This is a genomic window from Thalassoroseus pseudoceratinae (assembly GCF_011634775.1).
In the GTDB taxonomy this organism is placed as follows: Bacteria; Planctomycetota; Planctomycetia; order Planctomycetales; family Planctomycetaceae; genus Thalassoroseus; species Thalassoroseus pseudoceratinae.
The window spans coordinates 749,730-865,072 of sequence record NZ_JAALXT010000003.1 but is presented as its reverse complement, the minus strand read 5'-3'; the positions used below and the strand labels follow the sequence as shown (position 1 = coordinate 865,072).

At 54.6% G+C, this 115,343-nt stretch carries 80 protein-coding genes, 1 tRNA gene and 1 pseudogene (1 of these 82 only partly in view); 32 read left to right on the top strand and 50 right to left on the bottom strand.

Features of this window, described 5'->3' with window-relative positions; translation table 11 throughout:
• The 4 genes from G6R38_RS13370 to G6R38_RS13355 all read right to left on the bottom strand — a co-directional run.
• Positions 1-938 carry the 5' portion of a PstA family ABC transporter permease gene (locus G6R38_RS13370; RefSeq protein WP_166825992.1) on the bottom strand. Its footprint begins 268 nt before the window's first position, so the window shows 938 of its 1,206 coding nt (coding positions 1-938); it begins with the start codon at positions 936-938; the stop codon falls past the left edge of the window.
• Positions 935-1,888, bottom strand: coding sequence for a phosphate ABC transporter permease subunit PstC (pstC, locus tag G6R38_RS13365; RefSeq protein WP_166825989.1), 954 nt, complete (start codon positions 1,886-1,888; stop codon positions 935-937). Before pstC ends, G6R38_RS13370 begins: the two co-directional genes overlap by 4 nt.
• A 113-nt stretch (positions 1,889-2,001) precedes the next feature.
• Positions 2,002-3,069 carry a PstS family phosphate ABC transporter substrate-binding protein gene (locus G6R38_RS13360; RefSeq protein ID WP_166825984.1) on the bottom strand — a complete coding sequence of 356 codons (1,068 nt, stop codon included), beginning with the start codon at positions 3,067-3,069 and terminating at the stop codon, positions 2,002-2,004.
• A 120-nt stretch (positions 3,070-3,189) separates the two neighbouring features.
• A complete protein-coding gene (locus G6R38_RS13355) occupies positions 3,190-4,470 on the bottom strand; it encodes a lactate racemase domain-containing protein (RefSeq protein WP_166825979.1) in 1,281 nt (426 codons plus the stop codon).
• A 113-nt stretch (positions 4,471-4,583) separates the two neighbouring features.
• Here G6R38_RS13355 and arfB point away from each other — a divergent pair, with 113 nt between their 5' ends.
• Positions 4,584-5,039: an alternative ribosome rescue aminoacyl-tRNA hydrolase ArfB gene (gene arfB, locus G6R38_RS13350; RefSeq protein WP_166825976.1), complete on the top strand. Its 456-nt coding sequence runs from the start codon at positions 4,584-4,586 to the stop codon at positions 5,037-5,039.
• A 143-nt stretch (positions 5,040-5,182) separates the two neighbouring features.
• On the top strand, positions 5,183-6,625 hold the full coding sequence (locus tag G6R38_RS13345; RefSeq protein ID WP_166825973.1) for a flagellar hook basal-body protein: 1,443 nt from the start codon (positions 5,183-5,185) through the stop codon (positions 6,623-6,625).
• A 5-nt stretch (positions 6,626-6,630) separates the two neighbouring features.
• Here the strand turns inward: G6R38_RS13345 and G6R38_RS13340 are convergent, their stop codons facing one another.
• Positions 6,631-7,263, bottom strand: a complete 633-nt coding sequence (locus tag G6R38_RS13340) for a hypothetical protein (RefSeq protein ID WP_166825970.1) — start codon at positions 7,261-7,263, stop codon at positions 6,631-6,633.
• A 159-nt stretch (positions 7,264-7,422) separates the two neighbouring features.
• On the opposite strand from G6R38_RS13340, the gene G6R38_RS13335 reads away from it, so the two are divergent.
• Both G6R38_RS13335 and G6R38_RS13330 read left to right on the top strand, forming a co-directional pair.
• Positions 7,423-10,026: a DUF1559 family PulG-like putative transporter gene (locus tag G6R38_RS13335; RefSeq protein ID WP_166825967.1), complete on the top strand. Its 2,604-nt coding sequence runs from the start codon at positions 7,423-7,425 to the stop codon at positions 10,024-10,026.
• Entirely contained in the window at positions 10,023-10,430 is a 408-nt protein-coding gene (locus G6R38_RS13330) for a VanZ family protein (protein ID WP_166825964.1), read from the top strand. Before G6R38_RS13335 ends, G6R38_RS13330 begins: the two co-directional genes overlap by 4 nt.
• Before the next feature lie 15 nt (positions 10,431-10,445).
• Here the strand turns inward: G6R38_RS13330 and G6R38_RS13325 are convergent, their stop codons facing one another.
• The 4 genes from G6R38_RS13325 to G6R38_RS13310 all read right to left on the bottom strand — a co-directional run bounded on the left by G6R38_RS13325 (position 10,446) and on the right by G6R38_RS13310 (position 13,972).
• A complete protein-coding gene (locus G6R38_RS13325) occupies positions 10,446-10,832 on the bottom strand; it encodes a VOC family protein (RefSeq protein ID WP_166825961.1) in 387 nt (128 codons plus the stop codon).
• 15 nt (positions 10,833-10,847) lie between these two features.
• Positions 10,848-11,525, bottom strand: coding sequence for a tRNA (guanosine(46)-N7)-methyltransferase TrmB (gene trmB / locus G6R38_RS13320; protein ID WP_240928188.1), 678 nt, complete (start codon positions 11,523-11,525; stop codon positions 10,848-10,850).
• 23 nt (positions 11,526-11,548) lie between these two features.
• Positions 11,549-12,739, bottom strand: a complete 1,191-nt coding sequence (locus tag G6R38_RS13315) for an outer membrane protein assembly factor BamB family protein (RefSeq protein WP_166825957.1) — start codon at positions 12,737-12,739, stop codon at positions 11,549-11,551.
• A 90-nt stretch (positions 12,740-12,829) separates the two neighbouring features.
• Complete coding sequence (locus G6R38_RS13310; protein ID WP_166825954.1) at positions 12,830-13,972, bottom strand: HEAT repeat domain-containing protein; 1,143 nt, start codon at positions 13,970-13,972, stop codon at positions 12,830-12,832.
• 230 nt (positions 13,973-14,202) lie between these two features.
• Between G6R38_RS13310 and G6R38_RS13305 the strand changes: the two genes are divergently transcribed.
• Complete coding sequence (locus G6R38_RS13305) at positions 14,203-15,621, top strand: GntP family permease (protein ID WP_166825951.1); 1,419 nt, start codon at positions 14,203-14,205, stop codon at positions 15,619-15,621.
• Positions 15,622-15,704: 83 nt separating this feature from the next.
• Here G6R38_RS13305 and G6R38_RS13300 read toward each other — a convergent pair whose 3' ends face one another.
• On the bottom strand, positions 15,705-17,015 hold the full coding sequence (locus G6R38_RS13300; RefSeq protein WP_166825948.1) for a Trx7/PDZ domain-containing (seleno)protein: 1,311 nt from the start codon (positions 17,013-17,015) through the stop codon (positions 15,705-15,707).
• Positions 17,016-17,277: 262 nt separating this feature from the next.
• Between G6R38_RS13300 and G6R38_RS13295 the strand changes: the two genes are divergently transcribed.
• Complete coding sequence (locus tag G6R38_RS13295; protein ID WP_166825945.1) at positions 17,278-18,069, top strand: hypothetical protein; 792 nt, start codon at positions 17,278-17,280, stop codon at positions 18,067-18,069.
• Positions 18,070-18,098: 29 nt separating this feature from the next.
• On the opposite strand, the gene G6R38_RS28445 is transcribed toward G6R38_RS13295, so the two are convergent.
• Complete coding sequence (locus G6R38_RS28445; protein WP_390881398.1) at positions 18,099-18,155, bottom strand: zinc finger domain-containing protein; 57 nt, start codon at positions 18,153-18,155, stop codon at positions 18,099-18,101.
• A 218-nt stretch (positions 18,156-18,373) separates the two neighbouring features.
• Between G6R38_RS28445 and G6R38_RS13290 the strand changes: the two genes are divergently transcribed.
• From G6R38_RS13290 to G6R38_RS13270, 5 genes are all read left to right on the top strand, one after another.
• The gene (locus G6R38_RS13290; protein ID WP_166825942.1) at positions 18,374-18,685 is read left to right on the top strand and encodes a co-chaperone GroES; all 312 of its coding nucleotides are present in this window, start codon (positions 18,374-18,376) and stop codon (positions 18,683-18,685) included.
• A gap of 84 nt (positions 18,686-18,769) precedes the next feature.
• Entirely contained in the window at positions 18,770-20,389 is a 1,620-nt protein-coding gene (gene groL, locus G6R38_RS13285; protein ID WP_166825939.1) for a chaperonin GroEL, read from the top strand.
• A 231-nt stretch (positions 20,390-20,620) separates the two neighbouring features.
• Entirely contained in the window at positions 20,621-21,157 is a 537-nt protein-coding gene (gene infC, locus G6R38_RS13280; protein WP_315852353.1) for a translation initiation factor IF-3, read from the top strand.
• Between the two features lie 255 nt (positions 21,158-21,412).
• Entirely contained in the window at positions 21,413-24,307 is a 2,895-nt protein-coding gene (locus tag G6R38_RS13275) for a secretin N-terminal domain-containing protein (protein WP_166825937.1), read from the top strand.
• A 224-nt stretch (positions 24,308-24,531) separates the two neighbouring features.
• Positions 24,532-26,055: a trypsin-like peptidase domain-containing protein gene (locus G6R38_RS13270; RefSeq protein ID WP_206028569.1), complete on the top strand. Its 1,524-nt coding sequence runs from the start codon at positions 24,532-24,534 to the stop codon at positions 26,053-26,055.
• A gap of 89 nt (positions 26,056-26,144) precedes the next feature.
• Here G6R38_RS13270 and G6R38_RS28250 read toward each other — a convergent pair whose 3' ends face one another.
• From G6R38_RS28250 to G6R38_RS13250, 4 genes are all read right to left on the bottom strand, one after another.
• On the bottom strand, positions 26,145-30,917 hold the full coding sequence (locus G6R38_RS28250; RefSeq protein ID WP_166825933.1) for a hypothetical protein: 4,773 nt from the start codon (positions 30,915-30,917) through the stop codon (positions 26,145-26,147).
• A gap of 303 nt (positions 30,918-31,220) precedes the next feature.
• Entirely contained in the window at positions 31,221-32,366 is a 1,146-nt protein-coding gene (locus G6R38_RS13260) for a carboxylate-amine ligase (RefSeq protein WP_166825931.1), read from the bottom strand.
• An 84-nt stretch (positions 32,367-32,450) separates the two neighbouring features.
• Positions 32,451-33,710 (bottom strand): amidohydrolase, encoded by a 1,260-nt coding sequence (locus tag G6R38_RS13255; RefSeq protein ID WP_166825927.1) that lies wholly within the window; start codon positions 33,708-33,710, stop codon positions 32,451-32,453.
• Between the two features lie 84 nt (positions 33,711-33,794).
• A complete protein-coding gene (locus G6R38_RS13250) occupies positions 33,795-36,266 on the bottom strand; it encodes a DNA gyrase/topoisomerase IV subunit A (protein ID WP_166825923.1) in 2,472 nt (823 codons plus the stop codon).
• A gap of 236 nt (positions 36,267-36,502) precedes the next feature.
• Between G6R38_RS13250 and G6R38_RS13245 the strand changes: the two genes are divergently transcribed.
• The 3 genes from G6R38_RS13245 to G6R38_RS13235 all read left to right on the top strand — a co-directional run bounded on the left by G6R38_RS13245 (position 36,503) and on the right by G6R38_RS13235 (position 39,577).
• On the top strand, positions 36,503-37,066 hold the full coding sequence (locus G6R38_RS13245) for a hypothetical protein (RefSeq protein ID WP_166825920.1): 564 nt from the start codon (positions 36,503-36,505) through the stop codon (positions 37,064-37,066).
• A gap of 121 nt (positions 37,067-37,187) precedes the next feature.
• Complete coding sequence (locus G6R38_RS13240) at positions 37,188-38,639, top strand: hypothetical protein (RefSeq protein ID WP_166825917.1); 1,452 nt, start codon at positions 37,188-37,190, stop codon at positions 38,637-38,639.
• 203 nt (positions 38,640-38,842) lie between these two features.
• Entirely contained in the window at positions 38,843-39,577 is a 735-nt protein-coding gene (locus G6R38_RS13235) for a hypothetical protein (protein WP_166825914.1), read from the top strand.
• A gap of 203 nt (positions 39,578-39,780) precedes the next feature.
• Here G6R38_RS13235 and G6R38_RS13230 read toward each other — a convergent pair whose 3' ends face one another.
• From G6R38_RS13230 to G6R38_RS13175, 12 genes are all read right to left on the bottom strand, one after another.
• Positions 39,781-41,100 (bottom strand): sulfatase family protein, encoded by a 1,320-nt coding sequence (locus tag G6R38_RS13230; protein WP_166825911.1) that lies wholly within the window; start codon positions 41,098-41,100, stop codon positions 39,781-39,783.
• A 193-nt stretch (positions 41,101-41,293) separates the two neighbouring features.
• Complete coding sequence (locus tag G6R38_RS13225) at positions 41,294-42,730, bottom strand: sulfatase (protein ID WP_166825906.1); 1,437 nt, start codon at positions 42,728-42,730, stop codon at positions 41,294-41,296.
• 284 nt (positions 42,731-43,014) lie between these two features.
• A complete protein-coding gene (locus G6R38_RS13220; RefSeq protein ID WP_166825902.1) occupies positions 43,015-46,452 on the bottom strand; it encodes an outer membrane protein assembly factor BamB family protein in 3,438 nt (1,145 codons plus the stop codon).
• 54 nt (positions 46,453-46,506) lie between these two features.
• Positions 46,507-47,172: an ExbD/TolR family protein gene (locus G6R38_RS13215; protein WP_166825899.1), complete on the bottom strand. Its 666-nt coding sequence runs from the start codon at positions 47,170-47,172 to the stop codon at positions 46,507-46,509.
• A gap of 48 nt (positions 47,173-47,220) precedes the next feature.
• On the bottom strand, positions 47,221-47,679 hold the full coding sequence (locus G6R38_RS13210) for an ExbD/TolR family protein (RefSeq protein ID WP_166825896.1): 459 nt from the start codon (positions 47,677-47,679) through the stop codon (positions 47,221-47,223).
• 4 nt (positions 47,680-47,683) lie between these two features.
• Positions 47,684-48,346: a MotA/TolQ/ExbB proton channel family protein gene (locus G6R38_RS13205; RefSeq protein WP_166825893.1), complete on the bottom strand. Its 663-nt coding sequence runs from the start codon at positions 48,344-48,346 to the stop codon at positions 47,684-47,686.
• A gap of 45 nt (positions 48,347-48,391) precedes the next feature.
• Positions 48,392-49,318: a hypothetical protein gene (locus G6R38_RS13200; protein ID WP_166825890.1), complete on the bottom strand. Its 927-nt coding sequence runs from the start codon at positions 49,316-49,318 to the stop codon at positions 48,392-48,394.
• A 214-nt stretch (positions 49,319-49,532) separates the two neighbouring features.
• Entirely contained in the window at positions 49,533-50,447 is a 915-nt protein-coding gene (locus tag G6R38_RS13195) for a DUF1559 domain-containing protein (RefSeq protein ID WP_166825888.1), read from the bottom strand.
• Between the two features lie 166 nt (positions 50,448-50,613).
• Complete coding sequence (locus G6R38_RS13190; RefSeq protein WP_166825885.1) at positions 50,614-51,234, bottom strand: hypothetical protein; 621 nt, start codon at positions 51,232-51,234, stop codon at positions 50,614-50,616.
• 15 nt (positions 51,235-51,249) lie between these two features.
• Positions 51,250-52,494, bottom strand: coding sequence for a CinA family nicotinamide mononucleotide deamidase-related protein (locus G6R38_RS13185; protein WP_166825882.1), 1,245 nt, complete (start codon positions 52,492-52,494; stop codon positions 51,250-51,252).
• Between the two features lie 55 nt (positions 52,495-52,549).
• A complete protein-coding gene (locus tag G6R38_RS13180; protein WP_166825879.1) occupies positions 52,550-53,320 on the bottom strand; it encodes a VIT1/CCC1 transporter family protein in 771 nt (256 codons plus the stop codon).
• Positions 53,317-54,981: a formylmethanofuran dehydrogenase subunit A gene (locus G6R38_RS13175; protein WP_166825875.1), complete on the bottom strand. Its 1,665-nt coding sequence runs from the start codon at positions 54,979-54,981 to the stop codon at positions 53,317-53,319. The genes G6R38_RS13180 and G6R38_RS13175 overlap by 4 nt, the downstream gene beginning before the upstream one ends.
• Before the next feature lie 197 nt (positions 54,982-55,178).
• Between G6R38_RS13175 and G6R38_RS13170 the strand changes: the two genes are divergently transcribed.
• The 8 genes from G6R38_RS13170 (at position 55,179) to G6R38_RS13135 (ending at position 64,210) form a co-directional block, all read left to right on the top strand.
• A complete protein-coding gene (locus G6R38_RS13170) occupies positions 55,179-56,225 on the top strand; it encodes a redoxin family protein (RefSeq protein WP_166825872.1) in 1,047 nt (348 codons plus the stop codon).
• A gap of 428 nt (positions 56,226-56,653) precedes the next feature.
• Positions 56,654-57,892, top strand: coding sequence for a DUF58 domain-containing protein (locus G6R38_RS13165; RefSeq protein ID WP_166825868.1), 1,239 nt, complete (start codon positions 56,654-56,656; stop codon positions 57,890-57,892).
• Positions 57,885-60,296 carry a transglutaminase-like domain-containing protein gene (locus G6R38_RS13160; RefSeq protein ID WP_166825863.1) on the top strand — a complete coding sequence of 804 codons (2,412 nt, stop codon included), beginning with the start codon at positions 57,885-57,887 and terminating at the stop codon, positions 60,294-60,296. The genes G6R38_RS13165 and G6R38_RS13160 overlap by 8 nt, the downstream gene beginning before the upstream one ends.
• Before the next feature lie 25 nt (positions 60,297-60,321).
• Positions 60,322-61,290, top strand: coding sequence for an AAA family ATPase (locus G6R38_RS13155; protein WP_166825860.1), 969 nt, complete (start codon positions 60,322-60,324; stop codon positions 61,288-61,290).
• Between the two features lie 23 nt (positions 61,291-61,313).
• On the top strand, positions 61,314-61,802 hold the full coding sequence (locus G6R38_RS13150) for a MerC domain-containing protein (protein ID WP_166825857.1): 489 nt from the start codon (positions 61,314-61,316) through the stop codon (positions 61,800-61,802).
• Positions 61,799-62,260, top strand: coding sequence for a hypothetical protein (locus G6R38_RS13145; protein WP_166825854.1), 462 nt, complete (start codon positions 61,799-61,801; stop codon positions 62,258-62,260). Before G6R38_RS13150 ends, G6R38_RS13145 begins: the two co-directional genes overlap by 4 nt.
• Positions 62,260-63,801 carry a permease gene (locus tag G6R38_RS13140; RefSeq protein ID WP_240928186.1) on the top strand — a complete coding sequence of 514 codons (1,542 nt, stop codon included), beginning with the start codon at positions 62,260-62,262 and terminating at the stop codon, positions 63,799-63,801. Before G6R38_RS13145 ends, G6R38_RS13140 begins: the two co-directional genes overlap by 1 nt.
• A complete protein-coding gene (locus G6R38_RS13135; RefSeq protein ID WP_166825851.1) occupies positions 63,794-64,210 on the top strand; it encodes a Fur family transcriptional regulator in 417 nt (138 codons plus the stop codon). The genes G6R38_RS13140 and G6R38_RS13135 overlap by 8 nt, the downstream gene beginning before the upstream one ends.
• Before the next feature lie 365 nt (positions 64,211-64,575).
• On the opposite strand, the gene G6R38_RS13130 is transcribed toward G6R38_RS13135, so the two are convergent.
• Both G6R38_RS13130 and G6R38_RS13125 read right to left on the bottom strand, forming a co-directional pair.
• Entirely contained in the window at positions 64,576-65,292 is a 717-nt protein-coding gene (locus G6R38_RS13130) for an ABC transporter ATP-binding protein (RefSeq protein ID WP_166825849.1), read from the bottom strand.
• 21 nt (positions 65,293-65,313) lie between these two features.
• Complete coding sequence (locus tag G6R38_RS13125; protein WP_166825846.1) at positions 65,314-66,705, bottom strand: hypothetical protein; 1,392 nt, start codon at positions 66,703-66,705, stop codon at positions 65,314-65,316.
• A gap of 144 nt (positions 66,706-66,849) precedes the next feature.
• On the opposite strand from G6R38_RS13125, the gene G6R38_RS13120 reads away from it, so the two are divergent.
• Both G6R38_RS13120 and G6R38_RS13115 read left to right on the top strand, forming a co-directional pair.
• Positions 66,850-69,774 carry a DUF3526 domain-containing protein gene (locus G6R38_RS13120; RefSeq protein WP_166825843.1) on the top strand — a complete coding sequence of 975 codons (2,925 nt, stop codon included), beginning with the start codon at positions 66,850-66,852 and terminating at the stop codon, positions 69,772-69,774.
• A 127-nt stretch (positions 69,775-69,901) separates the two neighbouring features.
• The gene (locus tag G6R38_RS13115) at positions 69,902-70,885 is read left to right on the top strand and encodes a DUF1559 domain-containing protein (RefSeq protein WP_166825840.1); all 984 of its coding nucleotides are present in this window, start codon (positions 69,902-69,904) and stop codon (positions 70,883-70,885) included.
• A 1,298-nt stretch (positions 70,886-72,183) separates the two neighbouring features.
• On the opposite strand, the gene G6R38_RS13110 is transcribed toward G6R38_RS13115, so the two are convergent.
• Positions 72,184-77,898 (bottom strand): choice-of-anchor M domain-containing protein, encoded by a 5,715-nt coding sequence (locus G6R38_RS13110; RefSeq protein ID WP_166825837.1) that lies wholly within the window; start codon positions 77,896-77,898, stop codon positions 72,184-72,186.
• A gap of 142 nt (positions 77,899-78,040) precedes the next feature.
• Complete coding sequence (locus G6R38_RS13105) at positions 78,041-78,751, bottom strand: prepilin-type N-terminal cleavage/methylation domain-containing protein (protein WP_390881397.1); 711 nt, start codon at positions 78,749-78,751, stop codon at positions 78,041-78,043.
• 352 nt (positions 78,752-79,103) lie between these two features.
• Here G6R38_RS13105 and G6R38_RS13100 point away from each other — a divergent pair, with 352 nt between their 5' ends.
• The gene (locus tag G6R38_RS13100) at positions 79,104-79,400 is read left to right on the top strand and encodes a hypothetical protein (protein WP_166825831.1); all 297 of its coding nucleotides are present in this window, start codon (positions 79,104-79,106) and stop codon (positions 79,398-79,400) included.
• 216 nt (positions 79,401-79,616) lie between these two features.
• Here the strand turns inward: G6R38_RS13100 and G6R38_RS13095 are convergent, their stop codons facing one another.
• Complete coding sequence (locus tag G6R38_RS13095) at positions 79,617-80,852, bottom strand: Gfo/Idh/MocA family protein (protein WP_166825827.1); 1,236 nt, start codon at positions 80,850-80,852, stop codon at positions 79,617-79,619.
• A gap of 122 nt (positions 80,853-80,974) precedes the next feature.
• Between G6R38_RS13095 and G6R38_RS28025 the strand changes: the two genes are divergently transcribed.
• Positions 80,975-81,361: a hypothetical protein gene (locus tag G6R38_RS28025; protein ID WP_240928185.1), complete on the top strand. Its 387-nt coding sequence runs from the start codon at positions 80,975-80,977 to the stop codon at positions 81,359-81,361.
• A 9-nt stretch (positions 81,362-81,370) separates the two neighbouring features.
• On the opposite strand, the pseudogene G6R38_RS28440 reads toward G6R38_RS28025, so the two are convergent.
• A pseudogene (locus G6R38_RS28440) lies at positions 81,371-81,490 on the bottom strand (hypothetical protein); the annotation flags it as partial.
• A gap of 768 nt (positions 81,491-82,258) precedes the next feature.
• Positions 82,259-83,320, bottom strand: coding sequence for a sodium:calcium antiporter (locus G6R38_RS13085; protein ID WP_206028567.1), 1,062 nt, complete (start codon positions 83,318-83,320; stop codon positions 82,259-82,261).
• Positions 83,321-83,883: 563 nt separating this feature from the next.
• On the opposite strand from G6R38_RS13085, the gene G6R38_RS13080 reads away from it, so the two are divergent.
• Together G6R38_RS13080 and G6R38_RS13075 are read left to right on the top strand one after the other, a co-directional pair.
• Positions 83,884-84,819, top strand: coding sequence for a cytochrome c oxidase assembly protein (locus tag G6R38_RS13080; protein ID WP_166825817.1), 936 nt, complete (start codon positions 83,884-83,886; stop codon positions 84,817-84,819).
• Between the two features lie 7 nt (positions 84,820-84,826).
• Complete coding sequence (locus G6R38_RS13075) at positions 84,827-85,642, top strand: hypothetical protein (protein WP_166825814.1); 816 nt, start codon at positions 84,827-84,829, stop codon at positions 85,640-85,642.
• Positions 85,643-85,804: 162 nt separating this feature from the next.
• Here G6R38_RS13075 and G6R38_RS13070 read toward each other — a convergent pair whose 3' ends face one another.
• The 9 genes from G6R38_RS13070 to G6R38_RS13030 all read right to left on the bottom strand — a co-directional run bounded on the left by G6R38_RS13070 (position 85,805) and on the right by G6R38_RS13030 (position 94,016).
• Positions 85,805-86,677: a c-type cytochrome gene (locus G6R38_RS13070; RefSeq protein ID WP_166825809.1), complete on the bottom strand. Its 873-nt coding sequence runs from the start codon at positions 86,675-86,677 to the stop codon at positions 85,805-85,807.
• Positions 86,674-87,090, bottom strand: a complete 417-nt coding sequence (locus G6R38_RS13065) for a c-type cytochrome (protein ID WP_166825806.1) — start codon at positions 87,088-87,090, stop codon at positions 86,674-86,676. Before G6R38_RS13065 ends, G6R38_RS13070 begins: the two co-directional genes overlap by 4 nt.
• Positions 87,091-87,435: 345 nt before the next feature.
• Entirely contained in the window at positions 87,436-88,050 is a 615-nt protein-coding gene (locus tag G6R38_RS13060) for a cytochrome c oxidase subunit 3 (protein ID WP_166825803.1), read from the bottom strand.
• A complete protein-coding gene (gene ctaD, locus G6R38_RS13055; RefSeq protein ID WP_166825800.1) occupies positions 88,050-90,041 on the bottom strand; it encodes a cytochrome c oxidase subunit I in 1,992 nt (663 codons plus the stop codon). Before ctaD ends, G6R38_RS13060 begins: the two co-directional genes overlap by 1 nt.
• Positions 89,933-90,949, bottom strand: a complete 1,017-nt coding sequence (gene coxB, locus G6R38_RS13050; protein WP_166825797.1) for a cytochrome c oxidase subunit II — start codon at positions 90,947-90,949, stop codon at positions 89,933-89,935. The genes ctaD and coxB overlap by 109 nt, the downstream gene beginning before the upstream one ends.
• A gap of 314 nt (positions 90,950-91,263) precedes the next feature.
• Positions 91,264-92,256 carry a plastocyanin/azurin family copper-binding protein gene (locus G6R38_RS13045; RefSeq protein ID WP_166825793.1) on the bottom strand — a complete coding sequence of 331 codons (993 nt, stop codon included), beginning with the start codon at positions 92,254-92,256 and terminating at the stop codon, positions 91,264-91,266.
• Between the two features lie 71 nt (positions 92,257-92,327).
• Complete coding sequence (locus G6R38_RS13040) at positions 92,328-92,504, bottom strand: hypothetical protein (RefSeq protein WP_166825790.1); 177 nt, start codon at positions 92,502-92,504, stop codon at positions 92,328-92,330.
• Between the two features lie 76 nt (positions 92,505-92,580).
• Entirely contained in the window at positions 92,581-92,847 is a 267-nt protein-coding gene (locus tag G6R38_RS13035; protein ID WP_166825787.1) for a hypothetical protein, read from the bottom strand.
• 581 nt (positions 92,848-93,428) lie between these two features.
• Entirely contained in the window at positions 93,429-94,016 is a 588-nt protein-coding gene (locus tag G6R38_RS13030) for a superoxide dismutase family protein (RefSeq protein WP_166825783.1), read from the bottom strand.
• Between the two features lie 1,047 nt (positions 94,017-95,063).
• On the opposite strand from G6R38_RS13030, the gene G6R38_RS13025 reads away from it, so the two are divergent.
• The gene (locus tag G6R38_RS13025) at positions 95,064-96,842 is read left to right on the top strand and encodes a thiamine pyrophosphate-requiring protein (protein ID WP_166825779.1); all 1,779 of its coding nucleotides are present in this window, start codon (positions 95,064-95,066) and stop codon (positions 96,840-96,842) included.
• 15 nt (positions 96,843-96,857) lie between these two features.
• Here G6R38_RS13025 and G6R38_RS13020 read toward each other — a convergent pair whose 3' ends face one another.
• The 3 genes from G6R38_RS13020 to G6R38_RS13010 form a co-directional block, all read right to left on the bottom strand.
• On the bottom strand, positions 96,858-97,256 hold the full coding sequence (locus G6R38_RS13020; protein WP_166824225.1) for a transposase: 399 nt from the start codon (positions 97,254-97,256) through the stop codon (positions 96,858-96,860).
• Entirely contained in the window at positions 97,250-97,693 is a 444-nt protein-coding gene (locus G6R38_RS13015; RefSeq protein WP_166825774.1) for a transposase, read from the bottom strand. The genes G6R38_RS13020 and G6R38_RS13015 overlap by 7 nt, the downstream gene beginning before the upstream one ends.
• Before the next feature lie 252 nt (positions 97,694-97,945).
• Entirely contained in the window at positions 97,946-99,514 is a 1,569-nt protein-coding gene (locus tag G6R38_RS13010) for a vitamin K epoxide reductase family protein (protein WP_206028565.1), read from the bottom strand.
• 611 nt (positions 99,515-100,125) lie between these two features.
• On the opposite strand from G6R38_RS13010, the gene G6R38_RS13005 reads away from it, so the two are divergent.
• Both G6R38_RS13005 and G6R38_RS28245 read left to right on the top strand, forming a co-directional pair.
• Positions 100,126-100,338: a hypothetical protein gene (locus G6R38_RS13005; RefSeq protein WP_166825771.1), complete on the top strand. Its 213-nt coding sequence runs from the start codon at positions 100,126-100,128 to the stop codon at positions 100,336-100,338.
• A 274-nt stretch (positions 100,339-100,612) separates the two neighbouring features.
• The gene (locus G6R38_RS28245; RefSeq protein WP_261345381.1) at positions 100,613-100,744 is read left to right on the top strand and encodes a hypothetical protein; all 132 of its coding nucleotides are present in this window, start codon (positions 100,613-100,615) and stop codon (positions 100,742-100,744) included.
• A gap of 568 nt (positions 100,745-101,312) precedes the next feature.
• Here G6R38_RS28245 and G6R38_RS13000 read toward each other — a convergent pair.
• Positions 101,313-101,400: transfer RNA gene (locus G6R38_RS13000), tRNA-Ser, on the bottom strand.
• A gap of 313 nt (positions 101,401-101,713) precedes the next feature.
• Here G6R38_RS13000 and G6R38_RS12995 point away from each other — a divergent pair.
• Positions 101,714-104,278 carry an alpha/beta hydrolase-fold protein gene (locus G6R38_RS12995; RefSeq protein ID WP_166825768.1) on the top strand — a complete coding sequence of 855 codons (2,565 nt, stop codon included), beginning with the start codon at positions 101,714-101,716 and terminating at the stop codon, positions 104,276-104,278.
• Here G6R38_RS12995 and G6R38_RS12990 read toward each other — a convergent pair.
• From G6R38_RS12990 to G6R38_RS12980, 3 genes are all read right to left on the bottom strand, one after another.
• Entirely contained in the window at positions 104,251-109,371 is a 5,121-nt protein-coding gene (locus G6R38_RS12990) for a protein kinase domain-containing protein (RefSeq protein WP_166825765.1), read from the bottom strand. The two genes, G6R38_RS12995 and G6R38_RS12990, sit on opposite strands and share 28 nt — an antisense overlap.
• 74 nt (positions 109,372-109,445) lie before the next feature.
• The gene (locus G6R38_RS12985) at positions 109,446-111,665 is read right to left on the bottom strand and encodes an Ig-like domain-containing protein (RefSeq protein WP_166825762.1); all 2,220 of its coding nucleotides are present in this window, start codon (positions 111,663-111,665) and stop codon (positions 109,446-109,448) included.
• 371 nt (positions 111,666-112,036) lie between these two features.
• A complete protein-coding gene (locus G6R38_RS12980) occupies positions 112,037-115,231 on the bottom strand; it encodes a HEAT repeat domain-containing protein (RefSeq protein ID WP_166825759.1) in 3,195 nt (1,064 codons plus the stop codon).
• Positions 115,232-115,343 lie beyond the last annotated feature (112 nt).

Sequence of the window (115,343 nt, the reverse complement as noted above, 5' to 3'; positions counted from 1 at the left end):
GTCATGATACCAGGAATCGCCGCGGGCAGGGTCACATTTCGGATCGTTTGCCAACGCGTCGCCCCAAGACCAAAAGCACCTTCCCGCAAGGAAAACGGCACCGAACGAAGCGCTTCCTGCGAAGCCGTAATCAAAATTGGCAGCACCACCAACATCAGGGTTAACCCGATCGCCAACACGCTGCGACCAAATGGCAATCGGAAATGGTACCAACTCGTTTCGGTCTGAAGCCCCCCGGTTTCGCCGATCCTCAGTGTTCTGGCAGCCAACTTCGGATCATCGGGCCAATTCGCGTCAGCTGCAATCACGTTTAATCTGACGCGTCGGCCACTTCCGGTGTATGCCAACATTCCGGTTTCCAGTTCCGGTGAATCTTGGGCCGAACTGGCAACGGGAATCCGCACAATTCGTGGTTCTTCGTTCAAAAACTGATAGTAGTGAGTCGCGCCAACTTCAAACGCTGGTTGATCCAAACTTCCAGCGAGACCAAACAGATTGACGAATGCCGTCAAACCGAGAATCCCGTACACAACTGACGGCACACCAGCCAAATTCGTGATGTTCAACTGAATGAAGCTTCGAAGATTCCGAAAGAACGGGGACCGTGGTTGGTATTCTTCCAGAAAGATCGCCGTCGCGACTCCCAAAGGCAATGTGCATATGGCACACACGCCGCACACAAGCAAAGTTCCCACCAAACCGGTCGCCACACCCGTTTCCGTGGGCTTCATGCTGGCTGGCGACGTAAGAAAGTCCCAGTCAAGGAAGTGCATGCCCTGAGCGAAAATCGCTCCCAGCAAGACCAGCAGGATTAGCACGGATGCCCCTGCCACGACCGTGCAGAAATACACGAACAACCGGTTCTTCCACTGTCGGACAGTGGTCGAGCGAAGAGAATCTTGGCGTTTCTGAGGATCCGAGAGAATCGCAGGTGTCATCGGTATTCCTCCCGGAACCGTCGCCGAATCAACTGACCGAGCACGGTCAGGGCAAATGTAATGATGAACAATGTCCCGGCGACCGCGTAAAGCGAATAGTACGCTGCTCCCGTGTGCTCAATATCCCCTTTGGCTGCCCGCACCATGAATCCCGTCATCGTTTCAATTTGGTCACGTGGGTCGAACGTCACTTGGGGAAGCTGTCCGGCGGCCAACGCCACGATCATCGTTTCACCCATCGCCCGAGCGAACGCGAGCAACGTGGCTGAGATCAATCCGGACAACGCCGCAGGTAATACGACACGCACGGAGACATCGAGTTTCGTCCCCCCCAAACCGTAGGCTCCTTCTCGCAAACTACGAGGGACGGATTGCAATGCGTCTTCGGTCAGTGATGTCACAATGGGCAGACAAAGAATCCCAACTGCAATTCCGGCACTAGCGGCGTTGAACCCGTTGAATGATGGGTCAATCTTCTGCAGGATCATTGGTGTGATAAACGTCAGTGCGAAGAAACCATACACCACGGTGGGAATGCCGGCGAGGACTTCGAGCGTTGGTTTCAGAACCGAACGAAGTTTTCGCGGGGCGTATTCGCTGAGGTAAATCGCGGTCACCAGTCCGAGTGGCAACGCAACCGCCATCGCGATGAGCGTCACCAACAACGAACCGCAAATGAGCGGCCAAATGCCGTAGTTGTCGTCTGAGCCAATCAAAACCGGCCACTTGGCGGTGAAGAAGAACTCGCTCACCGTGACTTCGGGCATTCGGAAGAAATGCACGCTCTGCGCGAAGAGAATCCCAATGATGGCGACCGTTGTGAGAACGGAAAATGCGGCCGCCCCCACCAACCCGGTCAAGACACCGGTTTCACGCCATCGCCGGGCCTGACGTGCCCGCAGAATTGCCGGCTGATATTCTGCTTTTCGGAGCGGTACTTCGTAAGCCATCGAGCCAATCGTACGTCACATAGAGTCACATCGGTCGGAAAAAGAGTTCGAGAGTGGCAACACTCAAAGACGCATGCCACTCTCAAATTCAAACTCAGCAAGCGACCGATCCGTTAGTCGAGTTCGGTGACCAGATTCTCTTCTTGATAGATATCCGTCACCGAACCTTTGCGTTTTTCGCCAGCTTCGGTCAAGTAGTGTGTCCCCACCTTTTTGCCGTTCACGTGCTTCGTCGCGGATTCATAAACCGTTTTTGGAAGTGGCACATAGAAGACTTCTTTTGCCATCTCGGCAGCGTGATCGAGGTAGAATTTGACGAACAACTTAACTTCCGGACGATCCATCGACGCCTTTTTGACGTAGATGAACAGCGGACGACTAAACGGAGCGTATTCACCGCTTTCAATAGTGGCGGCTGATGGCAACACGGCTTCTTTCGTTTCCGGATTCACCACAGCGAGGGCTTTGAGTGAGTCTTCGTTGTTGAAGTAGTAGGAAGCCCCAAAGAATCCAATCGCCGATTTATTGCCTTTCACGCCGTTAACGAGGGTGTTGTCATCGGCACTGGGTGAGAAGTCGCTTCGCATTTTGGCATCTTCGAGAACAACCTCATTAAAGTAGTCAAATGTTCCTGACTCAGTTCCGGGAGCGTAGATTTTCAGTTCTTCGTCCGGCCAATCTTCGTTGACGTCCTTCCATGTCTTCGGTGCGGTCTCAGCACTGAAGATGGTCTTGAGTTGTTCCACGGTGATTTCGTCAGCCCAATCGTTCTGCGTATTGACGACGATCGTTAACCCGTCATACGCCACTGGAATCTCAATGAACTCAACGTTGTTTTCCTGGCAGAGTTTGAATTCCGATTCCTTGATCGGACGAGAAGCGTTCGAGACATCCGTTTCGCCAGCGGAGAAACGTTTGAAACCATCCCCCGTTCCGGTGATGCTCAACTTGATGTTGACGTTCTTGTATTCTTTGTTGAACTGCTCTTTGGCAACACCACTGATCGGGGCAACGGTGCTGGAGCCATCAATGGTGATTTCACCTTTGAGAGCTTCGCCGATCGCGCTGGCGTCACCGTTTTCTTCATCAGTTTGATTGCTACCGCCACAACCAATCGCGAGCAGAACCAATGTTGTGCCGAGCAATTTACCGGCCCAGTTGAGCGTGTTCGGGAGTTTCATCGCTGTTTTTCCGTGTGGTGTAGGATTTTAACCAGTGTTCGGGGCGACTGGTTCTTCTTTGACTTCAGTTCGACGATCGACAGACTATCGGTTGCCGAAGATTATTCAATGGACGAATTGTTAAGATTTGATGAGCTTTTCGGCCGACACGGGCTCAAGATTTCCGGCGGCGTCGAATCGCATTGGTGTCGGTCTGTCAATCAACTCCAGATCGTCACGATTCAAAAGTTCATCCGCGTAGGCTTCGCTGACCCAAACATTCTCGAGGTGCAAGGTATCGTAAATCCGCATGACTTTTGCCTCATGCGGTTCGACAAGTCCGATGGTTTGCAACGCGTGTTCGAGCGTCTCGCGTTCGGTTTCCCAAGCCAACGGGACCATCGCCGCGGTTGGATGCCCACCGGTGATCGCGTTGATCCGGGTGATATTCCAGTCCACACGAGACAACGCTCTCTGACTGGCAAATTCGGCGATTCCAATTCCAGTCCCGTTGCCGTGCGTACCGTCCGACAAGTCTCGAACGAAAATCCGCTTGATTCGCGTGTCATCGCCTTCGGTCGCGGCGTGGTCGTTGAACTTTCGGCCCACGATATTCGTGTCCATGCCAGTTCCAGAGATATCTTTGCCAATCCGTTCCACAATCAGCAAATCCGCCTCACGGAAAGGAAGTTGAGGCATCCATTCACGAGCCAACTTCAGAAGCTCGATCTCACGAGTCAGAAAGTCGTCGGGAGCGACGGCCTCCAGTCGGCCGGTTTCGTCGAATGCATTCTCAACGATCGCCAATCCGCCGATGACGCCACACTTTTCCAATACGACATCCGAGACTGACTGAATAATCTCCATAAAACTGTAGGCTTGGATCGCCCGATGGTAAATCTTCGCTCCCTCGTGCTTGCCGAGACCAATCAGCATCATCTTGTGCAATCCGGACTCGATCTCACCTACGAATCCGGTATGGGGTTTGATCCGTCCGCAGATGAAGACATGATCGGCTTCGTAGGCGTGGCGATCAAAATGAACGGGAATGCCTTGCGGCGTCCGATCGACAATCACGGTCTCCATCGAGGCACGGATTTCCGTCCCCAAAAAATCCTCGGTGATGCCGTAACCTGTTAGAATTGAGGTTTGCCCAGCGACTGTTCCTCCGCCATGGCTTCCCATCGCGGGAACAATGAAGGGTTTCGCACCGAGATTTTGAAAATGTCGAACAATGGTCCGCAATATGCAGTCGATATTGGCGATTCCTCGACTACCGGCTGGAATCGCGACCGTCTGTCCCGGCGATATAACCCGTGAAAGACCGAGGGTTTGAAGTTGCCGATCAGTCTCTGCCTCCACGTTATCCACCCGAGTTGCGGTGAATTTTTGGCGGACTTGTCGCATAGAAGGGAATAACATACGCCACCATGGAGTGAGAACGGCCACGTTCAGTTTAGATGGGACCAACACCGATCGCTACTCCGTCGGCGTATTGTTTCCGAATGCGTTGCCACAGAGAAAGAAAATCAGCCATGCCTCGTCACAGCCACACACGCGACGATCCTGCCGTCATTGTTCGGCCGGGTCTCGAAATCCCGACCTCGGAATTCGAACTGAATTACGTCCGGAGTTCCGGCCCCGGCGGTCAGAACGTCAACAAAGTGAACACCAAAGTGCAACTGCGTTGGCCAGTCAGTGAATCGGAAAGTCTGCCGGAACGTATCCGCGAGCGTTTCGTGCAACAATGGCGGTCTCGGATGACCAACGACGGTGAACTCATCATTGCGAGCGAACGGTATCGTGATCAAGCGAGAAATGTCGGCGACTGCTACGACAAACTCAGCGAGATGATCGACGGCGTCGTCGATCCCCCGAAGAAACGGAAACGAACCCGACCCTCCCGCGGCGCGAAAGAGCGGCGACTCAAGGCGAAGAAACAACGGTCGCAACGCAAATCACTTCGGCAAAACCCAAAGCTGTCAGACTGACTGCGACATCATCAAGAGACGGTGTCAGCCAGAGGAGATAGGACGGCACCCGGTTCATCCTCGACTGATCTTGCCCAAACCACCCGATTCCCACTATCTTCCGATCATTGCACCGAACGATGATTCTCAGGCGGGGAATTTTGATGGCGATGACACGGATGATGCATCGGATTGGCTACGCAATGACGGCGATTGCCGGCTTCGCAGCCGCGGTTTTCATCAACCATCGAGCGGACTTGTCGCAACCGACGGTCACCGAGTTGGTCGCGACCGAAGCGGCAGTTGCCCAGGCGATTGAGGTACCTGCGAACCAAGAGGAACTTCCCGAAGTCGAGGACGTTGCCCTAACGTCGGAGGCTCGCTGGGAGACGGTTGCCAGTTCTCAGTCGGGCTCGATCGTCATGGCTCAGGCGTCGCCTTCGTTTCCAGCTCCACGATTGGCTCCCACGCCGATTCCACCGGAACACTTGGTTCCGCCACCACATGGTGAGCCAAAGACGATCGACCAGCCCTCGCCGTTCGACGAACTCCTTCAGCAGGAAATCGATGAACCAACGTCCGCCGAGCTAGAAGTTTGGCGATCAGAATTAAAAGACTTGCCCATCGACGCTGCACGGGAGATCTTGAAACTGCGGCGGTCGATCGATTTCTCTCCCGCCGCTCCGAAGGACAACGCTGATCTCCCCTTCCCGTCGTCCCCGCCCCCCGATCCATTGTTCCTGCCGGAACCGCCGCGAAGCTTATCTAGCGTGACCCAAGCGGCACCGTTGGAATCGGCCAATGTCATCGAAAAGAGTCTGCACGACTTGCGTCTTGCTCATCGTGTCGTCGCGAACAATATCGCCAATTCGCTCACCCCCGGTTTCAAACGTCTGGAGTTGATCTGGCGAGATGCCGCCTACCAGTCACCGTCGGCCAATGTCTACCTCGGAGCCGGAAGCTCGTTGACGGAAACCCGAGTCGATTTTTCCAACGGGGAACTCGAGAAATCGTCCTCACCTTGGAACGTGGCGATCGAGGGAGCGGGATGGTTTCAAGTGCAATATGGCGAGGAAATTTGCGTCACACGCAGCGGTCGATTTTCGATCCACGATGGTCTATTGGGCGTGCGGATTGGCAGTGCGTTTTGGCATCTGGAACCCCGCGTGCACGTCCCAAGTGATGACGTTGAACTCGTCATTCAGCCCGACGGAACCGTGCACGCAAGTGGAAACACGCCGGAAGAAACTTCATCCGCTTTCGGTCGAATCCAGTTGGTATCCGTTCCTACCGATTCACTGACTCCATTGGGACAATCGCTGTATGTGTCTAACACCGCTCGGCCAATTGTGGCAGGCGATTCTGTGACGGATACGGTGGGGCAACTCCGCCAAGGATTTCGTGAACGCTCCAATGTCGACTTCCAAACGGAGATTGACGGACTCAAACGCTTAGAAACACATATTCAACGGTTGCAACAGATCGTGAATGGCCTCGCCGCCAATGACGATCCGCTCAACTTGTCTCGCGCTCAGCATTCGCGAAAGACGGACAAACCACGTCCCGCATCCCACACTGATTCGCTGCCGCCTGCGATCGCCGAATGATGAGGTTACTCGTCTTCATCGTTTGGCATACGTGGCGTTAGCGTGATGTCCAAACCGATGAACGTTGTCCCAATTTCCCACTCGTCGCGGTTCCAGTCCGTGATGACCCGTTTGGCTTCGAGCCGGTCAAGCATTTGCTCGGTATACATCGGAACTTTGTCTTCGAATTCTTGGAGGAAGTTGAGTTTTCGCCCCAGCAAATTCAGCATGCCGCTGATGGCCCCGCCGCCGTTTTTGTTGATCAACTCCTTCCCCTCGGGCGAACCGGCGTCTGGTCCTTTGAAAGTGAGCGAAAACGACCGGGCCGTCTTTCCCACATTGGCGAAGATTCCGTCCCCCAAGCCGATGTAGTCCACATGCATGATCCGCACGGCACCGTCGTAGATTCGGGCCCCTTTGTAGATGTCGTCGAGATCGGTCTCGATGAAGTCCGACTTCAACGCCAAGTTGATCGCCTTATTGAGATTCTGCATCGCCTTTTTCTCGCCGAGTTCCACTGGCGAGATGGATAATTCCAGGTCGGCGATCCCACCGGCTTTCCGAGCCGTCACTGTCCCATCGCTTCCCGCAGGAACGGAGATCGCGAAATCGACGTCGTCCACGGACTCCGAACTATCCTGCGATTTTCGCTTAGGCATGGTCATTCCTCTATCTCTGCGAGTCAGTCAACGGGATGGGATTTTGCTGAAACAAAGTTTCATCGGATTGTACCACCGCACGAAAAATTCGCTATCATCGGCGACGTTGGAAATCCCTCTTCACCTGACGCATTCGCACGCAAGGACGGAGCATCGAACATGACGGGTCAACAAACACGAATCGCCTGGGCATTCCTCGCGGTGGCACTCATCGGATTGATCTGGAGTAGCACCGCCCCGTTTGCCCAGCAAACACAATCGTCCGATCGGCAAGAAGTTGCTGAGCCAGTTTCGCCGGAGACTCTCATCCCACAAGGCTCGGTCTTATTTGCTCAATGTGACGGCAGTGCGGCCCACCAGGACGTTCTAAAAGCCACCGCAGCTTACCGTGCCTTCGAAAAATCGGGGCTGTTGCCAACCGTGCGAAAAGCCGTTGTTGATGTGCTTCTCAGTGCAGGCCCGGCAGCTGGTCCGGTGCTGCGATCGCTTCGACAAGTGGAGCAGAACGGTTTGTCGTTTGGGGTTTCGCTTCCCAAACCCGGCCAACCACCGATTCCCAGTTTAACGATTGTCCTCCATCAAGCCGCCGACTTGGAGCGGTTAATCGGCCCGGCGATTCAGGGAGTCGCCGCTCAAGAGGGCATCGAATTTACGACACAAGAGATCGCCGGGCAGAAAGTCACGTCCGGCATCATTCCTGTGCCTGGCACACCGGGCGTTGAACTGGGTTGGTGGACGAAGGGAACACACCTTGTCATTGCTGCGGGTTTCGACGCCGTCCGACAAACCGCCGCTGTTTCCTCAGGCAACGCCGAGAATTTGCAATCTCATCCGTTGTGGAAGAAATTCGGCCGACGTCCGGAAACTTTCACCCGCACGAACTTGATGTGGTTCGAAGTCGACAAAGTGTTTCAGATGTTTTCCGGTTTCCCAATTCCGGAATCTGCTCCTGATAACAACGGTCAACCGCGTCGGGTCGGTGATTTGCTCGCGGTACTTGGTTTGGATGGTCTGGGGGCGATCGTTGTGCAATCGGGAATCGATGGTGAAGCCGTCTGGTCAGACCGGTTCATTGAGTATCGCGGACAGCCACGCGGATTGTTTGCATTGGGCCAAACGAAGGGCAAACTCACGCTTAGTGACATTCCCAAGCTGCCGGCCAATGTGACTCGCTTTCAAGCGGGTACGGCCGATTGGTCTGCGATGGCCGACGCGTCGACCAGAATGACGCGTGATCTGATCGAGTTCCTTCCAGACGAACCGAGACAGCAGTTCGAAGAATTCATCGAACAAGCCACCGATGGAATCGAATTCGATGTTCGACGTGACTTCCTCGATGGCCTAGGAGACAAGAGTTGCTTCTACCTTGACGACAACCAAGCGGCATTCAGCCAGGCATACACGTTCGCGTTTTCCTTGGAGAATCGTAAGACGGTTCAAACGGGCTTGCGAAAAATGCTCCGCGCGATCGCGGCGAGAATCCCCAACGGCGTGATGCGGCTGCGAGAAACCAAAGTCCGCGGCTACGAGATTATCGAAGTGACGATTGGTCTCACCCCCGGACAAGACTCGCCGCTAATGGCCTTCGCTGTGGGAGAAGATTGGCTCGTGGGTGGGAATCTCCCGCAAGCGGTGGAAGCGTTTTTATTGCGTCAGGAGGGAAAACTTCCCAGCTGGTCCGCGACGGACTTCCCTCCCCAGACAACGAAAAATCTTCCGAAAGAATTCGATGGGATGGTCGGTTTAGACGTGCGACCGGCATACCAAATTATAGCGAGCTTGCTGCCACCGGTGACCGGATTTATCAAGCTCGGGCTGCGAGAATCGGGGATGTTTCCGCGTGACGTGGAAATCCCGTTGGATGTCGTCGACCTGCCGCCCGCCGAACTCGTGGTTCACTCGCTATTCCCGACAATGACGACCGTCGAAAAAGTCGAGGGGGGCTACCGACAACTTTCCCGCGGAGCCGCCACCGACCCGACCGGTGTCGCGATTATCGGCGGCACCGCTGTCGGAATCGCGGTCTTGCTACCGGCTATCCAAGCAGCAAGAAACGCAGCGCGATTAGCGCAGTCGAGAAACAACCTTCAGAACCTTTCTCTGGCGACAATGAACTACGCCTCCACACATGATGAAGAACTGCCCCGTGGGACTTTGCCCAATGACGAACTTAGACCCACTCAACGGATGAGCTGGATCGTCAGCATTTTAACGTTTCTCGACCAAGAGGCCGTCTTCCGGAGTCTCAAACAGAAGGAAGCCTGGGACTCGGATGCCAACAAACCGTTCTCGGAAGTCCAGATCCCAACCTTGATCAACCCCGCCGCTAGCCCAACGGACGTGGTCGCACCCACGCATTACGTCGGAATTACCGGCTACGGCAAAGACTGCGAAACGCTTCCCGCTGGTCATGCACGGGCGGGGGTCTTTGGGTACGACCGCAAGGTTTCCTTGGATGACATCAGCACTGGCGACGGTACAAGCCAGACCTTGATGATCTCTGAAGCCAGCGAACCGTTCGGACCGTGGTCAGCGGGCGGGTCGGCGACGATTCGTGGGTTCAAGAAACAACCGTACGTGGATGGTCCTGACGGAATTGGCTCGCAGTTTGACCTCGTCTTCAATGCGGCATTCGCCGATGGCAGCGTGCAGGCATTGTCAAAAAGCATCGACCCAACCGTGCTCGAAGCCATGAGCACATATCAAGGAAACGACCCGGTCGACATGAATGAAATTCGACTTCTTCCACCCGAAAAACGATGAGCGAGACTAAGAAAACCCCGGACGCCATAGCGAAAAGTTATTGGCGTCCGGGGTGGCTGAAATGGGTCGTGCTGATCTACTGGATCGGTGTGTTCTCGCTCACGCACGTGCCGATGCCGGATACCCCCAGTTCTATCCCGCACGCCGACAAAATTGCCCACTTCGCGTTTTACACCGGGCTGTCATTTTTATTGGCAGCATGGCTTTCGGTCGGCGGTACAACTTCAGTGTTGAAGGTGTTTTTCGTTTGTGTGTCCTACGCCGCATTTGATGAACTTACGCAAATACCCATCCCCACCCGTTCCGGAGACTGGCGAGATTGGATTGCCGACGCGGTCGGAGCGATCGTCGGAATCGTGGCGTGGTCGTTCCTTAAGAAACGGTGGTTCAAACAATCCCGGTGAGACGACAGCACCGTTTCAGATCATGGATTTTCCACGGCGAACCAACTGAATTGGCACGCCCCAGGGGTCACGCAGCATCGACACTTCGTCTCCGCCACCGACGTCTTGCGGTTCGCGATACACCGACGCACCAGCATCTGCCAACCGCTTGGTATCGGCGGTGACATCATTCGACAGAAACGCCAGATGGAAGGCGAACGGATCGAGCCCGGCGTAGTCGGGCATGTCGGCATCCGGGTTGCGATAGATTTCGATCATCACGGTACCGCTGTCATCCGCCAGAAAGTGACCGTACGGCGGTTCCACTTGCTTTCGTTGGACGGTCAAACCGAGATGCGACACGTACCAACGGCCCATTTCGTTCGGTTCGGGAACGTTCAACGCCAGGTGTTCGAGTTTCATTATGATCGGCCTTCGTTATTCGTTGCTGACCAGTTGCCATTGGGCACGGTAAATGGGCAATCCGGCTTTCCGTTTTTTTCGTTCGTAGCTTGTGCGGTAATCCATATCGTGCTCGGGTGACTTTTCGACCGGCGTCGGCAAGTTCTGGAAACGAGTATCGTGATCGACGAGCGATGTGATCACGCCGAAATACTCTTCGACATCGGTCCAAGAATGCAGGAATCCGTTGGGCTTCAGCACCCGCACCGCCAAGTCGAGAAACTTGTCATTGAACACTCGCCGCGAGCGGTGTTTCCGTTTCCACCAGGGATCCGGAAAGTAAACGTGCACCGCATCAACAGAATGTGCTGGCACGTACTTCCGGAAGAAGGTTTCGACATCTCCGCCGACGATTCGGGCGTTGGGCTGCTCCCGTTTCTTCAAACGTTTCGCACCGCGACGCGCTTCCCGATAGTCGATTTCAACTCCGACATAGTTCACATCGGGATTGGCTTCGCTTGCGGTCACAACGAACAAACCGCGACCGCAACCGACATCAATCTCGACCGGGTTTTCGTTCTGGAAAACCGTCGGCCAACAGAGCGGATAATCGTAGTCGTAGAGCGTATGGAACCAGGGACTCAGATCCTCGCTCGGCGGTTGTTGCTGAGCAATCGCGGCACCCTCGTTTTGACTTTCTTCAGAGTTCGACAATTCTAATCACCAACTGTTTGAAACTATTTGATCTTCCAAAGATGCTCGTCACTTCGCACGAACACCGCATTCTGACTGATCGCGGGAGATGCGAGAAACGTTGCATCAAATTTCTTCTCAGAGACGACTTTGCCTCGTTTTTCACCAGGTTCGACAATTTGAGCATCACCGCGTTCGCCAAAGAAATACAGTTTGCCATCGGCCGCCACGGGAGTGGAGCTGAATGGTCCGCGGAGACGAAGTTGCCATTCCCGTTTGCCGGTTTCGATGTTTGCGCAAGTCAGTGCGCCACTCCGATTGACCGTGTAAATCCGCCCCTGATAGACGAGCGGACTTGGCGTGGACGGTGACAACCCACCTTCTTGCCAAGTGATCTCCGGAGCCGAACTAGCCGCAATTGGCCGCAGAGCTGTGATGCCGTTCGAGGGGACGTAGATGATGTCAGCAGAGACGACGGACGACGGAATCGTCGATGCCCCGTCCGTGTACTGCCAGACGGTCTCCCCTGTTTTCGGCTCGACTGCGGTCAATCCTTCTGAGGACTGTAATAAGACCAATGGCTTATCGGAGTCGGCCGCGTAGACGCAGGGGGAAGTCCAGTTGGCTTTCCGAGGACGGGCAATCTTCCATCGCTCTTCACCAGTTGTGGCATCGACGCCGACCGCGAACGCCTCGGCATCGCTTTCCACCTGGCAAACCACGGTGCCAGCCACGACAACTGGCGAAGACGACATCCCGAGGCTATTGCTCGCATTCGGGTAGTCGTAGGTCAAACCGCGATACCAAAGCAAGTTGCCTTCGAGATCCAAAGCGATCAGATCGTTGCTGGAAAAGAACGCATAGATGTGTTCGCCATCGCTGCACGGTGTTGGTGTGGCGTTGCACATCTTCTTGTGACTGCCCGTGCGACCGGTTGCCCAGAACTTGCGTTCCCAAAGTTGGTCGCCGGATTCTTGATCGAAACATAGCACGTGCAACTTGTCTTGTTGTGGTCCGCTACTGGCGGTCACGAAGACTTTCTCCCCCACCACAATTGGGCCGGACAAGCCTCGTCCCGGCAAGTCGACTTCCCAAGCGGATTCCTCAAGAGACGCGGGAGCCTTAGAGTCCTCCGCAACACCGTCGCCATCATTACCACGAAACTGCCGCCAATCGGCCTGAGCAATGGTCGCCGACCCAAGAACCAAGAGAGTCAATAATGTATGAAGTCGCATGGAGTTTTTCCTTTGCGGAAGTTTGCACTGATTGAGAGAACGAAGACAAAACGATTGAGTCAGCCCATTCTTGCGAGAGATCGACGGTCGTTATTGGGTATTCGACGACGGCAGAATCGCGCTACCGGCTCCATCGCTGACGCGGATTTGGAACTGATAGTTCTGTGCCCAGTCTTGCGTTTGTTCGTTCTGGCAAACCTTGAGAAGAATCACATTTCGACCGGCTTTGAAATTGGCTGGTACACGATATTGGTCCATGCGAGTGCTGCGATGGTATTCCTCGCGTGCGAATAGCTCTTCGCCGTTGACCCACAATTTCCAGGCGTTCGGCGTCCCGAGGCGAAGTTGTACGGTCTGAGGCGCATCGGATTGGAACTCCGTCACCGCGTAAATGCACGACCCTTTCCAATTCGTTAGGTCCTTGCGAATGTCGACGATGCCATAATCATCATCCGTAGACACGGCCTGCCATTTCACGGTCGGTTTGTCGTATTGCAAGTCGTATTCGGTGGGGTACTCAGCGTCGATATCAACTTGCTTTTCCGGTGGGTAGACCACATTGAATCCGTCGCCGCCTCGGTTCTCGAACGGCCCGACCACATTCCACTTCGTGAGAAACCCGAAGTGCTGTTGCAGATTGACGTCCACACCGAACTCTTTCAACGGTCCAACAATTTCCTCGACTTGATCACGATCGACAGCCCCGGAAAGCGCTTCTTGGTAAACTGTTTTCGCCTGTTCAGCGGATTTCTTGGGGTCGATCTCTTTCGCATCATTGATGCGAGCGGCGACCGAGATTCGGCGAAGCTCAGCACTTGGGTCTTGCAAAAATTCCGGAACGAGATCTTTCGCCGTTTCCGTGTCGACTCGCGCGACCAAGTCGTAGGCGAGACTCCGTGCCTGCGGGTTGTTTCGCTTGTTCTCGATGAACTCAACCAGCTTGGCTGTCGGCAGTGGTTGATCGTTCTTGATGGCTTTGTCGGCGATGGTTTCGACCGCACTACGGAGATAATTCGTCGCCAAGGGATTCGCGTCTTCAAACGCTTCGAGAATCGTTGGAATGACGGCTGGTTCTTGGTCGGCCAATTCGCGGAGTGCCTGCGACGCCGTAACGTTTCCGACCCCTTGCTTTTGCACGTTGCGAATTTGTTTCAAAAGCGTTGCGGTTTCGGCAGCGGAGACAACCGAACCGATGGCTAGCACGAAAATCGCCGCCAGACTCAATCTTTGCATGACTCTTCCAATTTACTCGGGGGGGCACGATCTCTACGTCGAGGCTTCGCATGGATTGTGAGGCATCACGCTTGAACCGTCGCATTCTATCAATCGCCTCTCCTAGTTTGAACTCTACCGCTGCGCTTGCGATCGGATAGTGTCTATGCGATGCTCGCACGCCCTTTCGCATGGATCGGGGCATTTCTCACACGCATTTCATCGACGAACTACACCTTGGAGCGTTTCCCATGTCTATTCCTCCGCTCGTCATCCTGGCGATCGGCATTGCCGTCGTTCTGGGCATGATTATTTGGCTGCGAATCAATGCCTTCCTCGCGTTACTGACCGCTGCAGTCACAGTGAGTTTGCTCGCTTGCATCAACCACCCCGAAGACTTTCCCGATTCCATCAGTCGCGTGGCGGAGGCTTTCGGGGGAGCGGCGGCAAACATTGGAATTGTCATTGGACTTGCTGCGGTCATCGGTCAATGCATGATGGACAGCGGAGCGGCGGACCGCATCGTGCGGGCATTTCTTCGGTTGCTTGGTGAGAAACGATCGCCATGGGCGTTGATGGGAAGTGGCTACGTGCTGGCGGTTCCCGTCTTCTTCGACACAGTTTTCTATCTGCTCGTTCCATTGGCTCGGTCGTTCTACAAACGGACGGGTAAGAACTACTTGCTGTGTATTCTGGCTATTGCTGCGGGTGGAGCGATTACTCACACGCTCGTCCCGCCGACCCCCGGACCATTGGTAATGGCAACCACATTGGGCGTCGATCTTGGTTTGATGATCGGCGTGGGAGCACTTGTCGCGTTACCGGCTGCGGTCATGGGCATCGCGTTCTCGCGTTGGCTGGACCGGCGAATGGACATTCCACTGCGAACACTCAGCGACGTCGAAGAACAAGAACCATTGCCTGACGAGCGATTGCCAGGGCTTTTTGTCTCGCTTCTTCCGGTGGTGCTGCCGGTGATTCTTATTGCCTGTCACACAATTGCCTCGACCTTGGCCAAGCCGAGTATTGCGTTGGCGGAGGCGAATGGAACTGACCCGGTCGGTTTCTGGTTCAACGCGACCTTTTACACTTCCGTTTTCGGAAATCCGAACTTCGCGCTTTTGGTCTCGACGGCCATTGCCATGTTGCTTGTGCTGAAAACACGCAAACCCTCACGAGACGAATTTGCCAAGTTGGTCGAAGTGGCTTTGATGAGCGCGGGCGTGATTATTCTGATCACCGCAGCAGGGGCCTCGTTCGGTGCAATGTTGAAAGCCGCGCAAATCGGGCCAGCCATTCAAGACCTGTTCGGCGGGTCAGACTCCGGAAGTTACGGGCTGTTGTTTCTCGGCTTCGGACTAGCCGCGTTGCTGAAAGTCGCTCAGGGTTCGAGTACGGCAGCGATGATTGTCGGTTCGAGCATGCTCGCCGCGATCGTGAGTGACACCGCATTGCCGTTTAATGCCGTCTACATCGCCACCTCGATCGGTGCGGGGTCGTTGATTGGCTCCTGGATGAACGACAGCGGGTTTTGGATCTTTGCGAAAATGGGCGGACTGACCGAGACGGAAGCGCTCAAGAGTTGGACCCCGTTGCTACTCGTCCTCGGCTTCACCAGCATGGCCATGACGCTGCTTCTCGCATCCGTCCTGCCACTCGCCGGAATGTAGGCTCAAAGCACAACTGCGTTCGTCTCAACAGAAAAAGCGTGTGCCACGAGTCAAAGGTGGCACACGCTTTTCCGTTTGACGGATTACTCAACCAGCGGGATTCTGATTTCCTTCTTTTTCCCATTACGAAGCACAGTGATCGGCAGAATGTCGCCGGGTTTTCGGTTCAGTTTCAGCCAGACTTGGAACTCCAAAGGCGAACGTTTGTTGGGCTCACCTTCGATTTCGGTGATCACATCGCCCACACGCAAACCTGCTGCAAATGCTTTCTTACCGCCATCGCGACTCTTGTTGATCCAACGGGCTTCAAGCGGAACCACGTCGTCTGCCAGACGTAGCCGGCGTTTTTTGGCGCCAGCGACTTCCGGCAGCCAGACGTTCAAGCGTGGCGGCAGCGAGTACAACGAACCTCGCCAAGAGATATCGTTTTTCTTCCAACCAGCTTTCAACGAGACGACGGTCTCGTTGTCGTCAGTGGTTTGAATCGCGACTTTCGTATCCTTGTTGGGTTTGTTGTGCAGCACCCATTGCATGTCGGCGATGGACGTAATGGCTTGGCCGTCCATGTGCGTGATGCTCTCCCCTTCTTTGAGGCCAGCCTTCGCCGCCGGAGAGTCCGCGATGACTTTGCCAATTTTCCGACCATCTTTGGCATCGATTTCGATCCCCAATTGATCCGGCAACGGCCAGCGCCACAGCATTTCATGCGAATACTGGCCCGTCGAAATCGCGTGAAAGTGTTCCGCGTCGTGAATGTTGTGGCAGTGGATGCAATTGTTCCGAGCCGTCTCCCCTCGATACCGTTCTTTCTGCGGCAGTCCAGGCATCTCGAGGGCGGTTTTGTAGGGCTTCTTTTCGCCCAGTTTCCCAACAAGTTCATCGCGATTGGCTGGGTAATTCTTGTGCAACTCCAGCACGCGTCGCATTGTGGTCTTTAATCCGACGAGCGAATTGTAAGCGTCGGCACCGGCGGCACTTTGAGTTCCGTACCGAGCATAGACCGTCCCGTCCGCATTGATGAACATCGCGGCCCAGTTGAGGTCGTAGTCGAACTGGAATTGCGAGAGGTCCACGCCCTTCATTTCCACCTGACGCACGGGAATGAACGCCGTCCGTGCCAGTTCCTCGACTTGTTCATTCCCGGCCGCGACTTCTGCATCGAATGCTTCACAGTCTTTGCAGGGTACACAGCGAAACGTTACGAAAAGCGGTTTGTTTTCACGCCGAGCGATCTCACGGGCTTTCGTCAAGTCGTTGTACACCCACCAGTCTTCCCCAGTTGCATGGGTATCTTTAATGGCGTCTTTGAGTTTTGCGGGATTGTCGGCGGCATCGACAAATCCAACCAGCGAACCGAATACACAGCAAATCGATAATATCAGCGGATGTTTCATGAGTACCAACCTTGAAGGGAATTGCAATTCGAACCGTCGTGAATGTTGCAGACGGTCCAGCCAGCGTTTGAAGATATACCTTGTCCATTTCCAATTGAGAATGCAATTCGATTTCTGGCAGGTCTTCTTTCCGATCGCTTGTCTGGCCGGCGACCAATAGCATGTTGCCAACGAAAACGACTCGCGGCGACGTGCAACGAGAACAATCCGCATTTTCGCCCTTGCCCTCGCGAACAGTCGATTGGTTGCCGATGTGGAAAATATGGCAGTACGATTTTGCATTCTATGGATTCTGATCATCTCGGGGTGCGGTGAGCAATCACTAGACTACACCGAAGTCAAACGCATCGATGAGCCAGTTTCGACCGAGGAACTGAAGTCGATCCTCGACATTGCGCGGAACCTACCGGAGGAGCGGCTGCCGAAACTGCCGGCCATCTACACCGATCCACCAACCTGGCCAGCCGAACGCACGTTGTCCGTGAAAGAATTGGTAGCCGAGGAACTTGAAACAATCCGACGCCACAGCGACATCGAGCAAATTGCGGAAGCGATCGGGTACAACCCCCGGTTAGATGCCCTGCTCCGCAAAGAACGCATGACCCGTGAACAATTCGTGGGGCTATTCGTCACGATCGGCGTCGCTATGAGTCGTTCGGCAATTGTGGACGAGCCGAACTATGAAGACCTCATCCGCAAAGGTCGGGCCGCTTTACGTTCACTCAAGGATGACCAGACGTCGTTCGCCACCTACTCGGAAGACCAGCAGTACTTCATCACGCAGCAGGCAAAATGGCTGACTCGGATCGATCGTGCCGAGAAACTCATCCAAGTTCCGCCCGAGAATGTGCAACTTGTCCAAGAACACAGCGATTTGCTGACCCCCATTTTCCCGATCGAACTCCAAAGCGACCCCTTGCGAGCGGTGATTAATCCAAGCGAGGAAATGGGCACGCCTTTTGAGGACATACCGAATTCCAACTTCGATCAGCGGATCGAGTGGTCGCAGGACAAAGCGATTCTCGGCAGCGATCGCCCGTTGACGCGTGAGTGAAGTGCTTACGCTAAGGCGGCGTGATTTGGTCAGGCGTATCCAGCGATTCCCTCGTCACGGATCTCTTGCCAGCACCTCTGACAAATTGACAGGCATCAATCATCGTTCTCGTCGATGACGGACACCCTGTCAGACGGAGATCCGCCGGCGGGATCCCGTAAACTGTTAAGCAGCATTGTATTACAACAACAATGCGATTCGGGCACGCCGTTCGCAGTGTGGGCCTCCGGTGGCGTTGTAGCGTGATTGCCGTCACCATCACTGGATCGAAGAATTGACAACGACAAGAAAAGGAGAGGTGTCGATGGCCAAGGCGTCATCCGCGACAAAAATCAAACTGGTGCCGCTAGGGGAGCGGGTTGTCGTCAAGCGAGCCGAAGCGGAAGAAACAACGGCAGGCGGAATTGTGCTGCCCGAATCCGCGAAGGACAAACCCCAACGTGGGGAAGTCGTCGCAGTCGGCGAAGGGTACACGAAAAGCGATGGCACGAAAGTCGCTTTGACCGTCAAAGAAGGTGACAAAGTCATCTTCAGTTCGTATGCAGGCGAAGAGATCGAAGTCGGCGACGACGTTCTCTTGCTGCTCCGCGAAGGCGACATCTTGTGTACTTTGTAGATCGTCGGTCGTTCGAGTTCATCGAACCTGATTGGCTTTCATTGCAACTTCTGACAACACACAATTTCAAACGGACAACGAATCATGGCGAAGATGATTGCATTTGATCAAGAGGCGCAAGAAGCAATGCGTCGCGGGATCAGTAAGTTGGCGAAAACCGTGCGAGTGACCCTCGGGCCACGCGGACGTAACGTGATTCTCGAAAAGAGCTTCGGCAGCCCAACCGTCACCAAAGACGGCGTGACCGTCGCCCGGGAAATCGAACTCAGCGATAAGTTCGAGGACATGGGCGCTCGAATGGTTCGCGAAGTGGCCAGCAAAACCAGCGACGTCGCCGGCGACGGAACCACCACGGCGACCATCATGGCCGAAGCCATCTACAACGAAGGCCTGAAAGCCGTTGTGGCCGGTGTCAGCCCGATCGAAATGAAACGCGGCATGGACCAAGCCGTGGCCGACATCACATCGAAACTTCAAGGCATGGCGATCGAGTGTCGCGATAAGAAGTCGATCGCTCAAGTCGGAACCGTGGCGGCCAATGGCGACGCCGAAATCGGCAAGAAACTCGCCGATGCCATGGAACAAGTCGGCAAAGATGGTGTGATCACCGTCGAAGAAGGCAAAGGCCTGGAGACCGACGTTGAACAAAAAGAGGGGATGCAGTTCGATCGCGGCTACCTTTCGCCGTACTTCGTGACCGATCCTCAATCGATGGCCTGCGAACTTGAAGATTGCTTCGTTCTCGTTCACGAGAAGAAGATCAGCAACATCAAGGACCTCGTGCCAGTTCTCGAAAAGGTTGTGCAAGCTGGCAAGCCTTTGTTGATCATTGCTGAAGACGTTGAAGGCGAAGCCCTCGCAACGTTGGTGATCAACAAACTCCGCGGCACATTCAAAATCGCCGCTGTGAAAGCTCCTGGCTACGGCGACCGTCGTAAAGCCATGTTGCAAGACATCGCCATCATGGTTGGCGGAACCGCTGTCTTCGACGACCTCGGCATCAAGCTCGAAAATCTCGAACTCACCGACCTCGGCCGGGCGAAGAAAGTTGTTGTCGACAAAGACAACACGACGATCATCGAAGGCTCCGGCGAAACCGATGATATTCGTGCTCGAATCGCTCAAATCCGACGTGAGTTGGAAAACTCCTCCAGCGACTACGATCGCGAAAAGCTGGAAGAGCGAATCGCGAAACTCTCCGGTGGTGTGGCCCAGGTCAATGTGGGAGCCGCAACCGAGAGCGAAATGAAAGAGAAGAAAGCTCGCGTCGAAGACGCACTGCACGCAACCCGTGCTGCCGTCGAAGAAGGCATTCTCCCCGGTGGTGGCGTCGCCTTGTTGCGTGCTTCTTCCTCGGTGAAGCCCCGTGGTCTTTCTCACGATGCCAAAACCGGCTACGACATCATCGTCCGCGCTTGCCGGGCCCCGATCACGCAAATCAGCAACAACGCCGGCAAAGACGGCAGCGTGATCTGTGAGAAAGTCTTGGAAAACAGCGAAAACGCCAACTACGGCTACAACGCTGCTGACGACAAGTTCGAAGACATGGTGAAAGCCGGCGTCATCGATCCTGCGAAAGTCACCCGTACCGCACTGCAAAACTCCGCGAGTGTCTCGACGTTGCTGCTGACCAGCGATGCGTTGATCGCTGAGAAATCGAAAGACGATAAAGGTGGTGCAGACGACGATTCCGACCTGTACTAGACCAATCTTTGGTTAATAGTTAACAGATTCACGAACCGGCGTCGTCCTCGATGCCGGTTCGTTTTTCGTACCTCGCCATGAAAAAACTCGAGAATTTTCAAAAAAATTGCGAATTCCTGCAAATTCGTCTGAACATTCTTCGCGTTTTTCCAATAAGATAATGGTTGTTCGTCAGTAAAAAGTGATCACGACGAGCTTTATGGATTTGGTGAACATTCTCATCACAGCTAAATCCAAACCTCAAAAACTCAATTAAGGAGACCAACAATTCCGCAACAACAGCAGCGTGTGAACGAGCAAATCCGCTTGACTCCAATTCGTGTCGTCGATCAAGACGGAAATATGCTCGGTGAAATGGCAACGAAGGATGCCTTGACAATGGCCCGGGAAGTTGGGCTAGATCTCGTCGAAGTTGGTTCTAACGCCAGACCACCAGTTTGCCGAATCATGGATTACGGCAAAGTCCAGTACGAGAAAAAGAAGAAATCAAATACAAAGACACACCGCACGCAACTGAAGCAAATCCGGTTGCGGCCCAAGATCGGCGGACACGATCTCGAAGTGAAAGTTAACCGAGCTCGGAAGTTCCTGGAAAAACACGATAAGGTCAAAATCAACGTGTTGTTCCGCGGACGTGAAAACGCCCACCGTGATTTAGGGCGGGAAATGCTCGACGAGATCATCAATACGCTCGAGGATATCGCCAGTGTCGAGAAACCACCTGGCATGGAGGGACGCATGATGAGTGCCGTCCTCGCTCCACGCTAAATTTCTCCACTGACAATTCGCTGCCAGACTCGAAAGCTCCGCCAATCAAAATTGGTGGAGCTTTTTTGCGTGAATTCGTTCCTCGCCCGTCAATGAATACAGACGACCGGTCGGGTTTGTTTCTTAAAAACAAGGATTTTCAGGAGTTTCGGGGAACAAATACCGTGGGTCCGTTGGTCTAATGGAATTGAGATCATCTAAACGATTGTTCTCTCGACCGATCTCGATCTGTGATCTATTCAACATGCGGGGAAAATGGTGTACGCTCGAACCATTCGCGTTGCGTTGTACCTTTGTTGCACCGTCACCATCTGCCTGAGTTCTCTACACGCTCAGGAGAAACGGATCGCGAATTCGCCCAAAGCAGCTCCACCGCAGACGCCAGCGAAGACGCAATCCAAGCCCACGCCGAAACCGGGGGCGAGTCAGAACAAGCCGCCCGCGAACGGCGAATCGCCGAAGAACAACGAAAAGACATCGGACGCGACACCGAAGATCATTCGTCGCACCGAAATCTCGGCACCGAAGGCGGACCCACGGGAATTAGAGGTCCAACCGGATTCAGAAGGGAAAGTTTCGTTCAACTTCCAAGGACAACCTTGGCGACCGGTTTTGCTTTGGTTGGCGCGAATCTCTGATCTCAGTCTCGATTGGCAAGAGCTTCCCGGCGATCACTTGAACCTCCGAACGCAACGCGATTACACAATCGCGGAAGCACGAGACTTGATCAATCGGCATCTCCTCGCCCGCGGATTCACACTGTTGCAACAAGGCGAAGTGCTCTCGGTGGCCAATCTCAAGAAATTAGATCCGAGTCTGGTCCCCTACGTCCCGGTTACCGAACTCAAAAACCACTTGCCGCATGAGTTCGTCAAAAGCACGTTTCCCCTGGAATGGCTGACAGCAGAAGCAGCCGTCTCAGAGTTCAAGCCGCTCCTGAGCCCGAATGGTCAATTGATCAAACTCGAAGCCACAAACCGTGTATTGGCCATGGACGCCGTCGTCAATTTGCGGCAGATGGCGGGATTACTTCAAGAAGAGCAAGCTGGACGCGGGCAGCAACGCCAAGTTCGGTCGTTCACGCTGAAACATATGCGTGCCGATGTGGTGAAGACGCAGTTGGAAGGGTTTCTGGGTATCGCCGAGAAAAAGCCCGCCGGGCCGTTAACGCCGCAGCAGCAACAGCAGATGATGATGGCCCAACAACAGCGGCAGCAACAAGGCGCAAAGCCAACGCCTCCGGAGAAACCAGAGATATCTCTGCTAGTTAACTCCCGAGAAAATGCCATCATTGTGTCGGCTCCACCGGACAAAATGGCGGTCATCGCGGAAACGATCGATATGCTTGACGTCCCGTCGGCCAACAATCGGAACCTGCTCCGAAACATGAACCGCATGCAGGTTTATCGCTTGGCCCAACTCGATCCGGAACCACTTGTTAAAGTCTTGACCGAACTCGGCGACCTCGATCCACAAACTCGTTTGGAGGTCGATACCGACAATCGGTCGATCTATGCATACGCAAGTCTCGCGGATCATGTCACAATTCGCAGTCTGATCGATAAACTCGATGGAACGGGGCGGCGGTTCGATGTCATCCGCCTGCGTCGTTTGGAAGCGGACTACGTCGCTGGCACCATCCGGTTTATGATGGGAGGGAAAGGCGAGGAAGACGAGAACCAACGCAACCCCTATCGCTTCTTTGGCTACTCCCGATATGGCTTCGGTCAGGAAGAGAAGAAAGACGATGGTGAGTTTCGTGTCGATGCGGACGTTCGCAACAATCGTCTTCTCCTTTGGGCAAACGACGTCGAAATGGATGAAGTCCGCAATTTGCTGATGAAGTTGGGCGAGATTCCATCCAAGGACGGTGATCGTCGGCCGGTCCGAGTTCTCGACGTGTCGCCGGAAGAATCGGAAGAATTGTTTCGCCGGTTGAAGAGTGTCTGGCCATCGGTTCGTGAAAATCCGCTGCAATTCGATACGCCATCGAAAGAGGGAAAACCAACAACAAGCAGTCCGATGGAAACCGGTGGTTCCTCGGTCAAAACCGATTCGTCAAAACGTTTGCTGCAACCGATCGGCATTTCTCAGACCGAGGAGTATCGTCAAAATCATCAACCGATTGCCCAGTTGGACCAAGAGCTTGAGCAGGAATTTCGTCCGAAGCAATTTCAGAAATCCTCTGGTGACGCACCAGTGCGAATCTATCAATCGCCTGATGGAAATCTCTTGATCGGTTCGCAAGACACGCGTGCCCTCGATGATTTGGAGGACTTGATCAGCGATCTCAAGCCAGAACGCGCGAGTTACCATGTCTTCCATCTCAAACACCATAATACCTGGGCTTATGAAGTCGCGTTGAACCTGGAGGAGTTCTTCGAAGTTGAGGAGGAATCGTCCTCAGGAATGAGCTACAGCCCGTATTTCGGATTCCATCCCAGCAATAAAAAAGACACGCCACCGCCCTCGCTCTCACAGCGTCGAGCGTTGAAATTCATCCCGGATTCTGATTCCCACACCATTTTGGTGCTTGGTGCCGACAAGAAACAGTTGAAGACAATTCAGGAGTTGATCGACATTTACGATCAACCCGATTCTCAAGAATCGGCATCGGTACGTCGCACGAAACTTTTCTACCTGAAATATGCCGAAGCGGAGATTGTCGCAGCCGCGATTAAGGATGTGTATCGCGATCTTCTGAGCTCGAATGACCAAGCGTTTCAGGCACAAAATCAAGGCAAGGGCGAGCAACGTCCGGCCGAGCGAAGTTACACCTACATTTTCGGTGGTGAGAATGGGGATGAACAACCCGAGCCCCCAATTAAGTTTAAGGGGTTGCTGTCCATTGGAATCGACAAGAAGTCGAACACGTTGGTGATCTCAGCATCGGGCGGTTTGCTGGATAGTATTGGTCAACTTGTCGAGCAACTCGATCAAGCCGCGATGTCAAACGCAATCGTGCGTGTCGTGCCACTCGATCCCACAGTCGACACGTCGTTGCTGCACGATCATCTTCAGAAGATGCTGGAGAGCAGACGCAAAAACGATCCCGAAGCCGCACGTCCCGACCGCCCTGATGGTGCAAAGCCCGAGAACCAACCAAACGGAAACAATCGAAAACCGAACGGCAATCGGCGACAAAACTGACCATGAGTCTTGGTAAATTGTAGCAACGCGGTTTCGCCCGATCCCTCCGCTATTTTCACCAGCACGCACAACCCCACAACTCCAATCGCGGAAATTCGTCCGTCCGTGATTCTCAGCCGACCTTGCGACACGGCGCGGCTATGCTTTTTGCAACCCACGTTGGATGACCAACCTTCGGGACGGTATCGAAACGTGTTTGCAATGGTTTAGCTGGAGGGTGTGCAGTGGTATCTCGGCGATGGACGATCCTGTGTGTCGGCGTTTGCGTGAGTCTTCTCACGTGTCTGGGCTTGAGCTGGCTGGGTTTTAACCCCAACTCTGAGGCGGAAGCTCAACAAAGCTACGGATACAACCCGGCTGAACGACAGTATCAGGAACTCGCTCACACAAGCGACCCGTTGATCATCGGCGGCCATCGATTAGCCAAGGTCGCCAAGTTGGTGATGCCGAGTGTCGTCCATATTCAAAGCGTTCGATCGGGCGAACGGGGTGGGCAGGTCGAAGAAACGGGCTCTGGGGTTATCCTGTCCGATCCCAATGTTTCTGGACTGTTCATTGTTACGAATCGGCATGTCGTCGCCGAAGCAAAGCCATCCAGTATCTCGGTGCATCTCCATGACGGCCGTGTCATTGTGCCATCAAGGGTATGGACGGATGAAGCCACCGATATCGCGGTAATGCTCATTGATATCACCGATGTCGAACCCGCTCGTTGGGGGAATAGTGATGAACTCGAGATCGGTCACATGGTTCTCGCAGTCGGCAGCCCGTTTGGGTTGAGCCAGTCGATTACCTTGGGGATCGTGAGCGCGAAAAGTCGCCGAGCTCTCAAACTGGGCGAGGGGAGTTCCGTTCTCAACCAAGACTTCCTACAAACCGATGCTGCGATTAACCCAGGCAACAGCGGGGGCCCATTAATTGACCTCAATGGAAAGGTCATCGCAATCAATACCGCCATCGCGTCAAGCAGCGGAGGCAATGATGGAATCGGGTTCAGCATCCCGATCAACCTCGCTCGAAAAGTGACCGATCAACTGTTGCAATACGGACGCGTGCGGCGGGCTTACCTCGGCGTCAAACTCGATCCCAATTTCGATTCCGAAGCTGCGAGACGTCTGAAAGTGGGCCGGATTCGTGGAGCCAGGGTGCTGGAAGTGTATCCAAACACTCCCGCTGCTCAGGCTCGATTGCGGTTTGACGATGTGATCTTGAAGGTCGGCGGGACAATCGTCCAAGACGAGAACCATCTCATCAACCTGGTGAGCCTAACGCCAATTGGGCAACGGCTGCAAATGGAGATTATCCGAAACGGTCAGAACCAAACCGTCGAGGTGCTGCTGGCGGATCGCGATGAACTTTCCAAACGGTCAACGCAGCCAGCTTCGAATCGGACCCGAACCCAATCTCGACCGACAGTGCGTCCGCAGAGTCTCCGTCTCTACCGCCTCGGGCCGGCGATCAGTGAGCAAATCGGTTTCGGCGAGACCGCTCGTGGATTGATGGTCATGCAGATTGACAACCGCCACCCCCTGGCAAAGGAACTTCGGTTGTACGATGTGATTGTCGAGGCCGCTCGCACTCCCGTTTCGAGTTTGACTGACTGGGACCGAGCGTTGGAATCGAATGCCGACAAGGAGATTCTTCTCAAAGTCCAGCGGGCCAACGGAGGAATCATCGAGGAGCGTTTGCTTCTTTGGGATACCGATGCGTCCCAGCGGGACTTGGCACCAACCGGGATTGACCTGTAACCCAGAATGTCAGATCAAAAAAAAAAAAAAAAACGGCGGCTGAAGGAAGTTGAATTCCCTCAGCCGCCGTTGCGGTTCATTCGTTTCGTTTAGAAGTCTTGAGGAACCCCAATCAGAAGTTCTTCTTCTTCTTCCTGAATGATGATTCGTGGTGTCACCATCATCATCAGGCTTTCCGTTTCACGACCAACCCCGGTGTTCTTGAACAGTCGGCTAATGTAGGGAAGCTTGTTCAAGATCGGGACACCAGCCATGTTTCGGCCTTCCCGCAGTCGTTTCACACCACCGAGGAGGACGGTACCACCATCAGGCACGCTAACGGTTGTGGTCACGTTCACGGTTTCGACAACCGGTTGTTGAATCGTCAAAGTTCCGGTTCCTGCTCCACCGATGCCGGTGTTGCCTTGGTTACCACCTTGACCAACGTTACCGCCGACCTGGCCGCCAATCTGGCCACCGCCTTGACCGCCAATCTGGCCGCCGATGGCTCCACCACCGGCAATCCCGCCGATTCCGCCAGCACCGAATTGGGCTCCGAGTTGCGATGGCAGCCCCATCAGGAGATTCGTCCCGGACAGTGGACCACCACCGATCCCGCCGATCCCCAGCTGTCCGCCACCAATTTGGCCGCCAGCTTGACCGCCGATCTGACCACCAACCTGGCCACCGATTTGGCCGCCAGCACCGAGCTGACCGCCACCTTGGCCGATGCCCAACTGACCGCCGCCCGCCGTTCCGACGTTAGCAGCACCGTTACCAGTTCCCGCACCACCGGCACCACCGGCGAAGGAGAAGGTAAAGACGTCCGTCAAGTTCGAGAACACAGGGTTCACGGTGAGTCGCACGAATCGTCGGTCAGCAGAAACCACAGCCGAAACTTGCAGGGTTGTCCCTTCACGTACCACAGTGATCTGCGGTGTGAAGCCAACCGAGAAGAAGCCAACGGTCGGAATCAAACTGGTCACGAATGGACGGTCAACCGAACTACTCACAGTTGCGGACTGCCCGTTGAACAGCGTGACTTTCGGAGCAAACATGATGTTCGTTCGCTCGTCAACTTGAGCCGCTCGGATGAAGAAGAAGGCTTCGATGTCGGTCAGGATGGCGAAACCAACTTCGATCCCCGCTTGTGGGTTGAAGTTCCCGAAGTCGGGAGCCCCCAAGTCGAATGATCCCTGTTGGAAACCGATGTCCAAGTCCGGTGTGAACCCGCCTTGCCCATCGATCCCGGCAACCGTTCCGTTCTTCGGATAGTCGTCCAATGCTGGCACAGCCACGTCCGTTGGCGTATCGAACCGGGTTCCCTGTAGAGTATTCGCGAGGTTCCCGCCGGTCGTGGTGTTGTTCCCTTGGTTGTTATTCCCTTGGTTATTGTTGCCCTGGTTGTTCTGGTTCTGACCGGTCGTTCCAGCGTTACCAGTTCGAGTCCCAAACGCTGGCAGCCCGACGGTGTCCCCTTCGACGTTGTCTTGCACGTTGAAGTCAAAGTCGACACCGATCTGTTCCGCAAACCGGTCAGCGACGGTGATGAAGCGAACTTCCACGGTCACTTGCAGGTCTTGGAGACGACGCAACTGTTCGAGCAAGTCCCGAATTTCCTCGTGGACGGCTTGAGTCTGCCGAACGACGAGACTCAACGTGGTTTCGAACGATCGGATGTTTCCACCACCGGCGGTTTCTGCCCATGATCCTGGTTCAATCGTCGAGATGATGAGGTCGGTCAGCGTATCGAAGTCGAACGCTGAAGCTCCGCCCGCCATCTGACCAGCTCCGTTCGGATTGGCCCATGGATTGAAGCTTGCTCCGCCGATTTGGTCGCCCACCTGGAACTGACCACCACCGACCGGTTGCAACGCACCAGCGGGAGGAATGTTGTAGTTGCCAGCACCGTTCCAGTTCGGTCCGGTGGTCGCGACACCGGAAATCCCCGCGAGAGGACCAGACGGTGTGGAGTTTGGAATCGGCACGACCAAGTCTGCGACCGGGTAGGTGCGGACTTCCAGTTTCCCTTGAGCACGAATTTCACTGGTGATTTTGAGAACTTCGTCCTCGATCAAGTAGGCCAAGTGACGTCCGTTGAGCATCAAGTTCAACGCACTTCGCAGCATGATGCCGTCCACATGAATCGTGACCGGCGTGTCAGACATTACGCCCTCTTCTTCCAGACCCAAGTCATCAACAACGATGTTGACACCGGTGGTCGTGGCGATGTGAGCCAAGACTTCTCGGATTGGCACATTGTCGAAGTGGAGCGAAATCGGTCGTTGCAAGCTGCGTTCGATTTGCTTTTCTTGCTCGGTTTTGATGCGGTTGTCCGCACTACCGTATTTGCTGCGTCGTTTCGAGAGTTCTTCCCAGTTCTTCGGGAAGGCAATCGAATCGCCCGCAACCGGGTTGATCATCGACTCTTCAACTTTGTTCAAAGCCGTCCAGCTTGATTCGTCCACCGCGTCGCGAATTTCCATGTTCGCGGCACTTCGACGAGCAATCTTGGCTTTGAATGCCATTGTAACGGTGACGGGATTTTCGGGGTCGAGCACTTGAGCTTGTTTCGCGAGCACTTCGGCTTCGGCGAATCGACGTTGTTTGAAGAGTTCGTTGTACTCCTCAACCAAAGCGGCCAACTCTTGCTCGACGCGAATCTTGTGCCCCATCTCGGTGCGGATTTTTTCTTGCACCTGACGGTTCTGTTCTTCCAAGGCCAAGATCGGAGCCCGTTGCTTTTGGTACTCTTCGATATCAGCCCGGCTTTGTCGCAACTGACGCAGCAATGGTTTCACCTGTTCGGGTGAAAGTTCCGTGCTTGCACAACTTGTGGTCGCTCGGTCGATGACTTCCAACGCTTTGGTCGAGTCTTTCTCACGGAGTCGGTCCGCCTTGAAGACTGCGTTCATCACTTCCGAACGAAGTTTGTCGTAGCGGATGGCCAACTCTTGCTGAGCGGCATCCAGTTCCGGCGTGGCTTCGGTTCCTGGACCAATTCGTTTGCCTTCACCGAATTCCGCACTCACTTGGCGAATCTCGCCATTCGATTCCGAAGACTTGCTCTTCGCGTGCGACCGCAATGCTTGCAGCATGTCTTGCAGCGTTTGCGACCGCCATGGATCCATTTGCTGACCGGTGCGGTAGCAACTGAGGAAGGCATCGTAGGCTTCGGAAGTGTCGCCGTCGTTGAAGTGCTTCATCCCGCGATCAAACAACGCCACAGCAGACACACCCGAGGGTTGAACCACGGCTTGTGCAACTTGGGAATCAATCGTTTCATCCAGCTTCGTTGTCGGAACTGGCACGACAGGAACACCGTTTGGCAGACTTGTCGTCGGACTTGGTTTGCTGTCAGCGACTTCAACTGACTTTGGTTTTGTTTCGGCGGGAGCCGTCTTGCCATCCTGTGATTTAAACGGATCGTTGCTGGCAAACGGATTGTCCACGACTTGCTTCGGAGTTGGACTAGCAGCAGGTGTCGTGGATGCTTGCAAGAACTTTCGATTCTCGACATAGCGAGCAACGGTGTCCGGCGTTTCGTCGAAAGGATCGAAGGTCACGTCGAGTTTGCGAGCCGCTGCGATTTTGGCATCGGCGGTTGCAAAGTCACCTGACTGAGCAGCTTTCCGTGCATCGCCGAGCAACTCACGAGCTTGCTTCCGATTTGCATCGGCCTGCGGATCAACTGCCGGCGTCGCTGGTTTCGATGCCAGATTGTTGGCTTCGAGCAATTTGATCTGAGCGAGAATTTCGAACGGTTGAACATCAAACCGATCGTAAGCCACGTCAAGCCGTTCGGCCTGTTGAGCTTTCTCACGAGCGGAGTCATACCGGCCGGCCACGATGTCTTGTTGAGCCGACGTCAGGAGCTGAGCGGCTTGTTGCTTCTTCGCTGCGACTTGCGGATCGCGTTGCAGCGAAGCGGTTTGCTTCGGTGCTTCCTTGGCCGGAGTCTTTGCTCCGAACGGATTCGCTTCTTGAGCTGGCTTCTCTTGCTTTGCCAGAATCGCTGTGGTGGCCGATTCTTGACCGATCAACTTGAGAAGTTGCTCCGGCGATTCCTCGAACAGCGTGTAGGAAGCATTCAGGTTCTTGGCTTCGATCGCGTAAGCACGAGCTTGACCGACGTCGCCCCGATCGTACGCCGTGCGTGCCGACTTCATCAGTGCCAATGCTCGTTCTTTTGGAGTCGCATTCGGCTTCGTTTCCATCGGCTTCGTTTCCATTGCGGGAAATTCAGCCGCCGCTGCTGACGAGGTTGGGTTTGGCTCAGGCAACGTTTGGACGGTCATCCGGGAAAACGGATCGTTGTTGTCCTTGGTCACCGGACGAGCAACTGGGCGTCGCTGTGGAGCCGGCAAGCCACGAAGTTGAGCGATAAATTCATCAGGAGTCGCCTGATTCGGAGCAAAATCGACTTGGTGACGTCGAGCCAATGTCGCTGCCGAGTTAGCAAATCGCAATGCTGTGCTCTTGCGTCCCTGACGAGCGGCCAGTTCAGCCCGACTCATCAAGGCTTGGATTTGTTGGGCAACTTTGGGATCGATTCCCGATCCACCGTTGCTCAACTTCTCCTGAGCTTGCTTGAGATGGTTTTGCAAATCTTGCTGTTCGAACCGGTTCAGTTCGCCACGAGCCGATTCTGCGGCCTTGAACAAGCGAGCCGCCTCGGCGTAGCGTCCGGCGTTGAATTGCTGCGTTCCGGCGGACAGCAACTCTCGAGCTGTCGGCCCGGCGGTCGATCCTTGTGACGTTTCCGCTTGAGGAAATGCTTCCTCCCGAGCGGATGCCAGTTTCGTGGGTTGATCAGTGGTGGCCAGCCAAACGGCCACACCGACAACCGCAGTACACGTTAACAGTCCGATGAGCTTGCCCAACGCTAGGTTCCTCCTGAAGCCTTGATTCGCAGATGTCGACTCGACTTCCTTGCCGCGTCGGCTAGGACTGATGCACGCCCAAGCGTGTCGTTCCCAGCAACCGTTTTCGATAGCTCGACAATACGTCACAACAATTGGGATCGTTCAATCGCCGCGATTGAATCGACCACTTCCGGGCGCTAGATGTCCGCCAAGAAAGGTTGCGGATAGATAGGTGATGCCAAGAAATGGGTCAACCCCGATTTTTCGGGAATCGCCCTGTTTTCGCATTAGAGGCACCGGCGACTCTACACGGAGCCGCAACTACAACTCGAATTGCCGCCAATCGTTTCGGTTGATCATCTCCTGCACAACTCGACGTAGTCGCTCATCGTCGGCCGCGTCGACATGTGTATCGAAGATATGAAGTTGCTGCCGACTGCCGGTTTCGTGCGGCAACTGCTCCGCCCACCCCAGCTCTTCAACGCAGTTCAACTCCTCGGCAATCGGCTGAAGGTATTCAACTAGAGAGTTCGTGGTTTCCTCGACCGAGCGTTGTTTATAGTTGTCGCTGTCGACCAATTGAGCATCGCTTCCGTAGCGTGTGGCTCGCCATTTGTTTTGTTGAACCATCATGGGATGGTATTCGGCGAAGTACGTTCCCTCGTCGATTTGCCGATCAATCGCCGTGACCAAACACTGCACCAACGCCGTCAGAGCGAGCACCTGTTGCAGGTTTGCCGGGACATCACACACGCGGATTTCCACGGTCCCAAAGTTGTGGTGCGGACGGATGTCCCACCAAATTTCGCGGATCGTGTTGATGAATCCGGTATCCATTAAGTGATTGATCAACCAAACGTATTCGCTCCAATTCCGCATTTGGTGCGGCAACCCTGCGGTCGGCAAATCTTCCATGATCTTGGATCGGCTCGATGCCAACCCCGTACGTCGACCGTTCCAGAATGGTGAGTTCGATGAAAGCGCGAGCAGGAGCGGCAAATGTCGGAGCATCCGGTCGCAAATCATCACGGCTTTGTCACCGGAATCGACACCGATGTGCACGTGCAATCCAAACGTCACCAGACGTCGGGCGACATCTTGCATAAGATCGACCAGCAGAAAATACCGGTCATTCACCGTTATCGCTTGGTCTTCCCACCGCGAAAACGGATGGGTCGCTGCCCAAAGCAGTTTCAGTCCTTCCGCATCGGTGACCTTTTCCAACTCTTCGAGTGTGTGGCTGAGATCACGCCCGACGTCCCGTACGGTGTTGCAAACCCCGGTATTGATTTCGAGATAACTCTGCATCAATTCAGGTTTCACAGTCTGATGCAGTTCCTTCGGCAGACGCCCGAGTACCGCTTCGATTGCCGGTCGCAATGCGTAAGACGTCTCGTCGACTAACTGAAGCTCGATCTCGACACCGATTGACGGACGATCATTGTGGGTGAACCGCAGCACGGACATAGACAACTCCAAGAACTTGGCATCGACGACCAACGGCCCTCAGTTTTCAGTGCCGACAATATTAACATGCCGCCGCCAAAAAAATCACTTGGACGCGTAGGTGTGTCCCAAATAAATCGCTGCCCGCATCAGGAGTCGCGAGCCCAGATGCAACGTGCGTTCGTCGATGTCGAAGTGCGGAGAATGCAAATAGGGATTCTCACGGTCGGCAAAGCCGCACCCGAGTCGCAACATCGCCCCCGGTGCATAGGCGAGGTATTCGGAAAAGTCCTCGCCGCCCATGCTTGGCAACGTGATGCTCTCCAAATGCTCGACACCCAGCACCTCTCGCGAAGCCCGCTCCAACGCGGCCGCGCATTTCGTATCGTTCACAACCGCGGGCACCGGATTGATAAAACGACGACGAATCTGCACACCGGTGGAAATTTCGGTCGCCGAACAGAGACGGTCCATCTCCGTTTTAATAGCCTCACGCACATCTTGATTCGTCGTCCGCAGCGTGCCGCTAATCTCAACGCGATCGGGAATCACATTTGATGCCGAACCGCCTTGAATTCGACTGACGGTAAGAACGGATGGAAGACGAGCATCGACCCGTCGTGGAACAATCTCATAAAGCGAACTCACCAGTCGAACCGAAGCGGCAACGGGGTCGATCGCCTGATGCGGACGCGCCGCGTGCCCACCGCGACCGTCCACACAGATCTCGAATTCATCGCAGTTGGCCGTTAACACGCCGTATCGAATTCCAACCCGGCCGCACTGTCGTTCCGGATCGACATGGACACCAAGAATCGCATTCACGCCATCCATTGCGCCGGCGTCGATCATCCAAGTCGCCCCGCCGTCGGACTCTTCCGATGGCTGGAAAATTAAACGGATTCGCATGGAGTGTTCTGGTGGCAAATCGGTGAGTTTCGACGCATTCAGCCCCGCCGCCAAGACGATCGCCGTGTGCGCATCGTGACCGCAAGCGTGCGTGATTCCCTGGTTCTGCGAACGGTACTCCACCGTTTTCATGTCGGTCAGTCGGAGCGCATCGATATCGCAACGCAATGCGATACACGGACTCTTTGGATCGGGGCTCCCCAATTCCAAATCCGCGTACACGCCGGTTTTCACATCTTTGTCACTCCGACAGACCCGGTATTTCACACCAGCTTTCTCGAGCTGGGAGACTATGTACTTGGTTGTCTCAATTTCTTGCCCGCTGGGTTCGGGGTTGCGGTGCAAATGCCGACGGATTTCGACCTGTTCATCCACAAATCCGCTGAGCGACTCATCGAAACGATGGAGCCAATTGGAAGACGCTTCGTGATTCGATTGGGGATTGCCAATTTCCATCAGTACGGGATTCTTTCAGAAGTCGTGCGATGTTTCGCAAAATCAGTCAGGCGGAGCATGCGGACTCAAGCCGCTGTGAGCAGGTTAACTCTCGAGATCGCTCCAATCGACGAGTTCAATATCGGGCCGCACGATCTCCGCGAAGCCGTTGCGTTGACTCGTCCGCACACCGCGTCCGCCGCGGCTCGTCATTTGGTACTTCATTTGACCGAACGTCAGCGGTGTGCCATTGGTGTTGATGACCTTCAAACTGTCGCTTGGCCGTCCGATCAGCAACGCGCCGAGTACCTTGTCACCCTTATCCAACTTGATGCCAATAACGCCTTTCCCCGGCCCGGCGAGTATCGGAATTTCTTCGACACCAAAGTGCAGAATCCGCGAATCCGCTGATGCGAGGAAAATGGATTCCTGAAACCGCACCAACTCCACATGCACGACACGATCGCCGGCACGTAATCGGCAAAACTTCCGGCCGTTTTTGGTCGACGGTTCACGGAAGCCGCTCAGCGAAAGCCGCATGACTTGGCCCATGGCGGTGACGATCAGGAAATACGGAGGCGGGGTTTGCTCGTCAGACTCGGTGTCGTCTTCCGGCGTGAATCGCGAATCGGTACTGATCGCCGCGACTAGTTCCACCCCGTCCCCAAGCCGGACGTGTTTCGAGAGCGGTTCGCCGTACCCCGAAGAAACCGGGATTTGGTCGATTCGCAGCGTGTACGCCACGCCGTCGTTCGAGAATACCACAACGGTATCCACCGTGCTGCCCGGACAAACGGCCAACACTTCATCACCTTCCCGAACTCGTGTGCTCTTGACGCTACTCAACCGACCAACCCGTTTGATCCATCCCTCACGGGTCAGCACGACGTTGGTATTCTCCTTGAGAATATACGCCTCGGGATCGTATTCGGCGATGTCATCGACTGAACCGATCGTCGTGCGGCGTTCGTCGCCGTATTCTTTGCGAATTTCTTCGAGTTCGTTTTCGACGACCTTCCACAGTTTCTTTTCGCTGGCAAGAATCTTGCGAATTTCGTCGGCGGCCGCTTGTTTCTCGCGAAGTTCTTCAATGATGTTGTCAATCTCGAGCTGACTGATCTTATAAAGCATCATCTCGAGAATGGCGTAGGTTTGAACTTCGTCGAGTGGAAACTCGGCCATCAACTTTTCGGCGGCGTCCCGTTTGCCTTGTGAGTTGCGAATGATCCGAAGTGCTCGGTCCAGTCCTTCGAAGATCAGGGCAAAACCATCGAGAATGTGAATTCGCCGTTCGAGTTGATCCAACTCGAATTGGAATCGCTTTCGCACTGTTTCCAAACGGAAGTCGAGGAAATGCTGCAACATTTCCTTCAGGCTCATTCGCCGAGGCACACCGACGCCGGTTTCGTCCGGTGCAAGTGCCGTCAGGTTGTATGCAAAGTTTTGCTCAAGTGGCGTGTGCTTGTACAAATACTCCATCACGGACTCGGGATTGCTGCCGGATTTGAGTTCCAGCACAATTCGCAAGCCGTTCTCCTCGTTCGTTTCATCCGTGATGCTGACCAACTGAGGAAGTTTCCGCCCCTCGCAGATTCCACCGAGCGACTCCATCAACGGGTTCGTCGAAACTCCGTACGGCACGGAATAGATGACCAGACGGTTCTTCGACGGCTTGCCTTCGGAATCGTCGAACTGCCATTCACCACGGACTTTGATGGAACCGCGTCCGGTCTCGTAGCACTCCCGAATGGTCTGACGATCGGTCACAACACGTCCACCGAGCGGAAAATCGGGTCCCTTCACCGTCCGTAGGAGCTGAGCGGTCGACGTATCCGGCTTCTGGATTAACGTCGTCGCGGCTTTGACAATTTCGTTCAGGTTGTGCGGCGGAATATTGGTGGCCATGCCGACCGCGATCCCCGCGATTCCGTTGATCAGCAAGTGCGGCAGCCGAGCTGGCAAGACAACGGGCTCCTCCTTCGAGCCTTCGTAGTTTGGACGAGTGGCGACCGTTTCATACCGTAGCTCGCTCATCAATTCGGTGGCGATCGCCTGTAATCGAACTTCCGTGTACCGCGCAGCTGCATGCGCCAGTCCCAGGACTGAACCAAAGTTCCCCTGGCCATCCACCAACGGATACCGAAGTGTGAAGTCCTGCGCCAATCGCACCAGAGCTTCGTAAACCGCACCATCGCCGTGTGGGTGAAAGTCCCCCGTGGTGTCGCCGCAGACTTTCATACTCTTACGGCGTTTCGCGGAAGGTGTGAGTCCTAACCCGTGATACATCACATACATAATGCGACGCTGCACGGGTTTCAGGCCGTCGCGGACATCCGGCAATGCACGCGACGTGATTACCGACATGGCGTAGTTCAGGTAACGCCGCCGCGTCTCTTGCGACAACGAGACGTATTCAATCCGCCCGGTGTCGTCGTTGGCATCATGGGCACCGTTGCCGTTGGTGGAATTCTGCTTTTTGGCCAACAGAGTCTCCTTGAATCCGTTCGTCTGTTTGGTTGGATGTTCGAGTTTTCCGGTTACATCGGTTTTGGTGGAAAAGCCGATCGTTGTCGTCATTCGTATTCTGCGGGACGCCCATTGTAATTGACGACGCTTCCGGCTTACAGCCTGTGACGGTTGTATCGCATACACGTCCTTGCGCGAGGTGACTCTGTTTGGAACGTTGCGTAGAACCGTTCCAGTTTGATTTCTAGCCGTCCGGAAAGCCGATGGACGTTACAGGCTTTCGGGCAGCCGTCGGATCTGTCCCACCGACACTCGCGATGCCCGTTCGATTCACGGAGGAATCCATTATGCGACGCCTGAATTCGTATCGCGGCACGCGCTCTTTGAGTGTCGTTCTGTTCTTGCTTGCTGGCACGCCGTTGACGGCATCGGCTCAACAAACACCCGGCCAAGCCAACTCGCCACAAGCGGTCCGACAAACGAGCACTCAGCGGTTCACACCGCCCTCACCAATTGCCGGTCCTGGACGCATGCCACCGACGCATTTGCAACAACCCGGGTACCCTTATCTGAATGCTCCGATGTACCCGACTCCGGTCCCCTATGTTCCACCGGAAATCGGCAGCACGACCATCACCAACCAAGCGTTGGCACCGCACGAGATGCTTTACCCGCACGAATACAAGGCGTTGTATCCGCCTTTCTATCACCATGTCAAAGGACGTTGGGTGATGACCTCTCGTGGGGTTCGCTATCGTGAAGATTGGCACCTGCAAGGCACGGAGGTGGAAGTGAAGTACCGTGCTCATCCCAACCCATTCACCGGATTCCACCCGCCGATTTTGAACAATCATTACATGGGCTTGGGGGCGTTCGGCTGGAGTACTGGTGGCTTCTTCCGAGACTATTAAGTCGACGAAACAACCATTCGAATTTGAGTCTGGAAGTCCACAACGGCTGGTGTTTTGCACAGATTCTCAACCTGCGGCGAGGACGAGCCGCCTTTGCTTCACGATTTCGAGGAACAGAGTCATGTCATGGATGTCATGGAAAACGCGGCTCGCGACGATGGCAGCGATTTGCTGTCTCGCCGTGTCCGCCAATTCGTTACGGGCGGAAGACGCCCCCACGGAGTCGGTGGGCCATGCGTCCGTGTATACCGCTCCCATCCCGGAAGCCGACCCCGGTGCCGGTCTCTTCGAACCTGTCACACAGCTCGCCGGTGATTCCTGCGGGCCGTGTGCTGCGAATCATTGCGGACCGTACCCGCAAGCCTTCCATCCGCCGGTGTACTATCCGGGTTTGACCGATTACGCCCCGACATGTTTCGGAACGCGGGATTGGTTCAAGGAAACCTTCGGCTGCTTGCAACATCGTGCTAACCAAAAACGGTTAATGGCCGAGTACGAAACCCGTCTCCAAACTGCTCACTGGCCGACCTGCTGCCCTCCTTGGGCATGCTGGGGGCACTATTGCGACGAATGTGCAAACGTGGGCTGCAAACAACGCTGCTGCCTGTCAGGTTTGCTCGGAAGCGATAGCGATGAATGTCACACCGGATGCAGTACGCATTGCACGGAAAATTGCTCAAGCTCGCACGGCAGCCCATGCATTCCCGGAGACTCCGGCGCGAGCGTGACCGATGATAGTGTCATTTCTTTGGCCAGCTACGACCCAAGCGAATTGGAATTAATCCAACCGCAATCGTCGTCCAATTTGATCACTCTTGTCGGTCATGAAGAAGTGGCTGAGGAAGAAGAAGGTGTCTACCACTTAGGACCAGCTCCAGGCGTTCAACCCACTAACTGCACCGTGCAAACGCCGATCACAAACGGTTGTGTCACCGGAAACGGATGCGTCACCCGGCCAACTGGTGGTTGCAACTCGACCGCCTGCAATACCGTTGGCTGCAATGGCGGATGCCGCAATGGTGGAAACGGCTGCCAAAACGGATCCGGCTGTGATTCATCAAGTTGTTGGTCGTGGAGCGGGCTCGGTGGTGGATCGACATCGAACACGGGCTGGGCGATGCCGTTCTGCAATAACGGAGACGGTCGGTTGTCGAGTCTGTTCTGCAAACACGGTGGCACATATGTGGATGAAAACGGTGTCACCCATGAATGCCGTCGTCGATGTTTCGGACACGTCCATGATTTGATCCCGAGCTGCCAAATGCTGCAGTGCCATTGCCTGCAGTGCTTCGGCGATTGTAGTTGGGGATTCCACGACTTGAACCCGGCCGGGCACGACTGCGAAGCACGCGGCAACGGATTTCTCCGTGTCGGGAAATACAACGTGGCATACGAGACCAACCCGTGGCACTTCGATGCCCGTGACGGTCGCATTTACGCCGCTCAAGGAACGGGAATGCCCACCGGTATGCCGTTGGCTCCCAATGTTCAAAAGACGTTTAACTTTGGCTGGGGAACTCCTGTCAGTCGTTTAACACCGATTTGGCGAAATCCCCAGCAATACGGACCATAATCGATCAGGCATTCTTAGCGATGCCGGGTCCGACAACTGTTCGATGCGAACGAGTAAGACTTGGCGATTCTTCCCCAAACTCACTTGTGCAGTTTACCTTAATCCGTACAGGTCTCGATCTTGCGAAGGTGCGGAAACCTGACAGTTTTCGCATCGTTCGTAGCATGGAAACCACGATGCGGTCTAGCACACAGGAAGGTGCGATGTCCCGAATACCTCTTTTCAACATGACACTGGTCGTCGTTGTTTGCGTCTGGGGAGGACTGCCCTTGTCGAAGGCGTCGGCCCAGCAAAGCGGATCAGTCCCGAACGAACCAATTACCGAAGCGCAGCCGCTGCCGTCTTACGGCAACACCAATGGCGTTCCGGCTCCTGAAGTCCTTCCGGAGAGCGTTCTTTCCAGTTCCCCTTCGGTCGGTGAAACGATCAACGAGTCGTCTTATCCGATGACGGATCAGGGCTTTGTTCCGGTTGGCGTTGGCGACCCCGTCAGCGTGAACGGAATGCACTTGCCCGGCAACATGGTCGTTCCGCCGTATTACAATTGGCACCGTGTGGTGCGTCGTCCAATTTGGCGAACTCCAGTTGTTTACAATCGTTACTGGCCCAACCACTACTACACCGGCGGACAAGCTTGGTCTGGTCGGGGCGCTGCTCAGCCATTGCCGGTTGTGTCACACCCCACCGATACCACTCAAATGGGTGTGTACTACCAACAAGTCCCGATGTGGCAACCCAACCCGCGCATGGTTCCACCGACTCCATGGCCATGGGACTGGCATTACACCATGCCAGCTCAAGCCGTTTACGCTCGGCAGAAGATGTTGAATTCCGGACATGCCGGGTTCGGCGTCGAAGCTAGTCTGACCGGATATGGAAGTGGATACGAAATTCAGAACGAAGAAGGCGTCCAAGTCGACGCGTACGAAAGTGAGTGAGTAGCCGAACGTGCATGAGACGACATCAGTCATGGCAATCCATGCCTTTGTGTCGTGCAGACAATTCAATTCGGTGAATACAGACCCTCGACGGGGCTTCTCGTCGAGGGTCTGTGACTTTCGTACATTCCGAAGGACAGCTATCGCCATCACGGCTTCAAAGTGAGCCAGCGGAGACGCCAACCCGCATCGAAGATGTGTCACTAGTTTTCGATCTTCTGAACTCTTTTCCCGACTTCCTTCGCCATTACTTGCATGCGTTGATAGAGGTCTTTCACGATCTCCGGTTTGTCTGCCGCCCGGTTGACTCGCTCGTAGGGATCGGTCCGCATGTGAAACAATTCCGCCGTCCCTGTCTTCGTTCGCAATTTCCAATCCCCCACGCGAACTGCCTCCAATCCACTTCGGAAATAGAAATAGTCCTTTCGTGGAGAACTGGCGACATCCCCTTGCAGGAACGCCGTCAGATCATGTCCATCCACAACATTTGGTGACGGTTCCGCCTTGGCCACTGATAGCAACGTCCGATAGATATCGGGCATCCCGACTAATTCGGCCGAAACCCGGCCCGGTTTGATCTTGCTCGGCCAACGAATAATTGCTGGCACACGTGGTCCACCTTCGTAGGTTTCTCCTTTGGAGCCCCGAAGTGGTCCCACTGAACCAGCATGCCAGAGTTCGTTTCCAGCTTGTTGCATGCGAGGCGGCATATTGATCCAAGGTCCATTGTCAGAAGCAAAGAACACGAGTGTATTCTCCGTGAGACCTTTCTGATCAAGGGTCTTGAGAATTTGCCCGATGCTCCAATCCACTTCCTCGATCACATCGCCATACAGTCCGAACTGTGACTTCCCACGGAACTCCTTTGATACGTGCAGCGGCAAGTGTGGCATCGCGTATGCTATATACAGTAGAAACGGCTGATCCGCCGAGTGCTTCTTGATCAAGGAAGTGGCTTCAGCCGTGTATCGCTGTGTCAGTGGGTCTTGGTCGAACGGATGCTCCACCATTTCATCACCACGATACAGCCCGAGTGGTTCATCAGTTTGCACCCACGGCCGAATATAGTCGTTCGAGTACGGTAGCCCGAACCACGTATCGAACCCCTGGTGAACCGGCAGGAACTTTTTCAGCTTGTACCCAAGATGCCATTTCCCGACCATGTGCGTCGCGTAACCCGCGTCTTGCAGAGCTTCCGCAAGCGTCCATTCCGAATCTGGCAAGCCACCGCGTCCGTCTGCCCCCGTTCCACCATTGAACTTGACCCGAGGCATGTACCGACCAGTGATCAACTGGGTCCGTGAGGGCACACACCACGATCCCGTGACAAACGAAGTCAATCGAAGTCCGTCTTTCGCGAGAGCGTCGATGTTCGGAGTGCGAATTTGTGGATGTCCATAGCACGCCGGGTCACCATAACCCATGTCATCCGCAAATAAGATGACAACATTCGGACGGTCGTTCGCCACCCCAACGGCAGCTGTGAACAGAACACAGAAAAAAGCGGCGATTCGCATTCTCATTGGACTAAACTCTTCGTGTGTAGGAATACTAGCATCGTGAGCGATTAGCGATTATTCGGAGTTGGTTTTCAGTTACAAAAGCCTTTAAATCGATTTGTCACAACTCATACAGATATCGAGTAGTCACAGGTTACCTAGAGCCCCTTAAAAACCGACGCAGTTATGCGTTCCCATCAACCGCGTAGTCGCGACACTAGTTTCGGGGGAAAGATCGTTTGCTATGCAGCTTCTCAGTGAGTCGTTGAACAGTTTCCGGCTCACGTTCCGCGATGTTTACAGTTTCACCCGCCGGAGTACGATGGTCATAGAGTTCCGCATACCCATTACGATGCAAAACCATTCGATGCGTTGGCGTCCGAATTGTCGTTGCTCTAGAACCGTAAGACACCGCTTCGGTCCCCTGTTTCTTGGGATCGTTGATATTCGGAACTAACGATTGCCCATCAATACCATTCGGGCGGGGAATGCTCGCCAACTCACAGACGGTGGGAAAGATATCAATCGTCTCCACAATAGCCGAGCTCGATTCGCCGGGATCATCCATGCCGTCGAATGAAACAATTAAGGGAGACCGCAACGACTCCTCGAACAAGGTATGCTTCCCCCAAACCGCCTGTTCCCCGAGATGCCAACCGTGATCCCCCCAAAGAACGACGATCGTATTTTCGCGTTGCTTCAGTTGATCGAGACGATCGAGAATCCGGCCCACAAGGGTATCCGCATACGTGACGCAAGCGGCATAGTGCTTGCGAACCTCGGTTGCAAATTCAGCGTCCGTGTTAGGATTTCGCTTCCAGCGGTTGTACTTCATAAACTCGCCAGAACCATGCCACGTCGTTTTGCCGGTTGGTTTCGACGGATGCTCGATTGCCGGCAAAACCGCATCTCGATAGGGCTCAAAGTATTTTGCGGGTGCACCGAACGGAAGATGCGGACGGATAATTCCAACGGCTAAGAAAAACGGGGTCTCGGCAGTATCTTTGGCCAAGTCATCAAGTTGATGCAATGCCTCTGCAGTGATTAACCCGTCGGGATAAATGTCGTCTGACCCCGGCTTCGACTGAAAGACATCCATCTCCTTTGCGTTCTTTCGAATTTCCCCGTGGGCTAATCCATGCATAGCACCACGTGGATGCTCCCAGTCCCCGCAAGGCATTAGATGTCGATCCCAGGAGTTTGGCATCTCGGGCTGGGAATCATCGTCCCAGTTGGAACCACCGCGTCCACCCGGATGATGCGACACCTTCCCGACCGATACCGTGCGATAACCATGCGTCTTGAACCATGCCGGAAAACTCGGTGGGACTGATTCAGCCCCGGAACGTAGCTCTCGCGACCTCTTAAACAACGCGTTGTTCCCGTAGGAACCGTAAGTACCAGTCAACAAGGCAAACCGCGACGCACCACAAGTGGGAGCCTGCACATAGTGCTTCGTAAAAATACGCCCCTTTTTCGCCAAGGCGTCGATCCGAGGGGATTGAATATAGTCAACACCATAGCAACCTAACTCAGGCCGTAAGTCGTCAATACAAAGCAATAGCACATTCGGGTGATCGGCCGCCTGCAATGTGGCGGGAAGGTAAGCCAACCCGATGACTAGCAGAAGACTGTGATGAATAAAACGTTGCATACTTGTTACTCGGATTGGAAGCACACGTGTGAGCAAAACGGTGGCAACCACTCAAGATCGGGTGCCAACAGAACGTCTGCAGAAACTCCGTTGTAAAACGAACGTACCGATTCCGCAAGCATATTGATGCACTGACAGTTTCGAAGAGACAGTTTGGTCGTGACAAAGCTCCCGAGATGCAATCCCACGAGGCTAAACACGAACGGGACACAACGGTGCTTTCACTAGACGGTCTTACGTTGTGAATCACGAAGGAACGCTCATGGTGGCTGCAACGTGCGTAATTAATCCACTTCGATACCGTCTAGTGAAATCAGCCCACCATCGACGGTGTAGACATAGAGTTGATCACCGATCTGAATCGGCCCGGAGTCCAATTCGTTATGCAACGGGATCGTCTTTCGAAGCTTCCCAATATCGAGTTCGATGATCGACAAATCACCGTTGCGACGAGTCACCCAGAGATGTGGACCTTTGACAAATGGCGGTCCGGCTAGACGGACATCCTCAGTGGTGTTGTCGTTGCTGACGGACCAAGCGAGTTTTGGTTGCTCACCGATCGCGATGGCATGGAGTGTACTGGCTTCGGTCTCAGCAAACACCCATCCTTTGGCCGACCAAAGCTCGTTCGACACAGCTCCTGGAAGTTCAATTTCGCCCACGGGCTGCAGGGTCTGGGAATCCATCAACTGTAGTTGCCCCTCAATCGTGGTCAGAGCCAGGAAGTTGTCTTGTAAGACAAACGGCATCGCGACTAATGAATCAAGCTGAACCGTGCGTATACCGTAGAGGTGAGGCGAGGGTTGCTTTCGTAACTGAACTTGAATGAGTTGACTGTTGGTATCAAGTGCTAGCAATAGCTCGTCGTTGATGCGGTCAGCATGAACCCACGCCACAACAGATTGTTCGCCAGGTTGGTTGTCTTCGTCTGTTTCGATCTTGGGTTTATAGTCGTCAACTGCTGGTCGACTTGAATCTAAATTGATGTATTGCAGGCGACCGTTTGGCATTGCTAGAACAAAGCCCTCGCCCATCGGGATGGGGGCCAACTCCGGCGTTTCGCTCAAAGTGTGCGTTTGCGAGACTTGTCCTCCGAGATCAAGAATCCAACACGTTGATGATTCCCCCCCTGCAACTGCCGCAATCTTTTGTTCTGTAATCGCAGTGGCCATGAGTGGGAGTTTCAAGCCATCTGGAATCGGCAGGGTTACCGTAGAATTAGTATCGAACTTCGTGCGTTCATTGGATTGTAGTTCCGCCTGTTGTAGTCGAAAGAATCGCCCGTCTTCGTTCAGAAAACCCGCTGCCGTCTTGTCACCCGTGTATGCTAGGATGCGAGAACCAATTGTCGTCCCCCAGTTACTAGTCAGGGAATCAATTTGATATGGTGACAGCAGCACCGACTGATTGAACGCCTGATGCCGCCCCATAAATAGAATATCACCACTGCGTTGTAGCGGCTGTGCGGCGACACTGTCTGTGGCAATATTTGCGACAACCGACAATGCCCCACTCGAAAGGTCGAGTCGATACAAACCGTTCCCGGCGTACCACAATTGATCGCTTGAAGTCGCAGTCAAGTATGCCGAACGGGTCTGATTGCCCACGATGTTCTGCTGGGCGATTCGACTAAGGGGTGGTTGATCTGGATCATCCGTTACGGCAAAGGCAGTGACACGATTTTTCCCAGAAGCCACAAACAAGAGATTTCCTCGCAACAACGGTGGACTTGTCACATGCCCTTGAATTGTTTCGCTGGCAACCTGCGGGATCTCCTCTCCGGGATTTTTCAAGTCGTATAACCGCAACTGACATCGCCGATTCGGCTGGTTCTCTGCCAGCAGCAAAAGTGAGCCTAACGGCATCGCAGGGACATCGACGGAATCCGTTTGTCGCCCTCGCGGTGGAGAATCTAATGACCCAGCCGCATGACCGGTGTACGCAGTCGCAACGACTTCGAAGTCCTGAAGCGTCACCGTGTAGGCAATCGCACGTTCCCCAACCACAACCAACGCTGCGCTATCACGTGGGAGAATCGGAGGACCGATCAGACTTTGGGAAAAATGAATCCTGCCAATGATGCGGCCTGATTCGAGATCAAGTTTGTAGAGCCGTCCGCTCATCGTCGGCAAAAATATGTGTCCGCCTTCTACAAGTGGTTCACTGACCGATGGCTCTGCGAGCGGTATTCGCCACTGAAGTTTGCCGGTGCGGCTCTCCAACAAAACCAGTTCGCCTCGCCGCTGATCATGGATGAGAAGTCCGGGAACTGCGGTGGGAACTGATTGGGGAAAGAATCCGCTGCGTTGACCGACAGTCCGACGCCACAGCGGCTGACCGGTGACGGTGTCGAGTCCGAAAAGAACTCCGCGACCCATCGCGAAGACGGTTTGCCCATCGCTTTGCTCACTGGCACGGGTCCGAGTTTGTTCGGTCAAAACGACCATGCCAGGTGCGTCCTGCAAGGGATCTCTCGTTTCCGGATTGATGTCGGGATTGTCCCGCAAGATCAATTTTTTCTCGGCATCCAGCGTCTGTTTGAGCAGACGATTTAACTTGGAATCACCATCGAGCTTGGGAAACTCTAGCAGCAAATTGCGTCGTGCGACCAAGGCTTGCATCGTCTGGGGTGGGTCTGCCGCGAGTGCGGTCTCCGTTGCCTGGATGGCTTGCTCGTACGCATCTCGCTGATCCGCCACATCGACGGCTAAAATCCAACGCTTCTCCAAACGCTCCGCGAGTTCATCCGGTTGGTCGTCCACCGGACTAAAATGCTGAGCAAGTTTGAATGCTTCGCGGGATACGTCGATGAGTTCCCTTCTTTTGAGTTCGACTGCATCGCGTGCCGCACCTTCGGCGATCTCACTAGACCACTTTTGCAAATCAATTTTTTGATCGTTGTAAGTCTCGAACTCCCGGTACTCGCGGCGAAAGTCCACGATTGCGTCGATCCCGGCTTGCCAATCCGGTGCGCCACCGGAGATCTGACGCAGGATATTTGCCCGACCAATCCCGATCCGAGCATCCGCAACACGTTGATCGGTTGGGTTCTCAACGAGAAAGTTCTCGAACAATTCCACAGCCTGCATATATCGCCCTTCCTGAAGGGCTTGGTCTGCGGCGAGGTACTGGTGTTCGGATTTGTTTCTGTTAGTCAGAAACCAAAGCGTGACGGCGACGAGTGTGCAAATGACGGCGCCACCGAGCAACGCCAGTACGATCGGCGAGCGGATGACGTCGTGATCGCCGGGGCGTGTGCGGCCGCTACCAAAACGTTCCCGGATGCGATCCGCAACCGGTTCTCGACGCGTCGCAGTTTCCGCGGCATCTTCGGTAGCCGCCTCGTCTTTCGGTTCCGACTTCGCTGCTCGCATTGCCTTCGGTGTCGGCAAACTCTCAACGGACTCATCTTCGAAAACCAACTCGTCGTCCGAAGATTCATCCGCGTCGAGACTCTCCATCTCGACAGAGACAATTTCATCATCGTCGAGCAAGTCATCGTACCGACTCCGCGTTCGCTCGGGCTCGGCTTCGACGGATTCCTCGTCCGCTTCGACCAGTTCCTCATCGTAGAGTGACGAGAATTCCTCTTTTCCCGTACGGTCAGCGTCCGGAATGTCGGCGGCCGGAAGTTCCCAGGAGGACTCCCCAGAGATATCACTCCAGGAATCGTCGTCCGGCGGTTTGCGTTCTGGCGGTGGGGGTGGAACGTCGCGGGGCATGAAACCGTTTTCTATCGAAGACCTGTCGAAGTCTGTTCTATACCGTGGCTGTTATCAATCGTCGCTGGCCACTGTTGCAAGGCGAATCTTTTGCATCCCCGCGCCCGTCCCGGCGTCGAAAACTTTGACGAATGTCTCATGTCGGGATGCCGGGTCCGTCTGGATGATGAGTTCGTTCTTATCCTCGGACCGCAGTTTGTCAGCGAGGAGGAATTCCAACTCGGAAGGATCGGGGATAGATTCATCATCAACAAAAATCACATCATCCTGATCAATTCTGACCATCACGGATGTCCGTTCCAAGTCTTCCAAATTTTGAATCGTTTGCTGAGCCCCTTGTTTCTCCGGATCGGGAGCGGGGGTCTCAATTGTTTTCGTCATGCTGAACGACGCGGTGATCATAAAGAAGATCAGAAGAAGAAACGTCACGTCGACCATCGGCGTGAGATCCATGTCGTCAGCTTCGATTCGACTTCCGCGAAGATCGAAATCGTAATCGTCATCGTCGGCGATGACCGACTGTGTGCGTTTGGTGGTTGGAACCGGCTTCTTGCTTGCCGGTTGCTCTTTCGCTGTCGGTACAGGCTTGGGTTTCGGTTTGGATGGTTTGGGGATCTGAATTTGTTGGGCGCATCGTGGGCAGTCCGTCGTTTTGCCGGCGGTGCTGTTCGAGACGCTGAGTTTCTGGCCGCAAAAGCGGCAGCGAAAAATTATCGGCATCGAATCGTGGACGATCTTTCCTATCGGAGCTGCATACGAAAGCGGCCGTCACTTTTTGTCTTTGACTTGAACGTGCAGATGGATTCCCGGAACTTCGCTGGCGGCACGATACACTCGCATGGTGAAGCCATTGGTGATGTCCCGATCAGCTTTGATGATGACATCGGATTTTCCCTCTGCCAAACCACGTTCCACATCCCCGGTGATTTCCTCAATCGTGCCGGGTGTGCCGTCACTGAGAACAATGCTCGGTTCCCCGCCCGACGCTTCCGGCTTGTTGACACTGATGACGATGGCTTCCAGCGATTCCACGCCAACGCCATGTTCGGCCGGTGGCGGATCGTTCTGGGAATCTTGCTGCATGGTCGATGTCACCATGAAGAAGATCAACAGCAAAAATACCACGTCGATCATCGGAGTGATGTCGAGTTCCGCATCGTAGGTGCGACGTTTTTGGACCAACGGAGCGTCGTCAGCTTCGTCGGCGATGGTGGGTTCTGGAGCCATCGGTTCACGCCGGGTTGGAATTGCGTTTGGACTGCATTTCTTCGAGATCATTGAAGAAACGAGTGAGGTCACCTTGCACGCTGTCTTGCAGTTTGCCCATGCGAATGTGGATGACGTTGCCTCCCATCACGAGGGGAATCGCAATTGACAACCCCATCGCCGTCGTCGCCAATGCGAAACTAATGTCCTGAGCCAACGCCTCGGGGCGAATTCCGGAACTCTGTGCGGCGGCGATTTTGCCGAAAGCGTTGATCATCCCAACCACGGTTCCCAGCAACCCCAACATTGGTGCGGTCTTCGCAAAGGTGGCGATCCAACTCATGCCGTATTCGAGCGACGCAAGAATATCGACTTCCAACCGTTCGGCGAGCAAGCGCTTGAGTTTCCCGAGCGGCCGATTGATGTGTTGCATCGAGATCAAAATCAACTGCGGAACGGCCTTGCTCCAATACGGAGCGGTGTCACATTGCTCGGCGATCCGTTCATAATCTCGACGTTCGAGGTTTTCGCGGACTTCGTCCAAAAACGTGTCAGCCTGCGTGGAAGAGGAAAATCGTTTCTGTCCAATGCGAAAATACAGCAGGACGAGCCAAAACAAACCGAACAGGGCCGTCAGCCCCATTGCGACGTAGATCGCGAAGCCGGCGATTTCTAAAACTTGTTCCATCTTGGGTTTGGTTTCCTCACGATGTGGACGGTCACGAAGTGTTTCTTAGAACGTCGTCTGTCTGGATACCGCAAACGTAAAGCCGTCACCGATGGGCTGAACCACGAAATACGTTCGGCGAATTTCGCTGGCCTTACGTCCGCGGTAGGCTTCCTCACGTTGAGCTAGCATGGCTTCAGCTTGCGGTGGGTAGAAGTGAAAGATGGTCCCACGTCGGGCGTCGATTCCGGCTTTCTGAAACAGTTTGAGGTCGGCGGATTTCCGATTGCCGCCTTGCCAAGTCATGTACAATCGGTTTTCACCTTTGCCACTGGTGACTCGACGCTGTTTCGGCGGATTGGCACTGAGATTACTCAGGTAAATCAACTCACCTTGCGGTGTGAGTAAACCCAACTCGATGCCAAAGTGATCCAATTGCTTGGCGTAGGTTTCGAGAGTGGCACCGTCGGAAAACCGAACGTACCAACGTTGTTCGCGGGGCAAGCCTTTCTCACCCGGTCCCGATCCCAACGCCCGTCGCCCCGTGCCCGACGAACTGCCCACACGTCCGGTGCTTTCGGTGTTGGTTTGGATTTGCTGCGGTGCGAGTTCAGCCGCCTCATCGGCGACATCCAACACGGTTTCGAGCGTTTCCTCGACTTGCAAATCTTCGGCTGTTTCCTGGTTCAACGAAGCATCGGGAATTTCTTCCTCGGGGGATTCGACTTGCAGCATTTCATCCGGGAAACCGTCATCAGAGCCCCCCGGTAACTCGACAATTTCGAGCTCAACATGGTCATCGACATCCGTCGAAACCGGAGCCACGTACATCGCTCCCAAGTAGATGATTGCGATCCCCAGGAACAGAACCGCAGCCAACATGAAGGCGCGGGCCACGTCGAACCGAGTCACCGTCAGAACGGGGGGCCGCCGCCGATTGGGGGTTGTACGTCGACCGGGAGACCGACCGGTTTTCAGACCAGATGCCGCCATTCGTAAGTTTGTTTCGGTTAAATCACGGACCCGCGTTGAACATAGGCAGCATACGGCAAGCGAGCAGGAAAAGCGACCGTATCGCCAATGGATTTCGCAGAGAATTCATGCCAAACCTGCTCTCTGAAAATTCGTCCATTCCATGAAAAACGGCAGAGTTCGAAGGCCACGAACCCTGCCGTTTTGAATCCAGTGATATCACTGACGCAGCAGCTTAATACTCCCCGACGACCTCACCGTCATCTCGCGTGCCGAGTCGGCGGTAGGTATCGTAATTGATCGAATCGCTAATGAAACTGACCGAGCCGTCCACCTGCAAGAACTGCGATCCGCCAGAATGGAAGCTACCGTAGTTCACAACGTGCGGCGTGTTGTTCGCGGTGTGATGCATGGCGGGCATACTCATCATAGCGGGTTGGCCGACGTGCCCAAGCACCAACTGGCCGGGGCCTTCGGTCATGCTCATCATCGTCATGCCCGAGTCGACCGAGTATCCTTCCAAAGCCGCGTACCAAGTTGACTTTCCCAACGCATAGTTTCGTTCGCCCACTAGGAACGTGCTGGATGTTCCGTCGGTGATATCCCGCATCCGCGTCGCACTGTTTCGGCTAAACACACCATTCCGACCGTCCGGATTCATTGTCACGCTGCCGTAACCGTACATCCCGACATAGTTCGAAGTGGATAGTTCGTAGTCGGTGCCGCTGATGGTCACGGTAAACGTATCGGGACCGGTGTCGGAGGGGCAGCGGAACACGCTCAAAAACTGCGTCGCGAACGGGGTGTTGGCCGGGTCTTTGGCATCCAGTCCAAAGTTGAAACTGTCGTGGAGGTTGTTCTGTTCGAGACTCGGCAGCACCAACGTGCTCCATGCAAAACCCGGAGCTGAGTTGGACGCTGCGGAGGTATCCGCCGTGATATACCCCGACGGGAACGAGCCGAGTGTGTCATGGTAGTTGTGCAACGCGATGCCCAACTGCTTGAGGTTGTTCTTGCATTGTGTGCGGCGGGCAGCTTCACGAGCCTGCTGAACCGCTGGCAACAGAAGGGCAATCAAGATTGCGATAATCGCAATCACAACGAGCAATTCAATCAAGGTAAAGCCGGAACGACGGCGTAAGGAAATCATAATGTACTCCAGAAAAAGTTCAGCCCAGCGCGTGTTGCACACGTGCACCACGTGATTCCCCATTTTGCATGGGACTCACGGAGTTGCGTCCGCTGGATCATCGATCGAAGGTTTGAGTCACGCTCAAATCCGTAACGGAACCGAATCCGTTACGGGACGGAGTCGGTCAAACAAATTGTCGATCGTTCTGAATTGCGATTTCTGGAGGCGGCGTTTCCGGTCGAACAGTGACCTCCGGCAGGCTCGACGGTTGAATCATCACACGTCGTGTTTCCGCTTCGGACCAACGCACCGAAACGGTGATTGCAATAATTTTGACGGTTGACGGTCCCGCCATCTGATCCGTTGGCAACTGCCCACAAGGGCATCCAACTTCGGTGCGTGCTGGCGATCCCGCTTCGTCTTCCTCGTCAACGAAGGTTGAATTACGTCCGGTACAACAACACACACCACCGGAACGGGCGGAGTCCGAACAACCACAGTTGTTACAGCAAGTCGGTCCGGTGGCTGGCGGGGCGATTGTCTCGTCGGAATCCTTTTCGTCGGACAAGATCACAACCGACATCCACGCAAATGCGGGCAGACCGATCTCGGCGAATAACCCCAACAAAACGCCGAGCGCAGCGACAACCCACAAACGTCTTGGTCCAAGTAATGGACCAGACGAGCGGTGTGTGCTCGGTTGAATCGGATGGGGCATCATGGGGGGAGTGAGGTTACGGAGGGAAACGACTCTGAGTTTTCCGATTGTGCGATATTTCCCGGTCCCCCGCAAGTTTTCAGCCAAGATTCTCGATGGGGATCACCCGGGCGACTCACATGCAACCAAGTTGGTGCGGAGCAGATTGAGTGCGGTTTTGGCCGCTCGACTTGTGGCGATACCGGGATCGCCAATGAGATGGTGCTCGATGGCTTCCGAGCGATTTGGACCAGCAAACGCGATCCAGACGGTCCCTTCGGGAGTGTCGTTCTTGCGTCCCGTCAGAGCGAGAGCGTAGTCGGTTTGGAATCGCTCCCGGCAACCGTTCGCCATTTCAATGGCAGTCTCCTCACTCACCGAACCGTAGGTTCCAACGGTTTCTGGTGAGACGCCAAGCAGCGTGGTCTTCGCGGACTCGGTGGGTGCGACCACGCCACCGAGATACGCCGATTCGAACCCATTGACAGCGGTCAACCAGTGAGCCATTAGTCCACCATTTCCGGCTTCTGCCGTAGCGAGAGTTTGGCCCCGTTGCTGAAGCAGTCGAAGAACGACGTGCTGCAACTCTTCGTCTTCTTCACCGAAGATGAGTGAGCCGAGCCGTTGTTGAACGTCCGCCCGTACGCTGGTGATTTTCGTATGACATTCCGCTTCGGTTTGGCCCTCCGCGACGATCCGCAGAGTGATCGTCGCCTCGTGAGCGGTGATGCCGACCTCTGGGTCCGCCCCGCGTGCGGTCAATGCACCGAGTAACTCCTCGACACGCGATTCGCCGGCTCCAAACGCATTGATCCGAGTGTGTCGAATGACCCGCCCAGAGTGAGGTAGCCGTGGACGAACTTCGTGCTCGAACATCGGTTTCATCTCGCTTGGCACCCCGGGCAGAGCCGCAACGAATGCATGGTGATCGCGATCGGAACGGGGAACCTTCATCCAGATACCTGGGGCGGTTCCGCGTGCGTTCTCAATCGGCTCACTCCCGGCGGGAAAGTACGCTTGGATCGTGTTCCGTTCGGGCATCTCCCGTTTTCGTGATGCAAACAAGTGCCGAAGATGAGCCAATGAAGACTCGTTCAACTCCAATTCCACACCGACAAGATCAGCGAGAGCTTGACGCGTAAGATCATCTTGAGTCGGCCCCAACCCTCCCGTGATGATGACCAAATCCGACCGCTCAACTGCCGTCCGAAAAACCTTCACCATCGCCGCTAGATCGTCGGCCATCGTCTGATGATAACGAACGACAATCCCGATCTGCCCCAACGCTTGGCTCAGCCATTGGCTGTTCGTATCCAGCTTCGCCCCGGTTGTGAGTTCGGTTCCGATGGCAATGATTTCCGCAAACATCGACGCAATCGACCTTTCAAGAATGGTTTGGAACTGACGCAAAGATTGCGGGATTCTATCCGCCAAGTGGTCGCAAGAGAACGCCGACGAGGTACGCCAACATCGCGGCACCGCCTCCCATCGCCAAGACTTGCACGCCCGATCGCCACCACGGATAACCCACTTGCCGCGACTTCAGAACCCCCACGATGAAAAACGCCAACGCCGTCAGGACGCAACCACCGGCAATGATCACGTTTCGCGCGTCTCCCTCGGCGTCGAAAACCATGAACGGCAAAACGGGAATGAGTCCAACAACAATGAATGACATAAACGTCGCGCCGGCCGCCTTCCAGGGGTTCGTGGGCTCAATCGACAACCCCCATTCCTCGCGGAGCATCGTGTCAATCCACAGCGTGCGGTCGGCGATGATGACCTGAACCACCTGCTCGAGCAACTCGCCTTCGAAACCTTTTTGACGATAAATCTCGCGGATTTCCTCCGCTTCACCTTCGGGAATGAATTCGATGTGGTGGTTTTCGATTTCCCGGATGCGATCGAGCCGATCGGCTTCAACTTTCGTCCCCAAGTAGTTGCTCACCGCCATACTGAAGCCGTCAGCAATCAGATTCGCCAGGCCGAAAATGATAATGAGTCGACTCGAAAGCTCGGCACCGATCGCTCCGGCAACCACCGCAAACGTCGTGACCAACCCGTCGATCGCACCGTAAACAAGATCGCGTAGGTAACTCTGTGGTGGCTGCTGGGATAACCGTTCCGCAACCGCTTTGGGTGTGTGCGAGCGTTTCAGCGACGCCAGGTCCAGGGGGGGATTGGTTTCACTCATTGCGTCGCTTTGTTTGTCGGAACGACTTCGTGATCGTGCAAATACGACTCACTCACTGCATAGTTGTTGAACTGAATTGTGTAGTGATTCTCGAACCATTCCCGAATATGAGGGAGCGAATCTGGATCAAATTCCGGCGAGACGTGCATCAGTTTTCCGACGTTCGATGAACGAACTTCCCCATCGTCCACCACCACGTCACCTGCTTTGATGACGTAGCGTGGCAACTCGAACATCCGCTCGTGATCGGCCTGCGGCGCATAGACCGTCACGTCGGCGTCCGCCCCCACACCAAGGTGGCCTTTATTCACCAGCCCCAACATACGAGCAGGTGCAGCACGGGTGATAATTGCAATCTCGTTAAGAGAGTACTCTCGATCCAATTCTCCGAGCGTGCATCGTTCGCGAACTTCGGTGGGGACTTGCTTCAAAATTTCTTCCCGGCGAGTGCGATCCATTAACAACGCAATAATTTGTGGATACGCACGGAACGAACTTCCGTTCGGGTGATCAGTGCTCATCGCGATTCGCCACGGATCTTCGGCCAGCAGATACCACTCCAGACCAATCGCCCATTGCAACGCATGCACGAGACTTTTGTTCTTGTAAGTGATCGGCACAATTCCGCAACCGGTTTCCATCTCCGTATCGCCGCTGTACCACTTCCGCCCCATGACTTTGTGTAGGTAATAGCCCAACGGACCATCACCGGTCATCGAGACCGTTTCCCCAAACATCACTTGGCCGACGTCGACGGTAATGTTCTCGTGCGTATTGAAGTATTCCACCAGCTTCGGAACTTCCGAGCAGAACGTGCTTTGTTCGTCCGGATCACCGCCGTAGCTATGAAACTGAATGTGCGTGATGTGTCCACGGTGCCCCTCCAACGCCTGCATCGTTTCTAGCGTGGTCCGCCAGTTGCCGGGCATGCCGAGATTGTTGCAATGGATGTGTACCGGATGTGGCAATTGCAATTCGTTCGCAGCTTGGGATATTCCCCGGATGATCTGTCGCGGCGTGACATTGAAGTGATCAACGGTTTCATCCAAGCCATGAAGGTTGCTTCCACGACTTTTCCAAACCTCCACACCGCCTGGATTGACGATCTTGCAGGCAAATCCTTTCGCCGCCCCGACAAGCCAGCCGACGTAGTTCCGAACACGGTCGGTCTCACCTTTGGCCAACTCTTGCATGAGGTAATGATTATTTCCCATCAAGACGTAAAAGCCTTTGTCGATGATGGGGGTATCTTCCAATTCCTCATGCGCATGACGCGCGGTCAACGGTGGAACAGCGGCATCGAAAGCGGTTGTGTACCCTAGGCCCGCATAGAGATACCCAGTGGCGAACGTGCTCGGGACACTTCCGCCGGTGCCGGAACGGGTGGTCGCGGTTCGCCGCACTGGTTCTGCGATTCGTTTCTCTTCCGGAATAAGCTTTCGAGCGGTATTCACCTTCGGACCGGCGATGTGGCAATGCATGTCCACACCTCCGGGCATCACGACGTATCCGGTTAAGTCGAGGGTGCGATCCGGTTTCCAGTCGGCGTCAGAAGGAGGCTCCACGATCCGACCATCTTCGACCCAAAGATCCCGGATCTCCCCGTCGATGCTGTTCGCCGGATCGTAAACAGTTCCGCCTGTCAAACAGAGTCGTGCCATGAGTACGTTCGTCTTCGAATGTGGTCATTCCATCAGGTGATCGTCATCCCCGTTCCGGTGTTCCGAACGGGCTTACGCAGTGTAACGCACGTTGCTCCGATCCAACAGCGAACCCAGATCGGCTTCCTCAGGACGGATCAGAAGACGGATAGCCGCCGATTGCCGATTCTGCTAAACTCCGCGCAAGGAAAACACGGATGTTTACGAAACAAAATCACCGCCCGACCTCACATAACCAGTCACCGAACCGATCCGCGCGACACGCTCTGCTGTTTGGTGGGTTGGTCGTGATCGCGTTGGTATCGTTCTTTTCGGGAATCTCGCCCGTACGGTTCTCGCAGGTCGACACCGGGCAACTGGTCGCCGCCCCCCATGTCGAAAGCGTGGCGGAAAGGCTCACGGCAACACGGAACCGACTGGCAGCGTCCGTCGAATTAAAGACGCCGGAACCGCCCAAAAAATCCGTAGCAATGCCCCCGCCATCACGGCCGAACGCTGTACCGACACCGAATTTGGTGCCCCCTCCTTCCGAAATCAAAGTGGTAGCACACACCGAGCAACCAACAACGAGGCCGAAAGCCGCTCCGTCGGAGATTTGGCAAGCGTCATTTGAGCCTCCCCGTGCTGTGAGATCAGCCCCAAAGCTCGCGTCCGAAACCAAACCCAACACCGCACCCCCGGCTATTCGACAGCCCCAGGTGTTTCACGAACTGACAAGGAACGGGACGGCGCGAGCGACTGTCGTCGTGTTTTTGTCCGCAGAGTGCCCCGCCACGATCGGCTCTGTTCCGCAATTAGCTCGACTTCACGCCGGTTGGGAGGACATGGGCGTCAACTTCGTTGGTGTTCTCGCAGACCCCGATTCCTCGAAAGAATGGGCCGCCTGGTTCCAGCGGGTGAATCGCCTGCAATTTCCAATTCTTGCGGATCACAATCAACGATTCCGCAACGCCTTCCGTCCAACGCACACGCCGGAAGTGTTTGTGCTCAACGCGCAGCGAGAACTAGTCTACCGAGGGCGAATTGATGATCGATTCACCGACGCCCGACGTTTCCAGGTTCCGCAAACGTACCTGGACGATGCAATCGCGGCCGTGGTGTACTCTGAACGGGTACCAGTTGCCCGCACCCGCGCCATCGGGTCACCGATTGAACAACGCGAGCGTATACCGTCGCCGACAGGCCTCGCAGAACAGTTTGACGCAAGCAACCAAACTTCCACACCGCAGACCACCGGCTTCTAGGGTGTGTTGAGGTGACCTGCCGCGTCTCGGCTCTCAAGAATTTCCCAGACGCGTCGTGACAGAGAGCGAAGTCTATAATTAACCGCTCCGATAACTTGAGCCGGTCCGTCTGAACGCGATTGCCCGCCGATTTTGCATAATGTTCCGCATAGCAACTGCCTTGCTATTGATTTGAACTTACGGCTAATCGTTTCTGGAAGCGTGCAACGTCTTTGCGCGATGGCTTGCACAAGGCCAGGACAGCCATTGGCCTCCTCTCGATGCTCGCGTGCCTTGCTCCAAGTCGCTTCGAAGCCCACCAAATCTTTACGGCGGCGGCGTTGACACAAGGTGACTGCCAACACATAATCAGATCATATGCAAAACATTTGCATTAACCTTCGTGGTGTAAGTTCGGTTTGATTGCGAAGTGAGGCTTGGTGAGCACGATGGAGTTCGTAAGCCGGTTTGGGCAGTTATTGACCCACGACTTCTGCCCCGGCGCGAATCGCTGGGTGTATTGGTTGAAACATCCGGTCGCGTGTCTAGCCGCTGTGGGGTTGGCGGCGCTGCTGTTCGCGATTCTGCTCAAACCGCTGGCTTGGGTGGTTGTCGTAGCGGTGGCGTTTGTGTTGGCGATTGGTCTTGTGTGGCCGTGGGTTTCCATTCGCGGGCTGAGTTGCACTGTCCGGTTCGATGTCCCACGAGTGTCGGAAGGCGACGCCGTCACTGCGACGATTAACATTCGCAATCGCTGGCCGTGGCCAGCATGGGGTTTGACGCTTCAGGAACGACTCGAAACCTCATTCGGTGACGACGATTCGCTCGCCGAGGCAGACGAAAATGCCTTGGCCTTCAGCAAGGTCCCGGGCTGGTCGACGAGTGAATATCGCTGGGTGATTCGTCCAAAGAGTTTCGGCGTTTATCCGACTGAGCCACCCCGGATCGGCTGTGGGTTTCCGTTCGGTCTGTACCGGTCGGTCACGACGGCTTCCCTAGAGAATTCGTTGTTGGTCTGGCCGCAGGTCACGCCTTTGGAAACGCTGCTGGATGCCGGTGCGGTCAGCATGGCAGACGATCGGTTCTCGGACTGTTTAGTCGGTGAATTCGGCGACTTGACCGGAACCCGTCCGTTTCGCGAGGGGGATTCCCTGCGGCGGGTGCATTGGGCACAGACGGCTCGGCACGATCGGTTGATTGTTTGCGAGCGTCAGGCCGCGGTGATTTCGTCCGTCGAGATCGTCTTGGATTTGCATAGATTTCCGTTCGATCCCGCTGTGGACACGGCGTCCGCATGGTCGGTGCGAATCGCTGCAAGCTTAGCATGTGCATGGCACGCCGAAAACGCATCCGTAGTGGTACGTTCGAATGACGAGCGACTGACGATTCAACCCGGACGACGTGGTCGCGAGGCGTTGCTCGATGTGATGGCCCGATTGCCTCATGCCAGGTCGATCCTAGATCGGAAGACGGTACAGGCGACGAATGCCGGGTTGCAGATCGTCGTGACGACGGATCCGGAACGGATTCCCTCATTCGATCGCGGCGATCACACCGATCGGCGATTTGTGCTGGTTGAGAATGGAGAACCATCCGGGCGGTTTGCGACATCGACGATTCCGATCAACGTCAATCGTCCAGTCCCTGAGCAATTCCAACGGGCGTGGAGGAAGGTGTGCCATGATTAAGTCGCAGGCCAAGACGACAGGGAACAACTCGGAAGCAACACCTGGTTGGGCCGTGGTGGCCTTGATCCTGTTAGCGACGCTGGCGGCGGAGGTCGTGATCGGTGATGGGGCCGTATCACGCGGCGTGATCATGGCCAAGATTGCCTTTTACGGCGGATTGGTTGTCGTCGGTCGTCGTGTTGCGATGCGTTGGCGACGGCGATCACCGGACGTGCCGCTCCTCGTTGGGCCGGTTGTAGTTGTCAGTGCCTTATTGGCAATTGGCGTTGAATTCCTGAGTCGGCAAATTTGGGGAACCGGACACGCGTTCGAAGTGTTGTTGATCTGCGGGTTCCGCAACGTGGCGTTGGTACTGGCAGCGTTCTCAGTGTGGCCGCGAGTGGAACGGCTTGGCGGAGCGGCGAGTCTGTTCCTGATCTTGTTCGTGGTGATGGCGGGGGATGATCCGTTTCTGTACTTCGTGCTGTTTGCGTTCACATTGATCGGGTGTTGGTGGCTGATGAGCCGCTATTGGAATTCGCTCGCCGGACGCATCGCCGACGAAACCCACGCAGACCGGCCGCTACGTTGGTTTATCACGCTTCCCATTTGTCTGGTGGCTGCCGTTTTATTGGTGCCGTTGTCGGGGCGGACGGCGACCGAAGCGTTGCCGGGACTGATGCCAAGTTCCGGCGGTACGGGCGATTTCTCGCCGTATGCACGGAGCGGCGTTGGTGATGGCGACATGCTCGTGGCGGGCACAAAAGACGTGCAGAGTTTCGCTCCGATCGACAATGCGCCGTTTATGGACTCCAAAAAACCGAGCTTGTTCGATGTCTACAACGAAACCTATGACGAGCCGGTTAAGCCAAAAAATCAAGATCGCTGCATCGCATTGCCACCGGAGGTGATGCAGGACGTTCATCGGCATCTGGCGGAATCGAAGCAAGCCGGGCGGGAATTTTCGACCCTGCGGCAAACGGACGGTCAGCGGAAATCGAAAATCGACAACCGTGACACGGATGCCTTGTTTTTTGTTGCGGGACGCACGCCGTTGCATCTTCGACTGGACGTGTATGCGACCTTCGATGGTATCCAGTGGTATCCGGATCAAACCCCCGGACCGAGCACGCCGCTCACCATGCGTAACATCGACGAACGTCCCTGGCTGGATCTGACTGCTACAAAAAGGTCACGTGATGACGAGGTGGACCAATTGTTCGCCTCACCAGAAACGCATGCCCTCAAGGTGGCTCAGTTGGAGACCAACCGGATTCCGTCACCAACCGAGTTACTAGGAGTTCACATCGACTCAGTCGACCGGGCGGATTTGTTCGGTTGGGCGACCGAGGGCGTGCCGATGATGGAACGAAAAAGTCTGCCATCAATGACGGTAATCCATCTGCTCTCGCGAGCGTTCGATCAGTCGGCGTTGAAGACCGCTTCGATTCCCGCCTACGGAGCGAAACGGCATCGGCAGATTCCCGATAGCTTTCACTTTCAGCAGATCGGTCGCTTGGCTAAGCGATGGACTGACGGCATGCCACACGGATGGCCGAAAGTTCAAGCAATCGTCGAACGCTTACGAACGGATTTCCAACATGATCGCACTGTGAAAGTTTCGGACGAAACTATTAGTCCGGTGTCGCAGTTTCTGATGACCCGTCGCGGACCGGATTATCAGTTTGCAACGGCGGCGACCATGATGATCCGTTCGCTAGGTTTTCCCGCCCGCGTGGTGAGTGGGTTTTACGTTCGTCCGGACAAGTACGATAGTCGTTCGCGACACACGCCGGTGCACGCCGAAGATGCCCATTTCTGGGTTGAGGTCTATCACTCCGATGGCGTATGGGTTCCGCTCGAACCGACACCCGGCTACGAATTACTCGGGCCGCCGTTGGGGCTGTGGGACATGGTCCAAATTACGGTGGTCGGAGTGGGTAAATGGGTGGCCGATCACCGTTGGGCGGTTCTGGCAGTCGCTTTCATCGGCTGCGTCCTGTGGATGTTCCGTCGTCGAGTCGCTGATTTCTGTGACTTGGCTTGGTGGCGACTGCGACCTCATCGTTCGCCACAATCGGAGTTGCTCACAACGTGGGGGCTGATGGAGCGTCGCTGGCGACGTCACGGGTACATCCGACCGTGCGGTCTCACACCGACTCGGTGGCTTGATCAGAGGAATTTTGATCATCTCGGCTCAGAAACGCTTTCGGATGCGACAGCCCAATTCTTGAAGTCCTTGGACGCGGTTACGTTTGGTTCGCTGATTGATTTTCGCACTCAGGAAATGCACCGACTTTGTGAAAAGGTGCTCGACGAATGGTTGCCGGTCATAGGGACATCGGACGCGTCGAAACATACGCGACAAACGATCGACCGCACTCGAATCGAGGTTGCCTTCGGCAGCCCATCACTTCCGACTTAGTCATTGATTCATTGAGTAAATTCTGATGGAAACCGTTGTGACAGACCGCACGCCCCAAGTCGTCGAAGATGCCGAACGGATCGATCGGTTGCGTCGATCGTTGAACTCCGTGCTTCGCGGCAAAGCGGATGTGGTCGAGCAAGTATTGGTCTGTCTGCTGGCCCGCGGGCATTTGTTGATTGAAGACCGCCCCGGATTGGGGAAGACCACCTTGGCGAAGGCGTTGGCAGATGCCGTTGGTGGTCGTTTCGCCCGTGTGCAATGCACGCCCGACTTGCTGCCCAGTGACATCACCGGTTTCAACATTTTCAATCAGAAGACCCGGGAATTTGAGTTCCGCCAGGGACCGGTGTTCGCGGATATTCTTCTCGCCGACGAAATCAACCGGGCCACCCCACGAACGCAGAGCGCGCTCTTGGAGGCCATGGCCGAACGCCAGGTCACCGTCGACGGCGAGCGATACCGTTTAGCTGACGATTTCTTCGTCATCGCAACGCAGAACCCGCACGAACATCACGGAACCTATCCGCTGCCGGAAGCTCAATTGGATCGCTTCGCGATGAAGCTTTCGATCGGCTATCCGGCTGAAGCGGACGAACTCCAAATGCTTGATGATGCGTTGGACACGAAGAACGAAACGAAGTCTGTACAGCGAGTATTCGACACTGATGAACTTTCCCGGATGCAGCGTTCGGTTGCGGAAGTGCATGTGGCGGAATCGGTGCGGGAGTACCTGGTCCGTCTCGGGAACGCAACACGAAACCATGCTGAGGTTCTACTCGGACTAAGTCCGCGCGGATTGTTGATTTGGTTGCGGGCAGCTCAGGCCTTTGCTTGGCTGCGAGGACACAATTTCGTCACGCCCGACGATATTCAAGACACCGCTCCACACGTACTCGGAGTGCGATTGGCCGTGAGCGGTCGCGATGCGGAATCGGTGATCGAGCAAATTCTCGTCGAGGTGCCCGTGCCGGATTACCGGAAAAGACAATGAGGGAACTGGTTAAGGGATCGTCGATGTCCAAAAAGAAACCGTCGGGCCATGATCTGGGCGAAGCCGACGGAATCGGAATGCTGTTCGCCGGATTGTGTCTGGCGCATTGCGTGGCGATGCCGATTCTCGTCACGTTTCTACCAAATACAGAGGCACTCGCGAGTGAGGGAGCAATCTTTCATCAAATGTTCGCGATGGTATCGCTGATGATCTCGTTGCTCGCATTTCTTCCTAGCTATTGGCACCATCGGCGACGACTTGTGGTCGGTTTGGCAACTGGTGGATTGTTGCTGCAATTGTTCTCGGCGTTTGTTTTGTCCGATCCATGTTGTTCTGGGATGCCGTCCGATCCGCTTTGTCGTAGGGATCAGTTTTCGCTGTTCGTCGGCCCAGTCATCACTCCGCTGGGGGGCGTCTTGCTACTGGCAGCACATGGTTTGAACCGTTACTGGGCCGGTTACTGTCAGTCCCAGACGTTGAAGCGACAGGCCCGTTCAAGGAAACCGCGATGAAAACTGTTGTCTTTCCAATAGCAATTTACGGGCTGTTGGTTTTCTCGGTGTGTGGGTGCGGTTCGGATCCTCATGCCGGTGAATCGTCCAGCCACGCCGAAGAAGAACACCTTGAGCATCACGTACCCGAACATAAGCCGCCGAATTTCTCGGCCGCGGTCGATTCGATTCAAGACCGAATCCAAGAACTGGAAACGTCATCCAGTTCCGCATCAGACGAACATGAACTGTCCGAATTGAAGGACATTGTTAACTGGTTGCCGGAGATCGCCGCCGACAGCGACATGCGACGCCGTCACTGGGAAGAAGTTGATGCCGTCGCGTCGGAACTCTCACGGCAGTTAGAACAGTACACAACTGAGTCTGCGGATTCACAAGATGAATTGACTACAAAACTCGCCACAACGGCCGAGACGCTAACACCACTTAAAGGCACCGAAAAAGGCGAAACCGAATAATGGAAATTCTGCTCTGGGGAGGTGGCTTGCGATTCGGCCAAGCGTTGTTGCAAGCCGCCCCGACAATCGTCGTCGGTCTGTTCGTTGCTGGAATTCTGCGAAGGCTCTTGGGCTACGAGAACACCCGCCGGTTGTTCGGTGGCAATTCCTGGCGATCACTCCCGCAAGCCTGGGCAGTGGGGATGTTGCTGCCGGTTTGTTCGCTCGGCGTGATTCCGATCATCCGAGAAATGCGTCGCGTCGGTTTGTCTGGCGGTACGATCTTAGCGTTCGCGTTGTCAGCGCCCTTGTTCAATCCGCTATCGCTACTCTACGGTTTGACGCTCTCGGAACCGCTGGTGATTTTTGCATTCGCCGCCTGTTCGCTCGTCGTGGTGACACTCATTGGCATGGCCTGGGACCGAATCTTCCCTCAGACGACCGCTCCCGAACCACCACCCGCCCCCACATCTTATGGATTGAAGCGGATGGCTTCGATTCTACTCGCTGCGGTCCGGGAAGCAGCGGGGCCGTCGGCAATCTACATTCTGATCGGACTCTGTGGCACGGTGCTGCTAAGTTTCGCATTGCCCCCCGGTTCGATGCAGCATGCCGTCAACGGGGACAACCATTACGCGCCATTGGTCATGACCGGCGTTGCGATTCCGGTCTACGCCACGCCGATGCTGGCGATGTCGCAACTGGGGATGATGTTCCAGCATGGCAACTCGGTCGGCGCGGCGTTCGTATTGTTGGCATTGGGCACGGGACTCAATCTCGGTTTACTAGTTTGGATGGTTCGGCAATACGGATTCGGACGGGCATTCACCTGGCTGAGTACGCTGGTTGTCGTTGTATTGGGGATTGCTTATGCGGTCGAAAAACCATTGTACCCCACAGAGATCGAAGCGTCCGATCATACTCACGCTTTCGACATTTACTGCCAGCCGTTCACGGAAGGAGTCGCCAACCCGGCCCAGCAGGTCTGGTCCAAACTAGATGGAGACGCTCAGGCACACGAGTTGATCGGTCTTGGTTTCCTCGCAGCGCTTGTTCTCTTGGGGATCGGGTTTAACGTCTTCGATCCCAAACGCAAAACAGAAGCGTGGTTGGAATCGGGAGCAGAGAAACAAGTCGACAAGTTCGACATCGTTGTGCCAGCACCGGTGTTGGGGTTCGTTGCACTTGTTGGGCTGGTCGCGATGAGCATTGTCGGTTGCTACGCGTACTATCCGCCAGCGGACGAGATCTTCGAGGAGATGCGAATCGCGCAGGGAGAAGCTCTGTCCGCTGCCCGTAGCGGGAATCACAGCCATGCCGAGTATTGGATCGCTGTCTGGGATGACTGGACCCGCCGATTACAAGTCGGAGTCACGATTCGGAAGGGAAGCCTGCCGAAATATCATCGACTCAAATCGGAAATCCTGCGGTTCAAACTTGAACTCCTCGAACATGAACTCGAAGACGGCACCGAGGAAGAGGTCTGGGATGCGACGACTGCCGTCAGCAATGCCTATCGCCGAATGCTGTTCGCCTATCGGGAAGAGCTGTCCGGTGACTAACAATATCGGTGAGTTGACGGAGTTATTGCGTCAACACAACTTGCGGCGGACGGTCGCCCGGGTGGCAATCCTCCGGCACCTAGTTGCCATGCCAGGACCGCAAACGGCCGCAGAAATTGAAAACGCTGTTGCCGAACACGGGTTTGATCAATCGACAGTGTACCGCACGCTAGAAAGTTTCAACGAAGCGGGCCTGGTCATTCAGCGAGAACTGGGTGATCGTCTTCTGCGATTCGAACTCGTCGATGCTCGTAACACAGCGGTCCAACCGTACTACCTTTGTGTTGGGTGTGGACGAGTGCTCCGCCTATCGCAATGTGCTACGGATGGCATTGTTCCAGCGGGTTTTCAGATCGAGCAAATCACAATTCGCGGTCGCTGCCCCGATTGTGCCGAGGTCCTAAAGTAGTCGTTAACATCTTTGTGAATGTCAGGCATGTGCTGTCCATCAGTTGATTTCACGTAACCGCAAATGCATGAATTTTTCTTCGCTTGAGCCGCTTCGTTTCAATATTCTCACGGAATCAGACCCGGACGCCGTCAACGACGATGTGATCGCATCAGGCCGATGACTGATCTCCTGATCATGAAACACTGCCGAGCGCGTGGCAGCACGTGACACCTTTCGACTTCCGTCCGTGCTGATGCTCGGAATTAGCAAACTGTGGATAGACGACCGCGACCGCCGCCCAAAAGGCGATGATCACTAACGTTCCTATGCCAATCCAGTTGCCTAACTCAATCCAACAATTCTGTAATCGTGTCGCCATTCATTTAAGAGATGGCAGAACTAGCGACCGATTGATGGTAGATCGTCTCCAGATCGAGAAGCGAAGTCTCAGCCGGCAACAATGATTCGACTAACGTACCTGCCCGCATGATGCCAATCCGGTCGGCGATTGCGCGAGCGCGAAACAAGTCATGTGTCGACATTAAGACGGCCACTCCTTGATCCCGCACCGACTCCAAGATTCTCAAGAAATCGTTCGCCCCAGCCGGGTCCAGCCCAGAGATCGGTTCATCGAGCAATAGCGCCTTGGCCTCTTTGACCAATGCGATCGCGATTCCGACTTTTTGCCGCATCCCTTTGGAGTAATTCCCGAGTCGCTTGTCGGCAGCCTCCACTGGAAAACCGGCACGCGTGAGGAACTCTAACAACACCTTTCGAGTCAGCCGGCGTCGACCTGCCAATTCCGCAAAGTATTTTAGATTCTCGATGCCTGTGAGATGTCGATAGAGATGGACGACTTCGGGAATATAGGCGAGATCTCGTTTTGTTTCGATGGGAAACCGTTCCACGATTCTCCCGTTCACAATCGCTTCGCCGGATGTCGGTCGGATGAATCCTAGGAATAGACTCAACGTTGTTGTCTTTCCCGCTCCGTTGGCTCCGAGGAGGCAATATATCTCCCCGGAGCGTACATGCAGATTCAACTGATCCAACGCTGTGACGCTGCCAAACGTTTTCGTCAGGTCTTTGGCTTCAAGCATTTGACCGTCAACCTTTCAGCATCAGTGTTTGCTAGCCTCACCGCCGACAGCTAACACTTTCGTGGGCATTCCACCAACCTTGTGCTTGCCGATGACGGACAACGTATTGAGCGAAAGAAGCCAGATTTCTCCATCACCGGGATTCGTCAAGATGCCAAAGCGTTTGTCGTCGTCGAACGCGATGGAATGGTGGCCATAGTGTCCTTCCACCTGACTCGCACCAACATCGAGAGTTTTGGCAATCGCCGCGTCGGAGAAGTCGCGGTCTCGGTTGGGGTCGAGGTCAATAATCGTGAGTTTTTCACGGACCTCGCCTTCCTTCTTGTTCTGGAACACGAAGGCGTAGCGTTTCCCATTGGCAGCGACAACGGTTTCCGGTGTGATCAATGAAAGGCCATCGGCGGTCTTAATCGGAACCTTGATCACCTTCGGTTTGGAAGCCGCCGCATCGACGAGACACAATGCGGATTGATCCATTTTCCCTGTTGTGAACATCACCCAATTGCGATGGTTAACGAAGGCACCGGTTCTGAGTGGACGATCTGATTCTGCGTCCTCACCCAGTGAAAGATGATTTGGTTTGACCGTTTCAGCAGTGGACTGCAAATTCAGATCGGCATCGACCCAGTAGATGCCGTCCGACGGTGCGAAAAAGACGCGGCCGCTATTGGCGATGGCCCCATGCAGCCCGCCGGAAGGCAGATGGAAGGAATAGGCGATTGCCTTTTCCCCATTTTTCGAAAGGTCGACCACATCGACCTGCCCGTTCGTTGCCCCGCCTCCGATCCATGTCGAATAGGCGACTTGGTTATCGACCGCTGCCAATGTGATGTGTCCGCCGCCACCTCGATAAAACGTTCCCCGTCGCCCCTCCACCGGACCGCGGAGAGCCTTTGGCACGAATCGGGTAAACCCATCGAGCCGATCGTTCGCGAGATAAAACTGCCCGTCATAGAGATAGAGATGAGCGGGATTCCCTTGAGACTTGTCGAGTTGAGTCGCCAGGACTCGAGGATGGTTTCGATATTCGTAGTCGGAGTGATCTCCGTGCGGAATCTCATCGACTCCGAGATCCACCGCTGCCCAACCACTCTGAAACTGTCCGTCATCATCGTCGCGGACCCCAACGACAAGGATATCCTCCATCCGTTGCATCTGAACGAGTTCTTGACGCTCTTTTTTCAACGAGGGGAAGCCTTGCACTTCGCCGCCCGTTCGGAACAGCAGTCGGGGACCAACCTGCACGAACTCCCCCCAACGCAACGTCTTTTCTTCGCGGTCCTGCCAGACAATGCGGACCATGCGTTCCGACCGACGGCCACTTGCGTTCGCAGTTGCCGAACGTTCGAAAGGGCCAAGCACTCCCAACAAACTGAACAGAGAAACCCAGCATCCGATTTTCCACAGCGACATATGCAAGTCCTTCTCACCAAAGTTCATCTCAGGACGGCAAGCCTTGACGGCACTTAATATGGTTTGTAATAACCTACACAGTGCCTTTGCAACTGTTGTGCGTTAAAAAGTATTGTTGTTCTGCAACCGGGAATGATTTCAATCGTGGAAACCGTAGGCATCGTTGCTCGGAACGAAGTTCGGCAGTGGTTGCGAAATCGTTGGCTCGTTCTTGCAATCACTGTGTTCGTTCTTTTAGAAATTGCCATCTGCTGGCGGACGGCACGAGTCGTTCAAGACCAGATCGATTTACAAAACCAACGACAGCAAAAAGCACGTGTCGCTTGGCTGGAACAGCCAACGACTAACGCCCATATGGCGACGCATCACGGGACGGTTCTGTACAAGTTCCCCTCCCCCCTGGCAGTCTTCGATCCTGGTGTTCAGCCGAATTTGGGGACGGCTTTGGAAATCAAAGCTCATCAACTCGGCGAAACGAACTTCCCGCCCGCGGGAACGCGACTTTCGCTGTTGAAGCTCGACGCCACAACACCAGCATTGCTGATGCAGATGATCGGCCCACTCCTGGTCGTTCTGATGACGTATTACGGAGTCTCGGAAGAACGAGCAACGGGAACGCTCCGTTTGATTCAAAGCCAAGGCGTCCGATGGAGGGGCTGGGTCGGGGGCAAACTCTTAGCGATTAGTTTGTTCGTGATGCTAATCTCAGCGCCGATCAGTTGCCTGCTCGGATGGGCTGCTCTCGCAGGGAACGGGCTGGAAGCCTCGACGTCGAACGCAGTCATGCGGGCAACGTTCCTTGTAGGATCCCTATGGCTGTATCTCATCGGTTGGGGGGCGTTATCGTTGGGTCTTTCGTCGCGGGTGGCATCGTCTCGGACTGCACTGATTCTGCTACTACTGCTTTGGTCGGCGTGGACGATCATTCTCCCACGGTTCGCGTTGGACGTGGCCCAGGACCAAGCACCACTTCCAACGATCGAAGAATTCCGTGATCAACAACGGCATGTTCTCAATAGCTCGCGTGAAGACTCGATGGAACTCAGACGGCGATTGGATTTGCTGAAAGAACGTCTATTAAAGAAGTACGACGTCAAACACATCCGCGATCTCCCGATCAGCTTTGCAGGAGCGAAAATGATGGAGATCGAAAAGTACACCAATGAGAAATATGACGAGATTCAAGCGGAGTTGACCGATACCTATCGTCGGCAGGACAAGTTTCTGAAGTGGTTTGAGTTGGTTTCGCCTTACTTGGCTATTCGTTCGGTCTCGATGGCCTTCTCCGGGACGGATCGGGAGCATCACGAAGCGTTTGTGTATGCTGGTGAGCGGTATCGACGGAATTTGGTTCGGACGATGAACTTAGCGGATACCGAGAACCGACAGCCTGGCGAGACCTCGGAAGATCGACGGCAATTTTGGGGACAAGTCCCTCCGTTTGAACAGACGCTTCCGAGCGTACAATTAGTCTTGCGTCTCGCGATTTGGCCAATCGTCATTCTCGTCGGTTGGAGTGGGACGGCCGTTGCACTCGCGTTGATCCCGCCGTATCAGCGAGACGAAGTTGGAACGTCCAAGACACGAAAACGAAGTTGGTTACCGTTGCCTTCGGAATGGCGTCTCGTAATTGCTGATCCCGTCTTCAAACCCACGATGTTGATTTTGGCCCTGCTGACCATACTTGCCAGTCAACCCGGACTTGAGCAGTATCAACTCCGGAAAACTCAATCTCAAGAAGCCCGTGCGAGAAATGAGCTTGTTCAAAAGATCTTAGAATCGGCTTTCCGAGATGATGTCGACTTAGCTGCGATTGTCGAGGAATATGATCTCGGATTCTCAATTCAAGAGATCGAAGATCTTCAGTGGGCTGCGACTTCTCCTGATCTGCTATCACATCAAGAAGGACTTTGGTGGACTTGGAGTCGTGCGTCACCGGAAAACGCCCTGGCGATCGGTGAATCGACCGCTTGGCCAACGCGATATCGGCTGTCGACTTCCCGTGCCGAAACGCTCCGACGCGACGTTCTGGAGAATCCGTTTTACGCTCGCATCGGCTCCTTCGATCTCACACTTTTTGTGGCAGCGATTCTCCCTTTGGCCATCATCACGCTCACTCATGGATTGGTCTCCTCCGAACGAGACGATGGAACACTGGCCTTGCTCATGTCACAACCCGTCTCGCTGTTCCGTCTATTTCTCAAGAGGATTTTGATCCGAGTTTCGGCGGCTACATTCACGATCGTCGTGATTGCATATTTAACGTTGCTAGTTCAGGGGTGCAATCTTCTTCAATTCCCAGCAGCCAAGCCGTTTCTACTGTGGGGCGTCATCCTCTTTCTGTATTCCCTGTTCTGGGGCAGCCTGTCTCTGGCAGTCAATTTTGCGGGCGGCTCAAGTTCAGCCAATGTCGTCTGGCTTTTGCTGTTCTGGATCACACTCACTGTGTTCATTCCGAGAACGACAGCCGAATATGTCTCGGAAAGACACTCCGTTCTCACGCCATCGTCGCTCGCTCAAACAGAACGAGAGATCCGTGCCGAAAGTGAAACGACCTTAATAAACGTGGATTCCAATCAGCCAATTGTTACCGATGGGGAGAACTTGTCTCCACAACAGGAGGAGATGCTTCAATATTGGCTCCGTGACAATGAAGTCGCTAGGCGATTTCAGACTGTGCTTCAGAAAGACGTTCAAAACCATTGTGCTCGTGATGCTTCCTTGGACACATACGGTTGGCTTTCGCCGGTGATCGCTTGGCGTCAAGCAGCCGTTCAATTAGCTGGGACAAGTCTGACTCATAAAGCGACATTCGCAGACCAGACCAATCGATTTCAAGAAGAATACATTTCGTACTTCCAGCCGTATTCCGTGGCAGAGCAAGAATTAGATCTCAAGGAAATTCAGCAGGCTCCGAGTTTTAACGCGATTGCTGCCAAGCAGACATCACAGCGAGGACTCTCTTTTGATCTCATGCTATCCCTTCTTGCTTGGAACGGGGTCGTGGGGTTGGCGGCGTACGTCTGCTTCCGATCTGGCGTGAGTGTCACGCATAGCGATTCATTATGAAATAGCACACAAAACTGTATTGCAATCCAGTTGCACTTGAAAAGCGTTGTGAGTATAGTTCGTTGCTCGCTCTTAGTTAGCTGGGTTTCGCTCGCCAGTCGTTATCTACTCTCATGGAGTCTCTTCGATGTCTGCTCGTCGGAAAAAAGACGCTGCCTTCGGTTTTACGCTTATTGAATTGCTGGTGGTTATCGCAATCATCGCTATTCTGATCGCTCTACTTTTGCCGGCCGTGCAGCAGGCTCGCGAAGCTGCTCGGCGGACGCAATGCAAGAACAACATGAAGCAACTCGGCATCGCGTTGCACAATTACCATGACACGCATCGTCGGTTCCCGCTCATGGCGTTGGACTCGCTCTATAACTACTCCCCGCAGGCTCAGATTCTCCCTTACATCGAACAGGGCAACTTGCAAGACGCGATCGATTTCGACGAGCCATTGTTGATGGGGCAGCCATGGGCACCAACTCTGAATCCTTCTCTCGTTGCCGTGGCGGCCCAGAAGATTCCTGTCTTCATGTGTCCTAGTGATGCCGGTGAAGTCATGTATCAAGATGGAAACGACTTATATGCAGGGAGCAACTATCTTTGCAACGGCGGGAGTGGCGACGATACGAACTACTGCTCTAGCGGAAACAACGGTCTGTTCTGGCGGGGCTCCTCAACTCAGTTCCGAGACATAACCGACGGAATGACGAACACGGCGTTCATGGCAGAAACGCTTTTTGGTCGGCGAGGAGACAGCACCACAGATCTGATCGACCCACAACGGCAGTTGAAACGGGCTTCCGTTGGGGGGAGCCCTTGCAGTGTCACTGGGGATGACATCCTCACCGCTACCGCAAGCAGCTATGAGGGCAGGCGAGCCGGAGCCTGGATTCGGAGCACGGGGTTTCATTGCCTGGTTCATGGAGCCCTGCCACCGAACTCGAACATTCCGGATGCCTCGCATCATGGCGAAATCGTTTCTGGACCTCGTAGCTTGCATCCTGGTGGGGCCAACATCTTGCTCTGCGACGGCGGCGTTCATTTCGTGAGCGACAGCATACAGCTCGACACACTCCGCAACATCTTCGCCCGGAACGATGGTCAAGTCCTTGGAGATTGGTAATGAGTGTCGGGCAGCAGATCACGAGTTGGAGTATCGTTTGTCTCCTAATCCTATTTTTCGTCGGAGTTGGAGGTTGTGGCGGCCAGAACTCATCATCTGAGACGTCAGTACCCGTCACGCCTCCATCGACGTTCGAGGATTCGGGCCAAACTTGGACGATCAAAGAAATAACTCCCCAAGACGAGCATCTTTTGGGTGGGTACTTTCGACAGAATGCTTCATTGGCGGATAATCCGCTGATTGACGGGATGCCCCTGCTCTACCGAAGCAGTTCCAAGGCCACTCGATTTTACTGGGCTGAAACCATTTTAGGTGAGGTCCAGTGGGTTCGAATCGATTCCCAGGGAAGTCGGTTCATCGGGCTTGAACAAGGGAAAGGTTTCCCTTTTGAGACGCCTTCCTCGAAGTAAGTCTCCTGTTGATTAGTCAACTAATCCGCTCTTCGGAACTCTATTGATATTAGCCCGAAAATAACGGCTTGAAGACCACAGCCAGAATCAAAGAGAAACCTGATGACACTGAAAACACTCTTACTGGCATTTGTTAGCAGTGTTCCAGGTTACGCATAGGCTGACTGGCCCGCTTTTCGTGGGAACGGAAGCAGTTATCTCTCCCGAGTAATCAAAAGCGATTGAGATACTGGTGATTATCGACAGGCGGTGCTGTAAGAGTCGTAGTCAGGTTGCGACAAGCGATGACCAACCGAGGCTTGTCGAAATCAAGACAGTACCTCGATTGCAGTGACTGTATCCGTATGGATAAGGTAGTCGCTTGCTAGTCCACGGGGCAAAACTCTGACTCCATGACCAACCACCTTATCTAACAAACTCAAACCGATGTTGAGATTTCAATCGGGCGTATAAAGGGTGTCGGAAACCGTCCACGGCGATTGGTATTGATCTAACTATTCCCTTGAAAGTGAGCGTCTAATTCAACGAATAGGAAGAAGCAAGATTGATTGCTAATGACTCTCTTGTCATCTCGTGACCTTCCCAATAGTAGCGGGATTCGTATCGGTTTCTATCGGATTGATCCGAGCCTCTTGCAACTCACAGCTAGTGATGCCGCCCTCAAGGTTGACAGTCATGGCTAGCGTGCGTGTCCCCCCATTGGAAAGTGTAGCTGGCCCAGGAAGACAAATAGCAAACACTGGCAAATTGCACGAATGCAGCAAGAGCAGGGACAACTTCCCGTCTACGAGAAGTTGATGGCTAAAAAAATGCTGGGATGAGCGTTTGCTCGTCCCAGCAATTCGATCACGATTGACAAAGCCATCAACAGAATAGCGACGATTTAGTTTAGTTCTGTACGAAACCCGTTCGGTTACGACCGGTCGTCGGGTTCCAGAAGAACAACTCGTCGGCATCCGGATCGCTGAACACGTCTTCTGTTAGTCTCGCCACGACTTCGTGTTCGCCGTTGATTGCCTGAAAAGCAATCACGTCATCGACAGGAACTGGTGGGGTCCCCAGATCAAGACTGGTTGAGGCGACACGATTCGCTCCAGTACGGCTATTCCAAGCGAACACATCATCCAGGCCATCACCATTTAGGTCGACAACCTCAACGCGATCAAAGGCGTTGCCGTTGAAGAGCGTGGGTGGGAAATAGTCTGTCAGAACATCTTCAAACGCGGTGGTTGTTCCGGCGTCTGGGGTCGACAGCGAGACGATCCGATTCTTGCCGCTTCCAAGATCGATGAAGAGCAATTCGTCCAACCCGCCATCCTCAAATTGACCGGCTTTGACGATGGAATAATCGCCATTGATCATCATCGTCGGAATAACATTGGTCTGCTGGTTGTTGAAATCGGTATCGAAACCAGGAGTAACCACTTCAAAGTGCACAAATCGGTTCCGACCGGTCACGGGATCCCAGAAGAACAAATCGTCGACTCCGCCGCCATCAAAATCACCGACGACAAGTTGAGCGAAGTCGTTGCCGTTAATGGCTGTCGACGGCACGACGATTGATTCTACGGTCCGAGCTAAATTGCCAGTTCCGCCAATGACGTGGATCAGGCGGTTGGATCCGGTGGCCGGGTTCCAGAAGAACAGATCGGTTCCATTGCCGCCATCGAAATCGCCAGCGACGACCTGAGTAAAGTCGTTGCCATTGAGCATGATTGTCCAGAAGGGGTTATCCTGAACGGTACCGTCTGCGAAGACAATTCGGTGGCTGCCGCTGGCCGGATCCCAGAAGAACATGTCATCCGCTTCGGCATCGGCGGGCGTTGCGTCGAAATTCCCACTCACAACGAACTCGTAGGTACCGTTGATCAACTGATCGTCCATGACTTGATCAACCACCGTTGCCATTTGTGGTGCCAAATCGTCATTGGAGATCTGGCCCAGTCCTTGGCCTGATCCGATCGACACATCGCGACCACCTGATTGCAAATTCGAGAGTTGGACGAAGAAATACTCGTCATCTTCCCTTGTGATGTCGCCGTTGATCTGAACCGTAATCGTTTGCGTCTCGCCATCGGTTCCACTGAAGGTCAAAGTATCGCCGATATTGGCAACATAATCACCATCAGTTGCGGTGGCGGTATTGCCGAGGGTGTTGAAATCGACCGTAAAGCTAGAATCGACTTCGCCATTCAGCGTGACGATGAACGTCAATTCACGCGTGCCGCTCGTGCCTTCAAATCCGCTCGCGTTGCTAATTGCTAGCTTGGCCGAGTCGTCATTGGTAATTGTGTACGTGCTGGTGTCTTGGGTTGTCGTATCTCCGTTGGCATCGTTGATGAACAAAGTGCCGGTGGCGTTGGCCAGTGTCAGTTCGATCGTTTCATCGAGTTCGACGACGTCGTCATCGGTGATCGTTAGATTGATCGGGACTGCCGTGGCGACAGTACCATCGTAAACGCCTGCCGGAATTGTGACAGTCTCGGTTAACGTGAAATCGGTGCCATTGGCGGCCGTTCCGCCTGTCACCGTGACTTCGACGGATTCGGCCACGGTCAAGGTTCCATTGACTAGCAGCATTGGCAAATTGCTGCCAGAGTCTTCCGAGTCACTGGCCGTTGCCGTACTGAATTCGACATTCGTTGCAGTGCCCACATTGAAGAAGTATGTCACATCTTCACTAGCGACCACATCGCCATCAGCTAGAGTCCCAATGGCCTGGAAGGTGATCTCATAGTAGCCCGTCTCGGTAAATCCGAAGTTGGCATGTTGATGGCCCCCCTCGAGCAAACTGATCAGATCGGCTTCCGTGATGCCGTCTGCGGTGGCCATTGCCACATCCGGCCCATCGAGTTCTGATGTCCACACTGAGAAGTGACCTGGACCGCTCGCGGATTTCAACCGCAAGGTAAAGGACCCGTCTAGGAACGTTCCGTCCTCGATCTCTTCACTACCAAACCCAAGGTATAGCAGGTCCGGATTCTCAACTTGCGGCAGCACGTAGAGAGTTTCCCCGGGACCGACACCGGTAAAATCGAATGACTCATCCGCTGGACGATCGGTGATCGCATCCGTTCCGACGTAGAACAACGCTTCGTCCGGATGATATTCGACATCATTCTCGCCGTCATGAACATGAAGGTCCCATTCTGAGTCTTCATGCTCATGCTCTTCCTCGTCTTCGTGTTCCTCTTCGCTTTCTTCGTGCTCATGCTCACCAATCGCCAAACCAATATCGGCATGCCCTTCCGTGAGAACCGCTTCGAACTCAGGCAGATCTGAGCCGGTGATTGTCACTGTGGCATTGGTTTCGGTGGTGCCGTCACTGAGCGTGTAGCTGAAGGAATCGGCCCCGTCGAACGTGTCGTCGGGCGTGTAGGTAAAGGTGCCGTCGGCATTCAGTTGCAAGCTGCCGTGACCGGGCGTCATCGCTTCACTCACCACTGGCACAGCGTCCATCGCCAGGACATCGTTGAACAACACATTGCCATGCGCCGCGTTGCCCGGCAACACCGTGAAGGTGTCTTCGGAAGCAATCGAAATGTCACCGATGACGAAGGTCAGCGTCACCGCTTCGCTGGTCACTGGTGTCATGCCATCTTGCAAGACACCCGATGCTTGCACGGTAACACGATAAGTACCTGGCTGAGAGAAGCCCCAGTTGTAGTGGGCGTGAGTTCCTTCGGGCAGCACGACACCATCGGCGTCGGTGATCCCATCGGTCGTGGCGAAGAAAACGTCGGGGCTACCGAATGAATCCGTTTGCCAGAGCGAGAATTCGCCAGGGCCATCAACTGCCAACAATTGCAGGGACAATTCGTTGTCCACAAAGGTGTCGGCCTCGACGTCTTCAGTGTTCAAGCCCACGAAGGGAAGTTCTGGCATTTCAGACTGAGGCAGCACATACAACGTCTCACCAGACGCCACGCCGGTGAAGTCGAACGCCGCATCTTCCGGTCTCGCAATCCCGGCATTCGTTCCCCCGTGAATGATAACCTCGTCGAAGTGCAGACCTTCCCCATGCTCGTGGTCGTGATCGTCTTCCTCGTGGTCGTGATCGTCTTCCTCGTGGTCGTGATCGTCTTCGCCGAGAACCGTGAAGTCCCAGTGATCTTCGTGGTAATTGATCAGAATATCGGCATGCCCTTCACTGAGCACCTCGCCCTGCGGCAACGCGGCCGCTGTGATGGTCACAGTCGCTTCGGTTTCTGTGGTGCCGTCGTCTAGGGAGTAGCTGAAGGAATCGGTGCCGTCGAATGTGCCGTCGGGCGTGTAGGTAAAGGTGCCGTCGGCATTCAGTTGCAAGCTGCCGTGAGCGGGTGTCATCGCTTCGCTCACCATTGGCATCACGCCCATCGCCACAACATCGTTAAACAACACGTTGCCTTGCACCGCATTTCCCGACGTTACCGTGTAGGCGTCCGCGATTGCCATCGTCCCACTGCTGGCCGTTCCGACCGTGAGGGTGAACGTATCCGTCGCCGTGGCGCCTTCGCCGTCATCAACCGTTAACGTGATGGTCGTCGAGCCAGTCTGATCGGCCGCCGGCGTGATCGTCACGGTCCGGTTGGCTCCACTACCCCCAAGCACGATGTTCCCATTTGGAACTAGGGTCATATTCGATGAGGACGCGGTCACAACAAGTGAACCAACAGCGGTCTCTGCGTCGTCCACTGTAAACGGAATTGCCGCAGTCGGCGTATTTTCGTCAGTCGACTGGTTGTCAACATCAGAGATTGTCGGAGAGGTATTGGCGGAATTGACGTTCACGACGAACGTGTCGCTGGCCATACCGCCATTGGCGTCGGTGACCGTCAACGTGATCGTTGTGCTGCCCGACTGGTCAGTTGCCGGCGACACAGTGACTGTTCGATTCGCGCCGCTGCCGCCGAACACAATGTTGCCAATGGGAACCAACGATGGGTTGGACGAACTAGCCGTCACCGTGAGGGCGGAAGCCGAAGTTTCGACGTCCCCCACGGCGAACGGGATGGCGTTGGTCGAAGTGTTTTCGTCGATGGATTGATTTCCGACATCGGAGATCGTGGGCAGGTCATTCACCGACGTCACGGTCAGATCAAAGGTGTCGGTGGCAATCAAACCGTCTTCGTCTTCCACCGTCAGAGTGATCGTAGCAACGCCAAACTGATTCAACGCAGGATTGACGTTCACCGTTCGATTCGCGCCGCTGCCGCCAAGAACAATGTTGCCATCTGGAACGAGTGATTGATTCGAGGAGATTGCGGTGACAACAAGCGACTCTAGCGACGAATCGCTATCACCGACGGTGAACGCAATCGTTCCGGTAGATGTATCCTCGTCCGTCTGCTGATCGGCGACATCGGAAATCGTCGGCGCGAGAACATTTTCGACAATCGTCAACACCGCGGAGGCATTCGTGCCAATCAACCCGTTAGCGTCCGCTTCGACAACCTGATAGTACTCGTTGAGGTTCTCGGGCATTGGCGATGAAAGAGCCAGGTTGACCGTTTCATTTCCTTCACCGACGACATCATCCAAAATCGGAACTGTGATCGTCTTGCGGGTTTCGCCGTCTAGGAAGACCAAAGTCCCGGAAGCAGATGTGTAATCGCTGTCAGCAGTCGCCGTTCCGTCGCTGGTGGCATAGTCTACCGTGATTCGGCCGTCGCTACCTCCGGTACGAATGACATCAATCGAAGCCGTGCCCGCGTCTTCGTCTACGGAGTAGGAAGTGTTTTCGAACTCAACCTGCCCGGCACTTTGCACCGAGAAGAAGATTGTAATATCTTCGCTCTCGTCAAACCCCGATAAATTGGGGGTTGAAGAGTTGGCCGTTCCGTCATCCCCGAAATACGCGGACAGCTTTACATCAATTTCGTATCGACCAGGCTCTGTGAACCCAAAATTATAATGCGAATGCCCACCGGCAATGATCCACATTGCATCATCGGCCGATATGCCATCGGTCGTATCCAGGCCATCGGAATTTGGGTTGTCAATTCCGTCGTCGTAAGAGGATATGAAGACGTCAGCGTCGCCGAACGATCCCGATTGCCACATCGAGAAATCACCGTCGCCAGTCGTCCCATCCGAGTTGGTATGCCTTACGTCAGTCAATGTCGCCTTGGCCCAGCGAGCGTTGCCAGACACACGTCCCTTTGACTCCGTTGACGGATTATAACGGTCGATAGAACTATCCAACCCGTAGCCTGCGAAACCAAGATACAGCAAGTCAGAATCTTGGTTTTGTGGCAGCAGGTAGAACGTCTCGCCGGATTCCACGCCGATGAAATCGAATCCCGATCCGCCCGGCCGCGACGTTGCGGAAGGCGACCCCACATAAAGAACAGCTTCGTCATTCTCGAACTGAGTTGCCGGAATTTGGTCCGAGTTCCGCGGACCGAGCGACCAATCCGTTCCCGAGTGCTGGATATTGATGTCGACGTGCTCGTTGGCTAGATACTCGACGAGCGTTGGGGTCAGGAGTGTTCGGGTCTCGAGAGCCTCGACCGCTGAGCGATATCCCACGCGACGCCGATCCCGTTTCTTGGGCCGACGCGATTGGCGATTGACGGGTGTACTCCGCAGGCCATGCAGGAATTTTTTAAAACCGTTCAGCATTTCCAGGATCCCAACTATATTTAAGAGTGCGAATAAATGGATCGACATTTGGCAAATCGTCGAATGGCCCTTCCGACGACGTGTGATGCAATCAACGTCTTTGCGGCATCCTGCTGTTAGGCTGCATCCGTTCCGTCTTTCGTCATTCCACTTGCGGACATCCATTCGGAAGTGCAAAGTTCGTCTGTTCATCCGCCCACTGCTTGACGGTGGAGGCGGGAATTAACTGAACGTGGCCATCGACAAACAGGTAGTTCGCATAGCCCGACGTCCGCTGGTCCGCGGGCGTGCCGGGCGCGGCGCCGCTGAATCGGTCGGGCTGGATATCGACGAGAATCCGACTCCACGTCTGACTAGTGGGCGTCTTGAACCAATTTCGGGAGTGGGTGTGGTCCTCGGTTGTCGCCGTCCCTTTGGCATCCGAACCGGTGAAGACGATGATGGTTCGCGAGGTGGCTTGGATGTGGTTGAGCTTCAACGCTGCATTGTCTCCTGGCACACACAGGTATTCGTTCAGGACATAGCTCGTGCCCTTGTTCTCCATGCGTTCTTGACCCTGAGGGTCTTCGGGACAAATGCGGATCTTGTCGACATTTTCCAGATACGGCCCCAGCGTGTAGATCCAGGTGGATTCCAGGTCAGACGTCGCGTGTGCCGAGATTGGGAAGTCACCCTTGTTCGTTTCGCAAAACTGATGAATGGCGATCCCAATCTGCTTCAAATTATTGGCGCATTGGGTCCGCCGCGCAGCCTCACGCGCCTTCTGAACAGCCGGAAGTATAAGCGCCAACAGCACAGCGATGATCGCGATCACGACTAGCAATTCAATCAACGTAAACCCGGCCGTCTTCACCGACCGCCCAGACTTCCCGTTGACAAGCTTCGTCACCACAAGAATTGCTCCATCCGATTGAGAATGAATCACGACCCGCATGAACTGACCGCCACGTGTCGCGAATGACGGCCTCGACGGTTGTCCAGAAGGATACTACTCCCAGTCACCCTGCGTTCGCAGCATAAGTGATTCATTGGCACTTGGACTGAGAATGTATTTGCACAAAAAGTGCATCTACACGGTAGGCAACCGAAAAACCCTGGTCAAGCGGTTGTGGCAATTTTTCTCAGAATTTGCGGTTAGAGCGCGTTTCGTTCAGCCCCTGCGCCGTGACATTGAAGTCGTTGTTCTGATCAATGTTCCGTTTGTCATGAGGGAGTTGGTCGATGTTGTCTACCACGGGGCGGCGGTGGAGGTTCTCGCGGATGCCGAGGCGGCGATGGGAACCAAGGCGATTGCGTTGAAGTACAGTTGCAGCCAGTCGTGGGTTCGGCGAGTGAAGCAGGAGTACAGCGAACAGGACAAGACGGCGGCCAAGCAGGACCGAGAAGACATCCGGGAAGATCGCTATCGCTGCCGACGAATGCAAGGAGGTGTCGATCCTCGCCAGGTTGGCGACGCGAGGACTGATTGCTCCGCTGGTCGACGACGGCCCCAGCCATGGTGATCTGTTTGTGGCTGACATCAAACGACAACTGGTACCAGTGCGGCGAAACGAACCGCTCCACCCTTCCTCGCCGAGCCAACACTTGCAAGACCGGAGCTGAGTTCTCCGATTTCCGAAGACCAATTTCGGCTCACCGCAGTTCTCAAAGATTCGCAGCAACGGTAAATTTTGGTCAGCCATACGCGGTGGCTCGATTCTTGAACGATCTCCAAGGCATTAGGAACTCAGTTTAATTGTTTTTCCCGTGCGGGCGGCTTCATAGATTTGGCGGATGTATTTCACGTCTTTGAGCCCGTCCTCGCCTGGTGTTTTGACCGGTTGATTGTTCTTGATCGCCTGCGACAGATGATCCATCTCGGCGGCGAAGTGACTGACGTGCGGCAGGAAGAGTTGTTCCTCGCGGTCTTGAGTGCCGTGGAATAGGCGATGACCGGTGTACGTCGTGGCCGGGTCCAGCTTGTACCATCCCTCTTTGCACATCACCATGTAGCGGTTCACCTGATGGGTGCCATAAGCAGAGGTGCAATTCGCCAGCACGCCGCTCGGGAATCGGAGTTGAAAAGCGATTCGTTGTTCGACTTCGGTGAAGCGGGGATCGCTCTTGTCTTGGTAAGCGATGGCGTTGATCTCGACCGGTTCTTCGCCGGTCAAGTAGCGGGTGGCGTTAAGGCTATAGATGCCGATGTCGACCAGCGAACCGCCACCGGCAAGCGCCGGGTCCAGCCGCCACTGATTCGGGCCACCCACATCGAGGACCGTATCCGACACAATGAAATTGATCGGCCCATACTTCTCTTCGCGAGACCACTCGATGGCCTGCATGTTGTACGGTTCGTATTGAACGCGATAGGCGATCATCAACTTCTTGTCCGCCTTCTTGGCAGCTGCGATCATTTCTTCGCAGTCTTTAACGGTCGTAGCCATCGGCTTTTCACAGAGAACGTGCTTGCCGGCTTCGTGGGCGCGGATGGTGTACTCGGCGTGCAGAGCGTTCGGCAGGATGATGTAGACAATATCAATGTCGGGATTGTCCCGGATGGAATCATAGTTGTCGTAGTTATAGATGCCTTTTTGCGGGATGCCGTAGTGATTGGCGATGGCCTCGGCTTTCTTGCGGTCGCCACTGACGACAGCCACCGGCTTGGCATGTTGGCATTCTTTGAAAGCTGGCAGAATCTGCCCCACAGCAAACTTGCCCAGTCCGACAATACAGTAGCCGAGCTTTTTTGGAGACGCCCCAGGAACCACCGGCTGACCGTCTTGAGCCCGAGCGGTTTGACTCACCGGCTGCCCGACTTGCGGGTTGTCCAGTTCCACCGTTCGCTCGTCGTCACCGTGATCTTGCCCCTCTTGAGAATCTTGGGCTGCGTGGGCGGCTCCCGCGGCCAATCCACTTCCGGTGGCCGCCAAAAATCCTCGACGGGTCAGTTCCTGTCGGTCGCGGTCCGTCATCGTACGGTCTCCTTTAGCAAGGGTTCAAGCAGGCCTCGCCCCACAGGGAAGCGAGATGTTGCCTCACCGTAAAAGATCGCATTGTCACAGGGTACGGGAGAACTCCCCAATAACGGTCGGGGATGGCCCGCGACGAATCTCCCATTGTGATCGGCTCACTGGCGGAAGCAGGCACTCTAGGCGTCATTGACGTGTATCCACCGACACACCGAACCTTCCCAATCGGCCGAGCGATGATGAGAAACCTCACCATCAAAATGGGGAATTGTCACCATCGCCGCTACAGTCCCCACATCGTGGAACTCGTGCGTGGTGTTGCGGTGCGTCCCACATTGATTCCGACACATGACGAGCCTATGACGTCAGCAATTGATGCGTATCAGACTTTCGATGATCGACAAACCGGCTGGATGAAAGTCATGCTCGAGCCCTCGGCATCGTCGATGCGAGAATCGAATCACCCAATCATCGAACCGTCGCAGACGAGTCAATTCGTGTCGCAGAAGTAGCCGGGCATCTCTAGCGGATAGTTCGCGAAACCACAGGGGAAGAACGATGACCGGCCTTAAAATTCCGGAAAGGCCGGGCTGATCGCGGTCGTACGATGTGACGACACGCACCGGCCGCCGGACGGTCATTTCCTTCAGTAACTCGTTCGCGGAGGCTTGAAAGATGGAGTTCTACGTGGCACGAGCGAGGATGGTTTTCCACCGTCTCGTCGCGACGAAAGTTCGACACAAGATCAACCCAGTGCCCAAACAAGAAATCGCGAGCAGAATGACCTGCCAAAACGGAACATCTTGGCTGGCGAGGACGATTGGTGCGTTGAGTTCTCGTCGCTGAATTACATCGATCGGGGGATCCGAGGAGGCAATTTCGTCGTTTGATGGTGGTTCGATTGTGTCCTTAGCAGGTAGAGTTGTGGCTACGACTGAGTCAGGGTCTGAAAACGGTTCAGCAACCGACGGTTTGCTAGACGGAGCCACGTTTTGTTTCACGGAGGACGCAACCGTACGAATCGGTTCTTGAGTCTTGTCGGTTGCAAATCAAGTCTGTGAACTCACGTTGAAGAGACTGAGTCCGCTTGTCCGAACAATCGGCACTGCACGTCGTAGAACAGCCAGGAAAAGAATGAGGTACCGAATCTGTGGGCGAATCTGATTCCGCAAAATCAAGACTAGCAGCAAGATCATGGCAGCCACACACGTTCCGCGGAACGTCATGCCCACAAGGAAATTGAATGTCATCGTGAGATCTGTCGCGTCGAAGCCCATCGCTGCCGAGTCACTCGCGCTCTGTAGACGTACCGGTTTCTATCGACTTCGTAAGTGAGAATATCCTTGTCGACGCTCGGCGACTATTCGCTAGTGGTTGTCGAAAACTGAGTTGACAGGTTTGTACAACCACTAGGTAAGAAAATGCAGTCCGATCATTCCTATGAGCCAAGCCACGAGTACGAGGGCGGAGTCCACACCCATACCAAGGATGGTATTGTTTTGGCGTTCTAGCAGCCCCCAAAGATAGATTCCCGTCACCAGGGCACCGAGTGCAGCCACGAACTGGGCCGCTCGATCGACTTGTTCGATCATCAAGCCGTCGCGGTAGGCGATGTCCGCAACAAACAGAAGACCGACTTCGAGTGTGTTGGTGCCGAAAATGTTGGCAATCGCCATCGTGTAGGCACCGACCCGCACGGCTCCCAATGTCGTGCTGATTTCCGGAAGGGATGTGGCAATGGCCAGTATGGTGGCCCCCACGAATCCGCTTCCCAGACCCGTCTGTTCCGCCAGTGCATCGGCGCTCGTCGAGACTGCCCAACCCGCAATCACGATCAGACCAGCGTAAAACAGAAACCGAAACACGAGTTGAGCGAACGCGAAGTCTTGGTATCGGCTCTGGTCGATCTGCGAGACCTGCTCCTCATAAGCCGCATCCGGAATATCCACAGCGGCCCATCGGTCCCGCCCTTCGTACCGATAAAGCGAAAACACAAACATGACATAAGTGCCCAGCAAGATCGCCGGCCACAGACCAATTCCCAGCAGCGAGAAGAACTCCCCAGCGGCCATGGCGGCCAACGCGAGGGAAATCTGCATCATCAAGAGCACACCGCTGAGCAATAGAACCGGTTTCGGAGAAAAGAACGTCAACGCACCGCGTACAAAGAACCAATCGACCACGGCGAGCACCGCGACTTGTGTGGCCACACCGCCCATCAAATTGCTGGCCGCGAGTGTCGCGTTTCCCAGAGACGCCGCGGTGATGCTTGTGGCGATCTCCGGTAATGAGGTTGCCACTCCCAGCAACAACGTGCCCACAAAGGCCCGACCGAGTTGTTTGCGTTCCGCGATCGCATCGGCATAGATCGACAATCGAAAGCCGGCTAGCCAAATCACAGCGGCGGCTGCGGCAAAAATTGCTACGTTCATCACCAACGGCAAGTGCTGGAATGAAATCAGCCGCATCATGGGGTTCCATCCGGTGAAGGTCTGCAGTGAGTCGGACGATCGGAGTTGAACTGAGCGGGGGGCTGTTGCAAGCCTGGGGGAGGTGCATCTTCACTGCAAAGAGAGAAGCCTATCGATCGCCCCAGCACAAACCGTCGGTCGGAAAATCCTCGATCCAGACCAGATTGAAGAATTGCCATATATCGCATGACTCGTTTCTAATTCTGATTTCGAATTGGTCCCAAAGCCACCACCTCGGTGCCAAGACACCAAGCCCTTGAGGCCTCGGGTTGTCTAACAAACCAAGTTTGTTTGGTGATATACCCGTTGGTGCTGGCTGCAAACGCTGCGCCCAGCAAAGTCGCTCATCGAGTGCGATACGGTTTATGTTCTGACTCCCAAGTCTATAGAATGGATGACATGGGCTGACAGATTTGGACAAGATGTTGTTGAAGAGGCTGCAGCCGAACATTCACCGTTCAAGGAGGATTCGACGACGACAGATGCGATATGCCAGACTAGTAGAAGGGCGACTCCAATGTTTTAAATTGCTCCAGTCGCATGGAGCGACAACGGAGCGGATTATGTCAAGATGCATCCCAAATCAAAGCCTTGGCAAGGCACTAGGTTTCGCGATTTGGCTCTTGTTCGGCGTACCGACGACGGCCCGTGCCGATGTAGGAGGAGACATTCCACCAGAGCAAGCTCTCGAAACTTGGAATACCGATCCCGTCCTTTTACTCAACCTTCTCGTCATCGTCTGGTTATACCGTCGGGGAGAACTCGATCAACTCGGCCGCACGAATCAATTTCCGACCAAGATGCTACACCAGCGACTGGCGTTTGCTGGCGGCGTGCTAGCAATTGTTCTGGCCCTCGTCACGCCCCTTGATGTGCTCAGCGAGCAACTTGTGAGCGGGCACATGCTGCAACATCTCTTGTTGATGATGGTTGCGGCTCCGCTGTTTGTCTTGGGGGCATCGGCCCGGATGATGTTCTTCGGTTTGCCAAGATTTTGGCGACGGCGAATCAATTGGTGGCGTCGTTACCGGTTCGGCCGGCAGCTCTCCGCCGCTTCCAAGAATCCATTGTTTGCATGGTCGGTCCAGGCTTTAATCTTGTGGTTGTGGCATCTACCTCGATTCTATGAAGTGGCATTGACTCACCTTGCCATTCATGACCTGCAACATCTGTCGTTTTTCTTGAGTGCTCTCCTGTTTTGGCGGGTTCTGCTCGACCTAGATCGTCGGCGGCGTTTGAGTTGGGGAGCCAGCGTGATCTACCTATTTACGACATTGCTGCACACGATGGCTCTGGGAGTTTTCATGGCACTCTCCCCCCAGGTGTGGTATCCCGCTTATGAACAACGCTCCTTGGCCTGGGGATTGACACCCCTCGAAGATCAGCAAATTGCCGGTTTCCTAATGTGGATGCCGGGAGCGATGATGTACGGATTGGTCGGTGCCATTCTGTTGGCCTACCGGCTACAGCAACCACGATTCGAATCCCAAGGTGTCTGAGTTCACAATGAGCCGCCCTCGTGCCCCAGTGTTAGAAAGGATTGGACTCCCTCTGGTTGCCAGCCTACTACTGAGTTTATGGATCCTCACACGCTTCTTCCCAAGTGATCAGTATGAAGTGGCCGATGAACATCCCCCAGTTGGGTCGGGAGTGCCACGGCTTTCCCTCGCAGAGGGACGTTATCACTTAGACCTCGTCATGGAAGACGATGGCCGAATCCGACTCTACACACTCGGTGCGGACCCAACACAAGTTTTCGCGGTCGATCAACAAAACCTAACCGCCCATTTCAAAGCCGATCAGCAAAACAGTCAGGAGACGATCACTCTCAATCCGGCTCCACAACCGGGTGATCCACCGGGAACGACGTCGTGTTTTTCAGGCACGCTTTCATCGAAGGACATGAATGCTGCAATCTCCGCAACAATTCCGAACCTCCATATCCGGGGACATCGCTATCACGCTATCTTCGAGTTGACGGATCACGGAGTCAAAATGCCTGGCAGCGTGAGTGAGCAGGAAGCCCGAGACCTCTACTTGTCACCCGCGGGAAAGTATACATGGGAAGATATCCGCAGAAACGGTCACACGACGGCATCGCAGAAGTATCGCAGCTTCAAGCCAAAGCACGATCCGCGTCCCAAACCCGGCGATACGATCTGCCCTGTCACTCAAACCAAAGCCAATCCCGACTGCACGTGGGTCATTAACAGAGACGTCTATCAGTTCTGCTGTCCACCCTGCATTGACGAATATGTTCGACTTGCTAAGGAACATCCCGAACAGTTACAGGCTCCGGAAACGTTCATCAAGACAAATTAAGGTATGCAACTATCTATCCGTCCTGACCAACCGATGGGGACAAAAGACTGTGGTGACTCCTAGAGCAGTTTACGTTCCACCGTGGCGGGTTCTGTCTCGTGGACGTCAGTAAAACACTGGACGTTACGCGCTCACCGCGGACACAGAAGACCGTAATACGGTCTAGTCGTCGCGACCAAGTGCAAGGAGATAAGCGGCGATATCCCAAGCATCGTCTTCCGGAATGTTGAGATTCGGCATGACAGTTCCCGGTTCGACGTCTTGAGAATTTCTCAGCCAAGTCACGAGGTGACGTGGGGAATTATTCAGTGTGCCGGCGATGTAATGACGTTTTCCCCAATTCGTTAGTGGCGGCCCCGCGGCGCCGTTGGCTCCATTGATGCCGAGAATCTGGTGGCAAGTTCCACAACCATACTTGCGAGTCAAATCCTTGCCTCGGCTCTTATTTCCCTCGTCTGCCAACTTTTGCCAACCTTGTTCAGGAGCCAACCAAGCGACTTCTTCACTCGCACCGTCGTCCTCTGTGGCAGCCAGCATGTCATGATACTCGGCGGGAGTGAGCGTATTGAGCCTCATCACGAACGCTGTGATGGCCCAGAGATCTTTGGGTTCTTCGCCCATCGCGAACCCTGGCATACCGGCCATTTTAAGTCCGTGTGTGATAATCCACGCGATTTCGGCTGATGTCCATCGATCGGCCGCCTTTTCCAATGGAGGAGGATTCGGGTTGAGCCCCATGCCAATGCGAGAGCGGGGCTCGCCTGGTCCCCCGTGACAAGCCACACAGTTTTTGCGATAAAGTACAAAGCCGCGACGGACTAACTGCGGTTTGTTGAGTTCGGGCACTTCAAGATTCTGGGCGTGGGCTTCGACCGAGTTCCGTTTGAGGGTCAGAATCAGCGTTCGCTCCATCTGAAGATGCTGGTGGATTGCTCCGATATTGTAGAGACCCGAATGAAGAAACAGAAACGCTCCGAGACCGCCTAGCACTAACGCGCCACTCAGTGTTGCGAGCACGATCCATCTTGTCTTCATGGCTGTATCTCCCATTGATTGTATAGGTAGGCCGCCATATCAATGGCATCGTCTTCAGTTACACCCAAATCCGGCATCGCTGTGCCGGGTTCCACTTCTTGCGGATCCATCAGCCAACGGATCAACATCTCTCGTTCATTGGGCAACTGACCCGCGATATACTTTCGGCGTTTCCAATCGGTCAGCGGCGGTCCAATATTGCCAGGACTGTCTGAAATCCCTGAGATTGTATGGCAAGTGGCGCAGCCGTAGGCAAACAGAAGTGTCTGTCCGTGATCGGCCTGTGCTTGAGGAGAATTGCTAGGCAACAGTTCGTCATCCCCGAAGTTACATGCGGAAAGAGAGAAAAGCAGAAATCCGACGACTAGCATTCGCAGTGCGTATCGTTTCTTGAGTCGAACTATTATAGGCATGGATTGTGTAACCAATTGGAAAGTTCGTTAGCTAGGATTCCGAGTAGAAACATCAATGCTAGCAGTAATGATCCTTCCGTATAGAATACAGTACCGCGTTCCGGTTCACGACGCGGTTGGTAGCCGACACGCCAACATCGCCAGCCGCTCCAGATTCCGATTCCCGCAAGCGCTATTGCGACGAGACTGATCGTATGCAGTATCCACATACGATCGTTTACACATGCGTATGCGGCAAGCGTATAATTGGCCGTCAATTGTACAAACCAGCCAATCGCTGGAGCAATGAGTGCCGTCCAAAGTAATAGTTCACGGTGTTGGCTCTGCTCTTCCATATTCATGTTTCTAGGTCCATCTCGGTATCCAATAGAGCACGATGTAAATTGGAATCCAGATTGCAGAAACGAAATACCAATAGATCGTGTCGACTTGAACGCCAAGGCGTCGTTGTTCGGTGTAGAATCCTTTGGCTGCGAACCAGCCGATCACGGCGGTGCCCAAGATCGCGGAGGTCACATGCATGAGGTGAAAGCCAGTCATCGTCCATACGAGAGCGGCATAGGCATTGTCATTCCATGCGAATGGTAATGCGGCAAATTGAAGCCATCGCAGCCAAGCGACTAGACCCCCAGCAATACAACAAACGACAACGGTCCAGAAGAAAATCCAATTCTTGCCGCGTTCCATCACCACCCCGCCATACCACATGGCCAGCGAGCAGATTATCAATAGCAATGTATTGATGCCTGGATAAAGCACCGGTGGGTCGGTGTTCCCAGGTGGCCATCCCATTCGGCCTTCAGCCGTATTCACAATCCAGAGATAGAAAAAACTGAGGAGAAACCCGAACACCACCGTCGTCTCAATGACGATCAGGCAAAGGATCCCCCACCAAAATGGATGCTTCTTGTCGGCGTGAAAGCGAGTCCACGTGCTGACATCAATCAGTTCGCTCGACATTAGTCTTTCCCCGTCCCCCATGGTCTTTGCGGCCAGAACCAACCGATGCCAGCCACGATGGTCGCAAAGAATCCGATTACGAACCACACGGGATGAAATATGCTTCCGATGAAACCAATTGCGATCGCAACGGCTAGAAGAAATGGCCAAATCGTTGGTCCCGGTAAGACAATCACTGCTTGAGGGTCGGCTTGCTCAACGGTGGTCACGAGGACTTCGCGGCGGTCGGTACGCATACCGCGAGTCGCCGCGGACGGTTGTTCTTGCGGGGAGTCCCACAAGGGATTGAGGCTGGCCACCCGTGGAATTTCCTCGAAATTAAATGCAGCGGGAGGGGAGGCTGCGAACCACTCCAATGTATCGGCTTCCCAGGGATTATCTCCCGCCTGAGTACCGAACTTCAGACTCCATACCACATTGATTACAAAGACCAGAAAACCCAATGCCAAAACGAAAGCGCCGATCGTGGCCCACAGGTTGAGGGAGTTCCACTCAAGTTCAGGCAGATACGTGTAGACTCGCCGCGGCATTCCGAGAAAACCTAACAGGTGCATCGGAAAGAAGCACACATTGAAACCGACAAACATCAACCAGAAGTTCAGCCTGCCAAGTCGCTCCGACAACAATCGGCCGCTCCATTTGGGAAACCAGTAGTAGAGTCCCCCCACAAGTGGAAACACGACGCCACCAATAAGTACATAATGAAAATGTGCGACTACAAAGTAGCTGTCGTGCACTTGCTTATCAAAAGGAATCGTAGCAACCATCACTCCTGTGATGCCGCCCAGTAGAAAGATGGCGATGAACCCTAAACAGAATATGAACGGCGTCTTGAAGACGGGCTTTCCTCCCCAAATGGTGGCAATCCAAGCGAACATCTGGATGCCCGATGGAATCGCGATCGTTAAACTAGCAGCAGTGAAAAAGCTGGAGGCATGCGTCGGCAGACCAGCGGTAAACATATGATGGACCCACAGACCAAAACTAATCATCCCCGTTGCCACGATGGAACAGACCACCGCGGTGTAACCGAACAATCGGCGTCGGCAGAAGACGGGAATAATCGTGGAAACAACGCCCGCAGCCGGCAGAAAAGCAATATAGACCTCCGGGTGACCAAACCACCAGAACAAGTGTTGCCACAACAAGGCATCGCCACCGGCATCGGGATAGAAGAACTTGGTATCCACGATCCTGTCGAGTGCGAGCATGACGCTCGCAACAATGACGCCGGGCATCGCAAAGATAATCATCACCGCCGTGACTAGAATCGCCCAGACAAAGGGAGGCGTCTTTGACAGCGACATCCCCGGAGCCCGTTGTTTCAAGATAGTCACGACCAGCTCGACGGCGGCCGCTAAGGCCGAAATCTCAATAAAAGTGATGACAGTGGCATAGACGTCGATCCGGTGTGATGGCGAGAATTCCTTCAGTGCCAAAGGGACGTAATCAAACCAACCAGCATCGGGAGCCGATCCGATCAGGAACGCAATCCATAACACAACTCCACCGATTAGAAATACAAAAAAACTAAATGCACTCAGTCGGGGAAAACTTAAATCGCGCGTGCCGATCATTAGGGGGACTAAGTAGACGCCCAAACCCTCGACCATCGGAATGGCGAACAGAAACATCATCGTGATGCCATGGACCGAGAATACTTGGTTATACAAGCCCGGCCCAATCAGATCGTTCTCGGGAACCGCCAGCTGCATGCGGATGACGACTCCGAGGACACCCGCAGCGAGAAAAAAGACGAATGCGGTGATGATGTAGCGAAGGCCAATGTTCGTCTGGTTGACCACCCTGAGCCACCCCCACAGGCCGGGCGGGGCCTGCCAGGTTTTCGTCAGTTGATCGATTGGCGGGGGTGCTTCTGCCACTATTCGAGTGTCTCCAGGTAGTGCATCAGGGCATGAAAATCTTCGGCGGCCAGCGGTACCGATGGCATCAAGTTTCCCGGTTTGATGCTTTGCGGGTCGGCAATCCATCCGCCAAGATGGCCGCGACGATTGGGTAGCGTGCCTGCAGCCAAACTCCGCCGACTGGCCAGATGCGTGAGGTCCGGTCCCACGGCACGCAAGGATTGAGAGGAAACGTGTGCGACAGAGGATACACCGCGAATGGTATGGCAGTTGGCACAGGCTGATCCCCGAAACACCGCTCGACCACGTCGGGCTATGTCGGTCTGTGGTTCCCGAGCCGAGGCTTCTTGGACAGCCACCCAATCTGTGAAGTCTTCCAATGTTTCAGCTACGACGTCAAAGGCCATTTTGGCATGTTGAAGTCCACAAAACTCCGCACACTGTCCTCGATAAACTCCAGGTTGACCAGCCTCAAGCCAGAGATAATTCGTGCGGCCCGGGACGAGATCCTCTTTCCCGCCGAGACTAGGCACCCAAAAACTATGAATTACATTGTCGGACCTTAGACGTAATCGCACCGGCACGCCGACGGGAATGTGAATTTCATTGGCCGTTTCGAAAAGCCGATCTCCCGACTCGTTCAAGTACGCAACTGACCACCACCAACGCTTCCCCGTCACCTCGATGGTAAGGCTCTGGTACTCCGGTTCCGCCGCGTCGCTCGCCGAGGCATCACGCGAATGTTTCGCGACAGAGATTGTGGGCGATTCCTCCCAATCACCCGCGAATGGTTGCGAGTAAATATGTGTTGCCACCAACATTCCAAGCAACAGGATCACAGTAGTCGACACGCCGATTACCAGCGCGTGCCGAAGGTTCTGTTCTGCGACCGGAGGTGTCCGCTCCTGATAATTCCGTAAGCATCCTGCAATGAGAATGCCAACGACAATTAAGGTCACGAACAGCCCGACGCCGAAGAGAACCCACCACAGCTTGACGATTGCTGCAGCCTCCTCCCCAGCGTTCTTGAACATTGACTGAGGGCCTCGGCACCCTGTCAGACTGCAGCCCATTCCCAAGGCAAATCCGATAAGTCGGTTTCTAAAAGACATGAGTTGAACTATATACAACAAAATATCGCATCCATGTCGCTGTCACAGAAAATACAAGAGTGCTAAGAATCTCAAGCGATGTCAGCTCGCGTCGACTAGCAAACTGAAACCATTGCCATACCGGATATATCCCGGGAAACAAAACGCACTTGCTCAGGGGAATTCTCCGATCGAGTGCCGGAAGTTTGTTGGTTGTCAAAAGAGATTCGAAGACATGTAGGCATTACAGGCTCTCACTAGGTTGGCCAAGCATAATGGTCGATACCATAAATCATGGCGCCGCCAAAGAAGCTAGTCACAGCGACAATGATGACTGCCCCGAGAAGTGCAGACCGGAACAGCCAACGTGCTCTATTGCTTTTTTTGCGGGCTGCGATTTCGGAAAATACAATCGTGACAATGAGCCAAAGCGCGGTTCCCGTTCCCCACCAGCGATGAGAATCCAATATCCGGTTTAGGTCGTCGAATCGAAAACCGGCCAGACACCAGCCACCAAAAGCGACTCCCACAGAGGCCAGCCCAGCCAACCAGACGCAGAAACGCGTGATATCACCAAACATAGGCTTGCCAGTAACCAATAACAAAACTTCGCTCGTGAAAGCCACGAGTATTGCTCCGACCGGAAGATCGGTTGCAGCTGGATGGAAATTCCCCAGCCAATAGAGGAATTTCCGGAAACCTGTTGCCTCGCGATAGTCGTCCGGACGCGGCGGACGGTGCGTGCCCAAGATCATTTTCTGCTCCGCCTCGTCCTCCGCGAAAGGTATCGAACTGCCATCCGCAACTTTCGTTTCAGACCGAAACTCCGCACTCGGCTTGACGAAAATCTCGCCAACCATGCCTGCTCGTTCATGGGGAATACAGATATATTGGTAAGTTCCCGGAATAGAGAATTGATGAGCGAACGAATCGCCCGCTTCCATCTTGCCGGAGTTGAACGGTCTGGCTCCTTTGGGGAGTTGTACGTTCTCGGACGTCTCGGCCAACTTCGGATCGGCTGTCACAGTATGGGCGACTGTTGATGGTTCATTCTTCCACAACACTATTTCTCCAGACTGGATGGTAACCACCGCCGGAGAGAACTTGAGGTCATCAGTCATCCTGACGACAGCGGCGTATTGAGAATCTTCTGCGATCTCGTCAGCACTCAACAATTGCGGAATCGCGAAAGCGACCAAACCAACTAGCCAACTATAGCTGGAAACCTTCACTGAAGGAGCAACAAACATTAAACACCTCAATCCATCGTGAACTGTAAAAACACATCACCGCTTCCCTTCGCATATAGTGCGAGAATCGGCTAGTCTTTAATTTCACCAGTCTCTGTTGGTGCGTTGGCAGGTTTGTTCAGCTCTGGAACTTTCTCCTCGATTTCGACTTCGCCTTCCGGGGCACAGCCAAGACAACTGAACAATAGGGATGCCACAAAAACGATTTCATAGGTGGCTCGAAATCTCACGGGCAAGTCGCCTTTCATGACTTTGATCGAATCGGCCTATTAGTTTGATTGATTCTGGTGTTGAACATCGGAATTGTCGATCGGGCTGTTGTCATCAATCCGTTTTCTCTTCGATGAGATCACCGCTTTGTTCGGCATGTTCGCCACGGGCTTCTTGCGTTTCTCGACGTTCCTCCTCAACCTCTGCTTCTTCGTCAGGAGTCACAACACCATCCTCGCGAGCCGCCTGTTCCGCTTCCTGAGTTTCGGTCTGCTCTTCCTGTAATTCTTCTTTCGCTTGGTTCAGCTGAGCCTGATCGGTACATCCAACGCTGCCCGCGAGCAAAGCGAGCACGAATAGTCCATTGCAAAAACTTCTCATGTGGAAAACCTTTATCGATTTGATCGAGTTGTATTTCAGTGGAGTTGTAAAAGGTCGTATTCAAGCCGCTATTAGCTGGTCGTTCGTGATTGAACTTTCGCTCGAACTTCCTGCCTGCTAGCGAGCCGGGGTTGTTGGTTTCGAAATGCCTTCAATCGCCTTAGCGCACAAAGCCTGATCCTGAGTTCCGACGACGATATCGCCCAAAGTCACCACCCCGGTGATACCTCGGTTGTTGCGAACGAGACGTCGTCGGATTCGTTTGTCCGTCATCATTTTCGTGACGGCTTAGACGGAGTCGTCCTCGGACAACCAACGGGTCGCGAGGGCATGGCATCCCGAGCGTCGGTGAGCTACGGATCGCAGCAGGAGCGGGCGTCATGATGTCGTGAATCTTCATTGGACGTTTCTTTCCATCTTGAATCGGAATAGCCCTGTTGAGTCCCTCAGAAGCATCTTCGTCTACTTGAAAACCAAGGCATGGGAATCCTCTTCAATTGCTGCCAAGAGGTCTCCGTGCCGGCAGCCCGGACTCTAGCCATACACAAATCATTACGAACAGGGGGCGAGGGAAGCACTTGCTACTCTGCTGGCGAGGTTTTATTCGGACGCCGAGACGGATCTGCGAAACCAATCACGCCCAAAGCGACGCGCTCCCCGGCATCTCCAGAGGGTTGGCTCTTCAAATCATCCGCATCACCGTGCACCACGATCGAGCGACCGATTACGAAGTGCAATTTCAAATCCTTGGCGAGCTTGTCGACCTTCGCCACGCCATCATCATTAGCAGTGATGTTACCGAGATCCCCTGCGTGATGTTTGGCATCCTCAGGACCTCCGTGTTTTGCCCCCTTCGGATTGAAGTGTCCACCCGCCGATTTGCCGTCCCGACCACGCATGTCACCAAACTCGTGGATGTGAAACCCGTGCTCTCCCGGTGTGAGATTGCGAACCGATCCTTTGACCCGAACGCCATCGCTCGTTTGCGTCAGTCGGACCACGCCGCGAACTTTCTGTCCTAGTGTGGGATGAAGGACTGCGACGGCCTCTTGCGGTATGGGAGGTTTCTCCTGGGGCTTTGTCGATGATTCGGAATTCTCTGGTCTACCTATCGCCAAAGACACCGCCCCCAACAAAATCCCGCATCCAGTCCATAGATGATTTGCCATTTGGCAGTCCCTTCTAGATACTTGCTTCTCGAGTAAACGCCGAACGAGGAAGAATCTTCGCATGAGAAGCCGCCGAAGAATCCGGTGTTTTGCTCCTAACCTTCTTCGGGTTTCTTCCCACCACCGATCAATACAACCATGCGGATCAACCTCTCGACTGGTCTATCTCGCAAATCCCATTCCTGCCGATACATGACCTCAATCCATTTGACAGACTGCTTTCAAAACCTCACGACGGCGGCCTGGCAAACGACTACCGTAGCAGATTGTCGGGGTTTCTTGATGTCGCATAGGAAAACGCCCCGATCAGCCATTCCGTAAGCCTAAATTGACCACCAAGTCTAGGGCCTGCTGAGAAAGATCGACACATCAGAGGTGCGATACATTTTAAGGATATTCGAGCATGGCCGCCGTGGATTCATTCTGGTCAGACATCGACCAAACCGGTTCCTCAACGATCACCCCCTCAGGCCGTATTACGGTCATTATGTCTGCCCCCAGCGGATTCACTTCATTACGAAGCGTTCCACAAACCGGCGTTTCTTCGAGCAATGATTTGGTCTTCTTATGAAGTTACAAAGTACTGACGTCAATTCGTTCAAAGACCGGGACTCTTTAACTTTCTCTCGTCTTCTGACCGACAGAGGAGTGCAATGTTCGCTGATGACGCAGAGCGATTCCCAATAAACCAGCGTGTGAAATAGTGATAGTTGGGTTCAGGTCTGTTGACTTTCAGCTAGGTTTGGATTGTTTGCATGCCGGAATCTTCGACAAGTTACTTGTTTTCTGCGAATGCAACTTGTGGCCTGAAGCTTCTCATGCCTTGGTGTGTCGAGCTATCGCCCTCCCCTTTCGCTGGCGCTATCGAGTACGTCCCAGAGGGGAGATCCCCCGTCAGTATCTCAGCACCCTACCCATTGTCGTGAACACATATGTTCCCAGAATCGGCGTGTCAGGTTCGTTGGCTTACGATTTGGTTGCCAGCAGAAATAGAACGGACCGATGGTATCCATTGTGTGGACACGCTAAGGTTGAAAGGAATGACTTATGGCTGACAATGTCGGTGACTTCCTACTCGAACGTCTGCGGCAATGGGGCGTTAAACGGATTTACGGATTCCCGGGTGACGGAATCAATGGGATCATGGGTGCATTAGGGCGGGCCGATAATCAGCCGAAGTTTGTCCAGGCTCGGCATGAGGAGATGTCGGCGTTCATGGCTTGTGGACATGCCAAGTTCACTGGTGAAGTCGGCGTTTGTATCGCTACAAGCGGTCCGGGGGCGATTCATACCCTCAACGGTTTGTATGATGCGAAACTCGATCATCAACCTGTACTAGCGATCGTGGGGCAACAACCTCGGACGGCTTTGGGCGAGCACTATCAGCAAGAGGTCGATCTGCAGACGCTGTTCAAAGATGTGACGGCTTATGTTCAAACCGTGATGTCACCAGAACAGTTGCCCGCAGTGATCGACCAAGCCATGCGGACGGCGATCGCTGAGCGGTCTCCGGTCTGTTTGATTTTCCCTGCCGACGTGCAAGAACTTGACGCGGTCAAAGAAACGCCGCACAAATTCAAGATGAGCCCCGGGAGTCTGGGCATGGTCAAACCGCGTGTGTTGCCGCCGGACGCTTCCATTCGCGAAGCCGCACAAATCATCAATGGGGGGAAGAAAGTCGGCATACTTGTGGGACAGGGCGCTCGCAGCGCTGCCGATGAAGTCATTGAACTCGCGGAGAGAACCGGTGGCGGAGTGGCCAAAGCCCTTTTAGGTAAGGACGTGTTGCCTGACGACTTGCCTTTCGTCACCGGTTCGATCGGCTTGTTAGGAACGTACCCAAGTTATGAACTCATGATGGGCTGCGATACGTTCCTCATGATCGGCTCCAATTTTCCCTATGCACAGTTTCTGCCCAAGTTCGGTCAGGCTCGCGGGATTCAGATTGACATTGATGGCAAGTTGATCGGCCTGCGGTATCCCATGGAACTCAACCTCGTTGGAGATGCCAAGAGTACTTTGCAGGCGTTGCTACCGTTCATTGATCGCAAGGAGGATCGTTCTTGGCGGGAGACCATCGAAAAGAACAACCAGACTTGGAACGAAATCATCGAGAAGCGAGCACATCAAAGTGCCGACCCCGTAAACCCGCAACGCGTATTCTGGGAACTCTCGCCGCTGTTGCCAGACGACTGCATCGTCACGGCCGATTCGGGGTCGGGCACGAACTGGTTCGCCCGCGACGTGAAACTTCGCAAAGGGATGCAAGCATCGCTCTCGGGAACACTGGCGACAATGGGATGCGGTGTCCCATATGCGATTGCTGCGAAGTTCTGCCATCCGAACCAACCGGTTGTCGCATTGGTCGGCGATGGAGCCATGCAAATGAACGGTATGGCTGAACTACTAACGGTCCGCAAATACTGGGAAGAATGGGATAATCCGCAGTTCATCGTGCTCGTGGTGCACAACAATGACTTAAACCAAGTCACCTGGGAAATGCGGGTGATGGAGGGCGACCCGAAATTCGAAGCCGCTCAAGTTCTACCGGACATGAACTACGCGGCGTTCGCGGACATGATCGGTCTGGAAGGCATCCGCGTGGAGCGAACTGAAGACATCGTGCCAGCCTGGGAACATGCGTTTTCCGCCAGCCGGCCGATTGTCATTGATGCCCTATGTGATCCGGAAGTCCCGCCGTTGCCGCCTCACACGACCTTCGATCAGGCGATGGGCATGCTCAAGAGCCTCATCAAAGGTGATCCGGAAGCCGGGGATATCATCAAGCACGGCTTCAAGGGCAAGATTGCGGAATACGTCCATTAGAGTCTAGAGGTGGTTTCAAAACCATTTGATGATAGTGAACATGCAAGCGAGTTGGACAAAGCCGTGAAATAGATGATCATAGTGTTCACAGCGGACGACAATTCGACGTTTGAATTGCAGCCAACTGATGCTGCGCTCGACGACATACCGACGGGCCAAGCGTCTGGCTTTGCGACCGTCTTGAGTCGGAGGTCGCTTGCGGCTCTTGCGATGATGACAGATCAATTCGATCTCCTCGGCCGCAAGCCGAGTTCGCAACGGATCGCTATCTGCGGCGCGATCGTACATCAGACGCTTCGGCTTGCGCGGGAGCCTGCAGTTCTCAATCAGCGGTTCAATCAGCCGGACTTCGTGACGACTCGCACTGTCAATCGTCACTGCCAACGGTGTGCCCACGCCGTCAACCATCAGCATGATTTTGGTGCCTTTGCCTTTCTTGGTGTTGCCGACTGCGGCGCCCCTTTTTTTGCTGGGGCAAAGGTGCCATCGCCGATGGCTTCCTCCCAGTCGATGTCCCGAAAATCTTCCATGTGCCCCAGCAACCTGGTCCAAGCGGCTGCGAACACGCCGGACTCGGTCCACTGTTTCAGACGCCGCCAGCACGTGGCAGGACTGGGATATCGTTCTGGTAAATCTTTCCACCTGGCACCGGAAACTAAGACCCACAACACACCTTCCAGACAGGCTCGCGGCGGGACACGCGGACGCCCACCGAGTTCCGAAGGAAGCGGGTCTTCAAAGAGGTCATTGATCAAAAGCCATTGCCCGTCATTGAGATATGGTTTGGGGGCCGTCCTGGACCCTGTGCGATTGCGGCCCAACCGAGGCCACGCAGACAGGGAAATCAACATGCTGGTGTCTCCTTTTACCAGCAACGGCATGCAAATCGCTTGCCATAGCGTTCACTAAAATCGGGGTTATGAAACCATCTCTAGTCGCTTTTTTGAAATCACATCTCCTCCCGGTCCCGGTCATCGAAGAGGATGTCGGAACTGAGAGGACATGGTGCCCAACTTGAAGATTCGAAAACCCTATGTGTTCCGTGTGCCGTTCGATCCACCCGCGCCGGATAGAACATTGCGATTGCAACGTGCGGGGATCGTCTATCGAACGTATGGATCCCAGAGTCCGTATTGTTCCGTCTTAACGCCACGCGGTAACGACAGTAGCAAAACAAGTACACCGGCAATGGTGCAGGTAATTGAATAAGTGATTGAGCCTCCATCGAGGATCCAGGGCAAACCAGCGACCGCGATGCCCAGAAGCACGTTCAGATAGCGTCCTAGTCGAAGGACCTCTCCCATACAGACGACTGAGACAGTGACGATCAACGCGCCTCCAAAGTGCCCGAGATCGGCATCGCCACTTTGAATGCCGACCCCAAACAGAGATGGCATTGCCATGAGTCCGATCCCAATCATACTGGCGACTATCAACGTCCATGGGAAACTCATTCCCCAGATGGAGGCTCGAAACACTTGACCAGGTTTCTCCGGAAAAGCTATCAATTCCGGCGAACGCTCGTCGCTAGTGCAGCCTTCTGCCGATCCGCCTTTCCAGAAGATGGTCCACACCGAACCGCCCCGGTCGCCGCGTCGCTTGGCTTCGATCATGTGTTGCCCCATCGCCACGACTTCATCGACTTCAAGCGGGATCATGGGCAACATGATCAAAGCGGCGATCAGACAATAGAAGCACCAATGATGCACGATCAGCGGTTGTGAGACGACCAAGACAATATGAGTGAGGCCAAGAGGTATCACAAGAATGCCAAAGAAGGCCACCATCCAAGGCATTGTCCGCCAACGAGACGGGCTACCCATATAGCCCATCAAGAATTCAAAGGTATACGAGACCGCGCCTAAACCAGCGTCACTGATTGGCAAGCTATGACTCAATCTTGAATTGAGGACCGGCTTGGTCCCGGCTTCGAACCCGAAGAAGGGATCCCATACCCAATCGATATAGCCAAGCTGGAACATTGCTAAATATCGAGAGACGACAAAACCGAGAAACCCCGTCACAATCATGATCCAACGTTGCGGCCAACTCGATGGGTTGTAACTCCAACCGGGCGGAACCGGCGGCCCCATCTGCATATACATAATCATGTTTGGCATTCCTGGGATCAGGATCGTCAATGCGATCAATAGCATGCCGACAACGGTACTGTTGAGATATGATGCAGCCGTCGGTGCCCAGAACACGATCGGCGCGAATGTCAGCCATACCCCAAGAAAGCAACAAGTCCAAAGGCTTTTGGGGCGATTGGGTGTCAGGGATCTATAACCGAAGACCAGTAGCAAGAACCCGGAGACAACGTCACTCCAAGTCATCAACTGCGCCCGCAGTTCCGTGTGAGTTTGTTCTGAGAACCACACCCCCCGTCCGCCGCTGGGGTTGACCCAAAGAGCGTCGTTCAAGTAACCAAATGTGAATGGAGCCAGCACCATCCAGATGCCTAGCAGCGGCAACGTCCAATAGATCCACAATGTTTGTTTGTGATGCATCTTGAGCATCATTAGGCGGTCGTCACGACTCATCTCATGACTCCCGCTTTCGTTCTGCATCTCCTCGTGATGATGCTGACTTGTCTGTTCGGCCATGGGACGCGTGACACCACGACCGCCCATTCCTAGTTTGTCGTTTCCATGTTTGGGAGAGTCAGGCATGTTTCTGTATGGGCCAGAGATTGTAAAATTACCGCGAAAGCGTCAAACACCTTTATTCAGCGTTTATTGGACGTGAGAAATCAAACACTGACCGGTGACTACTATTTTAGAGCAAGGACCTCGCAACCACACTAGGTCGCAGACTGTGATCAGCCGGGGGAGCGCCCCGGTCGGAAGCTAGGGAAATCCATGCCCAATCGCGCATAGCACAGTCAGCGACGAAGCTGGTGTCTTCGCCACAAACCAATCGATGGGCCGAATTTCGCCATCAGTCAGAGAAACGAGTCTCTGGTGTGAGAATCAACTACCAGCTACGACCTCAGGGGATACGAACGTGCCGGCTACAAGCCCCGCTGTCACGATACTGGTGTTGAGCACGAAGTTCCGGCAACTTCGGTTGAAGACAGCGTGTCGAGGTGATCGTGGATTATTGACAAGTCGCTGATCCGCCGCACTCGCCGCCGGATGTGTCTGCATCATTTGGACAAAGACGAAGACTATCTGCAATCCATTCGTGAACCCCCTTACGAAATGGAAACGCTCGTCAAAGTTCTGTTGATCTCAGTGACCGACCAGAATCGGCCCTTGCCGAGCTTGCGGCTCCCTTCGTCATGGCCTGTGACCCGCCGAGTCGATTCTCGGAGACTCCGCGGGTCTATGCATTAAATTACCTGTCATCCGCGACAGCCGAAGGGCTCGATCAACTCTTCGATGAACCGTTGGTGTCGGTCAATCCACAGGCGACAAACGACCAAATTCGTCAGGCTGTCAATCATCTTGTGACTGAATGGCGGGAGTCTCGGAATCTCCCGCGAACTCAATGAATCCGTTTTGACCGTTCAGAACCATTAAGCAGCGGCTTTTCAACTCGTCACAGGACATCCGTACTCTCCCGAGCTTTGGTGGAAGATTTTCGGTGCGTATAAGCTCTCGCTGCTTGGCGTCGGCAGGTCGAATGCCCGCTCGCTGCAGCGGCCTCGCGTCAGTCGATCGGAACGGGAGGTTCCAGAGACGCAACTGGGAGCGTCGGTCGAACATCTTGCGGCCACCCTTGCCGCACTGAAGGTGTTTACTCACTACCAGATCGATGATCTCCGTATGGACGTCGCGGACCTTCAGTCCGAAGGGGTAGGTATCGAGGAAATTGCCGACCGACTCGGCGAGGGGCCAACCGAAATTGAAGCCTGGCAGCAGGCAATCCGCTACCTCTTGGAGCATGAACTGCCTTGAGGCAAACGACTCTGCAAAATAGACGTTCCGTTATCTCGGAAGAGGGAGGGGGTAAGTATCCGATGGTGTGACCGCGACGAATCCCTGCGTTGGCTTCGCGATGTTGTCATTGTCCTGGTGACAACCGGGCTGCGGATATCGGAACTGGCGAGCTTGCGGTGGTCAGACTTGTCGGACGACGAAGACTGGTCGTAGCCGGACGTTTCCCATTCACGCGGACCTGAAGGCTGTCCTCGAAACGAAGCCCCGCAGCGGGGTCCCCGAACAAATCGTGATGCGATGGCTGGGACATTCCAGTAGCGAAATGGTCCAACGTTATTATCATTTGCATGACGAAGAAGCGAAGCGGCAAATGAGCCGACTGAACTTCATTGGAAACTCTGGCGGACGTTCCGCTGAGGAAAACGATTGACTTCTGAAACCCCGAAGACGGCGATCCGGTGCGGTCGTTGAGCATCCTTGATCAGCAGTCTTGGCACATTCTTGGCACAATTCACCGTGCCAAAGAAAAAACAGCCGTCGCAACTTGTTGTGTTGCAACGGCTTATGGTGAGCTTCAAGAAGCAAGCGGAGAGAGAGGGATTCGAACCCTCGGTACCCCATAAGGGTACACCGGTTTTCGAGACCGGCACATTCGGCCGCTCTGTCATCTCTCCAGGTGTATTGTCGTGGCCAACAATTATCACTTTTGGAGACGACAAGTCAAGGTCCAAGCCTTCGCTGCTTGGATTGAATTCGACGAAAATGTGGTCCGCCGCCGAATTCCAGACTGTTGGCTTTTTCGGCATCTGTAAGACACCGCGAATCAATCGTGCCCCGCCGTTGGTAACACGTTTCCCTTCTTGTTACGATTTTCCGCGATTGACGGGTTTCGTCTGTCGTGCAAATGGATCGCCGAGATATCCTGATTTGTGGGGTGAATTGGTCGGCATTCTGCGTTTTGTACTCATCATATTTGGCGGAAGCATTATGAAGTCGCGCTCGTTATTGCTGGGATGTTTGCTGTATGCGTTCACGCCGTTGGCTTTTGCGGCGGAGAAGGCGGACCAAGTGCCGCGGGGCGACCTACGAAATGGCGAGTTCTCGACCAGCCAAATTTATCCGGACACAACACGGTCATATCGGGTTTACGTTCCGAAGCAATACCGAGCCGATCAGCCGGCAAACCTTATGGTCTTCATGGATGGATTGAATTACGCGAATCCTAAAGGCGCATTCCGGGTTCCAGCGGTTTTTGATGAACTGATCCACGCTGGTGAGATGCCGATAACAATTGCGGTTTTCGTCAACCCCGGCAAAGTCCCGGCGACGAAAGACGGAGCGAAAGGCCGTAGCAATCGGTCCTTTGAATACGATTCACTGGGCGATCGATATGCGAATTTCTTGATTGATGAGTTCCTGCCAGTGGCGTTGGAAGGCTTGAATGTCTCAGACAATCCGGCTGATCGAGCCGTCTGCGGTATTTCGTCTGGCGGAATCTGTGCATTCACGGTGGCTTGGGAGAAACCCGAGCAATTCGGCAAAGTGATGAGCCACATCGGAAGCTTCACGAATATCCGAGGTGGGTGGGCGTATCCGGGGTTGATTCGAAAGACGAAGGCCGAGCCAAAACCAATCAAGGTTTACCTGCAAGAGGGCAAAGATGATTTGAACAACTTGCATGGGAACTGGCCGTTGGCGAATCAAGATATGGCAGCCGCGTTGCAGTTTGCAGGGTACAACTACAAGTTTGTGATGACCGACGGCGGGCACAGCGGGCGATGGGGTGGAAAGGAATTGCCGAACGCGTTGCGATGGTTGTGGTCGGACGATTCCGAATCGACGCAGTTTCCTCCGACGTCCACAAAACCACCGTGGAAACCCCATCCCGATGCCGTCCGTCAAGCGGGTGTCCCGGAAGGTAAGATCATCGAGATGCCCGATTGGGAATCGAAGATCTTTCCCAAGACCATTCGAGAATGGGCCATCTATGTGCCAGCTCAGTACGACGCTGATCACCCGGCGGCTTTGATGATCTTCCAGGACGGCGAACGCATGCGAAAGCTGGATGGTCGCTGGCGAATTCCGATCGTTTTTGACAATCTCATCGCTCGAAACGAAATGCCGCCGACCATTGCTGTTTTCATCAACCCCGGTGATGACAACACAAAGAAGAAACGCAATCGGCGTCCATCGAATCGTAGCTTCGAATACGACAGCCTGGGCGAGCGGTATGTGCGATTCTTGCTGGAGGAGATCATCCCGGAAGTCAAAAAGAATTACGTCATTTCCGATGATCCGAACATGCACGCGATTGGCGGTTCCAGCTCAGGGGCGATCTGTGCATTTACGGCGGCCTGGGAACGGCCCGATTATTTCCGCAAGGTGTATTCCAGTGTGGGAAGCTTCACAAATCTTCGCGGGGGGAACATCTATCCGTCATTGGTTCGCAAGACCGAACCGAAACCAATTCGTGTTTACATGGCCGACACCAGCGGTGATGTGGACAATGCTTTCGGAAGTTGGCCTTGGTCGAATCGTCTGTTGGCGTCGGCGTTGCAATACATGGGATACGACATTCGATTCGATTGGGCTGAGGGGTACGCCCATAATGCCGACTATGGTAGCTCGCGATTTCCCGAGGCGATGAAATGGCTCTGGCGTGACGAGCAACACACGCCGACTCTCGATACCTCGGGGGATCTGGGTGGTGATCTCACGCTCTTGAATCTGCTTGTACCAGGCGAATCGTGGGAGTTGGTTGCGGACGAAGTGGGTTTCGCTGACGCTTTGTGTGCGGACTCGAAAGGTAACGTCTATTTTTGCGATATGCGTGAGCCGATGGTTTATAAGATCGATGCCAAATCGGGCGATCATACTAAGATCGCAGCTGTTGCAGTCAGTGGATTGGAGTTCGGCCCGAACGGTTTGCTCTATGCGTGCCAAGGTTCAAAGCAGCAAGTGATCTCGATTAACCCGGTGACAGGGGACACGAAAGTTGTTGCGGACGGAGTTCGTCCGAACGATTTGGCGGTCACGAGCGACGGTCAAATTTTCATCACCGAGACCAAGGCTCAACACGTGACGCGGATCGACTCAAAGACCGGCGAGAAAACGGTGGTTGATGAGGGAATCAATCGCCCTAATGGTATCGCGTTGTCGAATGATGGCGGAACACTCGCTGTGTCGGAACATGGTGGGCGATATACATGGATGTTCCGCGTCAATCCCGATGGCACTCTGGATGCGAAGATGCCGAGTATGACGCTTCGTCTGCCGATTGATTACAAGGGCGAATTCCGATTCAATTCACCGCCCCCCCGATTGAACGTAGCTCGGGGAGACGGAATGGCAGTCGACAGTAAGGGCCGTTATTATGTGACTAGCCAACTCGGCGTGCAAATCTTCGATCCAACCGGTCGGCCTTGCGGTGTCCTTCCGAAGCCCCGCAAAGACCAACCGCTCACAACGTGTATACTCGGCGGGATTGATCACTCAACGCTCTACATCGCCCATGGGAAGCAAATTTATCGTCGCAAACTGACCGTGGATTGAACTTCGCGATCGGCTTCCAAGCCCCGACCGGTCAGCCAGAGAATGGCGGTGCCATCTTGCGAAGTCGACAACAGATGAGCCCCATCGGGCGAGAACGAAATACTTGTGAGACCGCGGGTGTGGCCTTTCAGTGTGAGCAGTTCTTGTCCGTTTTGGGCGTCCCAAACTTTGGCTGTGTTGTCGCGACTGGCGGTCACGAGGCGGCGACCATCGGGTGAAAACACGCCGCCCGTCAGACCCGCGGTGTGTCCGGTGATTGTTTGGAGCAACTCCGCTGTGAAGGCTTCCGCATTCCGTTTTGTCAACTGCCACACGCGAGCGGTTTCGTCGTCGCTAACGGTTAGAACCCGCTGATTCGCCGCATCGAAGCGGGCAGTGTTGACCGCCCATCGGTGGCCACGCAGCACACACTGTTCTTTCCCGGTTTTTATGTCCCAAATGCGGGCGGTTCGATCAGTTGAACCTGTCAGCAACTGTTGTCCGTCGGCCGAGAACACAACCGACCGAACCGTCGAGGAATGACCGAGGAACTCTCGGATCGTATCGCCGGTCGCCGCATCCCAAAGTACGACCAAACCGTCACTGTCAGCGGAGGCCAGCAACAATCCGTCGGGGGAATACGCAAGAGCCTGGATGTCATCTCGGTGAATCCCCGCCAACTTGCTGATGGCCCGACCGGATTCCAAGTCCCAGATTCGCACGGAGTCGTCCCAACTTCCGGCCGCCAGTCGCTTGCCATCGGGTGAAAACGCGATCGCGGCGACTGTCCCAGTAGGATTGAATGACGTCAGCGGTCGCTGAGTTTCCGTGTTCCACAACTTCACGTCGTTGCCGGCGACGGTCACCAGGGAAAGACCGTCCGGTGCGAACCGAGCTGTCCGCAATGTTCCCGCCTCAGCCGGGAAGGAGTCCAGGGAGTATTCCGGTTTGCCTCCGTTCTCGAAGGAATTCGTTGTGAGGTTCCACACCGAAACATTTCCTGATACCGACTGGACACCAATAACACGCGTCTGCGAGTTCGAAAGATGCAATGTTTCCACAACTGCATTCTCGGTTTTCAGACTCGTGACCACTTCGGGTGGGTCAAGTTGCCAGATCCGAAGCTGACCATCTTCACACGACGTGATGGCATGTCGTCCGTCGGCAAACAGTTCCATTGCCAAGACCGGAGCGGGATGTTTCAGGATGTCGTCGCGTCGTTCTCGCCCCGTGCGAACGTTCCAGCGGGTCGCCGTTTTGTCTCGACTCGTTGTCACGACATAGGCGTCGTCATGCTGAAACTCTGCATCTGTAATCGCTGCGGAATGTCCTTCGAGCGTGTAGAGTAACTTCCCAGTGGCGGCGTCCCAAAGTCGCCCCCGTCCGCGACTGTCTCCCGTGTAGATCGTTGAATCGTCGTGCGAGAATGCCACCACTCGAACGGGCGAACGATGCCCGACCAACTTGCGTGTTGGCGTGCTGAGGGATTGTTTGGTGTGGTCCATCGCCGTCCGAATTGCTTCGCTTTTCAGATCCCAAAGCAACGCGGCATTGTGGTCGCTCCCGGTGATCAGCCATCGGCCATCGTGGGATACCGCCAAGGCGGATTCCCGACCGCTGCCATGAAATTGCAACGCCTCCGTCCCCTTGGCAAGATCCCATACATGGACTGAGTTGTCGAACGCTGAGGTGAAAAGCCATCGGCCATCTGGGGAAAATCGGACATCCTGGGTGAGAAAGTTGTGTCCCTCGGCCAATTCTAGATGGACGGTCCCTGTGCGGACGTCCGCAATGCGAACCGACTTGTCACGGCCGGCGGTTGCAACCCAACGTCCGTCCGGACTGAATGTTCCCGCCAACACGGCTTCGGTGTGATCGTCGAGTAGATGACCGCCGAGAACCCGTATTTCGTCGCCACCGCCGATATCCCATTGTTTGATGTGGCCGTCTTGGCTTCCTGAGACGATCGAGCGACCATCGGGCGACATGGCACACGATCGGACCCAACCGGCGTGACCTTGGAACGTGTCAACGACGCGGTCCGCTTTGACACTCCAGAGGATCACACTGTTATCATCGGAACCAGCCAGCACGAATCGTCCGTCCCGCGAAAACTCCACGCATCGGACGGCGGCTGTATGACCATCGAGTTCTCGGTATTTTGCTTTTTCCGTTGTACGCCCTTCGGCGATTCGCTTCAACGACGTCTTAGGCAATTCGTCCGGATGCCAAATTAGCACATGCCCACTATTGTCAGCGGTGACAACATGCTGACTATCCGGTGCATACTTCGCCACAAACACCGGGCCTTTGTGGTCATTGAATTGGGCGATCTTCTCAGCCGTCTCGACATCCCAGACGATCGCCGTTCCATCTTGGCTCCCGGTGACGATCCGCAAACCATCCGGGGAAAATGACGCCGACCAAACCCACCAAAAATGACCGACATATTGCTGGAGTGGTTCGCCAGTTTTCCAATCCCAAAGCCGTGCCGTGTTGTCGTAGGAGCTACTCAAAAGGCGTTCGCCGTCTGGTGAGAATTCGACGTCTAACACGGCATCGGTGTGGCCTTTGATCGAACGAATCGGCCGGCCGGTTTGTGCGTCCCAAATGCGAACGGGGCCGTTGGGGTCGTTGCTGCCAGTAGCGATGAGGCGTCCGTCTGGGCTGTAACAAACATCGTGGACGTATTGACCATCATGTCGGAGTCGCACCAATAGCTCCCCGCTTTCAGCATCGTAGATACCAGCCTGCGAATTCCAGGTCGCTGCGACGAAGCGGCTCCCGTCTGGCGAATAGGCCAATGCATCGACCGGGGCTTTGGTTGCAATGGTTCGACGACTTTGATGACAGAGGTGCATCAGACGAGCCCATTCCCACCCGCGTTGATCCGTCTCTCCTTTCTGTGGTCGGCAAGCGTCGAGCAGAGAAAGTGCCACTCCAAAAGCTTGTTCGTCGATCTTGGTGGCGGCTAACTGAATTTGAGCCACGTACGACTCATACGCTTCGGCGGCACGTGCCGCCATGGCTTCTTGTTTGGCTTGCTCCTCCAGCGTCTTGGCTCGGAGTGCTTGTTCCTTGGCTTTTTCTTCCAATGCTCGCGCGGTGAGAGCCTCTTCTTTGGCCTGTTCCTCGAGCGCTTTGGCTTCCAACGCTGCTAGTTTCGCTTTTTCCTCGAGTTTCTGAGCAGCGACGGCTCTTTCCGTGGCTTTGTTCGCACGTTTTGTTGCGGCTTCGGCCCGTTCACGTTCCGCGAGTGCCACATCACGGGCATTTTCGGCATTCGACCGAGCGGTCTCGGCTTTGCCACGCTCTGCAATTGCAATTTTGCGTTGGGCTTCGGCTTGTTTCTGAGCTTTTGCGGCAACCTCGGCTTCATCGACGGCCAACTGCCGTTGATGATCAGCTTCCATGCGAGCATCGTTGATTGTGATCGCGGCAAAGACGGCACCGCACACTGTGATCAAGGCCAAGCATGCCAGAATGCGTTTCGTCTGTTTCAAACGGTGCTGTCGGCTGTCGCGTTCGGCTTGGGCCTTCAGAATTGTCGGACGCAATGCCGAGACAGATTCCGTGGATTCCATCTCGTCACCATCGAGCAGTGACAATGCGAGATCGTAGTCGCCACGCTCGAACGCACAATTCGCGTAGGACAAAGTCGCTTGACGAACACCAATGTTCGCATCCGGGTTCTCATCCCAGAACGACAATGCCTCACGATAAGAGGCCAACGCTTGTGAAAAAAGTTGGTAGTCTTGCGACTGTTCCGCCTGCCCAAGGACCAGTTCGGCCCGCTCCGCAAGGTAGCGACTTTCCGCGTGGGACAAGTATTCCCGAATCGCCGATTGGAAGTCCGACACAGAACCGTAACGGTCCTGTGGATCGGTTGCCATCGCTGTGAGTGCAATGTCGAGCAGTGGGCCGGTGACTTCGGTTTCTCGAATGAGATTTTCCGCGGCCGCATACAGACACTGCATCACGTTCGTGCCAGTGTGTGGTGGTTTTCCGACGACGATTTCAAAGAGGATCGCCCCCAGCAAATACACGTCGCTGTGATAGCCAACTTCACCAGTTCCTCCGGCCATCTCGGGAGCCATATACGCCGGCGTTCCCCCTCCAGCCGCAGAGCGGGCAACGTCTTCGGGTTTGGCGAAATCGGGCATCAACTGGGCCAGCCCCCAGTCCATCACCAACACTTCGCCATAGCTGCCAAGCATGACGTTCTCGGGTTTCAGATCACAATGGACCACACCCCGCGAATGGGCAAACGCAATGGCGTCGGCCACTCGCATCAGGATCGAGAGATTGTCCTCCTCAGACTTCTCATCGATCACTTTCAGCCACGGTGTTCCTTGCACCTGTTTCATGGAATAGAACAGGGAGCCGTTTTGATCCGTTCCCAAATCGTAAATCGGCACGATGTTCGGGTGATCGAGATCGCCCGTCACGACGGCTTCCGACACAAAACTCGTGCGTTCTTGTTGGCCAGCCGCTTTCTTCTTCAGCGTTTTGATTGCGACCGCTCGGTCGATTGATGACTGGCGACCGGCATACACCACCCCCATGCCACCTTCACCAAGTTTGTCGAGCAATTCATAGTCGGAATTCACCGCGTGTTCGCTCGGCTCGAGCACGCGTTTGCCGATTTTAAGGACCGAACTCGTGTTGTCATCCGCGTGGAAATCCGGATGAGTGCTGGGCGTCGGTCCTTGTCGATTTGATGGAGACGTTGCGAGTGTTTCCCCGCTATCGGCATTCGAGCCGACCGCGAATTCTTCGGCATGGTCGCTCAGGAAATCCGAGGGGCTATCAACCGTCATCGTAGGATCTGATGGCCGCTTGAGGAACGGTCTCAAGTTCTTGACGGTCTTGATCATCTCCGCCGAGTCTTCAATCTCTTCCGATTCCGAGTCAATCTCACAGGTCTGGAGAGTGTCATCATCTTCAGCGACGTCCGCACCGTCGAATCTCTCTTCGATCTCGGCGAGAAAATTCGTCAGATGCTCACCACAAAGAACACACGATTCGTCCGTACTGTCGCCGCAGAAAGTTGCATCGAGTGACTGATCCGCCACGTCTTGAGATAAACTTTGGCAATTGGGGCACACAGCCATGATCAGACTTCCACAAGCAGAAACAGGGAGAGGCGTTGAAATTCACAAGACGGCGGGGTGTCGAACCGTGCCAGTCAGTTCGCGGAGCGAGCATTGACTTTGCGTCGAAACTTTCGCCCACGCCACGAACGGTCAGAGTTGCATGTTTGGTATCGACGGTCGCGTTCCACACGTAACCGCCGAGCGACTGAAGCAAGTTGGGTTGCCAAGCCAACGCCAATGAGTCCCGAGACAGGGGAGTCGACGGAAACGGCATCCGCCGAATCCAGTTTTTCGACCGGAACCATATTTGATTCCCAATCGGCTTTTGAACTTTGAATGGGGGCGACTGTCTCAGAGGCGGTTTGCTTCGAACCAACGTCATCCCGAGATAGTTCACCGGCGGGTTTGAATTCGTCGGCGTTCGGATTCAATCGCCCGTTCACCACTCGCACATCGAGCAGTCGCTGCCGCTGGGCGGCTTGATCCATTGTTTGACCAGGCTGCAAGAAATAGACGACATAATCGCCGTTCGGAAGTTCGCGGAGGAATTTCAGAAAGCGGGAGTAATCGTCGGCCAACTGGTCTGGCAGTCGCACATCCTCAATGGTCTCCCCTTTGGCATTCAGTGCCCGCGCGTAGAGACCGGATTCGTGATTGCGAGAACCCGAAATTTCTTCACGAATCGAATCGGAGGTCGCACTGGAAACGGGATGCTGCCCACGATGCGAAGGTGGTCTCAGCAAAGACTCATTCCGCCGCCCGATTTCCTGAGGCCGCAAATTCGAAACCAATCCGAGAGATTGGGTTGACGCAGCCGAACCGCTCGCCGCTGACCGTAACGGTAGTTTGCCAGATTTTCCTTTCCCCGCGTGGTCTCCAAGGCCTGAGTGAGACGGTCTACTAATATCCGTCGTTGACCTTGTCGAACCCGTTTGACCTTCGAAGGACGTCAGTATTGCTTCCTCAGGGTCATCAAAATCGAACAAATCCTCCGGTAGAAACAGATCGTCCCAAAAATGGTCGTCGAGGTCGCCCCAATAATCATCTGGAGCATCAAACTCAAGATTTCCAAATTCCGGCCCATAGAGGCCGTGATGAAAATCATCGTAAAAGAAATCCCCCTCGAAGACGCCCGGCGGGGGCCCATCTAGGATAAATTCATCGTCGTAGAACTCATCGTCGAAGAAACCATCATCCACAAATTCATCATCCGGCGGTGGTGCGTCCGATGGTATGCGAACAAATTCCACGGTTATCGATTCGCTCGCAATGTCGTTGTTGTCATTTTCAATGGCGAACGCTGTGAAAGTAATGGTAAACGACTCCGCCCCCCCAGGTTGCAGAACGGCATCGAGGAGTTCCCAATCGCCATCGCGGAATTCGAACACGCCTGGCTGATCGGTTTGTTCAAGGCCCAACGACAATTCCAACTCGTCGGGGACACCAATCATGGTGACGAACACATTTTCGGACCCATCAATGTCGTTCGAGAACGCGTCGATCGGAATGGGAAATAGCTGGCCGGGATCGGTGTAAACGACCGGGTCGGGAACGAGAAGAATTGGTCGATCCGCGACGGCTTCCACATCGACATCGACCACGATCGAGCCGCTCTCCGGGAAAGCCGCCGATTGGGACTGATAATCGAACCGAATATGCTCTGTACCGCTAAAATCCAGTGTCGGCAGAAACACCAGGGTGTCGAGTGCGGCGTTGATATCGTTTTCCGATCCTGCGAACTCGATGAAGCCGGTGTCGTTGGCACCATCAAGAATCGTTAGACCTTCCAACGTACCAAAGAACAGCAGCCCCCCATTCGGCTGCGTTGCGGAATCGACTGACACCTGAGCGATATAGTCTGTACTCGGGCCAGTCGTCGTGGGACTGATCGCAAGTCCTTCGATGACGGTAGGCGTGTCCTCGAGAGTATTGACTTGAAATGAGAACGATGTTGGCGGTCCGTCGACTGACGATGACGGCGGCGGACCATTGCCATTCCCGCTTTCAATCGAGACGTACGCCAAATTGCTGAAGTCGCTGCCATCGAACGCTTGGTACGTAAATGAATCGAATCCGCTGAAAGAGCGGCCGGCGATGTACTCGAAACTTCCGTCAGTGTTCAAGAACACCTGGCCATCGAGCGGCGGATCGATCAACGTTGCACTGAGCGAGTCGTCGTCCGCATCGGTGTCGTTCGCTAGGACACCGCTATCAAACGGGACGGAGTACGATATTGAAGTGGTTGGATCGTAGAAGTAGACATCATCAATCGCGATCGGAGCCGCCAACACACGACGCTGCTCTAGTTGCATCAATCCAAGGTCGATGCACGCTGTTTGTGTCGGCGACGGACTGGTTGTCTTGCCGAGCCGCGTCCGCAGATTTTGAAGCACTCGAAAGAGGTGCGATCCTATATTTCCCGAACGAAGCCGACGCATTGCTAGTCCCGTCAAAGACTGCGGTATGCCGGCTGGAACCAAGTTGATGGGGAATAATCGCCCAAGGTTTTGATCTTACGCATTGTAGCCGGCGAGACTGAGAACTATTGGTTCTGAGTCGGCTTAACTCGCCTGATGCGTTTGATGAAAAGCTGCAACCACTAGGAAAGAGAGGTGAATGAGGCCGACTTGCACGGTCATACGGATCGCAACGACATCGATCCAAGACGAACGGCTCAACGCGATCAGTCTTGATTGATGACCGCGACCTTTTCACCGGAATTGACATCATAGACGAGAGCAGGCATAGCCTCTTCGCTTCCGACGATGACTTTGCTTCCGTCAGGACTTAAGTCCCAAGACGTAAGTCCATCAATGTCAACAGGGAACATGCGAGGCTCAGCACCAATCGCAGACTCCGTCACTTGCCAAACGGCGAATTGGGTTCCCATCAAGCCAATCAATTGCGAATCATTCGGACCGAATCGCAATGACGTGGCCGTGCCTTTGGCGACATCAACTTGTGCAAGTTTTGAACCCTCGGCCGAGTAGATCGCCATGCCAAGTTCGACACCGGAAACTGCGAGCTTCGAGCCATTATGATTGAATGCGAGTGCGCGGATGGGTTTTGAACCTGACGTTCGAATCGGATTCCCTTTCGCCTGGCCAGAACCAGCATCAATCAGCTGAATCTGCCCGTTCGTTGATCCCCCTGCTATCAAACCGCCGTCGGGCGAGATGGCAAACACGGAAAAGTTCTTCGGAAACTTAGCGACGCCCGTGTTCTTGCCGGTACTCAGATCCCAAACAATCGCCATCCCATCGTTTGAGCGTGTCAGTGCGAAAGAACGGTCGCTCGACATGACGAAATCAGTCACGTTCCTCGCATGACTTGCGGCTGGAGCCATCTGCTTGGACGGGTCTTCAATTGTCAAATCCCACAATTGTAGTGCTTTACTGGTTAAAACCACTAGCTCGTTATCCGATCGAGCAAAGACGGCCTTGTCCCCACCCCCTTTGACCGGAAATTGGTGAGTCCGACTTCCATTGGCTAAATTGTAAATCTCAACCAACCCCGTCGTTCGTCCGGTACAAACGAATTGGCCGTTCGGGCTGAATGAGACAGCGGCCGCATTCCCGCGAACGATCACCACTTGCGGGGCTGGTTGGAACCAATACATACTCGCGACCGCGATTGCCCCCACGAGCAAAACAGCCGCCAGAGCACCGGCTCCGATAATCGTCGCCTGACGCCCTTCCGGCAGATACGATCGAATCGAAAGGATGACCTCATAGACACCCCGATACTGGGCACGACGACGGGCTTTCTTGACTTCCGCCAAGTCGACTGGTTCGCCGAGTTTCTCCAAAGCCTTCGTCGCACCACGGACTACCATGGGGTTCGAATCTTCGAGCAACGCACGAATCGGGGAGATCGCTCGTTTCCCACCGATCTCGCCCAACGCGCCGGCAGCATGGTATTTGATCTCAGGCGTGAGATCCGTCAGCAGATCCAGTAAATCGCCCACGACTTCCTGGTCACCAACGGTCCCTAACGCAATGATCGCTTGGCATTTGACTAAGAACTCATCGTCTAACGCCTTTTTGAGACTGTCGACCGAACCCGGATCGGCAATCTCACCGAGTGCACGAGCGGCCGCTGCACGAACTTCTGTCGACGGGTCAACGGAGAGCACGGTCTCAAGACGTTCCGCGACATCAGCATCTCCAATTCGCCCTAATGCATCGCAGGCACGTTGGCGAATCAGTTCGTTACGAACTTTCAGCAGGTCTAGCAATGCTGGGACCGCTTCGGGAGCTTTGAGCTTGCGAAGGATCGTCAGGACTTTAAGCTGAAGTTTCTCGTCCTGACTTTCTAAAACCGACAACAAATTTGGCACAGCCCGATGATCGCCCAGGTCTCCAAGCGCCTCGGCAACAAGCAACTGCAGGTTGGGATCGGTTGAATTGAGAAGTGGAACGAGCGCGGAAGCCGCTCGCTGATCTCCAATTTGTCCGAGTGCCGTCACAGTCTGCGTGACAACATCTGGATCGGAATCCTGCAAGCAGTGGCGTAATTCCGCGACACACGCTTTGTCACCGAGTTGGCCGAGTGCGGCGGCGGCATTGGCTCGAACGTTGGGGTTGGTGTCGCCCAGAGCTTTTTGGAGAGCGCCCAGAACGCGTGTATCTCCAAGATTGCCCAGCGACTGAGCCGCGTGGGCACGGTGAATCCAGGAACCACCTTCCAAAACCCGAATCAACGGGCGAGCGGCCTCGGCGACTTTGAGTTTGCCTAAGCCCACGATCGCCTCAAGGACCAATCCTGACTCTCGATCAGTCAAAGCATTGATTAAAGGTTCGGTCGCAGCAGGACCAATTTGCGAGATCGCGTCGTTCGCCGGAATTTTCGCATGCGGGTCTTCGATCCCAAGCATCAACAACGCCCGAACGGCTCGCCCATCCCCAATGTTCCCCAGGGCAATACAAATCGCCTTGCGCGTTGCGGCACCGGGTTCGTCGAGCAGCTCAATGAGATTCGGCGCAACAGAAGGATCCCGAAGTTCACCGGCCGTGGCAATCGCGACACGTTGTAGTTCCCGTGAATGGTGATCAAGAAATGGTTTGACCAATTCAATCGCGGATGCATCATTAGACGCCCCGATCTCGCGGAGTCCGTCCTTCCATTCCTGAATCAGCGTTTCTTGCTCGTCTGAAACGAGGTCGTCTAAAGACTGGTCGAATAACAATTTGAGTTTTTTCAGTTGCTTCTTGGACAGCCCCGACTTCTTAGCGTTTTTCGACTTCTTACCAATCTTCGTATCGCCGTCGTCTGACCCAGATGCATCGCTCGTGGCTTCCGGCACAAAGATGACCGGTGATTGTTCCGCGGCTTGCCTTGCCAATTCAGCGAACGAAACCGTTTCGCCCGATTCGTCCCCGGACCGCAATGAAAACGATTTTTCCTTCTCGATTTGTTCTGGTGTGCGAGGCACCTTCAACGGTGTTTTGCACGACGGGCAGTTAATTTGCTGGCCGGCTTTCTTCTCTTTCGCACGAATGCTGCGACCGCAGCCGCGACAGCTGAATCGGATGACGCCGTCCGCAAATGTCGGGGTACTGCGTGCTCGTGTACCGGAACGAACTCCCGAACTCACACCCGACCCTTTTGGTCCACGCCGTTCAGCGTTCGCCAGTTGGCTGTTTTCACTCGCTCTTTGGTTTTGCGTCTTCGGATTCTGGGGCCGCTCGTTTTGGGCCGTTTGAGTGCTTGCTTCAGCCGTTCTGAAGGTATCGTTGTCATTCACGGAGTGACTAGCGTTCGACGTGCTATCAGCCGATTCGAGCGCGTCGAACATGCCGGACATCCCGGATAGATCATTGGATGAGTCGCTCGGCTGCTCGACGCTGGAGTCGACCGACTCGGCAGATTCCAGCATCTCGTGCAGTCCAGAGATCTCATTGGATGACTGACCACTCCCCGCAGCGATCGCAGAGCCACACTTCGGGCAAAAATTCACGCCGGTTCGAATTTGGGCTCGACATTGGCGG

What these genes read in the sequence shown, in the direction of transcription:
- pstC (WP_166825989.1), bottom strand. Translation starts at nt 1,888, where the DNA reads ATGGCTTACGAAGTACCGCTCCGAAAAGCAGAATATCAGCCGGCAATT.
- G6R38_RS13360 (WP_166825984.1), bottom strand. Translation starts at nt 3,069, where the DNA reads ATGAAACTCCCGAACACGCTCAACTGGGCCGGTAAATTGCTCGGCACA.
- G6R38_RS13355 (WP_166825979.1), bottom strand. Translation starts at nt 4,470, where the DNA reads ATGTTATTCCCTTCTATGCGACAAGTCCGCCAAAAATTCACCGCAACT.
- arfB (WP_166825976.1), top strand. Translation starts at nt 4,584, where the DNA reads ATGCCTCGTCACAGCCACACACGCGACGATCCTGCCGTCATTGTTCGG.
- G6R38_RS13345 (WP_166825973.1), top strand. Translation starts at nt 5,183, where the DNA reads ATGGCGATGACACGGATGATGCATCGGATTGGCTACGCAATGACGGCG.
- G6R38_RS13340 (WP_166825970.1), bottom strand. Translation starts at nt 7,263, where the DNA reads ATGCCTAAGCGAAAATCGCAGGATAGTTCGGAGTCCGTGGACGACGTC.
- G6R38_RS13335 (WP_166825967.1), top strand. Translation starts at nt 7,423, where the DNA reads ATGACGGGTCAACAAACACGAATCGCCTGGGCATTCCTCGCGGTGGCA.
- G6R38_RS13330 (WP_166825964.1), top strand. Translation starts at nt 10,023, where the DNA reads ATGAGCGAGACTAAGAAAACCCCGGACGCCATAGCGAAAAGTTATTGG.
- G6R38_RS13325 (WP_166825961.1), bottom strand. Translation starts at nt 10,832, where the DNA reads ATGAAACTCGAACACCTGGCGTTGAACGTTCCCGAACCGAACGAAATG.
- G6R38_RS13315 (WP_166825957.1), bottom strand. Translation starts at nt 12,739, where the DNA reads ATGCGACTTCATACATTATTGACTCTCTTGGTTCTTGGGTCGGCGACC.
- G6R38_RS13310 (WP_166825954.1), bottom strand. Translation starts at nt 13,972, where the DNA reads ATGCAAAGATTGAGTCTGGCGGCGATTTTCGTGCTAGCCATCGGTTCG.
- G6R38_RS13305 (WP_166825951.1), top strand. Translation starts at nt 14,203, where the DNA reads ATGTCTATTCCTCCGCTCGTCATCCTGGCGATCGGCATTGCCGTCGTT.
- G6R38_RS13300 (WP_166825948.1), bottom strand. Translation starts at nt 17,015, where the DNA reads ATGAAACATCCGCTGATATTATCGATTTGCTGTGTATTCGGTTCGCTG.
- G6R38_RS13295 (WP_166825945.1), top strand. Translation starts at nt 17,278, where the DNA reads ATGGCAGTACGATTTTGCATTCTATGGATTCTGATCATCTCGGGGTGC.
- G6R38_RS13290 (WP_166825942.1), top strand. Translation starts at nt 18,374, where the DNA reads ATGGCCAAGGCGTCATCCGCGACAAAAATCAAACTGGTGCCGCTAGGG.
- groL (WP_166825939.1), top strand. Translation starts at nt 18,770, where the DNA reads ATGGCGAAGATGATTGCATTTGATCAAGAGGCGCAAGAAGCAATGCGT.
- G6R38_RS13275 (WP_166825937.1), top strand. Translation starts at nt 21,413, where the DNA reads ATGGTGTACGCTCGAACCATTCGCGTTGCGTTGTACCTTTGTTGCACC.
- G6R38_RS13260 (WP_166825931.1), bottom strand. Translation starts at nt 32,366, where the DNA reads ATGTCCGTGCTGCGGTTCACCCACAATGATCGTCCGTCAATCGGTGTC.
- G6R38_RS13255 (WP_166825927.1), bottom strand. Translation starts at nt 33,710, where the DNA reads ATGGAAATTGGCAATCCCCAATCGAATCACGAAGCGTCTTCCAATTGG.
- G6R38_RS13250 (WP_166825923.1), bottom strand. Translation starts at nt 36,266, where the DNA reads ATGACGACAACGATCGGCTTTTCCACCAAAACCGATGTAACCGGAAAA.
- G6R38_RS13245 (WP_166825920.1), top strand. Translation starts at nt 36,503, where the DNA reads ATGCGACGCCTGAATTCGTATCGCGGCACGCGCTCTTTGAGTGTCGTT.
- G6R38_RS13240 (WP_166825917.1), top strand. Translation starts at nt 37,188, where the DNA reads ATGTCATGGATGTCATGGAAAACGCGGCTCGCGACGATGGCAGCGATT.
- G6R38_RS13235 (WP_166825914.1), top strand. Translation starts at nt 38,843, where the DNA reads ATGTCCCGAATACCTCTTTTCAACATGACACTGGTCGTCGTTGTTTGC.
- G6R38_RS13230 (WP_166825911.1), bottom strand. Translation starts at nt 41,100, where the DNA reads ATGAGAATGCGAATCGCCGCTTTTTTCTGTGTTCTGTTCACAGCTGCC.
- G6R38_RS13225 (WP_166825906.1), bottom strand. Translation starts at nt 42,730, where the DNA reads ATGCAACGTTTTATTCATCACAGTCTTCTGCTAGTCATCGGGTTGGCT.
- G6R38_RS13220 (WP_166825902.1), bottom strand. Translation starts at nt 46,452, where the DNA reads ATGCCCCGCGACGTTCCACCCCCACCGCCAGAACGCAAACCGCCGGAC.
- G6R38_RS13215 (WP_166825899.1), bottom strand. Translation starts at nt 47,172, where the DNA reads ATGCCGATAATTTTTCGCTGCCGCTTTTGCGGCCAGAAACTCAGCGTC.
- G6R38_RS13210 (WP_166825896.1), bottom strand. Translation starts at nt 47,679, where the DNA reads ATGGCTCCAGAACCCACCATCGCCGACGAAGCTGACGACGCTCCGTTG.
- G6R38_RS13205 (WP_166825893.1), bottom strand. Translation starts at nt 48,346, where the DNA reads ATGGAACAAGTTTTAGAAATCGCCGGCTTCGCGATCTACGTCGCAATG.
- G6R38_RS13200 (WP_166825890.1), bottom strand. Translation starts at nt 49,318, where the DNA reads ATGGCGGCATCTGGTCTGAAAACCGGTCGGTCTCCCGGTCGACGTACA.
- G6R38_RS13195 (WP_166825888.1), bottom strand. Translation starts at nt 50,447, where the DNA reads ATGATTTCCTTACGCCGTCGTTCCGGCTTTACCTTGATTGAATTGCTC.
- G6R38_RS13185 (WP_166825882.1), bottom strand. Translation starts at nt 52,494, where the DNA reads ATGTTTGCGGAAATCATTGCCATCGGAACCGAACTCACAACCGGGGCG.
- G6R38_RS13180 (WP_166825879.1), bottom strand. Translation starts at nt 53,320, where the DNA reads ATGAGTGAAACCAATCCCCCCCTGGACCTGGCGTCGCTGAAACGCTCG.
- G6R38_RS13175 (WP_166825875.1), bottom strand. Translation starts at nt 54,981, where the DNA reads ATGGCACGACTCTGTTTGACAGGCGGAACTGTTTACGATCCGGCGAAC.
- G6R38_RS13170 (WP_166825872.1), top strand. Translation starts at nt 55,179, where the DNA reads ATGTTTACGAAACAAAATCACCGCCCGACCTCACATAACCAGTCACCG.
- G6R38_RS13165 (WP_166825868.1), top strand. Translation starts at nt 56,654, where the DNA reads ATGGAGTTCGTAAGCCGGTTTGGGCAGTTATTGACCCACGACTTCTGC.
- G6R38_RS13160 (WP_166825863.1), top strand. Translation starts at nt 57,885, where the DNA reads ATGATTAAGTCGCAGGCCAAGACGACAGGGAACAACTCGGAAGCAACA.
- G6R38_RS13155 (WP_166825860.1), top strand. Translation starts at nt 60,322, where the DNA reads ATGGAAACCGTTGTGACAGACCGCACGCCCCAAGTCGTCGAAGATGCC.
- G6R38_RS13150 (WP_166825857.1), top strand. Translation starts at nt 61,314, where the DNA reads ATGTCCAAAAAGAAACCGTCGGGCCATGATCTGGGCGAAGCCGACGGA.
- G6R38_RS13145 (WP_166825854.1), top strand. Translation starts at nt 61,799, where the DNA reads ATGAAAACTGTTGTCTTTCCAATAGCAATTTACGGGCTGTTGGTTTTC.
- G6R38_RS13140 (WP_240928186.1), top strand. Translation starts at nt 62,260, where the DNA reads ATGGAAATTCTGCTCTGGGGAGGTGGCTTGCGATTCGGCCAAGCGTTG.
- G6R38_RS13130 (WP_166825849.1), bottom strand. Translation starts at nt 65,292, where the DNA reads ATGCTTGAAGCCAAAGACCTGACGAAAACGTTTGGCAGCGTCACAGCG.
- G6R38_RS13125 (WP_166825846.1), bottom strand. Translation starts at nt 66,705, where the DNA reads ATGTCGCTGTGGAAAATCGGATGCTGGGTTTCTCTGTTCAGTTTGTTG.
- G6R38_RS13115 (WP_166825840.1), top strand. Translation starts at nt 69,902, where the DNA reads ATGTCTGCTCGTCGGAAAAAAGACGCTGCCTTCGGTTTTACGCTTATT.
- G6R38_RS13110 (WP_166825837.1), bottom strand. Translation starts at nt 77,898, where the DNA reads ATGCTGAACGGTTTTAAAAAATTCCTGCATGGCCTGCGGAGTACACCC.
- G6R38_RS13100 (WP_166825831.1), top strand. Translation starts at nt 79,104, where the DNA reads ATGAGGGAGTTGGTCGATGTTGTCTACCACGGGGCGGCGGTGGAGGTT.
- G6R38_RS13095 (WP_166825827.1), bottom strand. Translation starts at nt 80,852, where the DNA reads ATGACGGACCGCGACCGACAGGAACTGACCCGTCGAGGATTTTTGGCG.
- G6R38_RS28025 (WP_240928185.1), top strand. Translation starts at nt 80,975, where the DNA reads ATGGCCCGCGACGAATCTCCCATTGTGATCGGCTCACTGGCGGAAGCA.
- G6R38_RS13085 (WP_206028567.1), bottom strand. Translation starts at nt 83,320, where the DNA reads ATGATGCGGCTGATTTCATTCCAGCACTTGCCGTTGGTGATGAACGTA.
- G6R38_RS13080 (WP_166825817.1), top strand. Translation starts at nt 83,884, where the DNA reads ATGTCAAGATGCATCCCAAATCAAAGCCTTGGCAAGGCACTAGGTTTC.
- G6R38_RS13075 (WP_166825814.1), top strand. Translation starts at nt 84,827, where the DNA reads ATGAGCCGCCCTCGTGCCCCAGTGTTAGAAAGGATTGGACTCCCTCTG.
- G6R38_RS13070 (WP_166825809.1), bottom strand. Translation starts at nt 86,677, where the DNA reads ATGAAGACAAGATGGATCGTGCTCGCAACACTGAGTGGCGCGTTAGTG.
- G6R38_RS13065 (WP_166825806.1), bottom strand. Translation starts at nt 87,090, where the DNA reads ATGCCTATAATAGTTCGACTCAAGAAACGATACGCACTGCGAATGCTA.
- G6R38_RS13060 (WP_166825803.1), bottom strand. Translation starts at nt 88,050, where the DNA reads ATGTCGAGCGAACTGATTGATGTCAGCACGTGGACTCGCTTTCACGCC.
- ctaD (WP_166825800.1), bottom strand. Translation starts at nt 90,041, where the DNA reads ATGGATTGCCGACCCGCAAAGCATCAAACCGGGAAACTTGATGCCATC.
- coxB (WP_166825797.1), bottom strand. Translation starts at nt 90,949, where the DNA reads ATGTTCAAGAACGCTGGGGAGGAGGCTGCAGCAATCGTCAAGCTGTGG.
- G6R38_RS13045 (WP_166825793.1), bottom strand. Translation starts at nt 92,256, where the DNA reads ATGTTTGTTGCTCCTTCAGTGAAGGTTTCCAGCTATAGTTGGCTAGTT.
- G6R38_RS13040 (WP_166825790.1), bottom strand. Translation starts at nt 92,504, where the DNA reads ATGAAAGGCGACTTGCCCGTGAGATTTCGAGCCACCTATGAAATCGTT.
- G6R38_RS13035 (WP_166825787.1), bottom strand. Translation starts at nt 92,847, where the DNA reads ATGAGAAGTTTTTGCAATGGACTATTCGTGCTCGCTTTGCTCGCGGGC.
- G6R38_RS13030 (WP_166825783.1), bottom strand. Translation starts at nt 94,016, where the DNA reads ATGGCAAATCATCTATGGACTGGATGCGGGATTTTGTTGGGGGCGGTG.
- G6R38_RS13025 (WP_166825779.1), top strand. Translation starts at nt 95,064, where the DNA reads ATGGCTGACAATGTCGGTGACTTCCTACTCGAACGTCTGCGGCAATGG.
- G6R38_RS13020 (WP_166824225.1), bottom strand. Translation starts at nt 97,256, where the DNA reads ATGCTGATGGTTGACGGCGTGGGCACACCGTTGGCAGTGACGATTGAC.
- G6R38_RS13015 (WP_166825774.1), bottom strand. Translation starts at nt 97,693, where the DNA reads ATGTTGATTTCCCTGTCTGCGTGGCCTCGGTTGGGCCGCAATCGCACA.
- G6R38_RS13010 (WP_206028565.1), bottom strand. Translation starts at nt 99,514, where the DNA reads ATGCCTGACTCTCCCAAACATGGAAACGACAAACTAGGAATGGGCGGT.
- G6R38_RS13005 (WP_166825771.1), top strand. Translation starts at nt 100,126, where the DNA reads ATGGCCTGTGACCCGCCGAGTCGATTCTCGGAGACTCCGCGGGTCTAT.
- G6R38_RS28245 (WP_261345381.1), top strand. Translation starts at nt 100,613, where the DNA reads ATGGACGTCGCGGACCTTCAGTCCGAAGGGGTAGGTATCGAGGAAATT.
- G6R38_RS12995 (WP_166825768.1), top strand. Translation starts at nt 101,714, where the DNA reads ATGAAGTCGCGCTCGTTATTGCTGGGATGTTTGCTGTATGCGTTCACG.
- G6R38_RS12990 (WP_166825765.1), bottom strand. Translation starts at nt 109,371, where the DNA reads ATGGCTGTGTGCCCCAATTGCCAAAGTTTATCTCAAGACGTGGCGGAT.
- G6R38_RS12985 (WP_166825762.1), bottom strand. Translation starts at nt 111,665, where the DNA reads ATGCAACTAGAGCAGCGTCGTGTGTTGGCGGCTCCGATCGCGATTGAT.
- G6R38_RS12980 (WP_166825759.1), bottom strand. Translation starts at nt 115,231, where the DNA reads ATGCTGGAATCTGCCGAGTCGGTCGACTCCAGCGTCGAGCAGCCGAGC.